Origin of the sequence: Corynebacterium sp. LaCa54 (assembly GCF_046717495.1) — a bacterium.
GTDB lineage: Bacteria > Actinomycetota > Actinomycetes > Mycobacteriales > Mycobacteriaceae > Corynebacterium > Corynebacterium kefirresidentii.
The window spans coordinates 1,425,037-1,538,024 of sequence record NZ_CP177115.1 but is presented as its reverse complement, the minus strand read 5'-3'; the positions used below and the strand labels follow the sequence as shown (position 1 = coordinate 1,538,024).

The 112,988-nt window shown below is 58.1% G+C and carries 111 protein-coding genes (2 of these 111 only partly in view); 79 read left to right on the top strand and 32 right to left on the bottom strand.

The window, feature by feature from the left end; genetic code table 11:
- The 7 genes from ACLI1M_RS07510 to ffh all read left to right on the top strand — a co-directional run.
- Window positions 1–564, top strand: partial view of a monovalent cation/H+ antiporter subunit D family protein gene (locus ACLI1M_RS07510; RefSeq protein WP_023021276.1) — the 3' portion only. The gene continues 978 nt to the left of window position 1, outside the view; only the last 564 of its 1,542 coding nucleotides appear in the window; its start codon lies off the left edge, out of view; its stop codon occupies window positions 562–564.
- Window positions 565–1,098: a monovalent cation/H+ antiporter subunit E gene (locus ACLI1M_RS07505; protein ID WP_023021277.1), complete on the top strand. Its 534-nt coding sequence runs from the start codon at window positions 565–567 to the stop codon at window positions 1,096–1,098.
- Window positions 1,095–1,385 (top strand): cation:proton antiporter, encoded by a 291-nt coding sequence (locus ACLI1M_RS07500; protein ID WP_411706493.1) that lies wholly within the window; start codon window positions 1,095–1,097, stop codon window positions 1,383–1,385. The genes ACLI1M_RS07505 and ACLI1M_RS07500 overlap by 4 nt, the downstream gene beginning before the upstream one ends.
- A 1-nt stretch (window position 1,386) precedes the next feature.
- The gene (locus tag ACLI1M_RS07495) at window positions 1,387–1,755 is read left to right on the top strand and encodes a Na+/H+ antiporter subunit G (RefSeq protein ID WP_049361135.1); all 369 of its coding nucleotides are present in this window, start codon (window positions 1,387–1,389) and stop codon (window positions 1,753–1,755) included.
- 222 nt (window positions 1,756–1,977) lie between these two features.
- Window positions 1,978–2,316 (top strand): P-II family nitrogen regulator, encoded by a 339-nt coding sequence (locus ACLI1M_RS07490; protein ID WP_200288908.1) that lies wholly within the window; start codon window positions 1,978–1,980, stop codon window positions 2,314–2,316.
- Between the two features lie 7 nt (window positions 2,317–2,323).
- Window positions 2,324–4,447: a [protein-PII] uridylyltransferase gene (locus ACLI1M_RS07485; RefSeq protein ID WP_248098806.1), complete on the top strand. Its 2,124-nt coding sequence runs from the start codon at window positions 2,324–2,326 to the stop codon at window positions 4,445–4,447.
- 51 nt (window positions 4,448–4,498) lie between these two features.
- Window positions 4,499–6,142: a signal recognition particle protein gene (ffh, locus tag ACLI1M_RS07480; RefSeq protein ID WP_200288910.1), complete on the top strand. Its 1,644-nt coding sequence runs from the start codon at window positions 4,499–4,501 to the stop codon at window positions 6,140–6,142.
- Window positions 6,143–6,279: 137 nt separating this feature from the next.
- Here ffh and ACLI1M_RS07475 read toward each other — a convergent pair whose 3' ends face one another.
- A complete protein-coding gene (locus tag ACLI1M_RS07475) occupies window positions 6,280–8,547 on the bottom strand; it encodes an acyltransferase family protein (RefSeq protein ID WP_200288911.1) in 2,268 nt (755 codons plus the stop codon).
- A gap of 353 nt (window positions 8,548–8,900) precedes the next feature.
- Between ACLI1M_RS07475 and rpsP the strand changes: the two genes are divergently transcribed.
- Complete coding sequence (gene rpsP, locus ACLI1M_RS07470) at window positions 8,901–9,416, top strand: 30S ribosomal protein S16 (protein ID WP_005325261.1); 516 nt, start codon at window positions 8,901–8,903, stop codon at window positions 9,414–9,416.
- Window positions 9,417–9,643: 227 nt separating this feature from the next.
- Here the strand turns inward: rpsP and ACLI1M_RS07465 are convergent, their stop codons facing one another.
- Together ACLI1M_RS07465 and ACLI1M_RS07460 are read right to left on the bottom strand one after the other, a co-directional pair.
- Window positions 9,644–10,330, bottom strand: a complete 687-nt coding sequence (locus ACLI1M_RS07465; RefSeq protein ID WP_234288180.1) for a TetR/AcrR family transcriptional regulator — start codon at window positions 10,328–10,330, stop codon at window positions 9,644–9,646.
- Window positions 10,331–10,368: 38 nt separating this feature from the next.
- Window positions 10,369–10,773 (bottom strand): cupin domain-containing protein, encoded by a 405-nt coding sequence (locus ACLI1M_RS07460; RefSeq protein WP_411706492.1) that lies wholly within the window; start codon window positions 10,771–10,773, stop codon window positions 10,369–10,371.
- A 104-nt stretch (window positions 10,774–10,877) separates the two neighbouring features.
- Here ACLI1M_RS07460 and rimM point away from each other — a divergent pair, with 104 nt between their 5' ends.
- From rimM to ACLI1M_RS07395, 13 genes are all read left to right on the top strand, one after another.
- Entirely contained in the window at window positions 10,878–11,375 is a 498-nt protein-coding gene (rimM, locus tag ACLI1M_RS07455; protein ID WP_200288914.1) for a ribosome maturation factor RimM, read from the top strand.
- Window positions 11,372–12,244, top strand: a complete 873-nt coding sequence (trmD, locus tag ACLI1M_RS07450; RefSeq protein ID WP_248098804.1) for a tRNA (guanosine(37)-N1)-methyltransferase TrmD — start codon at window positions 11,372–11,374, stop codon at window positions 12,242–12,244. The genes rimM and trmD overlap by 4 nt, the downstream gene beginning before the upstream one ends.
- Window positions 12,245–12,740: 496 nt before the next feature.
- Window positions 12,741–13,370: a hypothetical protein gene (locus ACLI1M_RS07445; RefSeq protein WP_239204258.1), complete on the top strand. Its 630-nt coding sequence runs from the start codon at window positions 12,741–12,743 to the stop codon at window positions 13,368–13,370.
- Between the two features lie 144 nt (window positions 13,371–13,514).
- Entirely contained in the window at window positions 13,515–15,848 is a 2,334-nt protein-coding gene (locus ACLI1M_RS07440) for a Tex family protein (RefSeq protein WP_411706491.1), read from the top strand.
- A gap of 363 nt (window positions 15,849–16,211) precedes the next feature.
- Window positions 16,212–16,556 carry a 50S ribosomal protein L19 gene (rplS, locus tag ACLI1M_RS07435; RefSeq protein WP_005325245.1) on the top strand — a complete coding sequence of 115 codons (345 nt, stop codon included), beginning with the start codon at window positions 16,212–16,214 and terminating at the stop codon, window positions 16,554–16,556.
- A 185-nt stretch (window positions 16,557–16,741) separates the two neighbouring features.
- The gene (gene lepB / locus ACLI1M_RS07430; RefSeq protein ID WP_023021292.1) at window positions 16,742–17,545 is read left to right on the top strand and encodes a signal peptidase I; all 804 of its coding nucleotides are present in this window, start codon (window positions 16,742–16,744) and stop codon (window positions 17,543–17,545) included.
- Window positions 17,523–18,260 carry a signal peptidase I gene (gene lepB / locus ACLI1M_RS07425; protein ID WP_200288918.1) on the top strand — a complete coding sequence of 246 codons (738 nt, stop codon included), beginning with the start codon at window positions 17,523–17,525 and terminating at the stop codon, window positions 18,258–18,260. Before lepB (ACLI1M_RS07430) ends, lepB (ACLI1M_RS07425) begins: the two co-directional genes overlap by 23 nt.
- Complete coding sequence (locus tag ACLI1M_RS07420; RefSeq protein WP_248098801.1) at window positions 18,247–18,888, top strand: ribonuclease HII; 642 nt, start codon at window positions 18,247–18,249, stop codon at window positions 18,886–18,888. The genes lepB (ACLI1M_RS07425) and ACLI1M_RS07420 overlap by 14 nt, the downstream gene beginning before the upstream one ends.
- Before the next feature lie 62 nt (window positions 18,889–18,950).
- The gene (locus ACLI1M_RS07415) at window positions 18,951–19,256 is read left to right on the top strand and encodes a DUF2469 domain-containing protein (RefSeq protein ID WP_005325239.1); all 306 of its coding nucleotides are present in this window, start codon (window positions 18,951–18,953) and stop codon (window positions 19,254–19,256) included.
- 172 nt (window positions 19,257–19,428) lie between these two features.
- Window positions 19,429–19,827: a YraN family protein gene (locus ACLI1M_RS07410; protein ID WP_200288920.1), complete on the top strand. Its 399-nt coding sequence runs from the start codon at window positions 19,429–19,431 to the stop codon at window positions 19,825–19,827.
- Complete coding sequence (locus tag ACLI1M_RS07405) at window positions 19,814–21,376, top strand: YifB family Mg chelatase-like AAA ATPase (protein ID WP_316330664.1); 1,563 nt, start codon at window positions 19,814–19,816, stop codon at window positions 21,374–21,376. The genes ACLI1M_RS07410 and ACLI1M_RS07405 overlap by 14 nt, the downstream gene beginning before the upstream one ends.
- Entirely contained in the window at window positions 21,373–22,554 is a 1,182-nt protein-coding gene (dprA, locus tag ACLI1M_RS07400; protein ID WP_248098797.1) for a DNA-processing protein DprA, read from the top strand. Before ACLI1M_RS07405 ends, dprA begins: the two co-directional genes overlap by 4 nt.
- Window positions 22,555–22,589: 35 nt before the next feature.
- Window positions 22,590–23,507: a tyrosine recombinase XerC gene (locus ACLI1M_RS07395; RefSeq protein ID WP_248098796.1), complete on the top strand. Its 918-nt coding sequence runs from the start codon at window positions 22,590–22,592 to the stop codon at window positions 23,505–23,507.
- Here the strand turns inward: ACLI1M_RS07395 and ACLI1M_RS07390 are convergent.
- A complete protein-coding gene (locus ACLI1M_RS07390; protein WP_259824673.1) occupies window positions 23,504–24,010 on the bottom strand; it encodes a M23 family metallopeptidase in 507 nt (168 codons plus the stop codon). The genes ACLI1M_RS07395 and ACLI1M_RS07390 overlap by 4 nt on opposite strands.
- Window positions 24,011–24,403: 393 nt before the next feature.
- On the opposite strand from ACLI1M_RS07390, the gene rpsB reads away from it, so the two are divergent.
- The 5 genes from rpsB to ACLI1M_RS07365 all read left to right on the top strand — a co-directional run bounded on the left by rpsB (window position 24,404) and on the right by ACLI1M_RS07365 (window position 28,964).
- Window positions 24,404–25,237: a 30S ribosomal protein S2 gene (gene rpsB, locus ACLI1M_RS07385; protein ID WP_005325233.1), complete on the top strand. Its 834-nt coding sequence runs from the start codon at window positions 24,404–24,406 to the stop codon at window positions 25,235–25,237.
- Between the two features lie 300 nt (window positions 25,238–25,537).
- Window positions 25,538–26,350, top strand: a complete 813-nt coding sequence (gene tsf / locus ACLI1M_RS07380; RefSeq protein ID WP_248098794.1) for a translation elongation factor Ts — start codon at window positions 25,538–25,540, stop codon at window positions 26,348–26,350.
- Window positions 26,351–26,618: 268 nt separating this feature from the next.
- On the top strand, window positions 26,619–27,305 hold the full coding sequence (gene pyrH / locus ACLI1M_RS07375) for a UMP kinase (protein WP_023027755.1): 687 nt from the start codon (window positions 26,619–26,621) through the stop codon (window positions 27,303–27,305).
- A gap of 71 nt (window positions 27,306–27,376) precedes the next feature.
- Complete coding sequence (gene frr, locus ACLI1M_RS07370; RefSeq protein ID WP_023021301.1) at window positions 27,377–27,934, top strand: ribosome recycling factor; 558 nt, start codon at window positions 27,377–27,379, stop codon at window positions 27,932–27,934.
- A gap of 151 nt (window positions 27,935–28,085) precedes the next feature.
- Window positions 28,086–28,964, top strand: a complete 879-nt coding sequence (locus ACLI1M_RS07365) for a phosphatidate cytidylyltransferase (RefSeq protein WP_248098793.1) — start codon at window positions 28,086–28,088, stop codon at window positions 28,962–28,964.
- Window positions 28,965–29,051: 87 nt separating this feature from the next.
- Here the strand turns inward: ACLI1M_RS07365 and ACLI1M_RS07360 are convergent, their stop codons facing one another.
- The gene (locus ACLI1M_RS07360) at window positions 29,052–29,459 is read right to left on the bottom strand and encodes a lipopolysaccharide assembly LapA domain-containing protein (protein WP_200288924.1); all 408 of its coding nucleotides are present in this window, start codon (window positions 29,457–29,459) and stop codon (window positions 29,052–29,054) included.
- A gap of 82 nt (window positions 29,460–29,541) precedes the next feature.
- On the opposite strand from ACLI1M_RS07360, the gene rlmN reads away from it, so the two are divergent.
- The 3 genes from rlmN to ACLI1M_RS07345 are packed head-to-tail and all read left to right on the top strand — an operon-like array spanning window position 29,542 to window position 33,113.
- Window positions 29,542–30,666 (top strand): 23S rRNA (adenine(2503)-C(2))-methyltransferase RlmN, encoded by a 1,125-nt coding sequence (gene rlmN, locus ACLI1M_RS07355; protein WP_198010463.1) that lies wholly within the window; start codon window positions 29,542–29,544, stop codon window positions 30,664–30,666.
- An 18-nt stretch (window positions 30,667–30,684) separates the two neighbouring features.
- Entirely contained in the window at window positions 30,685–31,515 is an 831-nt protein-coding gene (locus ACLI1M_RS07350; RefSeq protein ID WP_023021305.1) for an ABC transporter ATP-binding protein, read from the top strand.
- 5 nt (window positions 31,516–31,520) lie between these two features.
- Window positions 31,521–33,113 (top strand): hypothetical protein, encoded by a 1,593-nt coding sequence (locus ACLI1M_RS07345; RefSeq protein WP_248098792.1) that lies wholly within the window; start codon window positions 31,521–31,523, stop codon window positions 33,111–33,113.
- A gap of 180 nt (window positions 33,114–33,293) precedes the next feature.
- Here ACLI1M_RS07345 and ACLI1M_RS07340 read toward each other — a convergent pair whose 3' ends face one another.
- Entirely contained in the window at window positions 33,294–33,755 is a 462-nt protein-coding gene (locus ACLI1M_RS07340) for a DUF2631 domain-containing protein (protein WP_023021307.1), read from the bottom strand.
- A gap of 177 nt (window positions 33,756–33,932) precedes the next feature.
- Between ACLI1M_RS07340 and dxr the strand changes: the two genes are divergently transcribed.
- From dxr to map, 5 genes are all read left to right on the top strand, one after another.
- The gene (dxr, locus tag ACLI1M_RS07335; protein WP_411706490.1) at window positions 33,933–35,093 is read left to right on the top strand and encodes a 1-deoxy-D-xylulose-5-phosphate reductoisomerase; all 1,161 of its coding nucleotides are present in this window, start codon (window positions 33,933–33,935) and stop codon (window positions 35,091–35,093) included.
- A 15-nt stretch (window positions 35,094–35,108) separates the two neighbouring features.
- Window positions 35,109–36,317 (top strand): M50 family metallopeptidase, encoded by a 1,209-nt coding sequence (locus ACLI1M_RS07330; RefSeq protein ID WP_248098791.1) that lies wholly within the window; start codon window positions 35,109–35,111, stop codon window positions 36,315–36,317.
- 106 nt (window positions 36,318–36,423) lie between these two features.
- Window positions 36,424–37,587, top strand: coding sequence for a flavodoxin-dependent (E)-4-hydroxy-3-methylbut-2-enyl-diphosphate synthase (gene ispG / locus ACLI1M_RS07325; protein WP_023021310.1), 1,164 nt, complete (start codon window positions 36,424–36,426; stop codon window positions 37,585–37,587).
- Window positions 37,588–37,668: 81 nt separating this feature from the next.
- Complete coding sequence (locus ACLI1M_RS07320) at window positions 37,669–39,522, top strand: penicillin-binding transpeptidase domain-containing protein (protein ID WP_248098790.1); 1,854 nt, start codon at window positions 37,669–37,671, stop codon at window positions 39,520–39,522.
- 78 nt (window positions 39,523–39,600) lie between these two features.
- Entirely contained in the window at window positions 39,601–40,470 is an 870-nt protein-coding gene (map, locus tag ACLI1M_RS07315; protein WP_238799681.1) for a type I methionyl aminopeptidase, read from the top strand.
- A gap of 191 nt (window positions 40,471–40,661) precedes the next feature.
- Here map and ACLI1M_RS07310 read toward each other — a convergent pair whose 3' ends face one another.
- From ACLI1M_RS07310 to ACLI1M_RS07295, 4 genes are all read right to left on the bottom strand, one after another.
- Window positions 40,662–41,063, bottom strand: a complete 402-nt coding sequence (locus ACLI1M_RS07310; protein WP_248098788.1) for a hypothetical protein — start codon at window positions 41,061–41,063, stop codon at window positions 40,662–40,664.
- 48 nt (window positions 41,064–41,111) lie between these two features.
- Window positions 41,112–41,489, bottom strand: a complete 378-nt coding sequence (locus tag ACLI1M_RS07305) for a hypothetical protein (protein WP_248098786.1) — start codon at window positions 41,487–41,489, stop codon at window positions 41,112–41,114.
- A 316-nt stretch (window positions 41,490–41,805) separates the two neighbouring features.
- Complete coding sequence (gene mtr, locus ACLI1M_RS07300) at window positions 41,806–43,209, bottom strand: mycothione reductase (RefSeq protein WP_248098784.1); 1,404 nt, start codon at window positions 43,207–43,209, stop codon at window positions 41,806–41,808.
- 27 nt (window positions 43,210–43,236) lie between these two features.
- Window positions 43,237–44,268 (bottom strand): alpha/beta hydrolase, encoded by a 1,032-nt coding sequence (locus tag ACLI1M_RS07295; protein ID WP_248098782.1) that lies wholly within the window; start codon window positions 44,266–44,268, stop codon window positions 43,237–43,239.
- Window positions 44,269–44,532: 264 nt separating this feature from the next.
- Between ACLI1M_RS07295 and mqo the strand changes: the two genes are divergently transcribed.
- Window positions 44,533–46,029: a malate dehydrogenase (quinone) gene (mqo, locus tag ACLI1M_RS07290; protein WP_248098775.1), complete on the top strand. Its 1,497-nt coding sequence runs from the start codon at window positions 44,533–44,535 to the stop codon at window positions 46,027–46,029.
- Window positions 46,030–46,111: 82 nt separating this feature from the next.
- Here the strand turns inward: mqo and ACLI1M_RS07285 are convergent, their stop codons facing one another.
- Both ACLI1M_RS07285 and ACLI1M_RS07280 read right to left on the bottom strand, forming a co-directional pair.
- A complete protein-coding gene (locus tag ACLI1M_RS07285; RefSeq protein WP_248098769.1) occupies window positions 46,112–47,467 on the bottom strand; it encodes a protein adenylyltransferase SelO in 1,356 nt (451 codons plus the stop codon).
- A complete protein-coding gene (locus ACLI1M_RS07280) occupies window positions 47,468–48,289 on the bottom strand; it encodes a PhzF family phenazine biosynthesis protein (protein WP_248098767.1) in 822 nt (273 codons plus the stop codon). It lies immediately after the preceding gene.
- A 67-nt stretch (window positions 48,290–48,356) separates the two neighbouring features.
- On the opposite strand from ACLI1M_RS07280, the gene ACLI1M_RS07275 reads away from it, so the two are divergent.
- From ACLI1M_RS07275 to ACLI1M_RS07255, 5 genes are all read left to right on the top strand, one after another.
- Entirely contained in the window at window positions 48,357–49,544 is a 1,188-nt protein-coding gene (locus ACLI1M_RS07275) for a sensor histidine kinase (protein WP_023021321.1), read from the top strand.
- Window positions 49,537–50,280 carry a response regulator gene (locus tag ACLI1M_RS07270; protein WP_023021322.1) on the top strand — a complete coding sequence of 248 codons (744 nt, stop codon included), beginning with the start codon at window positions 49,537–49,539 and terminating at the stop codon, window positions 50,278–50,280. The genes ACLI1M_RS07275 and ACLI1M_RS07270 overlap by 8 nt, the downstream gene beginning before the upstream one ends.
- Window positions 50,281–50,346: 66 nt before the next feature.
- Entirely contained in the window at window positions 50,347–51,246 is a 900-nt protein-coding gene (locus ACLI1M_RS07265) for an ABC transporter ATP-binding protein (RefSeq protein WP_034655868.1), read from the top strand.
- 45 nt (window positions 51,247–51,291) lie between these two features.
- Window positions 51,292–52,044 (top strand): ABC transporter permease, encoded by a 753-nt coding sequence (locus ACLI1M_RS07260; RefSeq protein WP_023021324.1) that lies wholly within the window; start codon window positions 51,292–51,294, stop codon window positions 52,042–52,044.
- A 27-nt stretch (window positions 52,045–52,071) separates the two neighbouring features.
- Window positions 52,072–53,385: a DUF4921 family protein gene (locus ACLI1M_RS07255; RefSeq protein WP_023021325.1), complete on the top strand. Its 1,314-nt coding sequence runs from the start codon at window positions 52,072–52,074 to the stop codon at window positions 53,383–53,385.
- A 30-nt stretch (window positions 53,386–53,415) separates the two neighbouring features.
- On the opposite strand, the gene yaaA is transcribed toward ACLI1M_RS07255, so the two are convergent.
- A complete protein-coding gene (gene yaaA / locus ACLI1M_RS07250) occupies window positions 53,416–54,138 on the bottom strand; it encodes a peroxide stress protein YaaA (RefSeq protein WP_023021326.1) in 723 nt (240 codons plus the stop codon).
- A gap of 31 nt (window positions 54,139–54,169) precedes the next feature.
- On the opposite strand from yaaA, the gene ACLI1M_RS07245 reads away from it, so the two are divergent.
- Both ACLI1M_RS07245 and ACLI1M_RS07240 read left to right on the top strand, forming a co-directional pair.
- Window positions 54,170–55,939, top strand: coding sequence for a proline--tRNA ligase (locus tag ACLI1M_RS07245; RefSeq protein ID WP_023027868.1), 1,770 nt, complete (start codon window positions 54,170–54,172; stop codon window positions 55,937–55,939).
- A gap of 40 nt (window positions 55,940–55,979) precedes the next feature.
- Window positions 55,980–56,342 (top strand): membrane protein, encoded by a 363-nt coding sequence (locus tag ACLI1M_RS07240; RefSeq protein ID WP_034655866.1) that lies wholly within the window; start codon window positions 55,980–55,982, stop codon window positions 56,340–56,342.
- A 130-nt stretch (window positions 56,343–56,472) separates the two neighbouring features.
- On the opposite strand, the gene ACLI1M_RS07235 is transcribed toward ACLI1M_RS07240, so the two are convergent.
- Both ACLI1M_RS07235 and ACLI1M_RS07230 read right to left on the bottom strand, forming a co-directional pair.
- The gene (locus ACLI1M_RS07235) at window positions 56,473–56,802 is read right to left on the bottom strand and encodes a transglycosylase family protein (RefSeq protein WP_023021329.1); all 330 of its coding nucleotides are present in this window, start codon (window positions 56,800–56,802) and stop codon (window positions 56,473–56,475) included.
- A 169-nt stretch (window positions 56,803–56,971) separates the two neighbouring features.
- Window positions 56,972–57,823, bottom strand: a complete 852-nt coding sequence (locus ACLI1M_RS07230) for a DUF4439 domain-containing protein (RefSeq protein ID WP_200288937.1) — start codon at window positions 57,821–57,823, stop codon at window positions 56,972–56,974.
- 38 nt (window positions 57,824–57,861) lie between these two features.
- On the opposite strand from ACLI1M_RS07230, the gene rimP reads away from it, so the two are divergent.
- From rimP to ACLI1M_RS07185, 9 genes are all read left to right on the top strand, one after another.
- Entirely contained in the window at window positions 57,862–58,401 is a 540-nt protein-coding gene (gene rimP, locus ACLI1M_RS07225; RefSeq protein WP_023021331.1) for a ribosome maturation factor RimP, read from the top strand.
- Window positions 58,402–58,424: 23 nt separating this feature from the next.
- Window positions 58,425–59,441, top strand: coding sequence for a transcription termination factor NusA (gene nusA / locus ACLI1M_RS07220; protein WP_023021332.1), 1,017 nt, complete (start codon window positions 58,425–58,427; stop codon window positions 59,439–59,441).
- Window positions 59,442–59,525: 84 nt separating this feature from the next.
- Window positions 59,526–59,873: a YlxR family protein gene (locus tag ACLI1M_RS07215; protein ID WP_200288938.1), complete on the top strand. Its 348-nt coding sequence runs from the start codon at window positions 59,526–59,528 to the stop codon at window positions 59,871–59,873.
- A 106-nt stretch (window positions 59,874–59,979) separates the two neighbouring features.
- Window positions 59,980–62,841 carry a translation initiation factor IF-2 gene (gene infB, locus ACLI1M_RS07210; RefSeq protein WP_200288939.1) on the top strand — a complete coding sequence of 954 codons (2,862 nt, stop codon included), beginning with the start codon at window positions 59,980–59,982 and terminating at the stop codon, window positions 62,839–62,841.
- 265 nt (window positions 62,842–63,106) lie between these two features.
- On the top strand, window positions 63,107–63,550 hold the full coding sequence (gene rbfA / locus ACLI1M_RS07205) for a 30S ribosome-binding factor RbfA (protein ID WP_248098759.1): 444 nt from the start codon (window positions 63,107–63,109) through the stop codon (window positions 63,548–63,550).
- Window positions 63,551–64,513, top strand: coding sequence for a DHH family phosphoesterase (locus ACLI1M_RS07200; protein ID WP_411706489.1), 963 nt, complete (start codon window positions 63,551–63,553; stop codon window positions 64,511–64,513). It begins immediately after the preceding gene.
- Window positions 64,510–65,850 carry an MATE family efflux transporter gene (locus ACLI1M_RS07195; RefSeq protein ID WP_248098743.1) on the top strand — a complete coding sequence of 447 codons (1,341 nt, stop codon included), beginning with the start codon at window positions 64,510–64,512 and terminating at the stop codon, window positions 65,848–65,850. Before ACLI1M_RS07200 ends, ACLI1M_RS07195 begins: the two co-directional genes overlap by 4 nt.
- A gap of 84 nt (window positions 65,851–65,934) precedes the next feature.
- Entirely contained in the window at window positions 65,935–66,747 is an 813-nt protein-coding gene (locus ACLI1M_RS07190; protein WP_248098742.1) for a metallophosphoesterase family protein, read from the top strand.
- On the top strand, window positions 66,744–67,418 hold the full coding sequence (locus ACLI1M_RS07185; RefSeq protein WP_248098740.1) for a 4'-phosphopantetheinyl transferase: 675 nt from the start codon (window positions 66,744–66,746) through the stop codon (window positions 67,416–67,418). Before ACLI1M_RS07190 ends, ACLI1M_RS07185 begins: the two co-directional genes overlap by 4 nt.
- Here ACLI1M_RS07185 and truB read toward each other — a convergent pair.
- Complete coding sequence (truB, locus tag ACLI1M_RS07180; RefSeq protein ID WP_023021340.1) at window positions 67,415–68,308, bottom strand: tRNA pseudouridine(55) synthase TruB; 894 nt, start codon at window positions 68,306–68,308, stop codon at window positions 67,415–67,417. The genes ACLI1M_RS07185 and truB overlap by 4 nt on opposite strands.
- Window positions 68,309–68,331: 23 nt before the next feature.
- Here truB and ACLI1M_RS07175 point away from each other — a divergent pair, with 23 nt between their 5' ends.
- The 4 genes from ACLI1M_RS07175 (at window position 68,332) to ACLI1M_RS07160 (ending at window position 73,118) form a co-directional block, all read left to right on the top strand.
- A complete protein-coding gene (locus ACLI1M_RS07175; protein ID WP_023021341.1) occupies window positions 68,332–69,354 on the top strand; it encodes a bifunctional riboflavin kinase/FAD synthetase in 1,023 nt (340 codons plus the stop codon).
- Window positions 69,355–70,287, top strand: coding sequence for a nucleoside hydrolase (locus tag ACLI1M_RS07170; protein WP_023021342.1), 933 nt, complete (start codon window positions 69,355–69,357; stop codon window positions 70,285–70,287).
- Window positions 70,288–70,457: 170 nt separating this feature from the next.
- Window positions 70,458–70,727, top strand: a complete 270-nt coding sequence (gene rpsO, locus ACLI1M_RS07165; protein ID WP_005278802.1) for a 30S ribosomal protein S15 — start codon at window positions 70,458–70,460, stop codon at window positions 70,725–70,727.
- Between the two features lie 144 nt (window positions 70,728–70,871).
- Complete coding sequence (locus ACLI1M_RS07160; protein ID WP_023021343.1) at window positions 70,872–73,118, top strand: polyribonucleotide nucleotidyltransferase; 2,247 nt, start codon at window positions 70,872–70,874, stop codon at window positions 73,116–73,118.
- Window positions 73,119–73,212: 94 nt separating this feature from the next.
- Here the strand turns inward: ACLI1M_RS07160 and ACLI1M_RS07155 are convergent, their stop codons facing one another.
- Both ACLI1M_RS07155 and ACLI1M_RS07150 read right to left on the bottom strand, forming a co-directional pair.
- A complete protein-coding gene (locus ACLI1M_RS07155) occupies window positions 73,213–73,914 on the bottom strand; it encodes a hypothetical protein (protein WP_200288940.1) in 702 nt (233 codons plus the stop codon).
- A gap of 120 nt (window positions 73,915–74,034) precedes the next feature.
- Complete coding sequence (locus tag ACLI1M_RS07150; RefSeq protein WP_023021345.1) at window positions 74,035–74,505, bottom strand: VOC family protein; 471 nt, start codon at window positions 74,503–74,505, stop codon at window positions 74,035–74,037.
- Between the two features lie 58 nt (window positions 74,506–74,563).
- Between ACLI1M_RS07150 and dapB the strand changes: the two genes are divergently transcribed.
- The 7 genes from dapB (at window position 74,564) to ACLI1M_RS07115 (ending at window position 84,694) form a co-directional block, all read left to right on the top strand.
- Window positions 74,564–75,310, top strand: a complete 747-nt coding sequence (dapB, locus tag ACLI1M_RS07145; protein ID WP_049361192.1) for a 4-hydroxy-tetrahydrodipicolinate reductase — start codon at window positions 74,564–74,566, stop codon at window positions 75,308–75,310.
- A gap of 3 nt (window positions 75,311–75,313) precedes the next feature.
- The gene (gene thyX, locus ACLI1M_RS07140) at window positions 75,314–76,060 is read left to right on the top strand and encodes an FAD-dependent thymidylate synthase (protein WP_049361193.1); all 747 of its coding nucleotides are present in this window, start codon (window positions 75,314–75,316) and stop codon (window positions 76,058–76,060) included.
- A gap of 56 nt (window positions 76,061–76,116) precedes the next feature.
- Window positions 76,117–77,025, top strand: coding sequence for a 4-hydroxy-tetrahydrodipicolinate synthase (dapA, locus tag ACLI1M_RS07135; RefSeq protein ID WP_034655398.1), 909 nt, complete (start codon window positions 76,117–76,119; stop codon window positions 77,023–77,025).
- A 2-nt stretch (window positions 77,026–77,027) separates the two neighbouring features.
- Window positions 77,028–79,157 carry a ribonuclease J gene (locus ACLI1M_RS07130; RefSeq protein WP_023021349.1) on the top strand — a complete coding sequence of 710 codons (2,130 nt, stop codon included), beginning with the start codon at window positions 77,028–77,030 and terminating at the stop codon, window positions 79,155–79,157.
- Window positions 79,158–79,214: 57 nt separating this feature from the next.
- Window positions 79,215–79,850 (top strand): TIGR03085 family metal-binding protein, encoded by a 636-nt coding sequence (locus ACLI1M_RS07125; protein ID WP_034655396.1) that lies wholly within the window; start codon window positions 79,215–79,217, stop codon window positions 79,848–79,850.
- Between the two features lie 217 nt (window positions 79,851–80,067).
- Window positions 80,068–83,403 carry an FtsK/SpoIIIE family DNA translocase gene (locus ACLI1M_RS07120; RefSeq protein ID WP_375545476.1) on the top strand — a complete coding sequence of 1,112 codons (3,336 nt, stop codon included), beginning with the start codon at window positions 80,068–80,070 and terminating at the stop codon, window positions 83,401–83,403.
- Between the two features lie 169 nt (window positions 83,404–83,572).
- Window positions 83,573–84,694, top strand: coding sequence for a TerC family protein (locus ACLI1M_RS07115; protein ID WP_023027867.1), 1,122 nt, complete (start codon window positions 83,573–83,575; stop codon window positions 84,692–84,694).
- Here ACLI1M_RS07115 and ACLI1M_RS07110 read toward each other — a convergent pair.
- The gene (locus ACLI1M_RS07110) at window positions 84,691–84,978 is read right to left on the bottom strand and encodes a YciI family protein (protein WP_023021353.1); all 288 of its coding nucleotides are present in this window, start codon (window positions 84,976–84,978) and stop codon (window positions 84,691–84,693) included. The two genes, ACLI1M_RS07115 and ACLI1M_RS07110, sit on opposite strands and share 4 nt — an antisense overlap.
- 59 nt (window positions 84,979–85,037) lie before the next feature.
- Between ACLI1M_RS07110 and pgsA the strand changes: the two genes are divergently transcribed.
- From pgsA to ACLI1M_RS07090, 4 genes are all read left to right on the top strand, one after another.
- Window positions 85,038–85,622: a CDP-diacylglycerol--glycerol-3-phosphate 3-phosphatidyltransferase gene (pgsA, locus tag ACLI1M_RS07105; RefSeq protein WP_023021354.1), complete on the top strand. Its 585-nt coding sequence runs from the start codon at window positions 85,038–85,040 to the stop codon at window positions 85,620–85,622.
- Between the two features lie 7 nt (window positions 85,623–85,629).
- Window positions 85,630–86,127 (top strand): CinA family protein, encoded by a 498-nt coding sequence (locus ACLI1M_RS07100; RefSeq protein ID WP_200288942.1) that lies wholly within the window; start codon window positions 85,630–85,632, stop codon window positions 86,125–86,127.
- A 26-nt stretch (window positions 86,128–86,153) separates the two neighbouring features.
- Window positions 86,154–86,516 (top strand): helix-turn-helix domain-containing protein, encoded by a 363-nt coding sequence (locus tag ACLI1M_RS07095; RefSeq protein ID WP_023021356.1) that lies wholly within the window; start codon window positions 86,154–86,156, stop codon window positions 86,514–86,516.
- Between the two features lie 182 nt (window positions 86,517–86,698).
- The gene (locus tag ACLI1M_RS07090) at window positions 86,699–87,559 is read left to right on the top strand and encodes a PspA/IM30 family protein (RefSeq protein WP_200288943.1); all 861 of its coding nucleotides are present in this window, start codon (window positions 86,699–86,701) and stop codon (window positions 87,557–87,559) included.
- An 80-nt stretch (window positions 87,560–87,639) separates the two neighbouring features.
- Here the strand turns inward: ACLI1M_RS07090 and ACLI1M_RS07085 are convergent, their stop codons facing one another.
- The 3 genes from ACLI1M_RS07085 to ACLI1M_RS07075 are packed head-to-tail and all read right to left on the bottom strand — an operon-like array spanning window position 87,640 to window position 89,527.
- The gene (locus ACLI1M_RS07085) at window positions 87,640–88,260 is read right to left on the bottom strand and encodes an energy-coupling factor transporter transmembrane component T family protein (protein WP_023021358.1); all 621 of its coding nucleotides are present in this window, start codon (window positions 88,258–88,260) and stop codon (window positions 87,640–87,642) included.
- An 11-nt stretch (window positions 88,261–88,271) separates the two neighbouring features.
- The gene (locus tag ACLI1M_RS07080) at window positions 88,272–88,964 is read right to left on the bottom strand and encodes an energy-coupling factor ABC transporter ATP-binding protein (RefSeq protein WP_023021359.1); all 693 of its coding nucleotides are present in this window, start codon (window positions 88,962–88,964) and stop codon (window positions 88,272–88,274) included.
- Complete coding sequence (locus ACLI1M_RS07075) at window positions 88,964–89,527, bottom strand: biotin transporter BioY (RefSeq protein ID WP_023021360.1); 564 nt, start codon at window positions 89,525–89,527, stop codon at window positions 88,964–88,966. The genes ACLI1M_RS07080 and ACLI1M_RS07075 overlap by 1 nt, the downstream gene beginning before the upstream one ends.
- Before the next feature lie 163 nt (window positions 89,528–89,690).
- Here ACLI1M_RS07075 and ACLI1M_RS07070 point away from each other — a divergent pair, with 163 nt between their 5' ends.
- The 5 genes from ACLI1M_RS07070 (at window position 89,691) to ACLI1M_RS07050 (ending at window position 94,130) form a co-directional block, all read left to right on the top strand.
- Complete coding sequence (locus ACLI1M_RS07070; RefSeq protein WP_248098731.1) at window positions 89,691–89,906, top strand: DUF3046 domain-containing protein; 216 nt, start codon at window positions 89,691–89,693, stop codon at window positions 89,904–89,906.
- A gap of 182 nt (window positions 89,907–90,088) precedes the next feature.
- On the top strand, window positions 90,089–91,222 hold the full coding sequence (gene recA / locus ACLI1M_RS07065; RefSeq protein ID WP_248098724.1) for a recombinase RecA: 1,134 nt from the start codon (window positions 90,089–90,091) through the stop codon (window positions 91,220–91,222).
- 48 nt (window positions 91,223–91,270) lie between these two features.
- Complete coding sequence (recX, locus tag ACLI1M_RS07060) at window positions 91,271–91,873, top strand: recombination regulator RecX (RefSeq protein ID WP_023021362.1); 603 nt, start codon at window positions 91,271–91,273, stop codon at window positions 91,871–91,873.
- A gap of 45 nt (window positions 91,874–91,918) precedes the next feature.
- Window positions 91,919–93,481: a tRNA (N6-isopentenyl adenosine(37)-C2)-methylthiotransferase MiaB gene (gene miaB, locus ACLI1M_RS07055; protein ID WP_023021363.1), complete on the top strand. Its 1,563-nt coding sequence runs from the start codon at window positions 91,919–91,921 to the stop codon at window positions 93,479–93,481.
- A 22-nt stretch (window positions 93,482–93,503) separates the two neighbouring features.
- Window positions 93,504–94,130, top strand: coding sequence for a hypothetical protein (locus tag ACLI1M_RS07050; protein WP_023021364.1), 627 nt, complete (start codon window positions 93,504–93,506; stop codon window positions 94,128–94,130).
- 40 nt (window positions 94,131–94,170) lie between these two features.
- Here ACLI1M_RS07050 and ACLI1M_RS07045 read toward each other — a convergent pair whose 3' ends face one another.
- Together ACLI1M_RS07045 and ACLI1M_RS07040 are read right to left on the bottom strand one after the other, a co-directional pair.
- The gene (locus ACLI1M_RS07045) at window positions 94,171–95,301 is read right to left on the bottom strand and encodes a GNAT family N-acetyltransferase (protein ID WP_248098688.1); all 1,131 of its coding nucleotides are present in this window, start codon (window positions 95,299–95,301) and stop codon (window positions 94,171–94,173) included.
- Complete coding sequence (locus tag ACLI1M_RS07040) at window positions 95,301–96,605, bottom strand: DUF349 domain-containing protein (RefSeq protein ID WP_023021366.1); 1,305 nt, start codon at window positions 96,603–96,605, stop codon at window positions 95,301–95,303. The genes ACLI1M_RS07045 and ACLI1M_RS07040 overlap by 1 nt, the downstream gene beginning before the upstream one ends.
- A 136-nt stretch (window positions 96,606–96,741) precedes the next feature.
- On the opposite strand from ACLI1M_RS07040, the gene ACLI1M_RS07035 reads away from it, so the two are divergent.
- The 3 genes from ACLI1M_RS07035 to dapF are packed head-to-tail and all read left to right on the top strand — an operon-like array spanning window position 96,742 to window position 99,103.
- Window positions 96,742–97,341: a hypothetical protein gene (locus ACLI1M_RS07035; RefSeq protein ID WP_023021367.1), complete on the top strand. Its 600-nt coding sequence runs from the start codon at window positions 96,742–96,744 to the stop codon at window positions 97,339–97,341.
- The gene (gene miaA, locus ACLI1M_RS07030) at window positions 97,341–98,237 is read left to right on the top strand and encodes a tRNA (adenosine(37)-N6)-dimethylallyltransferase MiaA (protein WP_023021368.1); all 897 of its coding nucleotides are present in this window, start codon (window positions 97,341–97,343) and stop codon (window positions 98,235–98,237) included. Before ACLI1M_RS07035 ends, miaA begins: the two co-directional genes overlap by 1 nt.
- A 5-nt stretch (window positions 98,238–98,242) precedes the next feature.
- Window positions 98,243–99,103, top strand: coding sequence for a diaminopimelate epimerase (gene dapF / locus ACLI1M_RS07025; RefSeq protein ID WP_411706488.1), 861 nt, complete (start codon window positions 98,243–98,245; stop codon window positions 99,101–99,103).
- A 23-nt stretch (window positions 99,104–99,126) separates the two neighbouring features.
- Here the strand turns inward: dapF and ACLI1M_RS07020 are convergent, their stop codons facing one another.
- Together ACLI1M_RS07020 and ACLI1M_RS07015 are read right to left on the bottom strand one after the other, a co-directional pair.
- On the bottom strand, window positions 99,127–99,732 hold the full coding sequence (locus ACLI1M_RS07020) for a hypothetical protein (protein WP_034655392.1): 606 nt from the start codon (window positions 99,730–99,732) through the stop codon (window positions 99,127–99,129).
- 35 nt (window positions 99,733–99,767) lie between these two features.
- The gene (locus ACLI1M_RS07015) at window positions 99,768–100,565 is read right to left on the bottom strand and encodes a hypothetical protein (protein ID WP_023021371.1); all 798 of its coding nucleotides are present in this window, start codon (window positions 100,563–100,565) and stop codon (window positions 99,768–99,770) included.
- Between the two features lie 75 nt (window positions 100,566–100,640).
- Here ACLI1M_RS07015 and hflX point away from each other — a divergent pair, with 75 nt between their 5' ends.
- The 3 genes from hflX (at window position 100,641) to ACLI1M_RS07000 (ending at window position 104,566) form a co-directional block, all read left to right on the top strand.
- Window positions 100,641–102,134, top strand: a complete 1,494-nt coding sequence (gene hflX, locus ACLI1M_RS07010) for a GTPase HflX (RefSeq protein WP_023021372.1) — start codon at window positions 100,641–100,643, stop codon at window positions 102,132–102,134.
- A gap of 30 nt (window positions 102,135–102,164) precedes the next feature.
- Window positions 102,165–103,445, top strand: a complete 1,281-nt coding sequence (locus ACLI1M_RS07005; protein WP_248098684.1) for a uracil-xanthine permease family protein — start codon at window positions 102,165–102,167, stop codon at window positions 103,443–103,445.
- A 131-nt stretch (window positions 103,446–103,576) separates the two neighbouring features.
- A complete protein-coding gene (locus ACLI1M_RS07000; RefSeq protein ID WP_023021374.1) occupies window positions 103,577–104,566 on the top strand; it encodes an HNH endonuclease signature motif containing protein in 990 nt (329 codons plus the stop codon).
- A 68-nt stretch (window positions 104,567–104,634) separates the two neighbouring features.
- On the opposite strand, the gene ACLI1M_RS06995 is transcribed toward ACLI1M_RS07000, so the two are convergent.
- Genes ACLI1M_RS06995 through ACLI1M_RS06985 form a run of 3 tightly spaced genes read right to left on the bottom strand, consistent with a single transcriptional unit; the run spans window position 104,635 to window position 108,040 of the window.
- The gene (locus tag ACLI1M_RS06995) at window positions 104,635–104,904 is read right to left on the bottom strand and encodes an HPr family phosphocarrier protein (RefSeq protein ID WP_023021375.1); all 270 of its coding nucleotides are present in this window, start codon (window positions 104,902–104,904) and stop codon (window positions 104,635–104,637) included.
- 54 nt (window positions 104,905–104,958) lie between these two features.
- Window positions 104,959–107,061, bottom strand: a complete 2,103-nt coding sequence (locus ACLI1M_RS06990) for a fructose-specific PTS transporter subunit EIIC (RefSeq protein WP_411706487.1) — start codon at window positions 107,059–107,061, stop codon at window positions 104,959–104,961.
- 13 nt (window positions 107,062–107,074) lie between these two features.
- Entirely contained in the window at window positions 107,075–108,040 is a 966-nt protein-coding gene (locus tag ACLI1M_RS06985; protein ID WP_411706485.1) for a 1-phosphofructokinase family hexose kinase, read from the bottom strand.
- Window positions 108,041–108,234: 194 nt separating this feature from the next.
- On the opposite strand from ACLI1M_RS06985, the gene ptsP reads away from it, so the two are divergent.
- Window positions 108,235–109,923, top strand: coding sequence for a phosphoenolpyruvate--protein phosphotransferase (gene ptsP, locus ACLI1M_RS06980; protein ID WP_408918446.1), 1,689 nt, complete (start codon window positions 108,235–108,237; stop codon window positions 109,921–109,923).
- Window positions 109,924–109,944: 21 nt separating this feature from the next.
- Here ptsP and ACLI1M_RS06975 read toward each other — a convergent pair whose 3' ends face one another.
- Window positions 109,945–110,727 carry a DeoR/GlpR family DNA-binding transcription regulator gene (locus ACLI1M_RS06975; protein WP_023021379.1) on the bottom strand — a complete coding sequence of 261 codons (783 nt, stop codon included), beginning with the start codon at window positions 110,725–110,727 and terminating at the stop codon, window positions 109,945–109,947.
- Between the two features lie 355 nt (window positions 110,728–111,082).
- On the bottom strand, window positions 111,083–111,787 hold the full coding sequence (gene lexA, locus ACLI1M_RS06970) for a transcriptional repressor LexA (RefSeq protein WP_023021380.1): 705 nt from the start codon (window positions 111,785–111,787) through the stop codon (window positions 111,083–111,085).
- A 725-nt stretch (window positions 111,788–112,512) separates the two neighbouring features.
- On the opposite strand from lexA, the gene nrdR reads away from it, so the two are divergent.
- A complete protein-coding gene (gene nrdR, locus ACLI1M_RS06965) occupies window positions 112,513–112,971 on the top strand; it encodes a transcriptional regulator NrdR (protein ID WP_049361220.1) in 459 nt (152 codons plus the stop codon).
- On the opposite strand, the gene hrpA is transcribed toward nrdR, so the two are convergent.
- Window positions 112,968–112,988, bottom strand: the end of a protein-coding gene (gene hrpA, locus ACLI1M_RS06960; protein ID WP_411706484.1) for an ATP-dependent RNA helicase HrpA. Its footprint extends 3,867 nt past the window's final position; the window shows 21 of its 3,888 coding nt (coding positions 3,868–3,888); its start codon lies beyond the right edge, outside the window; its stop codon occupies window positions 112,968–112,970. The genes nrdR and hrpA overlap by 4 nt on opposite strands.

Below are 112,988 nucleotides of genomic sequence, written 5' to 3'. Positions count from 1 at the left end.
ATTATGTACACGATTCACCACATGTTGACTGTTGGTTCGCTGATCTTGGCTTCTGGCGCCATTGAGGAAACCTACGGCACGGGCCTGCTAACCAAGCTGTCCGGTCTCGCTCGTCGGGACCCCATTATCGCGTGGATTTTCGCTGCCGGTGCGTTCTCCGTCGTAGGTTTCCCGCCGTTCTCCGGAATGTGGGGCAAGCTGATGATCGTCTTCGAGATTGCCCGGGTAGGAGGCGCGTGGGCGTGGATCGCTATCGCGGCTATTATCATTGCCTCCTTTGCCGCCTTCTTGGCCATGCTGCGGGTATGGCGCAAGGTTTTCTGGGGCAAGGGCTTGCCGGAAGATAAGGTTCCGGATGAACTGATCATCCGCAAAAAGCTCATGGCCCCCTCTGCCGCACTCATCCTTGGTTCGCTGTGCATGTTCATTTTCTCTGGAATCGTTCTGGACGTTGTGGATAGCGCCTCGGAGCAGCTGCTTGATACCACCGCTTATACTGAAACCGTCTTGGGAGACGAGCCGATTGCAGTTCCCAATATCGATGAAATTCAGGAGGGCCGTTAAATGAACGCAGTGGTGTATGCATTGTGGCTCATTAAGGAAATCTTTGTGGCCGGCATTAGCCTGGCGATGGCGGCCTTTAAGCCAGATAACGAATACCACCCGGTTATCATTCGTTATCCACTGCGTGTGACTGGCGCATGGGAGATCTTCTGGTTTACTTCTTCCATCACCGCAACGCCAGGAACGCTTTCGTTGGGTTTGCGCGAGCCACCCCGCAAGGGGCTGCCGCGCATCGTGCTGGTGCAGGCAGTTCAGGGATCTGACCCGGCGGCAATCGTGGCTGACTTGGCTGATATGGAGCAACGCCTTGCCCCACGGGTGAAAGACATCGACTACGGCGTCCCAGGCCAAGGAGAGACGACGGAATTGGATGAGGCATTCTACGAGTATCCCCTCGAATCTGTCGGTCGCTTTATGCGCTCGCCTGACTTGGCGCGGGCGGAGGACACTCCGCTTTCAGAAAGCGAAGCGGACGTCGAAAAGCCAAAGCGTCATGCCCGGAACATAAAACGCAGGAAGGAGACCGAGCGATGATTGATTTTGCCACACTGTCCCCGTTCGGCTGGGTCGTATTTGTATGCGTATTCATCATTGGCATCGCCACATGGTGCGGCGTGCTGCTTGCACTGCGCACACGCGATGAGCTCACTCGCGCAATTACGTCTGACATCGTGTTCTACGGCATGATCTGCATGTACTTGGCATGGTCGATGACCAATAACGCCCCGATGGCCTACTACATTGCACTCCTCGGTGCCGTTGCCGCGGGCGTGCTGCCCACGCTATCTATGGCCCGCATTATTTCGAAGGGCAGGCGATAAAATGGCTATTTCTGAGATTATCGCCTCGGTGCTACTTATTATCGCCACCATTTTGGTGGTCGCGACGGTTATATCCCTGTGGCGGGCGCCCGACGCATTGACGCGCGCTAACCTGCTGGGGCCGACCGTGGGTCTTGCGGTACCGCTGATTATCGTGGCCAAACTAGTTGTAGATTTTGGCCGCGATGGCTTTTCCCTGTGGCTGCTCATTCAAGCCCTGATCGCCTGCTTCGGTGTGTGGATTATCGGTTCAGTAGGTTCCTTCTACCTGGGACGTTCCATCTACGGAGTAACAGTTACTGACGTCAAACACGCCAAGCATAACCACAAAAAAGTCCAAACCGTGCAAGCCAAGGAAGACGATATCTAGTCACCCTCAGCGCCTTCTGGCGGCGAGTCTTTTCTGCAATAGCGCTCAATGGCGGAAATGCAGACGAGCTCGCCGCCTTTTGGTTTTACTGGATTGTGGCATTCACCGGGCCCTAGATTCATGACGCGAATATAGTGCACAGCAACTGCCGTGCTCGGGCTAGAATGGATGCACACTATTCGGTGCTTCTAGCCCGCCCCGAAGAGAAAACAAGGAGTAACAATGAAACTCATCACGGCCATCGTTAAGCCCTTTACCCTGCCGGAAATCCGTCAGGCGCTAGAGCAGCAGGAAGTACGCGGTCTCACTGTTACTGAAAGCCAGGGCTTTGGGCAGCAGCGAGGGCATAGCGAGGTATATCGCGGAGCAGAATACGCCACCGATTTTGTGCCTAAGGTCAAGCTGGAAGTAGTAGCGGCGGATGACCACGCTGAAGACATCATTAACGCCATTGTGGATGCTGCCTACACTGGCAAAATCGGCGATGGCAAGCTGTGGGTAACCCCAGTAGAAGATGCCATTCGTGTACGCACCGGGGAGCACGGCGAGGCGGCACTGTAAAACCAGCATGCTTAACGCCGCACAGATTCGCGCCGAGGCCCATGCCTCGGCGCTTCGTGTATTGCGCAGCCTCGAGCTCCCAGCGGGGACTGCGCTCGCTGCCACCGGGTCCTTCGCCCGCAATGAGATGACCCCGCAATCGGATATTGACGTCATCCTTATCTATCCGGAGGGCCACGATCCAGACCCAGCGCTGGTGGAGAAGCTGTGGTTGCCCGTATGGGATGCCAAGTATCGCCTAGATTATGCCCTGCGCACCCCGCAGGAGTGTGCGGCGATTGCTGCAGAAGATGCTTCTGCTGGCTTTGCACAGTTGGACTTGGCCTTTGTCGCAGGGCGCAAGATATTAGTGGATGAGGCGCGGGCACAGCTGCTCGCAGCGTGGCGGCGCCAGCTGCAGCGCGGCTTTGATGACTTTGTGGATACCGCGATTATTCGCTGGAAGCGCTCGGGCGCGGTAGCAGCAATGACGAATCCAGACTTGAAAAATGGCCGTGGGGGACTGCGCGATATTCAGCTTCTGCGCGCGATGGCTTTGGGTAACCTGTGCGACTTTCCTGATCTAGACGTCGAAAAGCAGCTGCTTCTCGACGTCCGCACACTCCTGCATGTCAAAGCCCGACGCCACCGCGATATCTTAGACCCCGAGTTCGCCGCGGACGTGGCTGCGGATTTGGGCTTTGAAAACCGATATGCCTTAACCGCCGCTTTGGTAGGCGCTGCAGCCACTGTTAATAAGGCCGTAGAACGCGGCCTGGCCACCGCCCGAGGGGTGCTGGGGAGAAATGCGCTGGCGGCGGGCCGCGGGCAGCGCCGTCCACTCGATGTGGACGTGGTGGCAGAGGGCGGCGTTATCTACCTTTCGCGCAAACCGAATGTGGAGGATCCGTGGTTGCTTACACGCGTTGCGGCAGCCGCAGCACGCACGGGATATGCCGTTGCCGAGACCACCTGGCACCAGCTCCAAAAATTGCCGATTCTGCCGCCACGCTGGCCGCGAGCAGCGGTGGATGATTTCTTCGCCATTTTGTCGTCCCCGCAATATACGCCGCGGGTTATTCAGGATTTGGACCGCTATGGCCTGTGGGAACGTCTAGTGCCGGAATGGGGGCATGTGCGCGGTTTGTTGCCGCGCGAGCGCAGCCACGTCAGAGCGGTGGACCATCATCTCATTGCGACGGTTACTCGGTGCGCGGAGGTGCGCACCTCGGTAGCTCGCCCTGATCTATTATTGCTGGCCGCGCTTTACCATGACATTGGTAAGGGCTACGAGCGCCCCCACGCTCAGGTAGGCGCGGAAATGATAGCTCGCCAGGCAGCCCGCATGCGGTTGAGCGTGGCCGATAGGTCGCGTGCTCAAATTCTGGTGGCAGAGCATACCACCTTAGCGCGGCTAGCTGCGACAATGGACCCGTTCTCCGATGCCGCTCGCGACGCATTGTTGGCCGCAGCGCATTACGATCCGCTGATTATTTCGCTGCTGGCGGTATTGGCTAAGGCTGATGCACAATCGACAGGGCCTAGCGTCTGGACACCGCGGGTAGAGCAAGCGCAGAAGTTTATCGTCTCGCGCGCTCTGGAAGCACTCAAACCAGGCGTCCTTCAGCGCCCCGCGGTGCACGTGCCGCTATCTACTGAGGGCGTTGCGCTTACGGTGGATTGGGAAGACCAAGAAGTTACTGTGTCCTGGTGTGGCTCCTCCAAAGGGGAGCTCAAGCGCATTTTTGCCTTGCTGTCCGCTTTGGGGTGGACCATCGTGCGGGCCAATATCGTCAAAGAGGATGACGGTACTTATAAGGCGGAGTTTTTCATCCGCACCGTACAACAGACCCTAAAGGAAGCGGCCCAGGAGATAAGGTTTATCCAGTCTTATAACTCCCGTACCTATACGGAGCTGCCAGATATCGAGGGAGAAGTAACCACCGCGGCTTTTGATGTGGGCGGCATCTTGGTGATCCGTACCGTCGAGCGCATTGGCGCTTTGGGGCACTTGATAGAGGCATTGCCAGACTTTGTGTGGCTGCGCCATGAGATTATGGGCGCGACAATGATCGTCAATGTCTTCCTTGCCGGGCAGGCTTCCCGCGCTACGGTGGTGGGGAATGTGACCAGGGCCCTGGCAAGGGACTAAGATTAAATAGTTGAACTTTAGATCGATCTAAATTAAGGGAGCGCATCCGTAGTGTTTGACTCACTATCAGACCGCCTACAGTCAGCCCTGGCGGGCCTGCGCGGTAAGGGCAAACTGACCGAGGCTGACATTAATGCCACCGCCCGCGAGATCCGCCTCGCGCTGCTGGAAGCTGACGTGTCTTTGACCGTCGTCCGTGGCTTTATCAAGCGCATCAAGGAACGTGCCCGTGGCGCGGAAGTCTCTGAGGCGCTCAACCCAGCCCAACAGGTAGTCAAGATCGTCAATGAAGAGCTCATTGAGATCCTCGGCGGTGAAACTCGCCGCCTGAACCTAGCGAAGAACCCGCCGACAGTGATCATGCTCGCCGGTTTGCAGGGTGCCGGTAAGACCACGTTGGCCGGCAAGCTGGCCAAGCACCTGGCCAAGCAAGGGCATACCCCGATGCTGGTGGCTTGTGACTTGCAGCGCCCGGGTGCGGTGCAGCAGCTACAGATCGTCGGCGAGCGCGCCGAGGTGCCGACCTTCGCGCCAGATCCGGGTACCTCCCTGGACTCCAATGAGCATGAAATGGGTACCTCCCACGGTGATCCGGTGGACGTCGCCAAGCGCGGTATTGCTGAGGCCAAACAGAAACAGCACGATGTGGTCATCATCGATACCGCCGGCCGCTTGGGCATTGATGAGACACTGATGACGCAGGCGCGCAATATCCGCGATGCCGTGAACCCAGACGAAGTCCTCTTTGTCATCGACTCCATGATCGGCCAAGATGCCGTGCAGACTGCCGAGGCTTTCCGCGATGGCGTGGACTTTACCGGTGTGGTTCTCACCAAGTTGGACGGTGACGCCCGCGGTGGCGCGGCCCTGTCTATTCGTGAGGTCACCGGCAAGCCCATTATGTATGCCTCTACCGGTGAGAAGCTCGATGATTTCGATGTCTTCCACCCCGAGCGCATGTCCAGCCGCATTTTGGGCATGGGTGACTTGCTTTCCCTCATCGAGCAGGCCGAGGCCACCTTGGATCATCAGAAGGCCGAGGAGGCCGCCTCCAAGCTTGGTTCTGGCGAGCTGACGCTGAATGACTTCCTTGAGCAGATGCTGATGATCCGCAAGATGGGGCCCATCGGCAACCTGCTGAAGATGATGCCCGGCGGCAAGCAGATGAATGAGATGGCTGCCATGGTAGATGAAAAGCAGCTGGACCGCATCCAGGCCATCATCCGTGGTATGACTCCGCAGGAGCGTGAGAATCCGAAGATCCTCAATGCTTCGCGCCGCAAGCGTATTGCTAATGGCTCTGGCGTGAGCGTTTCTGAGGTCAACCAGCTCATCGAGCGCTTCAACCAAGCTAAGAAGATGATGTCTAAGATGGCTGGCCAATTCGGCATGGGTGGTATGGGTGGCCGCTCTGCTACCAAGAAGAAGCCGAAGGGCCGCAAGGGTAAAAACGGCAAGCGCAAGAAGGGCAAGGGCGGCGGTGGAAACCGCGGCCCGAAGATGCCGGGCGGAATGCCGGGCATGGGCGGAATGCCAGGTGGTGGCGGCATGCCGTCCATGGAAGAACTGCAAAAACTCCAGCAGCAAATGGGCGGCGGCGGTGGCATGCCGGGAATGCCGGGCATGCCAAAGATGCCGAAGGGAATGGAAAATATTGATCTCAACAACTTGGACTTTGGCAAGGGCAAAAAATAGTCTGCCTCAGTCTTAAGACATAGCAAAGGAGGCTCCCACGTTATTGTGGGAGCCTCCTTCGTTCTATGCAGGCAGTTGGGTGCCTTATCCCCAGCGCCCGTGCTCGTAGGCGTTGGCGCGTGTTCGCGCGCTATGGCCTAGACGGCGTCGTCGCGCACAGTGTTGGGGTAGGGGACTGGGTTGGCATGTGGCTTGCCGGCGTCGGTAGGTGCGGCGGGTGCCGGCTCCACAGCTGCTGCGGCCTGCTCCGGGGGGATATCAGGGGCTTGCTGTTGGACCTTTTCCCCGTTGAGGAATGGCTTCAGGGCCTCGCGAATCATGGGCATAGCCGATTCCGCGAAGGCATTGGTGATGTGGTGCATGTCGCGGTAGACCATCGTATTGCCGATGATGACTGGGCAGTCACCATTGTCATCGCAGAACCACGGGGCGGTATCTACCGAGAGCATATTCTGGTACTTCGAGAGCACTACTGCACCGGGGTCATAGGGCTGGTAGACCTGCTCAAAGCGCATGCCGCAACCATAGGCATCTTCGGTGGCTACATAGCACTCATCGAACTCGCGCGGACGGCCTTCCTCATCGAAGCCCCACGGGTTATCGCGGAAGCCCAAGAAGGGGATATCGCGCTCGGCTAATTCATCCCAAAATGCCTGGTATCCAGCGGGAACAGCATCGGGGCCCGTGCCGTACTCATTTTGCGGGCGCGTGGTATTTGAAATCACCAAGGCTGGGTTTGCTTCTTCGATGCGATCCATCACTAGTTTGCCCCATTCGGCGCACTCAGGGGTCACGGTGACATCGTCACCCAGCTCGATGGGGCAACCTTGGCGTAGCAACGGAACCAATTTAAAGCCCATTTCTTTGCCCAGGCGGTCAAGCGCGGAAGAATACTGTTCCGCGTGGGAGCCGCCAACCAAATAGACTTCCTTTTCTGCGTTTGTGTCACCGAAAATGCACGGAGTTTTGCCGTCTTTGCGGGTTTCGAAGAAGAAATCAGCGGGCTGGCTATCCGGAACAAAGCACCAATTAGCAGCCACTGGTGGCTGGATGCCGCCGGCCAGAATTGGGTCAGGCTTAATCTCTACATTATCCGGTGGGGTGAGGTGATTGATGAACGTCGTCGCACCGGGGTAGAGGGAAGGATTCAGAAGTTCTGCGTCGGCATCATCAAGCGTGCGCATCCACAGCGGCTGAATGGCCAGAAGGCCGACAACGGCCGCAGCAACCACGACACCACCGACGCCGCGAGCAGCGCCTGCCGGCTTCCGCAATGTCGATAGGCCCTTGCGTACCGGCAGATCCTCGGCGGTGGGGCGCTTGCGATGCTGGCGCAGTGGCCGCTCCAAAAAGCGGTGCGTGAGGTCCGCCAGCACCAGTGAAATGGCGATAATGATAACGCCCAGCCACCACGATGGGGTTTCTTGACCCAAATAAGAGGTGGACAGGATAAGCAGAGGCCAGTGCCATAGGTAGAGCGGATAGGCTACATCGCCCAGCCAGCGGGCCTGTTTGGAGGCCATGGCCTTGGAAATCTTGCCACCGCCACCCAAGATGATGAGCACGGCGCCGCCCAGCGGCAAGAGCGAAAGCGGGCCAGGATACGCGGTGGTATCGGCGATGATGGCACCGGTAAAGATGAGCATCACAAGGCCCAAACCCGTAAAGAGGTCATAAAGGCGGGGCGGAATCTTCCAGGCGGAACCGTAGATGGCTAGGACAGCACCCAAGGTCAACTCCCAAGCGCGTGACCAGGTGGAGTAGTAGTTCTCCGGGGTGCCGTAGAGGCCGTGGCGTGAAGCATAGGCGAAGGAGGCAATGGTGGCCACAATGAGGATCGGGCCCGCAATCTGGTTGACTGTGGGGAAGCTGCGCTTGCCCAGTGGTTGGTGCTTCGGCCGGAACTTCATGATGGCTGCCAAGATGGTCGCAAAGGCAATGCCCATGATGTAGAACTGGCCCTGTACGGCCATGGACCACATGTGCTGCAGCGGGGAGGTATCCGCTGCGGCCGCCGTGTAGTCGGCGTTTTGTTCCGCTAGCTCCCAGTTCTGGTAGTACAGCATGGTGGCTGTGATCTGCTGGGTGAGCTCGGTGCGCATGAGCTGTGGGGTGAAAATGCGCACCAGAATGTAGGTCACGCCAATGACCAAAACTAAGCTGGGTACCAAACGTCGCAGGGTGCGCCAGATGGGCCACCAAGGGTTTAAAGAAGCGTTGGGCTTGCTGGCGTAGCGCAGCTGGGAGCCCAAGAAGAAGTAGCCGGATAGCAGCAAGAATACGTCCACGCCGCCGGAGACGCGTCCAACGAAGACGTGGTAGATAACTACTAGGCCGATGGCAATACCGCGAAGACCATCAAGGTCATAGCGGTACCGGAAATTTCGCGGTGATTCTTTAGTCATAAACTGTCTTTTCGTGCGTCAACGCCTTTACAGTGAGGCAGAAGGCGCGCCATACATATGAAACCAAATGTCTATATTCGGCCCTTAAGGCTACTCTGCTTTAGTATCGATGGCATAACGAACCTGCGTGAGTGGCGTCGTGATTTTTAAAATTGCAGATACTCGCGCTAAAATACTTCAGGTTATCTACTCGGATACTCCGGGCTAGGTAGTCCACAGAACGTAATATTCTGCGTAGCACCGTTCCCGTCTACGGTCGGCCGGTATGTCACACGCAGATTAAATCCAAGGGTTGAACCGGCGCACTACCTGGTGCGCGTCTGTACTGCCCAGTGACTAGAAAAGGAGCCGTCATGGCTGTCAAGATTAAGCTGCAGCGTTTGGGCAAGGTCCGCGCTGCTGAGTACCGCGTTGTTATTGCTGATGCCCGCACCCGTCGTAACGGCAAGGTAATCGAGAACATTGGTATCTACCACCCGAAGGAAGAGCCTTCCCTCATCCAGATCGATTCTGAGCGTGCGCAGCACTGGCTGTCCGTCGGCGCACAGCCAACCGAGCCGGTTCTTGCTCTGTTGAAGGTCACCGGTGACTGGCAGAAGCACAAGGGCCTGCCTGGTGCAGAAGGCACCCTGAAGGTTGCTGAGGAGAAGAAGTCCAAGCTGGAGATCTTCAACGAGGCACTGGCTGAGGCTAACAACGGCCCGACCATCGAGGCTATCACCGAAAAGAAGAAGAAGGCCAAGGAAGAGGCTGAGAAGAAGGCCGCTGAGGAAGCTGCTGCTGCAGAGGCTGCCGCTGCTGCTGCCGGCGAAGCTGATGCCGAGGCCGAGGAGAAGGCTGAGGAAGCTTCCGAGGAGTCTGCAGAGTAATCTGCCTTCCTTTGCTCAGCGCACAGCGCTTCTACCTTCGGGCCCTGCCTACACCACTGTGCAAGTCGTGTAGGTGGGGCTTTTGTGCTGTGTGGATGAAATCAACCGGCCCAAAAAGATGACCGCGCACGCATGTCCTTGGTGGAGTTGCGTGCGCGGTCATCTTTTTAGAAAAGCACGGTGAAACCCAGCAAGCTACAACGGGTGGGGGAGGGTGAATGTTTCCCTTAGCTCTGTGGCTTGTAGTCGGCATAGCGACTGTAGACATTAGACGGATCTTTAAAGTCCATGCCACGCAGGCCGCCGGCAACAACCGGAGCAAAAAGTTCTAGGATTTGCTCGCGTGGTAGCTGTGACATGGGGCCGTTGACGGCAAGAACGGTAAAGCCATGGATGGTAGACCATGCCAAAAGGGCGTTCTGCATGAAATATGTGGGGTCAGTAGTATTGTCCAAAGCTTGCGCGTGGCGGGCGAGAAGGGCGAAGAAATCGCGAATCTGCTGAAGGTGATCCATCTTCGGATCATCTTCGGTGTGTGGATCCACACCGAGCATGAAGCGCAGCGCCTTCCATTCCAACATGCAACGGAAGAAATTGGTCTCATCCAAGGCAAACTCGAGGTAAGCGTAACCGATTTGCACCAAGTGCTCTGGAAAATCCAAGTGCCCGGCAGCTTTAGTAGTCTCATGCAGGCGCCGGACCAGTTCGTCGGTGGCAAGCTCTGCTACCTTATCGTGTAGTTCTTCTTGATCCTTGAAGTGGCGGTAGGCGGAGGTAGGGGATACTCCGGCTTCGCGGGTAACGGCACGGACCGTGATGGCATTGGGGCCGCTTCGCTTGCCTAGCTGGACTGCGATGCGGAGCAGCTCATCGTGGAGGTTTCCATGATGGTAAGGCTTATTATGCGATTCCATGAGAGTCATTTTATCACCGAAACTTATGTTCCTATAAACTATTTTGTCAGCATAGTGAGCAACAAAATTGCGGGGGTAGAGGTACCGGAATCCGCAGCTGCAGCCTCGACTTTATGCACCTCATATGCAGGAAGATGCACGATCGTGGCCGGCGTAAGGGTGACGGTTTCTTCACCATAGGTGAAGTTGAGCTGCCCGCGGAGCGTCTGCACGGTAATGGGATGAGCGGCCTTGTGGTCCGGTAGGGACTGTCCTGGTGCAAAGCTAAAGAGAATGAGATTAGCGCCATCGGTGCTCAAGACGCGCTGTACGCCTGGGCGGGGCCGCTGCGGATCCGTATCCGGTGCGATATCGAGCAAATTAAGTGTAGTCATAGCGGAAGCAGTGCCCAGATGGGAAGCCGTGCCAAAAGTATCCGGGGAATTGGTAGGTAAATCGCTCATGTGCCTACTTTAACGACAATGAGCCCCAAAAACTGGAACTTTTTCGAAGTAGCTGAAAACCCATCACTGACAAGGGAAAAGGCTCGTGCTGTAGAATTTCCGCTATGGAATTGATGATTGGTCGCGTGATTAAATCGCACGGCGTGAAGGGTGAAGTAGTAATCGAGGCCACTACTGACGAACCGGAGGTGCGCTTTGCGGTGGGGGAAGCGCTCCATGGCACGCAGGGCAAAAAAGAGCACACGCTAACTATCAAGGCAGTCCGCACTCACAAGGGAAGGCTGCTCGTTACCTTCGAAGAAGTAAAAGACCGCAATGTGGCGGATAGCCTGCGCGGCACGAAGTTTTTCGCCGCGCCGCTCGATAGCGATGATGGCGGTTTTTATGACCATGAGCTGGAAGGACTACGCGTACTTCTGGCGGGCAAAAACATTGGTGAGGTTACGTCGGTCATCCACGGTGGAAGCCAAGATTTGCTAGAGGTAAATCTCGACACTGGCAAGGAAGCACTCATTCCTTTCGTGCATGCCATTGTTCCTGACGTGGACCTTGCAGCAGGGACGTGCACCATTGACCCGCCGGAAGGATTGCTGGACCTATGAGGCTTGATGTTGTCACCATCTTTCCGGAGTACTTGGAGCCGTTGCGGCAGGCACTTTTAGGAAAAGCCATTGAACAAGGTCGCCTTGAAGTAGGCGTACATGATCTGCGGCAGTGGGCGACTGATGCGCATAAGTCTGTCGATGATTCGCCGGTCGGCGGTGGCCCTGGCATGGTTATGAAGCCGGAAGTATGGGGGCCGGCACTCGATAGTGTTGCTGCTCAGGAAAGTGCACCGAACCTAGAATCGGCCCTTCCGCACTTGAACCGTCCCCGCCACGATGAGCTTGAAGGAGTAGAGGCGCACGCCTATGCGGTCGACGCCCAGCCCGAGGAGGATAGTGACCTCCCACTGCTCATTGTGCCTACCCCAACGGGACAGCCGTTTAGTCAAGCGGATGCGCGTGCGTGGTCGACTGAGGAGCATATCGTCTTTGCTTGCGGGCGTTATGAGGGAATCGATCAGCGTGTGGTGGATGATGCCGCGCGTCGCTACCGCGTCCGCGAGGTATCCATCGGTGATTATGTGTTGATCGGTGGGGAAGTAGCGACGTTGGTAATTGCAGAGGCCGTCGTGCGACTCATTCCAGGCGTGCTGGGCAATAAGCGCTCCCATGAAGAGGATTCCTTTTCTGATGGTCTCTTGGAGGGCCCGAGCTATACCAAGCCGCGAGAGTGGCGGGGTCTGGCCGTACCGGACGTTTTGACCTCGGGAAACCACGCCTTGGTGGATAAGTGGCGGCGCGAACAAGCATTATTGCGCACCTGGCAGCGCCGTCCCGAGCTGCTGGAAGTAGCAGAGCTAGACAAGGATGATAGGGCTTTCATTGCGCAATTGGAGCAGGAAGCTAAGGCTAAGGGTGAAGGCTAATGGAGGTTAGTGCTGATCTTTCCGTGCTTCTAGGAACTCGAGAGAATGAGGATTGCCTCGCAGGACTGCCTGACAGGCTACGCGCTCAGGGCTTTCATCCAGCTAGCATTTTCGTCATTCAGGTAGCGGAATCATGCCCGGAGAGCAGCCCGTTAGCGCAGGAATACCGTTTCAGGTTTGGTCAGCGACCGCAGGGAATTCCGGTGTGGCGGCTTATAGTTAACGGTGAGACCGCACACCCCTTAGCCACCGTGGCCCCCACTGTGGCGGAATGTTTGCCCCCGGAAGCGCTGTGGTTGGGGAGCGCGGAAATCGGTTTTACAGAGATGGGGCTTGGTACCCCAGCGGTATGGCGAGCGGAAGCTGCGTAATAGGCGCCGACGAGGAAATTAATTGCCGCATTTTCACGCTAAATCTGCAGCGCTTAGGCCGTCTGGGGTTATAGTTAGGGGGGACATTCCCTCCAATTTTCTATTCCCAAGGTGGTCCCTAAACCATGACGGCTCCCAATGGCAATAATTACGGTGGATTTAACCAGCAGCCGCCCCAGTACAACCAACAGTATTATCCCCAGCAGAACAATGGCGGCGTCAGCGGTGCCACGATCGCTGCGATTATCGCAGCCATTGTGGCGGTAATCGCGGTGGCTGCCATGGTTATTATGTTCGTGACCAATAACCAGAGCGATTCTACGGATAGCGCTGCAGGGGATAGCCAATTCCAGCAGGCGGATGCGAATAGCGGATCCGGAACTGGGTCGGGGTCCGGCAAGAAGTCCGGTTCCTCCAAGGATTCTGCAGAGGATGAGGACTCCAGCCCGGTCACGGTGACCGAGACCAAGGAAGCCCCGGCACCAGCACCGGCACAGGCTGGTTCCGCTGGCTCCAGCAATGGACATTCCTGGGGTGATTACCCTAACTATTATGCGACTGGCCCGACTTCCAGTCCTTTTGCTCGCAACGTCTACACCGCTTTTATGAATAACTGGGTTGCGGGTGGCGGCACCAACGTCACCTTGAGTGTCTATTCGCCGAGCACCGGTCGTACCTACACCATGTACTGCTCCGGCAGCTCCGCCCGGGTTACTTGCACCGGCGGCAAGAACGCCCGCGTGGTTATCCACTAGGCACGCGCCGCACCTTCCTCCTTTCCTTGCTGGAAAGGAGGTTTTTGCGTTGAGGGGGCGTCGGCAAGCGAAGGCGGTGTAAGGGCCGTGCGGTAAATTGGGTGGGTCTAATCCCAAACCTCGAGAAAAGAGTGAGGAGACCACGTGAATATTGCGGCAACCATCGCCGCCGAGCTCAACGTGAAGGAAACACAGATTTCCACCGCGTTGCAGCTCCTTGCGGAGGGCAATACCGTGCCTTTTATTGCCCGCTACCGCAAGGAGGCCACCAGCGGGCTGGATGACTCCCAGCTGCGCACTATTGAGGAGCGTGCGAATTACCTGAAGGAATTGCAGGAGCGTAAGGAGACCATCCTTGCGGCGATTGAGGAGCAGGGCAAGCTTAGCGGCGCCCTGAAGAAACAAATCCTTGCCTGCGAAACCAAGGCGCGCCTGGAGGACCTGTACCTGCCGTATAAGAAGCGCCGTAAAACTAAGGCGGATATTGCCCGCGAGGCCGGCCTAGAAGAGCTGACCGATAAGCTCATCGCGGATCCTCACGCCACCCCAGAAGATCTAGCGCAGGCCTTCCTTTGCGAGGGCTTTGAAGATACAAAGAAAGCCCTCGACGGCGCCCGCGCCATCCTGGTGGATCGCTTCGCACTGGACGCTGACCTGGTGGGTGAGGTGCGAGAGCGCATGTTTACTAAGGGTGTTATGGGCGCGCACGTCATTGAAGGCAAGGAAGCAGAAGGGGCGAAGTTTAAGGATTATTTCTCCTTCAACGAGTCTTTCCACACATTGCCCTCGCACCGCATTTTGGCGCTCCTGCGGGGCGAGAATGAAGGCGTATTGCAATTGCAGCTTGATGCTGGCGATGACGCGGACTATGAGGACGTTATTGCCTCCCGCTTTGAACTGGATCGCTCCTCCAAGTGGCTTGCTGACGCCGTCCATTGGGGCTGGCGCACCAAGCTTTATATTTCCTCCAGCCTGGATGTACGTATGCGCCTGAAAGAAGTGGCAGAGGAAGGTGCGCTCAAGATTTTTGCCACCAATTTGCGGGATGTGCTACTTGCTGCGCCGGCAGGTCAGCGTGCCACCATTGGCCTGGATCCGGGATACCGCAATGGCGTCAAGTGTGCGGTTGTAGACAAAACCGGCAAAGTGCTCGATACCACTATTGTCTACCCGCACCAGCCGCAGAATCAGTGGAGCCAGGCGTTACAGACCTTGTCTACCTTGTGCGCCAAGCATTCGGTGGACCTTTTGGCCATCGGAAATGGTACTGCCTCCCGTGAGACCGAGAAGCTCGCCCAGGAGATTGCGGACCTCATCAAGCAGGCCGGACGCCAGCGTCCCACGCCCGTCGTAGTCTCAGAGTCCGGCGCTTCGGTGTATTCTGCCTCGCAGCTGGCGGCGGCGGAATTCCCCGATATGGATGTCTCGCTGCGTGGTGCAGTCTCCATCGCTCGTCGTTTGCAGGATCCTCTGGCGGAGCTGGTAAAGATCGATCCGAAGGCTATTGGGGTGGGGCAGTATCAGCACGATGTTAACCAGACCGCGCTCGCTCGCACCCTTGATGGTGTGGTGGAAAGTGCCGTGAACGGCGTGGGCGTAGATCTCAACACTGCTTCCGTCCCGCTGCTGGAGCGGGTGGCTGGAGTTAATTCCACCATCGCTGCCAATATTGTGGCCTATCGCAATGAAAACGGGTCCTTTGCTTCCCGCAAGGAACTGAAGAAGGTGCCGCGTCTCGGACCTAAGGCGTTTGAGCAGTCAGCCGGCTTTCTTCGCATCAATGGCGGCACCGATCCGTTGGATGCCTCCGCCGTGCACCCTGAGGCTTATCCGGTGGTCTCCCGCATTGCGGAAAAGACCGGTCTGGGCATTTCCGAGCTGATTGGCAATACGCGCGTACTTTCCAAGCTTGTGCCAACAGATTTTGCAGATGAGACCTTTGGTATCCCTACGGTGACCGATATCATCGCTGAGCTGGATAAACCCGGCCGCGACCCGCGTCCGGAATTTAAGACCGCAACCTTCAAAGAGGGGGTACATAAGGTCTCCGATCTCACCCCGGGAATGATCCTTGAGGGCAAAGTTACCAACGTGGCGGCCTTTGGCGCTTTTGTGGACGTTGGAGTACATCAGGACGGCCTCGTCCATGTTTCTGCCATGAGCCACAAGTTCGTCTCTGATCCGCACGAGGTCGTGCGCTCTGGCCAAGTGGTCAAGGTAAAAGTCATGGAGGTCGACGTCGAGCGGCAGCGCATCGGCTTGTCTTTGCGCCTCGATGATGAACCGGGGCAGCAGGCTCCCAAGCGCCGTGGCGATGCGCAACATGCCGCAAACTCTGCCGCCAGGGGAGAAGGGAAGCGCTCCGGACACAAATCCGGGCGCGGTTCCCGGGGTGGCTCGCGCGGCCGCACTGGCGGTCGAGGTGGCTCCGGCGGTGGTGGCGCCATGGCCGATGCCCTGAAGAAGGCAGGCTTCTAACCGCCGTGGTCTAGTGTTTTGCCTGCTGCTTTAGCTCCCATCGTTGCGTACGGTGGGAGCTTTTGCAGTCCGGAGGGAGGATTCTGCCACGATGTTGTCGGAACCATGATGCGGGCGAGGTGGAACCCATCCAATCACCTGCGCAAACTTCACCTAGCGGTGGTGGGGGCGGCCGCTTAGCAGTTTCCCTCCTAAGCTGCGGCGGCGTAGCTTGGGCGGGGGAGAGAAAGAAGTGCCGGGAAGGAAATTTGGTTCCTGCAGGTACATATGGAAAAATAGGTGGACGTTCTATGTAACGGGCACGAACCGGTTAGGCTTAGCGCCGCTAGGGTCCTCTGTCCCAAACTGAAAAGGAATATTGGCATGTCCAACATTATTGACAAGGTCGATGCAGCACAGCTGCGCGACGATATCCCGTCCTTTCGCCCAGGCGATACCCTCGACGTTAACGTAAAGGTTATCGAGGGTAACAACGAGCGTGCACAGCTGTTCAAGGGCATCTGCATCCGTCGTCAGGGTTCCGGCATCCGTGAGACCTTCACCGTCCGTAAGGTCTCCTTCGGTATCGGCGTTGAGCGTACCTTCCCGGTTCACTCCCCGAACTTGGAGTCCATCAAGGTCTCCCGCCGCGGCCGCGTTCGCCGTGCGAAGCTGTACTACCTGCGCGATCTGCGCGGTAAGAAGGCTCGCATCAAGGAGCGTCGCTAGTATTAGTGCGCTGCGCGCCACCATCCCCCTTGCACCCTTGTGGGTGCAAGGGGGATTTTTGTGCCTATTGCCAGCTATTTCCTGGTGTCAGCCGGCAGGCTTTAACCGGATAGTTGCCTGTGAATTCTCCAGCCGCGAGGGGGATAAGGCGGGAACCGGGACGTGGGGTTGCTAGGATTTAGCGCGTGAATAAAGACAGCATCTCGCAGGAACAGTCGCCTGAAGGTGAGGGGGCCAACCCCGTAGAGGGGAACGCTTCCCCGCAAGGCGAAGGGGCAACCAAGAAAAAAGACATGCCGTGGCTGCTGGAAACCCTTCTGGTCGTGGCAACGGTCCTTGTTATCGTGGGCCTTTTCCAGAACTTTATCGGACGGCAGTATGTGATCCCTTCCGGCTCGATGGAGCCGACACTGCATGGCTGCGAGGGCTGTACGAATGACCGTATCTTTACGGAAAAGATCTCCTATTACGGCGATGGAGAGCCAGAACCAGGCGATGTTGTCGTCTTCAAAGGCACCGAGGACTGGAATTCCAGCTATGTCTCGCCGCGCTCGTCCAACCCGGTAATCCACGGGGTGCAGGATGCATTGAGCTTTGTATCCTTGGCGCCGCCCGATGAAAATACCCTGGTTAAGCGCGTGATTGCTACCGGTGGGCAGACAGTGTCTTGCCAGGAGGGCGATCCTGCAGTCATGGTTGATGGCAAGCCCATCGAGCAAGACTACGTGCAAGACCCGCCAACGTACCCGGTAGATAAGTCGACAGGCTCGGAAGCTTGTGGAGGCCCGTACTTTGGTCCCGTGGAAGTACCGGAGGGCAATATCTGGGTCATGGGTGATAATCGCACGGCCTCGGCAGATTCTCGCTATCACATGACCGATAAATTCCACGGCACAGTACCGGTGGAAAATGTCCGCGGCAAGGTGAAGTTCGTCTTCTGGCCGTTTACCCGCATCGGTGGCATCGATGACCCGGACATCCAGGAATAAACCTTCTTCCCAACGCCTGCGCACCCGGGATTTTTTCTTCCCCGTGGTGGCAGGTTTTGTCCTGCTGGTGCTCTTACAAGCATTGGTGGGACGGATGTATGTCATTCCTTCTGCGTCGATGGAACCTACCCTGCATGGTTGTCCCGGCTGCGAAAACGATCGCATCGCAGTGCAGAAGGTCAGCTATTACTTCACAGACCCACAACCTGGGGAGGTGGTTGTCTTCGAAGGGCCGGAGTCGTGGAATAACGAGTTTCAGGTCACACGCTCGCGCAATATTATTGTGCGAGGTGCGCAGAATGCTTTGGCGGCAGTTGGGCTTTTGCCCAACGGGGAAAATATCCTCGTCAAGCGGGTAATTGCTACCGGCGGACAAACGGTGAGCTGTGAGGCTGGTGATCCTTCGGTGATGGTGGATGGTCAGCCGATTGATCAATCATTCGTGCTTGATCCACCGGAGATTCCCGTAGACCCCGGTGTTGGCTCCCAGGAGTGTGGCGGCGAGTACTTTGGCCCCGTCACCGTCCCGGAGGGGCATCTCTGGGTAATGGGAGATAATCGCACCAACTCCCTCGATTCGCGTGCGCACTTGGGCGATAACCTACAAGGCACCGTGCCAGTGGACAATATTCGCGGCCGAGTTGAGGCTGTCATCTTGCCTCTGTCGCGGTGGGGTGGGGTGGAACACCCAGAGATTTCGCATGCGGCGGCTTAAGCAACGACGCACCTATGAGCTGGCGTTGAGCAAGGCTGGGCTCGGGCCGGTGGCTGGAGTGGATGAGGCCGGGCGCGGCGCGTGTTGCGGGCCAATCACCATCGCGGCCTGCATTATGCCTAATCGCCCGATCAAGGAGCTGGCGGAGCTTAGCGATTCCAAAAAACTGACTCCCCGGCAGCGCGAGCGGCTCTTTCCACTCATTAAGGACAAGGCTGTGGACTGGTCTGTGGTGCACATTAGCGCGGGGGACATCGATAAGCGCGGCATCCAGCACGCTAATATTTCCGGTATGCGCAGGGCGGTAGCACGCCTGGATATCCGCCCAGGCTATGTGCTTAGCGACGCCCTCTTTATCCCCGGCCTTACCCAACCCCAGCTGCCCATCATCGGCGGCGATGCAGCCGCGCGGTGTATCGCCGCGGCAAGTGTCTTGGCAAAAGTGAGTCGCGACCACGTGATGCGCGACCTTGATGCGCGCTATCCCGGCTATGAATTGGCCAAGCACAAAGGCTATGGGACTAAGGCACACGAGGCTGCAATTTCGGCGCTGGGAGCGTGCCCGGAACACCGGATGAGCTATGACAATGTCCGCCGCGCTCATGCGGAGTTCGCCGCGCGTGCCTAGCTAGAATCTAGCCTCCTGCGCGCTAAGCTTAAGCGAGCTAACCCACAACCTGGAGGTCCACCGTGAGTGCAGAGGAACTCGATAACTACGAGGCTGAGGTAGAGCTGTCCCTCTACCGCGAGTACCGAGACGTTGTCAGTCAGTTTTCCTATGTCGTTGAAACTGAGCGGCGCTTTTACCTGGCTAATGCGGTAGAGCTCATTCCGCATACCTCTGGACCTGATGTGTACTACGAGGTGCGCATGTCCGATGCTTGGGTATGGGATATGTACCGCTCCGCCCGCTTTGTGCGCTATGTTCGCGTCATTACCTACAAGGACGTCAATATCGAAGAGCTGGATAAGCCGGAATTCATGATGCCGGAGTAATTTTGTCAACTCGGCACTACAAGCGTTGTGCCCTGCCTGTGGATAACAGTGCCTCGAACCCTAGTTATCCACAGCCGGGGCACTTTCCGTTTTGTACACCTTGTGCACCCCATGCTAGCTGCGGTGTTCTGTGCAGGCCGATGAATTTCACGACGCACAAGGATAAACTGCAATGCAATTTAGTTCAGAACACCACCTAGCCACGAAGAAGCCTCGCCATAAGCAAGTCTTAGGGAAAAGGGGAGAGGCCTTCGCCGCGCGCTACCTCCGTGAACGCGGGGCCGAAATTATTGCCGCTAATGTCTCTTATAGGGTAGGAGAAATTGACCTCATCGCGCGCGAGGCGGACGGAACCATCGTCTTTGTTGAGGTTAAAACGCGTGCCACTGCCAGCTTCGGGGTGGCAGAAGCCGTAACCCCGCAGAAGCTAGCGCGCCTTCGCAAGGCTGCAGCGCAGTGGCTCGATGGAAAGCCACTGTCTTCGGTGCGATTCGACGTTATAACGTTGTTGGAGCGCGGGCAGGGATTTGCGCTAGAACACTTCAAAGGGGTTGAAGATGGCTCTAGGTAATTGCTTGACGATGTCCCTCAACGGAGTTCTAGCACAGTTAGTCGATGTAGAAGCGAACGTTGGCCACGGCCTGCCAGGGATACATGTTGTGGGTCAGACGGATACCGCGATCTCTGAATCGCGGGATAGGATCAAGACTGCAGCCTTTAACTCCCACCTTCCTTGGCCCAAGACCAAAGTGGTCGTCTCGATGTCTCCAGCGTCGCTTCCCAAATCCGGTTCCCACTTTGACTTACCCATAGCGCTCGCGATCCTGGCGGCGCAGGCAGAAGGTGACTTTCCGCGCTTTGGCAATTCGCCTTCGCCCGCGAGGCGGCTGCAGCGCACCTTGGTTTTGGGAGAGCTCGGTCTCGACGGATCCGTTCGGCCCGTCGCAGGTATTATTCCGGCCCTCCTAGCCGCAAGGGAGCAGGGAATATCAACTCTTATCGTGCCGCCGGGTAACGCAGCCGAGGCAACCTTGGTGCCGGATTTGGACGTACTCGTCGCAGCATCTTTGAAAGAGGCTTTTAGCTGGGCGTGTGGAAACCGTGGGTTACCGCAGGCGGCGAGTTTTCCTGGATCGCCCGACCCCGCGCCCGCAGCTGCAGCACGCCCGGATTTTTGCGATATCGCGGGCCAAGCGAATGCAAAATGGGCCGCCGAGGTTGCTGCGGCCGGCGGGCACCACCTTATGATGATCGGTCCTCCAGGGGCGGGAAAATCCATGATTGCCTCCCGTCTGCCCACCATCCTGCCTACACTTACCCCGGATCAGCAGGTAGAGACCACCGCGATTCATTCGCTTACCGGAACGCCAGGTGAGGTCATTGAGCATGCTCCGTTTATCGCCCCGCATGCCTCGGTTACTCGGGCCGCGCTGCTGGGTGGCGGATCCGGGCATCCGCGCCCAGGAGCGGTAAGCCTGGCTCACAATGGTGTGCTCTTCCTCGACGAGGTCAGCGAGGTTGCCGCACCGGTACTCGATGGCCTGCGTGCCCCGTTGGAAGAAGGGCAAGTACGGCTTGCGCGCTCGCGCCGAGAAGTTATCTATCCTGCTCGCTTCCAACTGGTCATGGCAGCAAACCCGTGTAGGTGCTCGGCAGAAGATCCTTCGCAGTGCAGGTGTAACCCCCACGAGCGCATGAACTATCTGTCCAACCTCTCCGGTCCGCTCCGGGACCGTCTAGATATGGTGGTCACCTTAAGTGGGCAGGCGGCGACGATTAACGCGGAGGGCGAAGAAGACTCCGCAGTCATTGCCGAGCGAGTTGCCGCTGCCCGCGAGCGTGCCGCTGCGCGGTGGTGGGCGGATGGCATTTCCGCGCGGACCAATGGCGAGGTTCCTTCGTCCTACTTGCGCCGAAAGCGGCCGGCTGCGGATGCTGCAATGGTCATGTTGTCCGCCTACCTGGCGGAAGGCGAAATTTCCCAGCGCGGGGTGGACCGTGTGCTCAGGCTTTCGTGGACCTTAGCTGATTTAGCAGGGAAGATGCAGCCGGACTTGGATGAGGTGGGACGCGCACTCGACCTGCGTGGCTCCATCAACGTGGGAAGGCTCGCGGCATGAGCGAATTAGATCTCTCCACCCCTTATGCCACCTGGGTATACCTCAACCGCGTGGTAGAAGGCCCTTCCGCTGCTTTGCAGGCCCTGCTTACGCAGTATCCGGCTGAGGAAATCGCCCATGGAATTTACCATCGTGCCGATTGGATAGGACCGCTGCTTGCGCGCACGGCCTCCCGTTATGATTGGCTGCGTCAAGCGGAGGATATGGCAGCAGCCGAACGCGTTGGGGCTCGGCTCATCACGGCAGAAAGCCCAGAATGGCCAACGGAGGAGTTTGATTCCGCATTCGGCTTTTATCAAAACAGCGGGGAAGCCCCAGCTACCTTTGATGACCAAGCACTGCCGCCGCACAGCCTCTGGGTGCGTGGCGCCCCTGTGAAGCAGGAGGTTGCTCAGGCTGTAGCGATTGTTGGCACTCGCGCCATTTCTCGCTATGGCTGGCAGGCAACCCAAAACGTAGTGTCCGGATTGGTTCAACACGAATGGACTCCTATATCTGGCGGCGCCCTAGGCGTTGATACCGTGGCGCATGAAACTGCTTTGCACAACAACGGGCACACGGTAGCTATAGCGGCGTGCGGCATCGATAGGGACTATCCGGCTCGCAATGCCAATCTATTTGCCAAGATCGCGGATAACGGGTGCGTTATTTCTGAATTCGCACCGGAAACCGCACCGAAGCGACACCGGTTCCTAACGCGCAATCGTTTAGTTGCAGCACTCAGTCACGGCACCGTAGTTATGGAGGCGGCTTTTCGATCCGGCGCACTTAATACTCTCAACTGGGCAGAAGCGCTAGGACGCGTGGCCATGGCTGTACCGGGGCCGATAACCACTAGCGGCTCGTTGGGCTGTCACCAGCGCATTCAGGAAGGCCGTGCACAGTTGGTCACCAGCGCCGATGAAATTCGCGCCTTAGTCAGCCGCGCCGGGGAAGTAGATCCAGGTGCACAATATGAAATCAATTTTGCGGCAACAATGACACAACGTCTCTCCCGCAATGAGTTGCGAGTCTTTGATGCAACACCGCCGCCAGGCCAAGAAAAAGCTACGGCAGAGGACATTGCCCGCGAAGCGGGATTTCGTCTGCCGTTGACAGTTCACCTTTTATTGGCGTTAGAGAAGATGTGTGTCGTTGTCCGCCACGGCAATACCTGGGCGCGCCGGGAAACGGAATAGATAGCCCCAGTGAAAGGCGAGTACACTGCTGTGACATGAGTGAAGATGGAGTTTCCGCGAAGGCGCCGGATATTCAGGAGCAGATGGCTGAGGTTATCGAAGACTTCGCGGATTTCCAACTGCACGTGAAAGGCCGTGCGGAGGCAACGGTACGTGGGTATCGCTCAGATCTGCGCGACCTTGCTCGCAGCGTTCCTACCTTTGCGGAATTTAACCTCAACAACCTGCGCCAATGGCTGGCAGAGGCCGTAGCGGAAGGAAAGTCGCGCTCCACCTTGGCGCGGCGCACCGCAGCGGTCAAAGGATTTTCCACTTGGGCAGTGCGCGAAGGGCACCTCGAGCGAGATGTAGCCGCACGGCTAGTCACGCCCAAGGTAGGCCGCCACCTACCGACGGTTCTATCCCCCGAGCAGGCCGGTGAGCTCATGGGCAATGCGGTTTCTGCAGACGAAGCTCACTTCCTGCGCGATAGTGCCATCTTGGAGTTGCTGTATGCCTCAGGGATGCGCGTGGCGGAGCTGGTGCGCCTAGACCTGAGCGATATTGATTTTCATCGCGGCACCTTGCACGTAACCGGTAAGGGAGATAAGCAGCGCGTGGTGCCTTTTGGTCATGCGGCGGACGACGCCTTGCGGCAGTGGATAGAAAAGGGCCGTGGACAACTCGCTGAGGAAGGAACTAAAGCCGTATTCGTAGGCAGCAGGGGAGGTCGCATTGACCAGCGCCAGGTGCGGCGCATTGTGGATAGGGCCGCCAAAGTTAGCGGTGCACAAGGGCTTACCCCGCACGGAGTGCGGCACTCGGCTGCCACCCACCTCCTAGAAGGCGGGGCAGATTTGCGCGTTGTGCAAGAACTATTGGGGCATTCCTCGCTTAATACCACGCAGATCTATACCCACGTATCTGCGCAAAGATTGCAACGCGTATATAACCAGGCGCATCCTCGAGCTTAAAGCGGCTTGAGGCGTATCACTGGCATATCCAGCAAGGTTAAAGGATCGATATAGGTATCTTTTGCAATGAGGGCGCCCCAGTGCAGGCCGGGATAGCCATCGACGGGATTGCCCAAGCGGCCAATGACTTGTCCTTCGCGAACCTCTTGGCCTTGTTTTACGGCGCCGTGTACGGGCTGATAAGTCGTCCTTACCCCGTCCGCATGGGTGATGGAAACAACCGGCTTTCCTGCCACCGTGCCGACAAACGCGACAACGCCATCTTCAGCGGCTACCACCGGAGAACCCACGGCAAGGGCCATGTCTACACCGCGGTGGCCGGGACTCCACTTTTGCTCGGGAGCTTCAAACCCGCGCAAAACCCGCGCCGGGTTTGGCTTACCCGAGGCAGGATCAACGTAGGACGTGGCCGGTGGGCAGCACAGTAGTAGGAGGGAAGAAACGACGAGGAAGGCAGTGGTGGTGAAGGTGGGGCGTCGGAAAGCGAGCTTTGAAAAAGACACAGAAAAATGGCTCATGGGAAAAGCATTAACCAGAGGTGAGCTGTCAGAAAGCCCTTGCCTGTGGGGCTGTGGATTACGAGTAGCGGATGGTCCAATTGGGGTGAATGTGGCGCATGATGCTTAGCAGCTTCGACCCTAGTGTGAATAAGTTGTATTCGGTTTGGAAAAACCAGCGTAGAGGGATTATTCTTTGAGGCAGCAGTGTGTCCACCGTGTGGAGGCATTGACTACGCGCGGCGAAGTTGTCGCTTCCTGCTGGAAGGAAGAGACAGCCTGGCGGCTGACGTGGTCCTTGGAAACAAGGTGTCAGCGGGGCCTTCGTTGCTAGGGTGCGGAATAAAACACCGCACAATTGGAAAACCGAAAGACAAGATAAAAGAAAGCGAGCGAATCATGGCAGTTGTAACCATGCGCGAGCTCCTCGACGCTGGTGTGCACTTTGGCCACCAGACCCGTCGCTGGAATCCGAAGATGCGTCGTTTCATCTTCACTGACCGTAACGGCATCTACATCATCGACCTGCAGCAGACGCTGACCTACATTGACGAGGCTTATGAGTTCGTCAAGGAAACCGTTGCACACGGCGGCACCATCCTGTTCGTTGGTACCAAGAAGCAGGCTCAGGAAGCAGTTGCTGAGGAAGCAACCCGCGTCGGTATGCCTTACGTAAACCACCGCTGGTTGGGCGGCATGCTCACCAACTTCCAGACCGTGTCCAAGCGTCTGAAGCGCATGAAGGAGCTTCAGGCAATGGACGAGCGTGAGGACGGCTACAAGGGCCGCACCAAGAAGGAAGTTCTCATGCTCAACCGTGAGCGCGCCAAGCTCGAGCGCGTTCTGGGCGGCATCTCCGATATGGCTAAGACCCCGTCCGCTCTGTGGATTGTTGATACCAACAAGGAGCACATCGCGGTCAAGGAAGCTCACAAGCTGAACATCCCAGTTGTTGCCATCTTGGACACCAACTGCGACCCGGACGACGTTGACTTCCCGATTCCGGGCAACGACGACGCCATCCGTTCCACCAAGCTGCTCTCCGGCATCGTTGCCTCCGCTGTAGAGGAAGGCAAGAAGGCTCGTGAGGAGCGTCAGCTGGCTGCAGCCAAGGAAGCTGCCGGCGACTCTGCTGAAAAGGAAAAGCGTGACGCTGAGGCGGCTGCCGCAGCTTCCGATCCGGCTTCCGCAGAAAAGTCTGAGGAAGCATCCGCAGACAAGGCCGAGAAGTAATCGTACTTTCTTGGTAGGAACCTTCCTTACCTGCGTTTAACTGAATACCCCACGCACTTTTGGTGTGGGGCAGCAAGGGAGTAATACCTGCCCAAGGCTGTTTACCAACCCCCGCCACCGTGCTCAAACGGCGGCGGGGGTTGGTTTTATCTATGCTGGGTGCTGCTGAAGCCAGCTCCACCTTCATGCATAGGTGAGAAAAGGGGTGGTTTCTGCCACCCTAAAGCGGCGCGATTTCACCGCGTCGACTACGCTGTTTGAACGAACACTGTTTGATTTTCAAGGAGGATCGCCCCAACTATGGCGAACTACACTGCTGCAGACGTCAAGGCACTGCGCGAAGCTACCGGCTCCGGCATGCTCGATTGCAAGAAGGCTCTGGAAGAGTCCAACGGCGACTACGATAAGGCCGTTGAGTACCTGCGCATCAAGGGCGCTAAGAACGTCTCCAAGCGCGCTGACCGCGAGGCAACCGAAGGCCTGATTGCTGTTTCTGGCAACACTATGGTCGAGATCAACTGTGAGACCGACTTCGTTGCTAAGAACGAGGCTTTCAAGACCTTCGCAGCCAAGATTGCTGACGCTGCCGCTGAGGCCAAGGCAAACTCCGCAGACGATCTCAACAACATTGAGATCGACGGCAAGAAGGTTTCCGAGGTAGTGGACGAGGAGTCCGCTAAGACCGGTGAGAAGCTGCAGGCACGCCGTGCAGTTACCGTAGAGGGTGACAACATTGCTGTTTACCTGCACCAGCGTTCCGCTGATCTGCCGCCGGCAGTGGGCGTTCTGGTTTCCTACGAGGGCAACGAGGAAGGCGCTCACGCTGCCGCCCTGCAGATTGCTGCAATGAACGCTGAGTACCTCACCCGCGAAGACGTTCCTGCAGAGATCGTCGAAAAGGAGCGCGAGATCGCTGAGGCCACTACTCGTGAGGAGGGCAAGCCGGAGGCAGCCCTGCCGAAGATCGTGGAAGGCCGCCTGAACGGCTTCTTCAAGTCCATCGTTCTGCTGGAGCAGGCTTCCTTGTCTGATAACAAGAAGACCGTAAAGCAGGTTGCGGAAGAGGCTGGCACCACCATCACTGGCTTCGTTCGCTACGAGGTTGGCGCTTAAGCACGCTCTCGCTTTTAAAACCTAGCCCACAAAGGACCGTCCTTTGTGGGCTTTGTTGTGCGCTAATGGGGTGACCGGCGCGAGGTTCTCTTTTCTCTAGGTGCCTTTTTGGTGCCTAGCTTAAACCCACCGGGCTGCATCGGCAGGTGGTGTGAGGATGCGAAAGATATATGGGTAAGATGGGGCGGAGATTGAAACTGCCCCGCGTTAAGGAGACGAAGTAGGCGTGACTGCTGCAGATATTAAGCGAACCGGATATAAGCGAGTAATGCTGAAGCTGGGCGGTGAGATGTTCGGCGGCGGTAAGGTCGGTATCGATCCGGATGTGGTTGAAAACGTTGCCCGCCAAATCGCCGAGGTCTCCCGCCAAGGAATCGAGATTGCAGTGGTGATTGGCGGCGGAAACTTCTTCCGCGGCGCGGAGCTATCCCAGCGCGGTATGGACCGGGCACGCTCGGATTACATGGGCATGCTCGGCACGGTAATGAATTCCCTCGCACTGCAGGATTTCCTCAAGCAGCAAGGTGTTGATTGCCGCGTACAGACCTCCATCAACATGGCGCAGATTGCTGAGCCGTACCTGCCGCTGCGTGCGGACCGCCATTTGGAAAAGGGTCGCGTAGTTATCTTCGGCGCTGGCATGGGTATGCCGTACTTCTCCACGGATACCACCGCCGCGCAGCGCGCCTTGGAAATTGGCGCCGAGGTTCTGTTCCTGGCTAAGGCAGTCGACGGCGTCTACTCGGATGACCCGCGCACCAATCCGGATGCAGAGTTGTACTCCGAAATTACCCCGCGTGAGGTCATTGAAAAGGGCCTAAAGGTGGCAGATGCAACGGCCTTTAGCCTGTGCATGGACAATGATATGCCGATTTTGGTCTTTAACCTGCTGGAGGAGGGCAATATTGCCCGCGCAGCTGGCGGTGAAGTTATCGGCACGCTGGTGCAGTCCTAATACTGTAGCGGCTGCGAACCTGCTACCTTTTTATACAGCCACCCCTATTCGTTTAAGGATGATTTAGCCTCATGATCGATGAGATTCAGCTCGAAGCAGAAGAGCACATGACCGCTTCCGTCGAGCACACCCGCGAGCAGCTGGTGACCATTCGTACCGGCCGCGCGAACCCCGCCATGTTCAACGGCTTGGTAGCCGAATACTACGGTGTTCCCACCCCGATTACCCAAATGGCTACCATATCCGTACCAGAGCCGCGCATGCTGCTCATCAAGCCTTATGAGCAGTCCATGATCCATGAGATTGAAAATTCCATCCGCAACTCGGATTTGGGCGTCAATCCCACCAACGATGGTCAGGTTCTGCGCGTGACTGTCCCGCAGTTGACGGAGGAACGCCGTAAAGAAATGGTGAAGCTGGCTAAGAGCAAGGGTGAGGATGGCAAGATCGCTATCCGTAATATTCGCCGCAAGGCCATGGAGCAGTTGAAGAAGCTGCAAAAGGACGGCGATGCCGGCGAGGACGAAGTCATCGCAGCAGAAAAGGAAATGGAAAAGATTACCTCCGGCTACATCGAGCAGGTAGACAGCTTGGTAGAGAATAAGGAAAACGAGCTGATGGAGGTCTAGGACCTCCGCTTTGTTGCCGCCGTGCCTGTCTCCTCGGCCGGCGGCGCTTTTTCTGTTCCAAGGCCCGCCGCTCCCACAAACGGGGCAGAGCCGGCGGAACTGAGCATGTTAGCCGGGGAATCACACAAGACAGCGAAAGGAGCCGGTCACGGTGAGTGACGCCATAAACCGCCGATTGCCACAGCCAAAGAATGGTGCAGGCCGCGACTTGCCGGCCGCTATCGGTGTTGGCGTGGGGCTCGGCGTTCTTGTGGTGCTTGCCGTGTGGGCTGGTCCGCTGGCTTGGTATGCGGTCGTAGCGCTTGCAGTAGGCGTTGCGATGTGGGAGGTCCTCAGCCGCCTGCGGGAGCATTCCTACTATGTTCCGCGTACGCTGCTTATTATTCTGGGCCAAGCCATGGTGTGGATCTCATGGCCCCTGGGTGCGCCAGGCCTGGTAGCGGTCTATGTCACTGCGGTGCTGGCACTTATGTTTGGCCGCCTTTTCCATAATGGCCGTCATCGTCCGCCTATCAACTACCTGCGTGATATGTCCGTCGGTATTTTTGTGCTGACGTGGATTCCCCTTTTTGCCACCTTCGCAGCTATGTTGTCGCTAGTGTCGACTCCATTTTCTAGTGGGGCTGCCTCCATCGTCGTCTTTATGCTGTGCGTTGTGGCTTCCGATACCGGCGGATATGTCGCGGGCGTGATGTTTGGCTCCCACCCAATGGCCCCCGCAGTAAGCCCGAGAAAGTCCTGGGAGGGGTTTTGCGGGTCCATCATCTTCGGCGTGGTGACCGGAGCGCTCACAGTGAAGCTTTTGCTTCATCACGATGCCTGGGTGGGTGGCCTGATGGGGCTCGGTCTAGTTATCTGTGCCACCTTGGGAGACTTGGTGGAATCCCAATTTAAGCGCGAGCTAGGTATTAAGGATATGTCGGCCTTGCTTCCTGGCCACGGCGGCCTCATGGACCGTTTGGATGGCATGCTACCTTCTGCCATGGTCACCTGGGTAGCGATTAGCTTCCTGTCTACGTTTACACCATAGGAACATCAGACAAACAAAAGCCGCCTCTCCCGTATAAACTGCCCGAAAAAGACGGCAGAACAGGGGAGAGGCGGCTTTTATATAGATTTATACCTGCTGCGCTTGCTTGCGTAGCTGGCGACGCAACTCAAACATGCGCCAGCCACCGACTAGCGCCATGATGAGTGCGCCGCCGATAGCAAAAATGAGGAAAGCAATTCCGGCGGGGAACTCGCCAGACCAGCCCAGGAAGTTCATGGGAACCTCGTGCTGGTTTTGCATGATGAACACAATGAGGACAATCAGCAGCAGGAATCCTACGATAAGCGCCATCCACGTGCTGGCCGCGAAAGATCCCTTCGCCTTGCCAGAGGGCTGGGTGGAGTGAGAAGTAGAGTCAGAAACGGCTGGTTCTAGGTCAGAACTAGTCTCCGGTTCAGAAGCGTTCAGCTCCGCCGAGGAGAGGTCTGCGTCGGAAGAAGAAAAATCATCTGCAGGATAATTTGGATTTGTCATGTATCCATTATTTCTTTAATCCTGTCGATTATGCCACTTGGCACGGCCTCCAATTGGAAAATCCCACGCAGACCGTGGAAAGATGGGCAATATTATGGCTCAACCAGTGAAACTTAACTTTTCCGCCCCGCGCCGCGGATTGCCTCCTAAGCATTTTGCGGACCTGACCGAAGACGAGCGCATTGACAAGCTCGCAGAAATTGGCCTACCTAAATTCCGTGCGAAGCAGCTGGCTAAGCACTATTACGAGCACTACACCGACAACGTCGAGGATATGACCGATATCCCCGCCGGCAAGCGCGAAGCAGTCAAGGAAGCCTTCTTCCCTGAGCTGATGAAACCCATCCGGACCACCTCCACGGACGACGGCGAGACCACTAAGTCCCTGTGGCGGTTGCACGACGGCACGCTACTGGAATCAGTGCTGATGCGCTACCCAGGTCGCGCTACTTTGTGTATTTCTTCCCAGGCAGGGTGCGGCATGGCCTGCCCGTTCTGCGCTACTGGCCAGGGCGGCCTTGATCGTAACTTGTCCACGGGCGAGATTGTCGAGCAATTCCGCCACGCTGCGTCCGCCATGGCTGCAGAAGGTGGGCGTTTGTCCAACGTTGTCTTTATGGGCATGGGTGAGCCGCTGGCCAACTATAAGCGCGTGGTCCAGGCCGTACGTCAGATTACTGGCCAGGATGGTACGGGTTTTGGCCTTTCCCAGCGCAACGTGACCGTCTCCACCGTGGGCTTGGCTCCGGCAATTCGCAAGCTTGCGGACGAAGACTTGGCCTGCACTCTGGCCGTTTCCTTGCACACTCCGGACGATGAGCTGCGTGACGGTCTAGTGCCGGTCAACAACCGGTGGTCTGTTGATGAGGTGCTGGATGCCGCGCGCTACTATGCGGATAAGTCCGCCCGCCGCGTGTCCATTGAGTACGCCCTGATTCGCGATAAGAATGACCAGGATTTCCGCGCCGATATGCTGGGGCGCAAGCTGCACCAGAAGTTGGGCTCCAAGGTCCACGTTAATGTTATTCCGCTGAACCCCACGCCGGGCTCAGAGTGGGATGCGGCCCCGCAAGACCGCCAGGACGAGTTCGTGCGTCGCGTGCAAGCCCAAGGCGTTCCCTGCACGGTGCGCGATACAAAGGGCGATGAGATTGCGGCGGCTTGTGGTCAGCTTGCAGCGGATGAGCGGGAAGATAAGTCAGCCTAACTGATAAGATTGGCGGACATGATTGTTCCGAATTATCCGCCACTTGCAGATGATCCGACCACGCAGGCCTTTGCCGTGCGCGGTCTGAACAAAATTTTCGCTGGACGCCCCGTGGTGTCGAATTTGAGCCTCGACATCCCGCGGGGCTCTATTTATGGCATCGTTGGCCCCAATGGCGCGGGCAAAACCACCATGTTGACCATGGCGTGTGGCCTCCTGCGCCCAAATAGCGGCGAGGCCTTTATCGCCGGGCACAATACCTGGCAGGAGCCACTGCCAGCCAAGGCGGCCATGGGCCTGCTTGTCGACGGCGCTCCGGTCTTCGACCGTTTATCGGGCCCAGAGTACTTGTTCTATCTCGGCGCATTGCGCCGCATGAATCAAGCCGAAGTCGAGCACCGCAGCGCACAGCTTTTGGATGCCTTGCAGCTTGCCGACGCCGCCGATAAACCCATCGCGGACTACTCCGCCGGCATGACTAAAAAGATACTTCTGGCGGGCGCGCTCCTGCATAACCCAGAGGTCGTGATACTAGATGAGCCCCTAGAGGCAGTGGATCCCGTTTCGGGGCAGCTTATTCAAGAGATCCTGCGCGCCTATGTCGCCCGCGGAGGCACAGTAATCCTGTCTTCACATGTTATGCAATTAGTGGAAGGCTTATGCGATCACGTAGCCATCATCGCCGGTGGCCAGGTGCTCTCCGCCGGCCACGTGGAAGATGTGCGCCAAGGCGGCAGCCTGACGGATGCCTTCATTCACTTCGCCGGCGGAAGTGAATTTGATGCGGACTCTTTCGAGTGGTTGCGCAGCGAAGGCAGCACAACGCAGCGCGGGGAAGGGGAGTTGTAGACGCAATGACTTCGACGCTTCTCAAGCTGCACCGCACACTATGGGTGCGAAGCCTTAAAGCGAATGCTGCAGCGGTTATGATCCCGATCTGCCTTTTGCTCTATGGACTCATCGGGCTAGCATCGCTCGCCGCTCTTGCTGCGGCAGATATTTCCACCGGAACTGGGAACGTGCAAGCCTTAACCGTGGCCCCTGGTCTTGGCACGCTGGCTTTCATCGTTATCACCCTCATCATGCCCAGCGGAGAGAACCAGCTATCTGCCCGCGAGCTTTCCGCGTTTCCGCTGCGGCTGAAAGACATCACACCGGCACTCGCTATCGCCTCGGTGCTTAATCTGCGTGCCCCGGTCTCAGTCTTGCTGTCCATTGCTTATGCGGTGGCCGGAAGCGTGATCCTGGCGGCAAACGGGAAGGCATTGTTCATCTTGCCTTTCTGTCTAGGAATGCTTTTCGCCCTTGTGCTGACGCTGGTGCTGGTGGATCTCGCGGTTCATGTCGGGTCAACTGTCGCGGAGCTTAGTTCCACGAAGCTTAAGGCCTTGGGTTCGGTGGCGGTGTTCGTCCTTATCTTTGGCTCTACTAAACTTTCTTCTCTCGCGGGCTCTGACTTTCCGTTGGGAACTGTAGGTGAAGGATTAGCGTGGACGCCTGTTGGAGCACCGGTGGGGTGGGCGCTTGCGCTTGCTCAAGGCGAGCTAGTGAAAGCCTGCGCACAATTTCTCATCGCCGCAGTGACTCTGGGCGTAGCTGTGTGGGCGTGGCATTGGTTGTTGCGGCGGCAATTCGAGCACCGTACGGTTTCCCCGTCGGCACGCAATCACCGTGAGAAGTCCAAGGGGATAAGCCGCTTTTCCCTTGGTTCCTTTTCCTATAGCAGCCCTGCTGCCATGGAATTTACGCGCTCGCTGCGCTATATTTTCCGTGACTCCCGCCTTATTGGCAGCATTATCATGCAGCCAATTCTGGCAGTCGTCTTGATTATCCAGGGCTTTGCTACTGACTCCGATTTATCTTCAGTAGGTTTGTTATTCCTCGGGCTGATAGGCGGAATCGTCGCCACCAATGATTTTGGTTATGACGGTCCAAGCCTGTGGGTAAAGATGGCCGCCCCAGTTCGTCCGCGCACGCTGCTCTACGCGCGGCACTGGGCGCACGTGGTGCTTTCAGCCATAATTGTTGTGCTCACGGCGATGCTGCTTTTTGCGCTAAGTGCGGATAAAGCTCTCACTGCCTGTTTGGTGGTTGCTGCCCTGGGAATCTTCATTTCTTCCGCCGGATTGTCATTGCTGCTCACCACCTTTAATCCCTTTGCCACCGCGCGGCCTGGCGGGAATATGTGGGCGGATAAATCCGGCTACTCGGCTAGCGCCTTCTTAAGCGCTATTTTGAGTTTGTTTATTGGCTGGACGCCCATCATCCCAGGCGTCATCCCAATGGCTATCGGCTACGGCTCGAACATGGTGCTGGTCGCGCTGGGGTTTGTACTCGTCATAGCCGTGCCTGTTGCGTGTTATGTCCTCGCACTGCGGGTCAGTGGCAAGCGCGTCGATAACACCCTGCCCGAGATCTACGCCAAGGTGGGCCACTGGGTGTCTTAAAACTCGGGCGCTTCTTAGCAAGTATCGCCCACACCGCGCTCTTGCTAAGGGTGGGTGTGGGCAGGGCAGCACCCAGCAGAGTGAGCGCTGAGTAAGGGGAGAGGCGTCGGCAAGCGGAGGCAAAAAGAAACCGCCGACCTTCGCGGGGAAGGGCGGCGGTAGCTAAAGTGTGCTGAAAGCTTAGAGCGCGTGCTTGCTGGAGGAAACCGGGGTGGCGTTGTTAGTGCCTGGCTCAACGCGCAGGTGAGAAACGCGGGAAGGCTCGATATTCAGCGCGCGCAGCTGGGAATCGCTCAGCTCGGCGTACACACCGGTGTTGGTCTTTTGGTCGTAGACCCAGTCTGGTTCCTGGTGGCCCACCGGCTGGTTGCGGGCGGTCACGGTGCGCACCTGGTGCAGCTTAGGCTGGAAAGCATGAATGAGCAGGCCGATTACCAGCAGGACAGTCAGTACGACGAGCCAGACAGTCTCAACGTGGCCCTTGTGATTACCAAAGTGGTAGGCGATCAAGAAGAGAACGGAAATCCAACCGGCGATCTGCACGCCCGAGCGGCTGATGCGGGACCAACCGAATCCTGCGGATGGGACGTCCTCAGTAGAAACACCGTCATATACCTGCGGTACCGGCTTGTGGGAAGACACTTGCTCTCCTTCGCTTCTGCGTATGCCCGTCTGCGCGATGGGCGTGCGGGCACACCAATGCCATTTGTCTGCTACACATTCTAAATCATCGCGCCTTAGATGGCGATTAAACACCCCCGCCGCAGTACTGGTTACCTGCCATGCCCGCCCCGTGGTGATGGGCGCTAGGGTGGAAGGGTGACTACACAGCGAATACTCATTCTTGGTTCCACCGGTTCAATCGGCACGCAGGCTCTGGAAGTTATTGCGGATAATCCCGATAAATTCGAGGTAGTGGGAATCGCGGCGGGCGGCTCCAACCCGCAGCTCATCATTGAACAGGCTCGTCGCCTCAACCTTTCGTTTGACCACGTTGCAGTGGCTAAAGAGGATGCTGCTGCCGAGGTTTCCGCTGCCTTAGGCGGTTCGGTATTAAGTGGCGCCGATGCTGCAGAGAACCTAGTGCGTTCGACTCCGGCCGATACTGTGCTCAATGCTCTAGTGGGATCCCTCGGCCTTAAAGCCACTCTAGCGACGCTGGAGATGGGGGAGTACTTGGCCTTGGCCAATAAGGAATCCCTCGTCGCCGGTGGCACGCTCGTCACCCAGGCCGCGCGCCCTGGTCAAATCATTCCCGTCGATTCGGAACATTCCGCCATGGCGCAGTGTCTGCGCGCCGGCGAGGAAGGGGAGCTGGATAAGCTTGTTCTTACCGCCTCAGGCGGTCCCTTCCGTGGTTGGTCGCGCGAAGAGATGTGGGACGTGACCCCAGAGCAGGCGGCGCAGCACCCGACCTGGTCTATGGGCCAGATGAATACCCTCAATTCAGCAACGCTCATGAATAAAGGTCTGGAGCTCATTGAGGCGACGCTGCTCTTTGACATCGACCCTGAGCGTATCGATGTCACCGTGCATCCACAGTCCATTATTCACTCTATGGCTACTTTCAAAGATGGCTGCACCATCGCCCAAGTTTCGCCGCCGTCGATGAAGCTGCCGATTTCGCTGGCGCTGAATTGGCCGCACCGCGTGCCGGGTGCGCAGCCTTCCTTAGATTTTGCGCAGGCGCATGAGTGGTGCTTTGAGCCGCTTGACGATGCCGCCTTTCCCGCCGTCGATCTCGCCCGGCGCGCCGCGGCCGAGGGAACGGGGGTCATTTATAACGCGGCCAATGAGGAAGCGGCGGCCGCATTTTTATCCAGGCGTATCCATTTTCCAGAAATCGTGGACGTAGTGGGCAAGGTCCTTGATTCCGCTTCTGAGTTTGCTGGTGTAGTCTCTAGCCTCGATGAAATCCTCGCAGTAGAAGGCGAGGCGCGCAGGCGCGCGAACGCGCTGATTGATTCGCTGGCTGATTAGAAAGCTTTTCACACCATGGCAAATTTGCTGGGCATTGTGTTTTTCGCCCTTGGCATCGGGCTTACCGTAGCGCTGCATGAAGCAGGCCATATGCTTAGCGCGCGTGCCTTTGGTATGCGCGTGCGCCGCTACTTTATCGGTTTTGGTCCGCGCGTATTTTCCTTCCGGCAGGGGCACACTGAATACGGGCTGGCGGCCTTCCCTGTGGGCGGCTTTTGCGATATCGCCGGAATGACTGCCCAGGATGAATTCCTCACCGAGGACGAAGAACCCCACGCCATGTATAAAAAGCCATGGTGGCAGCGCATTATTGTGATGGCCGGCGGTATTGTCGTCAACCTGATTTTGGGCTTTGTCATTCTCTATTTTGTCGCGATGACGGCTGGCCTGCCCAACCCGGATGCCGATGTGCGCCCCCGCGTAGGCGAGGTGACCTGCTCGGCCAATCAGAAGCCGAACCAAGAGCTGGAAAAGTGTACGGGTCCAGGCCCCGCCGGAAAGGCCGGTGTGCGGGAGGGCGATATCATCGTCGCCTTCGAGGGCCAGAAGATAGACTCTTTTACCCAGCTGCGCGATGAGGTAATGCAGCGTCCTGGTGACACCATCACGCTGACAGTTGAGCGCGATGGAAAAGATAAAGACATCCCAGTCCACCTGGATACCGTTAAGCGGCTCAATAAGGACGGAGAACTTATAGATGCCGGCTCTATCGGGTTGAGCAATCAGCTTATCGACGTCGTCGAAAAGCACGGCCCTGTTGACGCGCTACCAGCAACGTGGCGGTTTAGTACCTACTCGTTGGAAGCAACGGTAGATGGCCTCAAGCAATTTCCTGGCAAGGTGCCGGGCGTGGTGGCCTCCATCTTTGGTCACGAACGCGAAGCTGACGGCCCGATGTCCGTTGTCGGCGCTTCCCGTGTGGGCGGCGAATTGGCGGAGCGTTCCCTGTGGTCGATGTTCTTTATGATGCTGGCAACGCTGAACTTCTTCCTCGCTCTATTTAACCTAGTTCCGCTGCCGCCTTTCGACGGCGGGCATATCGCCGTCATCATCTATGAAAAGCTGCGCGATGGCATCCGCAAGCTCGCGGGCAAGCCGGCCTTGGGCCCGGCCGATTACACCAAGTTGATGCCGGTGACCTATGTGATGGCCGCACTGCTGATGGGCGTCGGCGTCATCGTTATCGTCGCCGATGTAGTTAACCCTATCCGGCTATTTGGTTAGCAGCCGTGTCCCCACAGCGCGCACTTCAGGCATAAAGCAAGCAGTGCTAGAGTGGGGGCGTTAATCACCCACCTTATAAATTTCTGTGCTTCAACAAGGAGAATTCATGTCGACCCCCATCGGTCTAGGAATCCCAGACGGCCCGCCACCAGTACTGCACCCGCGCCGTAAGACTCGGCAGTTGCAGGTGGGCCCGGTCGGTGTCGGCTCTGACTCACCAATTTCGGTGCAGTCGATGACCAATACGAAGACGCACGACATCAATGGCACACTGCAGCAGATTGCGCAGCTGACCGCTTCCGGCTGCGATATCGTGCGTGTGGCTTGTCCTAAGCCCATCGATGCGGAAGCACTTCCGGCCATTGCTAAGAAGTCGCCCATCCCGGTGATTGCGGATATCCACTTCCAGCCTAAGTACATCTTCCAAGCCATCGATGCCGGCTGTGCCGCCATCCGTGTTAACCCGGGCAATATCCGCGAGTTCGACGGTCGCGTGAAGGAAGTTGCTAAGGCTGCAGGCGATGCCGGCATTCCTATCCGCATCGGCGTTAATGGTGGTTCTTTGGATAAGCGCCTGCTGGAAAAGTACGGCAAAGCCACCCCGGAGGCACTCGTCGAGTCCGCCATTTGGGAAGCTGGCCTGTTTGAGGAGCACGGCTACGGCGATATCGCTATTTCCGTCAAGCACTCCGACCCTGTCCTGATGGTGGAGGCGTACCGCCAGCTGGCGGAAAAGACTGACTATCCGTTGCACTTGGGTGTGACCGAGGCAGGCCCGAAGTTCATGGGAACCATCAAGTCCTCGGTTGCCTTCGGCGCGCTACTGGCAGAGGGCATTGGCGATACCATTCGCGTGTCCTTGTCCGCGCCGCCAGTAGAGGAGATCAAGGTAGGCGACCAGATCTTGCAGTCGCTCAATTTGCGCCCGCGCAAGTTGGAGATCGTGTCCTGCCCTTCCTGCGGCCGCGCTCAGGTGGACGTCTACAAGCTGGCAGAGGAAGTTACCGCTGGCTTGGAGGGCATGGAGTTCCCGCTGCGCGTTGCCGTTATGGGTTGCGTTGTCAACGGCCCGGGCGAGGCACGCGATGCTGACCTCGGCGTTGCTTCCGGCAATGGTAAGGGCCAGATCTTTGTCAAGGGCGAGGTCGTTCGCACCGTGCCGGAAGACAAGATTGTAGAAACCCTCATTGAAGAAGCCATGCGCATTGCCGATGAGCAGGGCATGGAGGCCGTGGAAGGCGCTAAGGCTGAGGTTCGCGTAACCCAGTAATCCACCCACATTAAGTAGACTGCCCCGCACTTCGGTGTGGGGCAGTCTTTTTTAGCTCTTGCGCTGCTAGAGTGCCAAGACATGAAGAAGTTGGTCGCGCTGGTTGCAACTATCACGCTCGCTTCCACCAGCGTGGTTGCTTGTACCCCGAAGCCGGTATCTGCAGAACCGGTGGCGGAGGAATTCCTCGAAGGGATGGAATCTCGCAATAACGACGGTTTGGCCGCGCTTACCGATTCCCCCTCTGACGCCACCGCTGCCCTCGACGCCACCTACTCCGGCCTGCAGGCCGAGGGGCTCGATATTGAGCTAGAAGGTGTCGATCAAGACGAGAACCTCGCTACGGCGAACTACAAGGTCACCTGGGATCTGCCCAAGGAACGCACCTTGAGCTATGACACGCAGATGACGCTTACTAAGACCGAGGATGAGTGGACGGTGCGCTGGAAGCCGAGCCTTATCCACCCAGACTTGGGCGCAAACCAGCACTTGGAACTGCGCGCATTGGAGGCAAAGCGTGCCAGCGTGGTCTCTTCCAATGGAGTGGAATTGATGAGCCCAGGGCTGAACTATCGTCTGGTGGTAGATACCAGCTCCTTAGAGGATGTGCGCCCTACCGCGGCAAAGATTAGCGGCGCGTTGGCAGCCGCCCATCGCCAGGACGATTCAATTGCGGAGATTGATGCCAAGGATTTGGCCAAGAAATTAGAGGATGCGGATGGTTCTTTCTCCGTAACTATGTTCACAGAAGACCAAGCCAAGGCTGTGCGTCCCAAGGTGGAGGGCATGGACGGCGTGCGCCTCAACGAGGAGCCAGCCTTGGTTACCCGCGACCGCGGTCTTGCGCCCGATCTCATGTCGCGCGTGCGTTCTGCGGTCCAAGACGAGGTCGATGGTCAAACTGGCTGGTCCATTTCTGTGGTCAATGAAAATGGTGCGGCACTCTCGGACGTCGAAAAGCATGATCCCAATGCTGCGCCATCGATCAAGGTTGGTCTCGATTACGATGTGCAGCGCGCCGCGCAAGAAGCGGTAAACGAGCGTGCCGATTCGCAGGCAATGCTCGTAGCCATCCGACCTTCCAATGGCGATATTTTGGCCGTAGCGCAAACCGAGAAGGCTGATGAGGACGGCGACGTCGCCCTCCAAGGCCAGTACCCACCCGGTTCTGTTTTCAAAATTCTCACCGCTGCGGCTGGCGTGGACAAACAGGGCCTAAATACCGATACCATCGTTCCGTGCCCGGGCACTATGGATATCTATGGCCGCGTAGTGACCAACTACAATTCCTTTTCTTTGGGCAGTGTTCCGCTTAGCCAAGCCTTCGCGCAGTCCTGTAACACCACCTTTGCGGATATCTCCACCAAGCTCAAGCCTGGTGAGTTGAAGGATATGGGCAAGAAGTTTGGCTTCGGCGTTGAGTACGACATCCCCGGGTTGACGACCATCACTGGCTCTATTCCAGACGGAAAGGAGCCATTGGAACGCACTGAATCCGGATATGGTCAGGGCTACGACTTGGCAAGTCCTTTTGGCATGGCCCTTGTTTCTGCCACGGTTGCCAACGGCAAAACGCCTACACCGACGCTTATCGAGGGGCACAAGACCAAAGCATCCGATAAACCGCAGCAGATTCCCAAGCTCGTGCTGGACAATGTCCGTGCCATGATGCGCCAAGTGGTCACCAGCGGTACCGCGCGCAGCATGGCTGCTGACGGCACCATTTATGGCAAGACCGGTGAGGCGGAAATCAATGAAGGCTCGCACGCCTGGTTTACCGGCTACCGGGAAGAAGATGATATTGCCTTTGCCACCCTCGTGGTTTTGGGTGGCGGCTCCGATGCCTCGGTCAATATCACCAGCAATTTCTTGCAGAAGGTCGATGCCTACCGCTCCGGTCCGCACGAAGGGGCAGCGCCGCCGGCCGAGGGATAGTCGCCGCGCTGCGTCTGCAACCCCGCCGCAGGACCCCGGCTCCCGCGTTCGCGGTGGAGAGGACTACCATGGGAAACCATGAGTAATCGAGGAAAGCTAAAGCCAGGCAAGCCCACTCCGATCCTCACCGTTCCGGAAAGCATTGAGCGCCCAGAGTACGTGTGGAAGGATGAGGTACAAGAGGGCATTGGCGAGCCCTATGTCCAGTCCCCAGAGGTCATTGAGAAGATGCGCGAGGCCTGCAAGATTGCGGCCAACGCCCTCAAGGAGGCTGGAAAGGCCGTTAAGCCGGGGGTAACTACTGATTATGTAGACCGCGTGGCACACGAATACATGTGTGACCACGGCGCTTACCCTTCTACGCTGGGGTACCGTGGCTTCCCTAAGTCCAGCTGCGTATCCCTTAATGAGATTGTCTGCCACGGCATCCCAGACACCACCGTGATTGAAGATGGCGACATCGTCAATATCGATATCACCGCTTATAAGAACGGGGTGCACGGCGATAATAACGCTACCTTCCTTGCCGGCGATGTCTCCGAGGAGCACCGCCTGCTGGTAGAGCGCACGAAAGAGGCCACGATGCGCGGCATTAAGGCTGCAAAGCCTGGCCGTGAGATTAACGTCATCGGTCGAGTTATCGAGTCTTATGCCAAGCGATTTGGCTATAACGTCGTGCGCGACTTTACCGGCCACGGCGTCGGCCCGACTTTCCACAACGGCCTAGTTGTCTTGCACCATGACTCGACCGTCTACCGCGATATCCTCGAGCCGGGTATGACGCTTACCGTCGAGCCGATGATTAATCTTGGCTCGCTGGATTACGAGATCTGGGATGATGACTGGACCGTCCAAAACACGGACGGCAAGTTCACCGCCCAGTTTGAGCACACCCTCGTCATTACTGAGGACGGCAACGAAATCCTTACCATCCCCGATGAGGACTAAGCTTCGCTAACGAAGGCCGCCTCCACGACCCCAAGCGGGGAAGTGGAGGCGGCCTTTTGCGTACTTTGCTTGCCGACGTCCCGCGCAAGGCATCAGCACTCAGCACGTAGCTGCACATAGCAAAGGGGCCCCGTTCTTAAAACGGGGCCCCTGCAAGCCCTAGCTATCTAGAGCCAATCTGCGGCTAATAATTAGCGGCGGAAGATTGGGTCCAAGATGTGCTGCGGGACGATGCCGGTGTAAACGGCGTAGTTGTAAGCGCCGATGATTGCGCCGACAATGGAGGTGATGCCCAGAGCAACGGTGCCGTCGCGCCAGATCTCGCCCCAGCGAGGGTTGTCCTTGTCCTTCTCTTCGCCGAGGAGGGCGTGGCCGGTTACCTGCTGATCCTTGTCAGCGTTAGCACCGATCTTGGAGGACAAGGTCTCGTACTCGCCGTTGTCATCCTTGGTGTCCTTGATGACGGAGGACAGGTTCTCGCCCAAGGAAGCACGATCGTTGGTGGTGTCCTCAGCGGAAGCGACAGCGACGCCGCCGAAAGCGACGGTAGCAGCGGTAGCAGCAGCAACGGCTGCAGTGCGGAAGTTACGCATTGTGAAATTTACCTTTCGGAAGTTGTGATGAAGCCGTAGGGCTGTTGCTTAGAAGGAAGGGCCGTGGTTGATGAAGTTGACGACTGGTCCGATGACGCCGCCCAGAACTGCACCGATGCCACCCAGGATGGTCAGGGAGTACAGAACCTTAGCCCATACCGGCTGCTCGGAGAAGTCCTTGGAAGAGCCGAAGATCTTGGTGCCGTCAGCTGGCTTCTCGCCTTCAAGCTGGAGGTCCTGGTCAACCTTGTTAGGGAAGCTCTGGCTCTCGTTAGAGGAAGCCTGATGGGAGGAGCCCTCGTTAGCGGTGGTGGTCTGGGTAGCCTCAGCGGAGGAGGGGCCCTCTGCTGCTACGGCAACGGTGGTGCCGCCGAAAGCAACGGCGAGAGCGGTTGCGCCAGCGATAGCTGCATTGCGGATACGCATATCAAAATTCCTTAAAAGTCGTACTTGCAAGGCTTCCACACTGGGAAACCAAAGTGTTATTGAATGTGCAGGGAACATACAGAAACACGCGGTAGCCGTGTTCGTATTGGCTCGAGCCGGTGCCCCCAGTGAATCTAGTAAAACCCTTGTCCTTTTGCGCGTCAAAGACCGGAATTTCATCCATTAAATTAATGTGTGTCCCTAAAAGGTGGTGAATTTCCTGCAGTCACGAATGTGACTTCCTTGGCGTGAAATGGGAATATGCCCTGGAAGCTGGGAAAAATCTGGGTATGTGTGAGAAAGGTCACGTAACAATTTACTTTTGCCACTCCAGTCCCAAAAGGGCGTTTTCCACTACTTCTGGTAGCGCGGGGTGAATCCAATATTGGTTGCGGGTGAACTCCCGCATGTCCAACGAGTAGGCCATCGCGGTAATCAATTGCTGGATGAGGGTAGAAGCCTGCGGTCCCATCAAGTGAGCTCCGAGAAGCTGCCCGGTAGCGCGGTCTGCCACTAGCTTGCATATACCGGTTTTATCTTCCATGGCCCAGCCGTAGGCAACATCGCCAAAGTTCTGCACCTTGACGGTGACATCGAAGCCTTCCTCGCGAGCCTGCTTTTCGGTCCGGCCCACCGTTGCGATCTGCGGGTGGGTAAAGACGGCGGCAGGGACATTGTCATGGGGGAGCGGGCGGAGGTCTTCTGGGTGCAGCAGGTTGTGCTGTACGGAGCGCATCTCGGCATTGGCTACGTGCTTGAGCATGTACGGCGAAGAGACGTCGCCAAGCGCCCATACGCCCTCGGCAGTGGTGCGGCCGAACTCATCGGTTTTTACGCGGCCGTCGGCAAGCAGCTCAATGCCTGCCTTATCCACATCCATCTGATCGCCATTGGGGGTGCGCCCAGTGGCAACCAGAATGGCCTCTGCCTCAATAGAGGTGCCATCATCTAGCTCCAACCGCACTCCCTTGTCGGTCTTCTCGAGCTGGGTGCCATTGGCAATGCGGACGTCGAAGCGGTCGCGAGCAATCTGATTGAAGCGACTAGATAGATCATCATCAAGGTGGCGCAGCAAAGTCTCGGAGCGATTGACCACGGTGACCTCCGTGCCGAGCCCGTCAAAGACATGGGCAAACTCCATGGCGATATAGCCACCGCCCACCACAATGAGGCTTTGTGGCTGATGGTCCATGCGCATGATGTCTTCATTGGTGTAGTACTTCACGCCAGACTTGGCATAGACCTCTGGAATGACCGGGCGGGAGCCGGCCGCGATGACGATTTGCTCGCCAGTGATAACATGTTCGCCGGTCTGAATAGTCTTCGGGCCAATAAAGCGGGCGTGCTCGTCAAATACGGTGATATTTGGGGTTTCCTCCCCGCGGCGGTACTGCTCGCCGCCCTTGGCAATCTGGTCGATGCGGTTGGTGAAGACGCGGTCCACGATGGAATCCCAATCCACGCTATTGACCTGAGCATCTAGGCCTAGACGGCCGGCCTCGCGCGCGGCCAAGGCGATATCGGCGGCATAGACATACATTTTAGTGGGAATGCAGCCCACGTTGAGGCAGGTACCGCCAAAAGTACCCTTTTCAATGATGGCGATCTTTTGGTCATCAAACTCCGGGCTAGGGATGGAGTTTCCGGAGCCGGTGCCGATGATGATGAGGTCAAAATGTTCCTCGGCCGCGGGCGTGTGGGTCTGGTGTGAAGAAGTCACGTTTATTCCTTATATATAGGGACTAAATTACTGGACGGGTTTAGCGGAATCTAAGACGGTGGGCAACCACTCATCGCAGGCGTTGAAGGCCTCTTGCAGCGGATCCGGAAGGGATAGAAAAACATCGTGCCTAGCGCCCTTGATGGGGTGCAAGGTGTAGTGAGCGCTTAGTTCCTTTGCCCAGCGGCGCGTTTGGGCAACGTCGATGATGACATCCGCGTGGTTCGCGCTATCGGAATAAGGCCGGCCCAGTTGAGTGCGAGTGGACTGCAGCGTCAAAATTGGTACGCCGGCATCGATACGACCGCTATGGATGGCATCAAAGCCATGGAATACTGCGGCTAGCCAGCCAACATACTTCTTATGGCCAGCCAGTGGCTTAAAGCGGAGGTCAAATTCCCACTCGCCGTAGAAATCTTGGTGAACAGACTCGCCGTAGGCGGTGAAGTTGCCACCGGGCAGGGGAGTCCTGGGGACGATGCGGCCAAGTGCGTACAACAGCGGTTTGAGCGGGGTAAGAACCTGGCCGGGTACGCCCATCATGTCGAGCCACGGGCTATTGAGGATGAGCCCCTTCAAGCGCTGGTGGCGTTCGTAGTCGGTTCGGCGCAGATGATCCATCCATAGCGGGGCGATGAGGCCACCGGTGGAGTGAGCGATGAAGATAACCTCATCATTAGGGATGGCATCGAGTGCAGCGGTGAGGTCAGCAAAGTAGAACGCCAAGTCCGATACATAGTGCCATGACTGGCCGGAGCGGCGCGAGCGACCACACTTGTGCAGATCGACAGCGTAAAAGTCATAACCTTGGGCGGCAAAGTGCTCGGCTACGTGGGTGTGGAAGAAATAGTCGGTCATACCGTGTAGCCACACCAATGCCGGGCGCGATGAGGCAGCGGATGGTTCGCGTGCCGCATCGCCCGCCTGCTGGGGCGCGTAGTGCACCAGCGTGGTGACCACGTTGCCCTCGCCGTCGGGGTCTGCGCCCAAGTCAATGGTGGCAGCTTCATAGTCGGGGCCGAGTTTGTCTGGGCCCCATACCGGGGAGTGTGTAACCATGCCTCGATTCTAGGTGTAATAAAGGATTTATGGTGCTGGTGCTGGGGTGTAGATAGTGGGGGCGGAAATTCCCACATTTTTGCCACTGGTCTGGGGGAGAAACCCCAAATTGGATAAGAAAAGCGTAGAGTAAGGCCTTAATGCGTGACGCACTGCCAGGTTGTCTTAGTGCAACGATGGTGGCGCGGGGCGCTAAGCGCTATAAGTCAAGGCGTAGACCGCGCCGATGGATATCTATTTTCTATTTGAAGAGGTAATAACAGAGTGTCCTCCGCTAAGAAGACAGCACAGGTTGTAGACGAGGTCGACGTAGCACTTATTGGTGCCGGCATCATGAGCGCCACCTTGGGCGCAATGATCCGCGAGCTGGAGCCTAGCTGGACCCAGATGGTCTTTGAGCGTCTCGACGGCCCCGCATTGGAGTCCTCCTCCCCGTGGAATAACGCCGGTACCGGCCACTCCGCACTGTGCGAGCTGAACTACACCCCGGAGAAGAATGGTCGCATTGATATCTCCAAGGCTCTGGGGATTAATGAGAAGTTCCAGAAGTCTCGCCAGTTCTGGTCTCACCAGCTCAACAACGGTATTCTGACCGACCCGAGCGAATTTATTAACCCAGTTCCGCACGTGTCCTTCGCACAGGGCGAAATCCAGGTTGACTACCTTAAGCGTCGCTATGACGTTTTGAGCGAGAAGCACATGTTCCCAGGCATGCAGTTCTCCGCTGATGATTCTGTCTTTGCGGAGAAGCTGCCCCTGATGGCGCAGGGCCGTGATTTCTCCAATAAGGTAGCCATCTCCTGGACCGATGCCGGCACTGACGTTAACTTCGGCGCGCTGACCAAGCAGTTCCTGACCGCGGCTAAGGCCTCCGGCACCGAGATCCGCTACGGACATGAGGTCATCGACATCAAGCGCGATGGCTCTTCCTGGAAGGTCTATTCCAAGAACAAGCACACCGGTGACATCACGGTAGTCAAGGCTAAGTTCGTCTTCGTGGGTGCTGGCGGTTATGCCTTGGATCTGCTGCGCAAGGCCAAGGTGAAGGAAGTTGCCGGTTACGCAGGCTTCCCAGTATCCGGTCTGTGGCTGCGTTCCAAGAACCCGGAGCTTATCGAGCAGCACCAGGCGAAGGTCTACGGTAAGGCTGCTGTGGGCGCCCCGCCAATGTCCGTGCCTCACCTGGATACCCGCGTTATCGACGGCGAGAAGGGCCTGCTATTCGGCCCCTACGGCGGCTGGAGCCCGAAGTTCCTGAAGAAGGGCAGCTACCTGGACCTATTTAAGTCCATCCGCCCGGATAACATCACTTCTTACCTTGGCGTTGCCGTCCAGGAGTTCGGCCTGACCAAGTACTTGGTAGACGAGGTACGCAAGAACTTCTCCGACCGCGTTGAGACCCTGCGCGAGTACGTCCCGGAGGCAAAGGAAAGCGACTGGGAGACCGTCATCGCCGGCCAGCGCGTCCAGGTGATCAAGCCTGCAGGTGCCCCGCAGTTCGGCTCCCTCGAGTTCGGTACCACCCTGGTCAATAACCAGGAGGGCAATATCGCCGGCCTGCTCGGTGCATCCCCGGGCGCATCCATTACCCCTGCCGTCATGTTGGAGCTGCTGGAGCGTTGCTTCGGCGAGCACATGATCGATTGGGCGGATAAGATCCGCGAGATGGTTCCGTCTTATGGCATCAAGCTGCGCAACGATGAAAAGCTCTATGACGAGATGTGGGAGTACACCCAGAAGACCTTGAAGCTAGACCGCTAGAACCAGCTTCTTCCTAGATAACCCCCTGTACCGCACCGAGACGGTACAGGGGGTTATTCGGTCTGGGCTCGGTGAACAGCAGCTAGGTGCCACAGTAGGTGAGGTATCCCTCCAAGCCATTGGGGTCCGGCGATTCGAATGAGGGGTTGGGCTCCCACGGGTGGGTTACCGCGTGGAGGAGTTCTTGATAGGGGCTCATGTCCCCGCGTTCTGCAGCGTTAAGGGCAGCTTCCACCGCGAGGTTGCGCGGGATAACCCGCGGCATCGCGCTATTGACGCGGGAGGGATCGGGCGAGGACGCTAGGTACTCATCCAAAAAGTCTCCCTCGGGCAAAAGCTCACGGGCGGGGGTGGGGTGGCCCGCGGCGGCGTCGGCAAGAGCGCGGTGGGCCAGCGTAATATCTGGGCCGTTGAGCTGCATAGCAGCGGAATAAGCAGAGAGGATGTCTGGAGAGGCATCCAATGCTGCTACCATGTCTGCCTTGCGCTGGGCCTCGAAGCGATCTGCAAAGCCATTTATTGTCTCTTGAGCAAAATCCATGGCCTTATTCAAATCCAAGTCAAAGAGCGGCAGGAGGGACTCCGCCAAGCGCGCTAGATTCCATCCCAGGATGGAGGGTTGATTGCCAAAGGCATAGCGGCCTTGGGTATCGATGCTGGAAAATACCGTGCTCGGGGAATAGGACTCCATGAAGGCACACGGTCCATAGTCAATCGTCTCGCCGGAGATGGTGGTGTTATCCGTATTCATCACGCCATGGATGAAGCCTAAGCGCATCCACTGGGATACAGTGCGAATTTGTGCATCCATCAGCTGGAGGAAAAAGTCCCGGTAGTCGCAACCGGGATAATGGCGGGCGATGGCGTAGTCGGCCAGCTGACGTGTGTAATCCGTCTGCGCGGCTAGGTGGAAGGTGCCCACCCGGATATGGCTCGCAGCCACGCGCACCACAATTCCGGCGGGCTGTACGTGGCCGCGCTGGATGGGCCGGCCGGTGGAGATTACCGCTAGTGCTCGGGTGGTGGGCACGCCCAAGGCATGCATGGCTTCGGAAACTAGGTATTCGCGCAGCATGGAAGAAAGCGTTCCGCGGCCATCAGAGCCTGGGCGGGAAAAGGGGGTCAGCCCAGTTCCCTTGGCATGGAGATCCCACAGCTGGCCGTCATTTTCCACCTCGCCTAAAAGCATGGCGCGGCCGTCTCCCATCTGCGGATTAAACGCACCGAATTGGAAGCCAGAATAGGCCATGGCGTGTCCGCCCGCGCGACCCGTGAGGAACTCGATTCCCTCGGAGGAGCGCAGCCAGTCCGGGTCAAAGCCCAACTGCCTGGCCAGTTCCTCGTTTAGGATGACCATCTCTGGGTTCGGCTGCTCTTCGCCCTCGGTAGGGCGAACCAAGTGGGGAAGGCGTTGGGCAAAATCGTGGTGTAGCTGCATTTAAACCTCCAGTGTTCCGCGCACGCGAATATGGGCGCGCCCGCCTACCCAGATATCCGTGCCGTCATCGTTGATAAATACTTCGCCCGCTCGGCCTATCTGGCTGCCTTGTGTTGCGGTATAACGCGTTGGCACCAGGTTTCGCGAGCGCATAAACTGCGCGGCGCCGCCATTGAAAGAACCGGTGACTGGGTCTTCGAATTGCGTGGTAAAGGCCCGAACCTCATAGGCCGACTCGCCCTTTGCGGCGTTGGGATTAAGGCCCACAACACCGACCTTGGGGCGCTCAACCTGGGGCTTCACCGCGCGCACCGCCGCGGCATCGCGCAATTGAAGCAGGCGCCAGCCCGGGCCATTGTCCACCCAGCCATGGTCCACAATATCCGCGCTATCTAGCCCCAACCCAGCGCAGGCCTCCTCTAGCTCCGCCGAGCTCAGCGGTTCTTCGCGGCGCAGCGGCGGGGTAGCAAAGGAAAAGACTTCGCCCTCTTGGCGGACGGTTACCAAGCCCACGCCGCATTCTTGGACGATAGTTCCCTCCGACTGCGGGCTATTGCCCAGCGCCCGCCACGCGGCAGCGCTACCCAGCGTGGGGTGGCCGGCAAAATCAAACTCTTCGTACGGGGTGAAAATGCGCACGCGGTAGTCCGCGCGGGCGTCGTGAGGTTCGAGCAAGAAGGTGGTCTCAGAAAAGTTGGTCCAGTTCGCGATTGCTTGCATCTGCTGGGCGCTAAGCCCATCGGCGCCGGCTATCACCGCTAGGGCGTTGCCGCTAAAGGCACCCGTGGCAAAAACATCAACCTCAAAGAACTCGTGCTGCATGCCCGCCAGTCTAGTCAGCCCCAGGGATGAGGACTATAGCCTAAAGCCTGCGCTAGCCTATAAGGTCATGAAGAAGCTATGGCCCGATGCACTTCGCGCGTGGGTAGGCCCACCGTGGAGAATTCTCATTCCGCTGTTTTTCTGGACTTCTTCGGTGCGGGTGGCAGAAGGTGTTATTGATGGATCCTCGCCTTTCCAAATGTTGGTCCTCGTGCTTTATGCAGTCGGTATTCCACTAGCATTATGGCTGCACCCCAAGCTCAAGGAGTACGCCATTGGCTTCATCGCAGTAATACTAACGGTGTGTATCTTTACCCCGCTGGCTGCCATGGGTAACGCTCACTTCTTCCCAGTTGCATACTGCGTATTTCTTATAGGTGCACATTCACCCAAGCGCTTACAACGGTTCTGGATAGGGTGGATTGCCTTAGGCACCTTGGCGGCCACTGCAGCGGACCTTTATGGGCGGAGACTCATGGATGGCATCGACTTTGGTCTGGAAGATGCCAACAGCATCGGCCCTCTGCCTGCTTTCGGCTTCGTCGTTATCATCGCGTGGCCGGTCATGGGATTTTTCTTCTTGCTGGGCACCAATGACCGCAAAAAGCGCGACGACCAGCAGCTGCTGATTGAACGTGCGGAGATGGCCGGCGCGGTAGAGCGCAACCGCATTGCCCGCGAGATGCATGACATCGTGGCGCATAATTTAGCGGGCGTTATTGCCCTTGCCGACGGCGCCCGGTTCGCCGCCGCCAAAAATCCCGCAGCGGCCACAGAAGCCTTGGAGACCATCGCCTCTACCTCCCGCGATTCCCTCAAACAGATGCGCGGTTTGCTCTCCGTGCTGCGAGATGGTGATTCCCGCGCCGATACCAAGGCGCCCGGCGCGAGCGATATTGCCGGTCTCATCTCGGAAGCGCGCCGGACCGGTTTCGATATCACCGTGCACGGGCTGGAGGACCTGCCGACCGAAAGCGACGAACTCTACCAATTCACCGTCTACCGCGTGGTGCAAGAACTTTTGACCAATATGATCAAGCATTCGCGTGATAAAAGGGGAGTACTGCGTTTCCGCTCTACTGGAAACGGCCTAGTATTGAGTGCCGAAAATCCGGCCGCACGCATGCCGGATAATCACAAGCCCGGCTACGGACTTATTGGAATGAGCGAGCGTGTCAAGGCCTATGGCGGCAGCGTTGCTACCCGCACCGAGGATGGACACTTCTTTATTACCGTGGAGGTACCCAATGACTAACCCTGAGCAGCCAACAGGTGCGCCCGCTGGCCCCATCCGTATCGGCCTAGTCGATGATCAGCCCCTCGTGCGCGCCGGGTTCGCCATGCTCCTTGGCTCCCAAGAGGATTTGGACGTTGCCTGGCAGGCCTCCGATGGCGATGAAGTCCTCGACCTCGCCCGCGCGCAACCTGCCGATATTGTGCTTATGGATGTCCAGATGGCCCGCGTCAATGGCATCGCCGCCACAGAAAGGCTGCTGCCGGAATTCCCGGACACCCAGGTCATTATGTTAACCACCTTCGATGACCAGAATTTTGTCCACGGAGCAATTTCCGCTGGGGCCTCTGGATTCCTGCTCAAAGACGTCGAACCGGAGGAACTCCTCGCCGCTATTCGTACCGTACATTCCGGCGAGGCCGTCCTTTCACCGCGCATTACCGCCCAGGTGCTGCAGCAACTGCGCAGCGAACAGTCTGCAGCACAGCCCGATTTACATGCCACCCCTGTTGCGGCAGCAGCTACCGCCCCTCCGGCCGAAGATCTCACGCCACGCGAGCTGGACGTCCTCAAGCTGATGGCACTGGGGTATTCGAATACCGAAATCGCGGAGTGCGAGTTCGTGTCCATGGCCACGGTCAAGACCCACGTGCGCCATATTCTTACTAAGACCAGCTCGCGCGACCGTGTGCATGCCGTGCTGTATGCCCTAACTCATGGCGTGGTCTCGGTGGAGGAGCTGCTGTCTCATCCCTAGGTATGACCCGCTAAATCACTCCCGAGGATGGTTACTTCGTGCTGGTCAGGCGGCACGATGGAAACCATGCTCAAAGTTTCACACCTTTCCAAGAATTTCCGTTCCTTTAAAGCAGTAGATGACCTCTCCTTTGAGGTCCCAGACGGTCAAGTCACCGGCTTCCTCGGACCGAATGGTTCTGGCAAATCCACCACCATGCGCATGTGCGTGGGGTTGGAGAATCCGACTTCCGGCACCGCGACTTTTGATGGCACGCCCTTCCGCGGGCTGTCCAATCCCGCTACCACGGTGGGCACCTTGTTGGACGCCACCTGGTTCCACCCAGGCCGCAGCGCCCGTGCTCACCTGGGCTACATGGCCGCGTTGCAGGGCGTGTCCATGAACCACGTGGATGACACCCTGGACCGCGTCGGCCTGACCCAGGTAGCCACCAAGCGCGTGGGCGGCTATTCGCTAGGCATGAAGCAGCGCCTGGGCCTTGCTTGTGCGCTCATCGGCGAGCCGAAGCACTTGCTTCTTGACGAACCCGTCAACGGCCTCGACCCCGAAGGCGTGCACTGGATGCGTGCCCGCATCCGCGAATTCGCCGAGGCCGGCTGCTCCGTGTTGGTTTCCTCCCACCTTCTTTCGGAGATGCAGCTCACCGCAGACCGCCTCGTGGTCATCGGCAAGGGCAAGTTGCTGGGCGAGGGCACCGTGGAGGAGTTTGTCAATGGCACGGGAGGCGCAAGCCTCGAAGTGATTGTGGACCAGCCCGATGCACTCCTGCGGCTGTTGCACGGCACCGATGCGGAGACCTCCTTTGACGGTGAGGTCCTGCGCGTGCGCGGCCTCGAAGGCTCCGACATCGGCCGCATCTGTCTGGATAACCGCATTCTCATCTCCAGCTTGGAACGCAAGCAGCCCTCCCTGGAAGAGGCCTACCTCGGCGCGACAGCCGACCACGTGGCCTACCGCTCTGCATAGTTTTTCACCTGCACAACACGCTCCATCTGCAAAGGATAGATTCACATGAACGCTCTGATTTCTGAATCCCGGAAACTATTTTCGCTCCGCTCTACTTGGATATACCTCGCCGTAGTTTCAGCTGGCATGGCTGCCGGCGCTGTCTTGTTGGCTTGGGCGAATGACTTCAATGGTACGGTCGACGGCAAGTTCGAGGCTGTCGATGTGTCTATTTCCGGTTCACTCGCCATTGTCGTGATGGTGTTTGCTGCCGCCATGATGGTAGGCGGCGACCAAAGTAAAGGAACAGTTTCATGGTCATACCTCTCATCAAATCGCCGCGTAGGTATAGTGCTGAGCCAATTTTTCATCATCACCTTTTCGCTACTGCTCGCGGCCACACTGGGCATGGTGGTAGCCACGCTGTTGATTACTGCCTTCGGAGGTGATTTCAATTTTGACAGCTTTATGCATTGGCCGGATAACAATGGGTTCATCCTTGCCTACGTTGAGTGGACTGTCTTTATCCTGTTAGCTACCAGCTTGGCCTACCTTTTGCGCAGTGGTGCATTCGCAGCGATGATTCTCGTGGCAGAGTATTTCGTCATTGAAACCGCCCTCGATGCCGTTAGCGCTCCTTGGGCTAAGGCTATCCTCCGCGTGCTACCTGATGCCAACGCTTGGGGGCTAGTAATGGGCGCCAACCGCAGTGGTGATGAGCAATCTCGAGCTGTCGCCGCTGTCGTTCTAATCGTGATGATCGTGCTCACCGTTGGTGGGTCCTGTGCGGTGGCGCGTCGTCGCTCTGTTGCGAAATAGGTACTAGACGTTACTACCCTAGTGGGCATGAGTGATGCACTTTTTGCCCGCATTGAGCCCATCCAAACCATGCGGGATGGCACGGTCAAACAGGTCAACCCGTTCTCGGGAACCGAGGTATGGACCGTGCCAGGCCGCGGCAACCGCCCGCTGTCTGTACCAGTAGCTAACCCGCAGCCACTGCAAGAGGAAGACTTTAGCCATCGCTGCGCCTTTTGCTCTGGGCGCTTGACCGATACCCCGCCGGAAAAGGCACGCATTCTGCCTTCCGGCGGGATTGTGCGTGGATTGCCCTTGCAGGAATACGATCACACAGTGCCGGCCTTTCGGCGCATCCCCAATCTGTTTGAAATCGTCTCTTATGACTATTGGCATGCCAATTACGGCTTTGAGATGGATGCCGAAACCCGCCAGCGCATGGAGAACTACCTTAGCGATCCGGTCGGCCGGGAACATGTGCTCAAGATAGTGCGCACGAAGCGCAAAGCAGCGCACTTGCCTGAGACAAGCGAAGAAGAACTGGTGGACCAGGCTGCTGGATTCTTCGCCGGCGGTCACGACGTCATCGTGGCTGGCCGCCATTTTGAGCGCGGCGCACAGGATGATTCGCAGTTGGCATCTTCGGGCACGCTAAGCGCTGAAGAACACCTGCTCTTTATGCAGCTGACTATCGACGCCATGCGGGATCTCTACGAGCGCAACCGCTACGCCCCGTACGTGGTGGCATTCCAAAACTGGTTGCAGCCAGCCGGTGCTTCCTTCGAGCACCTGCACAAGCAGCTCGTTGCTATTGATGATCGCGGTATGGCTTCTCACCGAGAGGTCCAGATGCTGCGCAGCAATATGAACATGTACAACGAGTGGGCGGTGGATTATGCCGCTAGCCGCAATCTCGTCATCGCGGAAAACGACCGTGCTGTCCTCTTCGCCGGCTTCGGACACCGTTATCCCACATTGGAGGTGTACTCCAAGTCCGCAACCTGCGAGCCGTGGCTGCAGTCGGAAGAAGAAATTCGTGCCATGAGCGATCTAGTCCACGCTGCCCACGCCGCAGTAGGCCGCGAGGTGCCCTGCAATGAGGAATGGCACCACAAGCCCGCAGACGTCGATGTTGCCCAACCATGGCGCATTCTTATCAAGTTACGTATTTCTACGCTCGCTGGATTCGAAGGCGGTACCAAGATCTACCTCAACACCATTTCGCCCTGGGACCTGCGCGATAGGGTAGTAGGCCAGCTTTACCCCCTGCGCGAATCCGGACATGTTTCCGGCTCAATACGCGTGGCGACGGAGTGCTCGGTGCAACGCAATAGCCTGCTATATAACCCGCAGTTGCGCTAAACAGACCGCGCTGGGCAAACGGTGGTCGGCTCAGCGCCTGACCAGGAGCGTGAGCTCGCACGAACCCGGCCGCGGTTCTTCAACGGTCATACCTGCGGCGCGCGCGATAGCAGCAACGTCGGCGGCGCTATAGGCATCGGCAGGAGAGAGCGCTAGCTCGCGGGCGAGGAGGCCCTTGTAGTGCTTATTAAAGTGGCTGACTACCTTGCGCGAGCCATCTTCTTGCACGCTTTCTACCCGCACCGTTACCGCGTCTTTCACCCGGCCCAATTGTTGGTACGTACCCGAGCGCAGATCAACAATAAGCTCGTCTACCCCCTCGAGAGCCTGCGTAATCTGCTTGCCCCAGTGCGATTTCATGGTGCGGCCGCTAAGTTTTGTCCCGCCCGAAAGCCGGTAATGAGGGATGGGATCGCTGGCGCGGAGGATGCCAAAAAGGGCGTCGCCAATGGCAAGGCGATCCCATGTGGGGAGGGTGGGAGCGTCTAGGGCATCAAAAAGCACGCCAGTATAACGCAACACGGCCGGCATGGTGGGGGTGGTAAAAAGCCCCTGGTTGGACTCGGCTTCACCGCGCAGCTTTTCTGAGAGTTTCAGCACCTTCATTGCCTCATCTACCGAAAGAGACTGCAGCTCAGCTGCAATTTCGCGCCGGGTTTCGTTTAGTCCCGGAAAGGAAAGCTGCGCGAAATCAAGCGCGTGGCCTGTGCCGCCGTGGTCCTTAGTTTCTGAAGGAGGGAGGATAATGAGCATATATACAGGGTAGCGAGGTATATTTTTGTGCATGATTACCCGCCTTTCTGAACTATTTCTCCGTACCCTTCGTGAGGACCCGGCTGATGCTGAGGTCCCCAGCCATAAGCTGCTCGTGCGCGCCGGCTATGTCCGCCGCGTTGCGCCGGGCGTTTATACCTGGCTGCCGTTGGGCCTGCGCACGCTGCGCAAGATTGAAGACGTAGTCCGTCAGGAAATGGATGCTATTGGCGGTCAGGAAATGCTTTTTCCTGCTTTGTTGCCGCGCGAGCCTTATGAAAAGACCAACCGTTGGGTTGAATACGGCGATAATCTCTTCCGCCTGAAGGACCGCAAGAACGCAGACATGCTACTCGGCCCTACCCACGAGGAGATGTTTGCCAGCGCAGTAAAGGACATGTACTCCTCTTATAAGGATTTTCCGGTTACGCTGTATCAGATTCAGACCAAGTATCGCGATGAGGAACGCCCCCGCGCCGGTGTGCTGCGCGGCCGCGAGTTCACCATGAAGGACTCATACTCCTTCGACATGACCGATGAAGGATTGGATGAGTCCTATGGCCGCCACCGGAAGGCGTATCAAAATATTTTCAACCGTCTAGAGATTGATTACGCCATTTGTAAGGCCACCTCTGGCGCGATGGGTGGTTCTGCCTCGGAGGAGTTCCTCGCCGTCTCTGAAGTCGGTGAAGATACCTTCGTGCGCTCTACTGAAGGCGATTATGCTGCCAACGTGGAAGCCGTAGTTACCCCAGCACCTGCGGAGAAGGACATCGAGGGCCAGCCAGAGGCGCAGGAATACGACACCCCGAATGCAGAGAGCATTGATTCACTCGTTTCCTGGGCAAAGCAAGCAGGCATTACTATCGACGGCCGCGAGGCAACGGCCGCAGATACCCTCAAATGCATGATGGTAAAGCTCTTCCACCCAGCTGCTGAGAGCGAAAAGCGCGAGTCCGAGTTGGCCGCCGTGCTCATCCCGGGCGATCGTGAACTGGATGAAAAGCGCCTCGAGGCTGCACTCGAGCCGGTGGAGTTTGAATTGGCCGGGGACAAGGACTTTGCTGACAATGACTTCCTAGTCAAGGGCTATGTTGGACCGCGCGTATTGAACGCCAATGACATTAAAATCTTGGCCGATCCACGCGTGGTCAAGGGCACAGCGTGGATTACCGGCGCTGACGCAAGCGAGCGCCACGTGGTTGGTTGCGTGGCTGGCCGCGATTTCACCGTGGATGAGTTCATTGAGGCCGCAGAGGTCAAGGAAGGCGATCTTGCCCCGGATAACCAGGGCACGTTGACCTTGGAGCGCGGCATCGAGCTGGGCCACATCTTCCAGCTGGGCCGCAAATACACCGAGGCCTTCGACGTCCAGATTTTGGATGAAAACGGCAAGCGTGCGGTTCCCACCATGGGGTCTTATGGCATCGGCATCACTCGTATGCTGGCTGTGCTAGCCGAGCAGCGCCATGATGACAAGGGCCTTAACTGGCCGGTAGCTGTCGCGCCGTACCAGGTCCATGTGGCAGTGGCTAATAAGGACGCCGCAGCCATGGAGGCCGGCGACACATTGGTGGAAGAGCTGTCCGCCAAGGGGATCGAGGTGCTTTTTGATGACCGCCCGAAGGTCTCCCCAGGCGTGAAGTTCAAGGATGCAGAGCTGCTAGGCATGCCATTTGTGGCAGTCTTGGGCCGTGCCTTCAAGGAAGGCAAGATAGAGCTGCGCATCCGCGGCGGAGAGACCCTAGAGGTCCCGGCGGAGGAAATCGTGGACAAGATTCTTGAGCTGGTTCGCGGTTAGAAAAGCGCGCAATGATTCGCGTCGGGGTACCGTGGAAGGCATGAATTTCCAAAAGAATGGACTTTCCACGGTGCTTTCCGCCATGGGCGTATTGCACTTTGTGAAGGCGCAAACTTTCGAATCCATCGTTCCGCCGCAGCTGCCCGGCCCCGCACGGTTTTATAACTTTGCTTCTGGTCTCTGGGAGATAGTCACTGGCGCGTTGCTGCGGCGCCGCGCTACCCGTGGGTTCGGCGGTGCTTCTGCGCTTGCGCTCTTTGCCGCTGTATGGCCAGCCAATATGTACCACGCCTGGATTGAGCGCAAGGCAGGATGGCCGAAAAAGATCTACCACATCATCCGTCAGCCGCTGCAGGTGCTGCTTATGATGTATGCCTGGAATATCGCCAAGCACGAGGCTTAAAAGGAATTGGCATTGCTGTGCGCTAGCCAGGAAGACGCAGCAGAAAAGCCGGCCCCGTCCTCAACCCCGCGGAAACGCCGCAGGGTGGGGAGGAGGGGCCGGTTTTCGCTTTCGTGCCGGAGCCTAGGACTTAGCCGGCAACTGGGCCGCTGCAGTTAGGCCATGCGCCAGCGCCCTGGGTGGCCAGAACGTTTTCGGCCACGGCAATCTGCTGCTCTCGCGTTGCCTGGTCAGCGGTTGCAGCGTACTGGGTGCCGCCATTGGCAGCCCAGGTTTGCGCGTTGAACTGCAGGCCACCCTGGTAACCGTTTCCGGTATTGATATGCCAGTCACCGCCGGACTCGCAGGCGGCAACCTGATCCCAAGCGCTAGCCGGTGCGGCAGTAGCGGCAGGGGCGGCAAGGCCAGCAAGGCCCAGTGCGGCGGCGGATACAGTCAAAATGGTCTTCTTAGAACGCATTGAGAGGAAACTCCTTCTCTTTGTGTCTTTTAGGCTCGCGGTATCTCCTGCAAGCTCATGGTGCACCAACCTACGCACGCTTGTAGAGCAGAAGCAATGCATAGCGTCGTAGAGCTCGCTATATTTTCACTGTCCGGCGTTCAGGGGATTGACAGGCAGGCGTCGCGTTCTAGCGCATGCCGTGGGATTCGGCCGCGATGCCGATGAGCCAGGTGATCCAGTCTTGATCTGGTGATTCTTCTTGCGCCGCCTGCGCAGCGGCGGCGGACCATTTCCGGCCGTCCTGTTCGGCGAGGCCGCCTAAAAAGTCCAGCGCAGATGCGGAATCATGGGGAAGTTCTTGGTCGCCGGAAGAATAAGCCGGCTCGGGTTGCGGCACGGTGCCATACCGGCCTAAGGCCTCCTGCAGGGCATCGATGCGGCGGTGGTGGACTTCTAAGCGGTGGTCCACGTTGTCCTCGTGCTCTGCGCCGACGTAGGCTCGCGCGAAATCCAGCGCATAAACCTGTTCATACTCCCAGGCAAGGAGATCGGCAGCACTTTTTTGCTCTGGTTGGGAAAGCTCTGGGATAGCGGGAGCATCGCCTGGCAGCCAAGCATTGAGTGCGATGGCTTGCTCGGTCACTAGGATGCGCGATTCAACGGTGACTTCATCGGCTGCCGCTGTCGTAGCAGAGGCGGCATTTTCCATGACTTCGGAAGAATCCGCGGCGCGGTTAGCTTTAGTGGGGCGCTCTACCTCACACGAGCGTGGGGGATTGCCGGCATCGTCGGTACCGCAGAGGCGCGTAATTTCGGCATAGAGGGCATCGGCCTGGGAACTGCGGATCCCCGCGGCGTGATCGTCGACGCCGTTTAAAGTAAGGGCGTCGGTTGCGGCGGCGTCGGCAAGCGCGAGCAGCCTATTTTCCGGCCGGGGGCCGAAATAGTCGACGACGGAATCAACTGCCTGGCACCCGGTTAAGGCGGGCAGGGTGGCGGTTGTGGCTACGAGGATCAAAGCTATACGTCGGCGGTTCACGCAAAAGACTGTACCCGGTAGCACGTAGGCTAGTGGGCATGGCTTTCCCAGATGCACAACAATTGACCGAACTCTTGCAGCCAAAGCTAGCTGAGCGGGGATTGGATGTAGAAGACATTAAGACCACCAAGGCGGGGAAGAAATCCCAGGTGGTTATCCGTATTGATGGTGATAAGCGCCCTAGCTCGGACGTGCTGGAGGAAGTATCTAATGAGATTTCTGCTTTCTTTGACGCCAAGGAAGAAGCAGGGGAGCTCAATTTTGGTGCCGGCTACACCCTGGAGGTTTCCACCCCTGGAGTGGATTTGCCGTTGACCGCTCCACGCCACTGGCGCCGCAATCGGGGGCGCAAGGTTTCCTTCGACCTTGGCGATGGCAAGTCTCAGACAGCTCGCATTGGCGCGCTTAACGACGCCGCCGATGCCGTAATCCTCATCACGGCAAATAAAAAGGACGTGCAGACGCGCGCAGAGCGATTGGAAAACATTGCCCGGGCAGTGGTAGAAATTGAATTTGCGCAGCCGTCCGAACAGGAAATAGCGGCGGTGCACAAGACGTTTGAAGAAGCCGAGAATTAACCGGCAACCGAGAGGAATGACAAGTGAATATTGATCTGCAGGCACTTCGCACCATCGAATCCGAACGCAACGTCCCGGTAAAGGACTTGCTGGAAGCGATTGCGGGTGCCTTGTTGTATTCCTACCTGGATTACCGCGAGTCTAATGCTGGCGGCAAGGTGGAAGGCGCCAAGTCCCGCGTCGATATCGATACCACCACTGGTGCAGTCAGCGTCATCGTCTCGGAGCGCGACCCGGAAACTGGGGAAGTAACCACCGAATACGATGACACCCCAGAGAACTTTGGCCGCGTAGGCGCACAGGCCGTGCGCGAGGCCATCTTGCGCAAGCTGCGCGAGGCGGAGGCAGAGCGCACCTATGATTCCTACTCGGGGCTTACCGGCCGCGTGGTCAGTGGCATCGTCCAGCGCGATGCCCGCGCTAATGCCCGCGGCATCGTCGTGGTCCAGTTGGGCTCTGAGCTGGAATCCCAGGACGGCATTCTACTGCCTGCCGAGCAGATTCCCGGTGAAAAGCTGGAGCACGGTGACCGCATTAAGGCCTACGTTGTCGGCGTGAATCGCAATGGTGCCCAGGTGCAGATCAACCTCTCGCGTACCCACCCTGAATTGGTGCGTGGCCTTTTCGAGCTGGAAGTTCCAGAGGTTGCCGATGAAACCGTAGAAATGATTGCCATCGCCCGCGAGGCGGGTCACCGCTCCAAGGTAGCGGTTGTGGGCCACGCGAAGGGTCTGAACGCGAAGGGCGCTTGCATCGGGCCCCGCGGCCAGCGCGTCAACAACATCATGCGTCAGCTCGGCGGTGAGAAGATTGACATCATTGACTTCAGTGAGGACCCCACGGTCTATGTAGGCAATGCGCTAGCCCCCTCAAAGGTGGTAAAGGTCACCGTCGTGGACAACGAGGCGCAGGTCGCCCGTGTGGTAGTGCCGGATTACCAGCTCTCCCTGGCCATTGGTAAAGAGGGGCAAAATGCCCGACTAGCTGCTCGTTTGACCGGTTGGAAGATTGATATTCACTCGGACGCTGACGCTAATTAAGGATCTGCGCGGTTGTAGCGTAGTCTAGTAAATGGCCCAGTTGCAGAATGGGGCATAGTGGCGACGCGAAAAGTAAGGAGTTGAATGTCTGAGAGGCTAAGACTCCGGACCTGCATCGCTACTCGCCGCCGCCTGCCAGATACGGACTTGCTACGAGTGGTTATCGACCGAGATGATCCGCATGGCCGCCGTCTGGTAGCAGATCCCCACCGCCGGCTTCCCGGTCGTGGGGCGTGGATTAGCCCCACCCTTTCTGCACTCGAGCTGGCGGAGCGCAAACGTGCTTTCAAGCGCGCGCTTCGCACGTCCGCACCCGTGGACACAGGTCAGGTACGTCAATACTTGGAAGCGCAGCGCGGACAAGTAGCTAAGGCGGAAGACACCGCGTTAGATTCGTACAAACCAGAGTTACAAAGGAAGACCGAACACTGATGAGCGCACAACGATGAAGCATCAGCGATGAACGTCCAACAAACCTAACTAGGGGTCAGGCCAGTTTCCGTGGCCTTGGCTCCTAGTCGATACCAAGAGGAGACAAGTGCCCGGAAAGCTACGTGTTCACGAGCTAGCAAAGCAGCTCGGAGTAACCAGCAAGGAACTGCTCGCCACCCTGAAAGAACAGGGTGAGTTTGTAAAGACTGCTTCTTCCACCATCGAACCGCCGGTGGTTAAGAAGATGCGAGCTCATTATGAAGCACAGTCCGGTGGCGATGAGTCCGCCGAGAAGAAGCAAGACAAAAAGCCTGCCAAGGGTGCTGCTAAGAGCACTGCCAAGGCAAATGCTCCTAAGCCAGGGGCGCAGTCCGCTGCGGCCAAGCCCGGGGCAAAGGCTGCCGCACCGAAGCCGGGCGCACAGGCTCCGAAGCCGGGGGCCAAGCCTGCCGCACCAAAGCCAGGTCAGGGCGCTCCTAAGCCCGGCGCACAGTCGGCTGCACCGAAGCCCGGGGCAAAGGCTGCCGCACCGAAGCCGGGCGCACAGGCTCCGAAGCCGGGGGCCAAGCCTGCCGCACCAAAGCCAGGCCAGGGCGCACCTAAGCCCGGCCAGGCTGGTGGCAAGAAGTCGGGCGAGCGCCCGACCCCAGGCAATTCCATGCCTCGCCCGATGCCGAAGCCAGGCGGTACCCGCCGCGTAGCCAATAACCCGTTCTCCACGGGCGGCGGCGATAACCGGCCGGGCCCACGTCCAGGCGGCTCTAAGGGCCCGCGTGGCGGTAACAAGCCTGATAACCGCGGCAAGCGCGGCGGCCAAAACGAGGGCGGAAATAACCGCCAGGGCGGCAATAGCCAGGGTGGCGGCGGTCGTCGTCCATCCCCAGCGATGATGCCTTCCCATCCTAACCCTGCATCGATGCCGTCTAAGGCACCGAGCGGTGGTGGACGCGGTGGCCGTGGCCGTGGTGGTCACGGAGGACCAGGCGGCGGTAGGCCAGGTGGCGGCCGTCCAGGCGGTTTCCGTGGCGGCGGACGCGGCGGACGTCGCGGTGGCACCGCAGGTGCATTCGGCCGTCCAGGTGGCGCTCCACGCAAGGGCAAGAAGTCTAAGCGTCAGAAGCGCCATGAGTACGAAGAGCAGCAGAAGCATGTCGTAGGCGGCGTGCGCTTGCCAGATGGCAAGGGCAAGACCGTCCGCCTGCGTCGTGGCGCTTCCCTTTCGGACTTCGCTGAGAAGATCGGTGCGGATCCAGCAGCACTGGTGCAGGCGCTGTTTAACCTTGGCGAAATGGTGACGGCGACCGCTTCGGTATCGGAAGATACGCTGCAGCTGCTCGGCTCTGAGATTAACTACAACGTCGAGGTCGTCTCCCCTGAGGATGAGGACCGCGAGCTCCTCGAGTCCTTCGACCTGCAGTTCGGTGAGGACGAAGGCGGCGAGGAAGCGCTGGAGAATCGTCCTCCAGTCGTCTCCGTCATGGGTCACGTTGACCACGGTAAGACCCGCCTGTTGGACGCCATCCGCAAGACCAACGAGGGCGCCCGCGAGGAAGGCGGCATCACCCAGGGCATTGGTGCATACCAGACCACGGTAGACGTGGACGGCGAACGCACCATTACCTTCCTGGATACCCCGGGTCACGAGGCCTTTACCGCCATGCGTGCCCGTGGTGCTAAGTCCACCGACTTGGCTATCCTCGTGGTTGCTGCCGATGACGGCGTCATGCCACAGACCGTGGAGGCCATCAACCACGCCAAGGCTGCGGATATTCCGGTAGTCGTGGCAGTCAACAAGGTGGATAAGCCGGAAGCGCAGCCGGACAAGATCCGTGGCCAGCTCACCGAATACGGCTTGGTTCCGGAGGAATACGGTGGCGACACCATGTTCGTGGACATCTCCGCAAAGCAGGGTAAGAACATCGATCAGCTGCTCGAGTCCGTCATCCTGACCGCAGATGCAGCCTTGGAGCTGACCGCTAACCCAGATATGGACGCACAGGGTGTGGCAATTGAGGCACACCTCGACCGCGGCCGTGGTCCGGTTGCTACCGTCATTGTCCAGCGCGGTACCTTGCACGTGGGCGATTCCATCGTCGTGGGCGATGCACACGGCCGCGTGCGCCGCATGCTCGATGAATTCGGCGGCGACGTCGAAGAGGCCGGTCCATCCCGCCCAGTTCAGGTCCAAGGCCTGTCTGGTGTGCCTGGCGCTGGCGATAACCTGCTCGTGGTGGAAGACGACCGCGTTGCCCGCCAGATTGCCAACCAGCGTGACGCCCGCAAGCGCTCTGCCCTGCAGGCCAAGCAGCGCAAGCGCGTCTCCTTGGAGGATCTGGACAAGGTATTGCAGGAGACTTCGACCCTCAACCTCATCCTCAAGGGCGACAATGCCGGTTCCGTCGAGGCACTGGAAGACGCCCTGCTGGATATCAAGACCGAGGACGAAGTCGAGCTCAACATCATCGACCGTGGTGTGGGCGCTGTGACCGAGACCAACGTCTCCCTGGCAGCGGCTTCTGACGCCGTTATCATTGCCTTCAACACTCGTGCGGAAGGCAAGGCGACGGAGATGGCCACCCAAGAGGGCGTGGATATTCGTTACTACACGATCATCTACAAGGCCATCGAAGAGGTCGAGGCTGCGCTTAAGGGCATGCTCAAGCCAATTTACGAGGAACGCGACACCGGTGCAGCCGAAATCCGTGCCCTGTTCAAGTCCTCCGCAGTGGGTACCATCGCCGGCTGCATGGTCACCGAGGGTAAGGTTGTCCGCAACGGCAAGGTACGCTTGCTGCGCGATAACAACGTCATCACTGCCGACGCCAAGATTGAGTCCCTGCGTCACGAGAAGGACGACGCAACCGAGATCAAGGCTGGCTATGAGTGCGGTATGGTGCTCTCTTACCCGGATATCCAGGTAGGCGACATCATCCAGGCCTACGAAGAGGTCGAGGTTCCGCGCGACTAGATGACGCCGCCGCAAGGCCCACTTCTACACTCACCGTCTCTCCACTGAATGTGCTTCCAGCACACAGGTAGGGAGGATTGGGGAGAGTGGAAGTGGGCCTTTTGCTTTAGCAGCTTGTTTATAGCGATGATTTTGCACAGCCCACTTCGCACCTGTGCAAGCGGTACGGGTTTTCATTGTCCGGTATTGCGCACTAAACTGGTAGTTTCTTATACCGGTTGGCGGTAATTTTAAAGATGGATTCTTTTTGAGCTGGGAGGTTCACATGGTTGATCACGCACGCGCAGCGCGTATGGCCAAGCGCATTCAGGAAATCGTGGCAAGCGCCATCGAACGCCAGATTAAGGATCGCCGCCTTGAGCTGGTGACCATCACGGATACTCGAGTCACAGGCGACCTGCACGATGCCACCGTTTTTTATACCGTGCGCGGAAAAGACATTGACTCCGAGCCGGATTTCCAGCAAGCAGAAGAAGCTCTCAAGCGCGCTAAGGGGCAGCTGCGCAAGATTGTAGGAGAACAACTCTCCGTGCGCTTTACCCCGACGCTGACCTTCGAGGTCGATACCGTCCCAGAAGCTTCAGCTCATATGGAAGAACTATTAGCACGTGCCCGTGCCCGCGACGAGGAGTTGGCGAAGCTGAAGGAAAACGCCCAGCCTGCAGGGGACGCAAACCCATATAAGACCTCCGATGAAGACGAGGCTTAAGTGACTAAAAAGCAATACCAGCCGGCAGTTGCTGCCCTGCAGGATGCCCACAGCATCTGCATTGTCACGCATCTGCGGCCGGACGCCGATGCCATCGGTTCTGCTGCGGCGTTGCTGCTCGCGTTGCGGCAACAGGGCAAAGACGTGTGCGCCGTCGTGGGCCAAGATCGGGAAATCTCCCGAAACTTATACACCATTCCCGGTGCCGAGGACGTCACCGTCAGCCGCGAACTGCCCGACGGCTACGACCTTTATGTCACCGTTGATTGTGGTTCCTTGGACCGGACGGGATTTTTTGCAGACCACATTGAGCAGCTAGCCCAGCAAGGCCGGGTTCTGTGCATTGACCACCATTCTTCTAATCCAGGATTCGGTGCCATCAATGTGGTGGATACCGAATGTGAATCCACCACCGTGGTCTTGCTGAGCATCCTGGATTCTCTAGAAATTCAAGTTGACCGCCATATCGCGCACTGCCTTTATGCTGGTTTGATGACTGATACCGGCAGCTTCCGCTGGGGTAGGCCGGCAATGCACGATATTGCCACCCGTCTTATGCATTATGATCTCGATACCAAGCAGATCGCCGCTGACCTCTTGGATTCCATCACACCGGACGATCTACAGATGATTGGTAGGGTACTGGCTGGTCTGCGTATTGAGCAAGTAGGGGAGCACACCCTAGGCATCCTTGTCGCGCGAAGGGATGATATCCACGGCCACTCAGATTCGGCCGTGGAGTCACTGGTGGAATTCGTCCGTGCGCTAGAAGGAACCACCATGGGCGTGGTGTTTAAAGAACAGGCTCCGGAGGTATGGGCGGTATCCTTGCGTTCCTCTCGGATTGATTGCTCCTCCGTTGCGCTTAACTTTGGCGGCGGCGGGCATGTTCCAGCCGCAGGGTATACCGCTCACGGAGCTCCAGAAGAAATCATTAAGGAATTGGTGGCCGCTATTCAATGAGTACAGGGCAGACGGATGGATTGAACACCCAGGATCGCTCCACCGCCGGCACAGTAACCGCACGCGAGGTCTTTGGCCTCGCGTTTCCTGCGCTTGGCGTGCTAGCGGCGATGCCACTCTATCTTCTGTTGGATACCGCGGTGGTCGGCCGCCTTGGCGCGCAAGAGCTAGCTTCTCTGGCCGCAGCGACCACGATTCACTCCGTGGTGACTACGCAGTTGACATTTTTGTCCTACGGCACGACCGCTCGCTCTGCTCGCCTCTTTGGCTCCGGAAAACGCGAGGCTGCGGTTGCTGAGGGCGTACAAGCTACCTATGTGGCCTTGGGAGTAGGCGGGCTTCTCGCGGTTATCATGTGGATTTTCGGCGGCGTATTTGCTCGTGCTTTAACTGGTGACCCCGCTACGGCTGCTGGAACGGCGTTGTGGCTGCGCATCGCGGCACTTGCCATTCCCGTTACATTGGTGGAAATGGCTGGCAACGGGTGGATGCGCGGAGTCCAAGATACAAAGAAACCGCTGTATTTCACCTTGGCCGGCATGATTCCCGGTGCGATTGCAGTGCCCATCTTTGTCCATTTCTGGGGGCTGGCCGGCTCCGCTATAGCCACGGTACTGGGCATGAGCATTATTGCTGCGCTATTTGTCCGCGAATTACACCAGGAACATACCGGCTCCTGGCACATTCAATGGCATGTGATACGCGAGCAGTTGATTTTGGGTCGCGATCTCATTTTGCGCTCGGCTAGCTTCCAGGTGGCTTTCCTCACCGCCACGGCCGTGGTTTCCCGGGTGGGTACCGCTTCTCTGGCCGGTCACCAGATCATGATGCAGTTGTGGAACTTTATGTCCCTCATCTTGGATTCTTTGGCCATTGCCGCGCAATCTTTGACGGGAGCGGCCTTAGGCGCTGGCTCTGCTAAGCATGCACGCGGTGTAGGCAGCAAGGTCGTGTTGTATTCTACGATTTTTTCGGGACTGCTGGCCGCCGTTTTCGCTGCCGGCGCGGGAATTATTCCGCGCATTTTCACCTCCGCCCCGGAGGTACTCGATGCCATTGGCCAGCCGTGGTGGATCTTGGTAGCCATGGTCATTGGCGGCGGCGTAGTCTTCGCGCTCGATGGTGTTCTGCTGGGCGCCGGCGATGCTGCGTTCTTGCGCACTTTGACCATTTCTTCGGTCTTGGTGGGATTTTTGCCAGGCGTCATCTTGGCGCATTTTATGGGCACAGGGTTGACTGGCGTGTGGTGCGGCCTTGCTGCATTCATTGCTTTCCGTATGGTGGGCGTGGTCTTCCGGTTCCGATCCATGAAATGGGCCGTAGTACAAGAGAACTAGCTGCGCTAAAGTGGGCGTATTGATATTCGCGGGTGATGCACGTCTCCGTGCAGTGCGCAGTTGTTTGGAAGGCAGGTAGAACCTATGCCAACAGTGTGGGCGGTTTCTGACCTGCATGGTGCCGTCAATGCCAATAGTGAGCGCATTGCCCAGCTCACGCCGGCGGATCCCGCGGATTGGCTTATCGTGGCCGGAGACGTAGCAGAGCGTACCGAGCTCATCATTCGAATTCTGCGCCAGCTCAAAGACCGCTATGCCAGAGTCATCTGGGTGCCAGGCAATCATGAACTTTTCTCGCGCTCACAAGAGCAGTATCAAGGCCGAGACAAATACACGCACCTGGTAGATAGGTGTAGGGAAATCGGAGTTATCACTCCCGAAGACCCATATCCGGTATTCCACGGGACTACTATCGTGCCACTTTTTACGTTGTATGACTATAGCTTCCGTCCACATGGTCTTAGCGTGGACCAAGCTATTGCAGCGGCACGTGCAAAGCAACTGATGATGACGGATGAGTTCGCCATTGCCCCCTTTGTAGACATCCGGGCGTGGTGCTGGGATAGATTGGCCTATTCCATTAAACGCCTCTCCCGCGTGAATGGTCCTACGGTCCTGGTTAACCATTGGCCGTTGGTGCAAGAGCCGACGATGCTTTTGCGCTTTCCCGAGATTGCCTTATGGTGCGGAACGCGGCATACACGGTCGTGGCCGCGCCGCTATAATGCCGAATCCGTAATCTATGGACACTTGCACATGCCCTCCCGCATCAATGTGGACGGCGTGGACCACATAGAGACATCGTTGGGGTATCCCCGAGAGTGGCAGGGCCGCGAGACTGCCCAGGCGTGGCCCTATCCGGTACTGCGTTTCTTTGAGGAGGAGGGGACACCGTGATGTATCCAGAGCTTTTTCCTGAAAGTGCGCGCTATTGCTATGTGCGCACGGATTCGAGTTACGCGGATTTGGCGAACTTTGAAGACCTTGCGGCTGAAGAGAAGTCTCTCGTTTCTCAGGCGGTTGACGCGCGCAAGGCCGAGTTCGGCGATGCTAGGTGGTGCGCGCACCGAGCCTTGCAGGAATTGGGTGCTAACCCGGCGACGCCGATTTTGCGCGGCGAGCGGGGCATGCCGCTATGGCCAGAAGGCTTTATCGGATCGATGACGCATACTGAGGGAATGCGAGCCGCGGTGGTTGCTCCAACCTCCGCCCTAAAATCTGTGGGCTTGGACGCAGAACCCGCCGAGCCGCTGCCGGATCATGTTCTTGCCATGATTGCCCGAGCCGGGGAGATGCCGCAGCTTTTGCGGCTAAGTAAGGCGGGGATTAACTGCCCAGACCGATTGCTCTTTTGCGCCAAGGAAGCCACGTATAAATCGTGGTTTCCCATGACCTTCCGCTGGCTCGACTTTGATCAAGCTGAAATTGATCTGCGCGAGGATGGCACGCTCATTTCCTATATTTTGGCCCGGCCCACTCCGGTGCCGTTTATCACTGGGCGCTGGGTGATTCGCGATGGCTACGTCATCGTGTCCACATCGGTTCCGGCCCTAGACTTTAGCCATTAAAGGGTAGAGGGCCGTGCGACAAACACGGTCGCTAGGCGCTTGCCCTTTTCCTTGATGAGCGCGACCGCCTGACCATTGGGAGCCACGGCAGCATGCACGCCTTTAAGCCCGCGGGGTTCGAGCCATTTGCCCATAGCTAGAGCCGCCGCCTCATCCTCGGTGACGGATAGAACCGGGAAGCAGCGAGCCAAGGCTTCGTCCAAGCTCAAGGAAAGGCGCGGGGAATCGGCAAGGTCGTCGAGCGAGAGGGCGTCGGCAAGCGTAAAAGGGCCCACCTTTGTGCGGCGCAAAGCAGTAAGGTGCCCGCCTACCTGAAGCGCCTCGCCCAAATCACGGGCCAGGGAGCGGATATAGGTGCCAGAGGAGCAATCTACCGTGACATCTAAGTCGATATAGTCGCCCTCGCGGCGCTGTGCGAGAACGTCGAATGTATCCACCGTTACCGGACGCGCGGGAATGTCTACCTCGTGGCCCTCGCGTACGAGCTCATGGGCGCGGCGGCCATTAATCTTAATGGCTGATACGGCCGCGGGCTTTTGCATGATATCGCCAGTGAGCTTGGTAATTTCAGCGTCAATTGCAGGGCGGTCAACGCCTGCAGCGCTAGCGCCCCAGGAGTATTCCCCCTCGGCGTCATCGGTGGTGGTGGCGGCGCCGAGCCGGATAGTGGCGTCGTAGGACTTAGTGGAGGCAACCATGTGGGCCAAGAACTTGGTGCCCCGCTCCAGGCCAAGGACAAGCACGCCGGTGGCCATGGGATCCAAGGTGCCGGCATGGCCCACCTTTTTGGTGTGAAAATACCTGCGTAGGCGGCCGACAACATCGTGGGAGGTCATACCGGCGGGTTTGTCTACGATGACGAGTCCGGAGTTTGCGAGCGCATCAGTCATAGCCTCTAAGTCTATGCTCTACGATGGTCTGCGTGGATATTTGGTATGGAATCGATGACATCCCTGCGGAATTAGGCCCAACGTCAGTAACAATCGGCGTTTTTGACGGCCTACACCGCGGCCATCAGCAGCTTATCTCCGCCTGTGTGGAGCACGCTCGCGCCAATGGCGAGCGCCCTGTCATGGTGACCTTTGACCCGCACCCGGTGTCGGTATTCTTGCCGGAGCGTGCCCCACTGGCAGTACTCAGCTTTGAGCGCCGGCTGGAATTGGCCGAAGAGCTAGGCATTGATGCCGTGCTTGTCATCGACTTCACCAAAGACCTAGCCGGCGTGGAGCCGCGGCCCTACGTGGAAGAACTGTTGGTGGGAAAGCTCAATGCGCAGCACATAGTGGTGGGGGAGAACTTCACCTTTGGCGCTGGCGCCACCGGAACCGCCCGGGCCATGCAAGATTTTGGTGCCGAGTTTGGCTTTAGCGTAGATATCGTCCCGTTGCTGGATGATGCCGGCGTGCGGATTTGTTCTACCCATATTCGCGAGTGTCTTGCGAACGGGGACATTGAATCCGCTAATTGGGCGCTCGGCCGCCATTTCACCGTGACTGGGCCCGTGGTACGCGGCGCGGGTCGGGGAGGAAAGGAACTGGGATTTCCTACGGCCAATCAGTACTTCCCGGATACGGTGGCCATCCCGGCCGATGGTGTTTATGCAGGGTGGTTTATTGTTCACTCTGACGCTTCCATAGACGGCGACATGCGCCCTGGCGTGGCCTACGCGGCTGCTATTTCCGTGGGCACCAACCCCACTTTTGGTGACGAGGAGCGCTCCATCGAGTCCTTCGTGCTCGACCGCGATGCGGATCTGTATGGATATGAGGCCACGGTGCATTTCGTCGGTCACCTTCGCGATATGGTGAAATTTAATTCCGTGGATGAGCTGCTAGAGGCCATGGCCAATGACGTAGCCAAGGCGCGCCAGGTGCTTGCCGCCGATGCTAAGGCACAAGGCTGGACTGCCAAAGACTATTTCCTACGGGAGAAATAAATGAAGGCCATTCTCGATCTCGATACCGGCATTGATGATGCCTTGGCGCTGGCGTATGCCATAGCCCATCCAGACTTGGAGCTAATCGGTGTGACCTGTACGTACGGCAACGTGACTGTGCCCTTGGCCGTGCGCAATACACTTGCCCTCCTGGAGCTGCTGGGTAAAGGCGATATTCCGGTTTTTGCCGGCCCCAGCCCGGATGGCTTTCGGCCGAGCGAGATTTCTTCTTTTATCCATGGCCGCAACGGCGTAGGCGAGGTCCTCCTGCCGCCGGCAACCGGGCAGGTCCAGTCTCAACCCGCGGCAGAATTCCTCATCCAAGCCGTCCATGAGCATGGCGCTGATTTGGTCATTATTCCTACCGGTCCTTCCACCACGATTGCGGCCGCAATGCGCCAAGACCCCAGTTTTGCCGCGAACGCGCACCTGGTGATGATGGGCGGGGCGCTCACAGTACCTGGAAATGTCACCCCGTGGTCTGAGGCTAATATTTCCCAGGATCCGGAGGCTACCGATTACCTATTCCGCCATGCCGGCGATATCACCATGGTGGGCCTGGATGTCACTTTGCGCACGTTGTTGACTGCGGAGGAATCCGCTCGTTGGCGCGCTTCGGGTACCCGTGCCGGCCGCATCTTCGCGGATATGGTCGATTATTATATTGGTGCCTATGCCACTACGTCGCCGTATTTGGGCGGTTGCGGCCTGCACGATCCACTGGCCGTGGCGGTGGCGGCAGATGCCTCGCTTGTCGACGTCCTTTCGATAAACCTCAAGACCGATACCACCGGCCCTACCCGCGGTCGGACAATCGCAGACGAAACCCGGCTTTCGACACCGGCAACCGCGAAAGTAGCTGTGGGTGTAGATAGCGAGCGCTTTGTGCGGGAGTTTGTAGAACTACTGGAAACCCTCTTTAGCGAGCTCTAGCAAGCCAGACTTAAGGGGCAGGTGGTTTTGATTTTCTGTGTCCGAACGCTGTAAGGTGTTTCTTTGGCTTAGCGACTGCGGTTCACAGCAGTTGCGGCACGTACAAGTCCCGCGCACCGCGCAGGCTTATGCGTCACGATAATGTGGACTGAAATAAAGGAGAAATACTCATGGCTTTGACCACTGAGAAGAAGGCTGAAATCCTCAAGGAGTACGGCCTGCACGAAACCGATACCGGTTCCCCCGAGGCACAGGTTGCCCTGCTGACCTCCCGCATCAATACCTTGACCGAGCACCTGAAGTTCCACAAGCACGATCACCACTCCCGTCGTGGTCTGTTGCTGATGGTTGGTCGCCGTCGTGGCCTGCTGAAGTACCTGGCTGAGAACAATGTCGATCGCTACCGTGATCTGATCTCTCGCCTGGGCCTGCGTCGTTAATTTCGGCTCAGCTTTGGCCCTCTCGCCCCGCCCTTAGGCGGGGCTTTTTGTGGTTTTTCTGTTAGAATTTGACAGCGTTGTCGTAGACAAAATTGACCAGGCGGCACCGACGATCGCCTAAACCACTCAAGGAGACATTTTTTAATGAGCGTTCAGAACTCCGTCGAGTTCAACATTGACGAGGACTTTGGCATTACCGAAGCCATTGCCACGCTAGACAATGGTGACTTTGGTACCCGCACGTTGCGCTTTGAAACCGGCCAGCTAGCCCGCCAGGCAGACGGCTCCGTGACCACCTACTTGGACGATGACACCATGTTGTTGGCCACCACCACCGCTTCTAACCAGCCGCGCGAGGGATTCGACTTCTTCCCCTTGACCGTTGACGTAGAAGAACGAATGTACGCCGCTGGCAAGATTCCGGGCTCCTTCTTCCGCCGAGAGGGACGCCCTTCCTCTGAGGCTATCCTGGCCTGCCGCCTCATCGACCGCCCGCTGCGCCCGACCTTTGTCAAGGGCCTGCGCAATGAGGTCCAGGTTGTCGTCACCGTCATGTCCCAGGATCCGGAAGAGTACTACGACGTCGTTGCCATCAACGGCGCTTCCGCCGCTACCCAGCTGTCTGGCTTGCCCGTCTCTGGTGCTGTAGGCGGCGTCCGCATGGCTCTTATCGCCGACGATAAGCACCCGGAAGGCCAGTGGGTGGCTTTCCCGAACCACGAGCAGCACGAGCGCGCGCTCTTTGAGATGGTTGTTGCCGGCCGCATGGTAAAGAAGGGCCGCAAGGACGACGTGGCCATCATGATGGTCGAGGCCGGTGCCGGCACCAACGTTGCAGAGCGCATTGCTGAAGGCGCCCCTGCGCCGCAGGAAGCAACCGTCGCTGCAGGCCTGGAAGCAGCCAAGCCATTCATTAAGACCCTGTGTGAGGCCCAGAACGGTCTGGCGGAGCGTACCGCCAAGGAAACTCAGGAATTCCCCCTCTTCCCAGCCTATAGTGATGACGTCTTCGAAGCTGTGGAAAGCGCTGCTACCAAGAAGCTAGAGAAGCTGCTGACTATTCCGGGCAAGCAGGAACGCGACGATGCTACCAATGAATACATGGAGCAGGTCGAAGAAAAGCTCTTGGACCAGTTCGAAGATTTGGATGAGGACAACGCCTCGAAGCAGATCCGTGGCGCGTATAACGCCCTGATGAAGCAGATCGTGCGCCAGAAGATCCTCTCTGAGGGCTTCCGCATTGATGGCCGCGGCGTTACCGATATCCGTGACCTTTCCGTTGAGGTGGATTTGGTGCCACGCGCTCACGGTTCGTCCTTGTTTGAGCGCGGAGAAACTCAGATTTTGGGCGTTACCACGCTAGACATGCTCAAGATGGAGCAGCAGATCGATTCCCTGACCCCAGTGGAATCCAAGCGTTATATGCACCACTACAATTTCCCGCCATACTCCACAGGTGAAACCGGCCGTGTAGGTTCCCCGAAGCGCCGCGAGATTGGTCACGGTGCACTAGCCGAGCGCGCCCTGCTTCCGGTCATCCCCTCCCGCGAGGACTTCCCATACGCCATCCGTCAGGTCTCTGAGGCCTTGGGCTCCAACGGCTCTACCTCCATGGGTTCCGTATGCGCCTCTACCTTGTCCCTCTACAACGCCGGTGTTCCGCTGAAGGCACCCGTAGCCGGCATCGCAATGGGCTTGGTTTCCGGTGAGGTCAACGGTAAGGAGAAGTTCGTCGCCCTGACCGATATCCTCGGTGCCGAGGACGCCTTTGGCGATATGGACTTCAAGGTCGCAGGTACTTCCGAGTACATCACCGCCCTGCAGCTAGACACCAAACTGGATGGTATCCCGTCTAAGGTCTTGGCTCAGGCATTGGAGCAAGCTCGTGATGCCCGCTCTACCATCCTGGAAACCATGGCTGAGGTCATCGATACGCCGGATGAGATGTCTGGCCTCGCCCCGAAGATCACCTCTGTGAAGATCCCGGTCAATAAGATTGGTGAGCTCATTGGGCCAAAGGGCAAGACCATCAACCAGATCACCGAGGAGACCGGCGCAGATGTCTCCATCGAAGATGACGGAACCGTCTATGTTTCCGCTGCTACCGGTGAAGCTGCAGATGCTGCCATCGAAAAGGTCAATTCCATTGCTAACCCGCAGCTGCCGAAGGTAGGAGAGCGCTTCCTAGGCACCGTGGTAAAGACCGTTCCGTTCGGCGCATTCGTTTCCCTGACCCCGGGTCGCGACGGCCTGATTCACATTTCCAACCTGGGTGGCGATGAGCGCATCGAAAAGGTAGAAGATGTCATCAACGTTGGCGATAAGGTTCAGGTAGAAATCGCTGACATCGATAACCGCGGCAAGATTTCCCTGGTTCCGGTTGAGGATTAATCCTCAAGCCTAAAAGGCCCTGAGCTCCAGTTCACCCACTGGAAGTCAGGGCCTTTCTTGATGTTTGCGTACCCCGAGCGGTGATGTCAGAACTTTAATTCTGGAAATCAATCACCACGCGCGATGGTTCTTGCAGAAAAGTCACCGAGTAGGGAGTCTTTTTCTTAAGGCCGATAATGAGCTGGGTTTGTGCCTCAAATGTGGTGGTGTAGTTGATTTCGCTCACCACCCCGGCACCCAGAGTAGTGCCTGGGGACATGTATTTTTCCTTGAGCCCAGGGGTTGAAGGCCATGGCGTTCCCTCAATGCCTAGGTTTAGAAAGGTAGTGCCCTGAACCTCAACTGGCTTGCCGGATGCCTGTTGGGCGGGGGCATCGGTATAGGAGGTAAACCACCCCGGTTCACCTTCGCCCTCCAAGTCGATAACAACGCGCGTAAACCCATCATGAGCTCCCACTCGCACACCCGTGGGGATGAGGTTTCCAAGTCCTTCCGGCATATGTTGTTGGTCCTCGAGCGAGGCTGTGCCCATGCCCGCAAACGCAACTGGGGACGCGACTTGTGGGATTGATTGCTGGCCAGCATCCGCCGCTGAGGTGCTTTGCGGGGCGGAAGTAGTAGGTGCGGCGGTGTTGGTCTCGGCTTCAGCCGTGTCGACAGTTGACTGAACCTCGCTAAGCGCCGGTGAGCTTTGCTGCGTGGAATCCTCTGCGGAACAAGCGGCAAGCGCTAATGCGCAACCTGCGCTGGTGGCTAGGGCGAGAGTGCGAGAGAAAATTGAACGAGACAAGTTCATCACTTCCTTGGTGCTTACCGTGCTATAGCCTCATCCTACTGAGGCTGATGGGGCAGGGGTTAGAAAGTGATGCAATTGTTAAACGTCCTAAGAGGCACGTTGCGGAAGCGGGAAGTAGGCCTACTTCTTTAACTGCACGAGCTGAATAAGGTTTCCCACGGTGTCATCAAAAGCGGCAATGATGGAGGGGCCAACATCGGTGGGCTCCATGGTGAAGTGCACGCCCTTGTCGCTGAGCTCCTTGTATTCGCTTTCTATGTCCGTGGAGAGAAATTGGGTGACCGGAATTCCATCGGCCTTTAGCGCCGCGGCATAGTCTTTTGCTGCGGGGTGGCCTTTCGGCTCGAGAAGTAGCTCGGTGTCTCCCTCGCCATCGGCATTGGTGACGGTAAGCCAGCGGAAATCGCCGTGGGTAACGTCATCCTTAACGCGGAATCCTAGCGTGTTGACATAGAAATCGTGAGCGCGTGCAACGTCATCTACGGGAACGGAAGCGATATATCTGCATGCAGGCCATCCTAGTGATGAAGCTCGGGCACCGTTTAGGAGAACACGTTCTTTGCAGCAGGCGAGGAATTGCGCAGCTATCATGCGCGTTAGGATGGGGAGAAAAGTATTAACGATGTGGCTGAAATAAGGAGAACACACCATGGCTATCAAGGTTGGCGTACTAGGTGCTCACGGGCGCGTGGGTCAAGCAATCGTCGAAGGTGTAAACGCAGAAGATGATCTAGAGCTGGTGGCAGAAATCGACCGCGGTGATGATTTGCAGCAGCTTGTCGACGCCCACGCGGAGGTCATCGTGGACTTTACTCAGCCGGACTCCGTCATGGGAAATCTGGAATTCTGCATTGCCCAAGGCATTCACTGTGTGGTGGGGACCACTGGCTTTGATAAGGAACGCTTGGCGCAGGTAGAGGAGTGGACTAAGCAAGACGGTGCTGGCAATGTCCTGATTGCGCCGAATTTTGCCATCTCCGCTGTGCTCACCATGGTGTTGGCAAAGCAGGCCGCTAAGTTCTTTGAAACTGCAGAGGTCATTGAATTCCACCACCCGACAAAGCTGGATGCGCCGTCCGGTACCGCCATCCATACCGCTGAAGGGATTGCAGCCGCTCGCAAGGAGGCAGGCCTAGGCGAGATGCCGGATGCCACGGAAAAGCAACTGGACGGTGCACGCGGAGCCAATGTCGACGGCATCCCGGTACACGCGGTACGCACTCGCGGCATGGTCGCACACGAAGAGGTTATTTTCGGTGCCCAAGGTCAGTCTCTGACTATTCGCCAAGATTCTTATGACCGTGCGTCCTTTACCCCGGGCGTACTGGTGGGCGTGCGCCAGATTGCGCAACACCCAGGTTTGGTCGTCGGCCTAGATAAGTACTTGGGGCTTTAAGCTATGGCTAAAGCAAGTGAGCTAGACATTCAGCTCATTGCCGCAACGCAATTTCACGCCCCGCGCACTGTGGACTGGACCGCGGATGATTCGGCCTCAGATGGGGAAGCTCTAGTCGAGTTTGCTGGAAGAGCGTGCTACGAGTCTTTTGACAAACCAAATCCCCGCACGGCAACGAATGAAGCCTATCTGCACCACATCATGGAGGTAGGTCATACCGCATTGCTTGAGCATGCCACAGCAACGATGTACATCACGGGGCTGTCGCGTTCGGCGAGCCATGAGCTTGTACGTCACCGGCACTTTTCCTTCTCGCAGCTTTCCCAGCGCTTTGTCCACCCAGATGAAACTGAAGTGGTTTTGCCTAAATTGGTGGCCGAAGACGAGCAGCTTAGCCGGTTGGTCATGCAGGCTGTAGATGAAACTCGCTTTGTCTATGACGAGCTGCTTAGCGCGCTCGAAGAGAAACTGGATGAGCCTAATGCACTCCTGCGTAAAAAGCAGGCTCGCCAGGCGGCCCGTGCCGTGCTTCCCAACGCAACAGAAACCCGCATCGTTGTCACCGGCAATTATCGCGCGTGGCGGCATTTTATCGGTGCACGTGCCGCGGAACAGGCCGATGAAGAGCTGCGCCACGTCGCGGTAGAGTGCTTGAAGTTGCTGCAGAGCAAGGCGCCGGTGCTCTTTAATGACTTCAATATCACCACGTTGGCTGATGGCACCCAGATGGCGGCAAGCCCCTACGCCTAACACGCGCGAGACCCCGATGCGGCTAATTGTTAGCCAAAAGGGTAATCTTGACGCCTATGAGCACAGGTATGACAGCAAAGACTGGCGTCGACACCTTTGGACGCATCGGCGTCGCCATGGTTACCCCGTTTGACCGTGACGGTGCGCTGGACGTTGCAGCAGGTCGTCGCCTAGCGGCTCATCTCGTAGACAATGGCGTTGATTCGCTCATCCTAGGTGGAACCACGGGCGAATCACCGACCACGTCGGTTGAAGAGAAGCTGGAGCTGCTCAAAGCCGTAAAGGAAGAAGTCGGAGACCGCGCAAAGCTATGCGCCGGTGCCGGAACGAATGACACCGCAGCTTCCATCAAGTTGGCCAAGGCCACCGCGGATGCGGGGGCAGATAGCCTATTGGTGGTGACTCCGTACTACTCGAAGCCCTCCCAAAAGGGGGTTTATGAGCACTTCGCCGCAGTCGCGCAAGCCACGGATCTACCAATCTGTGTCTATGACATTCCTGGCCGCTCGGGCATCCCAGTGGCGCCGGATACCCTCCGCCGCCTTGCGGATTTGCCGAATATCCAAGCCGTGAAGGACGCCAAGGGCGACCTTCCTGCGGCCGCAGAACTGATCCAAGAAACCGGTCTGGCCTGGTATTCCGGTGATGATCCGATTAACCTGCCGTGGCTTTCCCTCGGCGCTTCTGGTTTCATCTCCGTCATCGGCCATGTTGTGCCGCGTGCCTTGGCAGAACTTTATGAAGCTTTCGACGCGAGCGATATGGCCCGCGCCCGAGAAATCAATACCACAACGCTCCTTCCGCTTACCCGGGCACAAGCACGGTTGGGCGGAGCGACGTTTGCAAAGGAAGCCCTGCGCCTGCAGGGCATCGAAGTTGGCGATACCCGTCTTCCTATTACCGCTGCGAGCGAGGAGGAACGCGAGGTACTTCGCCGTGATCTGGAACAATCTGGAGCCCTTTAAGAATGAATGAACCCCGTAACCGTTCCCGCAAGGTGACCCGCAAGGCGGGCCCACCGGCGGAAAACGAAACCGCCTCCAACGAGGCGGCTTCGCCAGTTTTCCAAGCCCCAGCTACTGATGCTGGCAATTCCGCACAGGATAAGCCGGCTAAGGGCGATAAGGACAACTCTGGCAAAAAGAATTCTTCCGATAACCACCATGATGGCGGCGGTAACAACCGCCGCTCCCGTTCCCGTGGTAGCCGCGGCCGTGGCCGTGGTGGTAACGGCAACGGCAATAACCATGGTGGAAATAATAACCATGGCGGCAACAACAAAAATGGCAACGGTAAGGGCCGCGGCCGCAATAACCGTGGTCGCCGCAACGTGCCCAAGTCGATGCAGGGTGCGGATCTAACCAAGCGTTTGCCAGAGCCACCAAAGCAGCCGAAGGATGCACTCCGCATTTATGCTTTGGGCGGAATCTCGGAGATCGGTCGCAATATGACCGTCTTCGAGTACGGTGATGACCTCCTCATCATTGACTGCGGTGTGCTCTTCCCGTCTTCCGGTGAGCCGGGCGTGGATCTTATCCTGCCTGACTTTGGCCCCATCGAGAAGAAGATCCACAAGGTCAAGGCCCTCGTCGTTACTCACGCGCACGAGGATCACATCGGAGCTATTCCGTGGCTGCTGAAGCTGCGCCCAGATATCCCTATTGTTGCTTCCCGCTTTACCATCGCGCTCATTGCCGCGAAGTGTAAGGAACATCGTCAGAAGCCGAAGTTCGTCGAGGTTAATGAAAAATCCGACGTGACTTATGGACCATTCCGGGTTCGCTTCTGGGCAGTTAACCACTCCGTACCGGACGCCTTGGGCATCATGTTGGGAACCCCAGCGGGCAATATCATCCATACCGGTGATATCAAGCTGGATCAGACCCCACTGGATAATCGTCCAACCGATCTGCCAGCCCTGTCTCGTTACGGTGATGAGGGCGTCGACCTCATGCTGTGTGATTCCACCAATGCCACCGTGCCTGGTGTATCTGCATCTGAGGGAGATATCCCCGCCAACTTTAAGCGTCTCGTTGCCGGCGCGAAGCAGCGCGTTATCTTGGCTTCCTTTGCATCCAACGTCTACCGCGTGCAGGCTGCCATCGACGCTGCCGTGGCAAATGGCCGCAAGGTGGCTTTCAACGGCCGTTCGATGATGCGCAACATGGAAATCGCGGAAAAGATGGGCTTTTTGAAGGTCCCTCGCGGCACCATTATCCCCATTGATGAGGCTGCCAAGATGGCTCCGCACAAGACCATGCTCATTACCACCGGTACGCAGGGTGAGCCAATGGCCGCTCTATCGCGCATGGCTCGTCGCGAGCACCGCCAAATTACCGTACGTGATGGCGATACCATCATCTTCTCCTCCTCGCTTATCCCGGGCAATGAGGAAGCGGTCTACGGCGTGATTAATATGCTGTCTCAGATTGGCGCCAACGTCATTACTAACCAAGACGTCAAGGTGCACGCCTCGGGCCACGGTTATGCCGGTGAGCTGCTATTCCTGTACAACGCAGCGCGCCCGCGCAACGCTATGCCGGTGCACGGCGAGTGGCGCCACCTTCGTGCCAATAAGGAGCTGGCCATTTCCACCGGTGTGGACCGCGATCGTACGGTGCTGGCACAAAACGGCGTCGTCGTGGATTTGCGCAAGGGCCGCGCCGAGGTCGTAGGCCAGATGCAGGTGGGCAACCTCTACGTCGATGGTGTGTCCATGGGCGATGTGGATGCCGATACCTTGGCCGACCGCACCAACCTGGGAACTGGTGGCGTGGTATCTATCACGTGCGTGATTGATAACCGCACCTCGCGCCTATTGGAGCACCCAACGGTATCTACCACAGGCTTTTCCGATGATGACCGCGGCATCGTGCCGGAGGTCGCAGAAATGGTAGAAAACACCATGAATGATCTCGCCGCCGAGGGCGAGAACGATACCTACCGCATGGTGCAGAAACTGCGCCGCAAGGTATCTAAACTTATGGATTCGAAGTACAAGCGCGAGCCGGTCATTCTGCCGACCATCGTGCCGACCAACTCCGGCCCATTGGTTACCGATGATGAAGACGTAGATGCTTCTCGTGAGTCCCTGTAAATAGCAGGGTTCTTCGTATAAAGGCAGACGCAGCCCCAGCATGCTAGCTAGCTCGGTATGCTGGGGCCTATGTCGTTTTGTTCTGCTGAGCGCGCCAAAATGGTCGCGCTATTTCATAAGCTTGGTCCTGATGCCCCTACTTTGTGCGAGGGTTGGACTACCCGTGACCTAGCCGTACATCTGTGGGTGCGGGAAAATCGCCCCGATGCAGCCGCTGGAATTTTTGTCAAGGCATTGTCCGGCCACCTTGAAAAGGAATCGCGCAAGGTTTCCGAACGCGACTTTGATGAGCTCGTTGATGACTGGGGGAGGGGACCGGCTACCTATAACCCCGTTCGTTTCGTGGATGCACAGCAAAACTTTGTAGAGCATTTTGTTCACCACGAGGACATTCGCCGGGCTAATGGCATGGGTCCGCGAGATTTCTCGGCACGAATCAAACAGCAGATGCATAGCTACCTGAAGCTCTTAGCTAAGGTGGCCCTGCGAAACTCGACTCGCCCGGTCATTATGCAGCCCGAAGGATTACCGCGCATTGTCGCCGCGGATAAGCACGGCGTAGCAGATAAGGGAGATGCCGTAGTCCGAGTATCGGGGGAGGTAGGCGAACTGATTCTGTGGTCCTTCGGACGTGACGCTGCCGAAGTCGCGCTCGAGGGAGATGCCAAAGCCGCCGTACGGTCAACTCTCTAGCCTTGAATTAGTACTATTATCGCAATCGTCGTGCGCCGTTGGGGGTGTGACTTTAGATTATGCCCCTAGGCCTCGGGGGAAACGCGTGTGGCTAATGTGATTTATGGGGTGTCACGGTTAAGGTAGAGGCATGTCTGTCAAAAATGCCTCTTCGCGCGGGACGCGCCGAAAGACGAATCGTTCACGGCCATCTGGCCGCAGCCGGTCCGGTGCTGGCATGCCGGAAACCTTGGCTATGACGTCCTCGCATCGGCGTGCTGCAGCGACCTCACAGGAGCGCACTGGTAGTGCGTTCCGGGCCGTCGGCAAGGGCTTGGGCGCAGTGTTTGGTGCCACGGCGCGCGGCATGGGAAACATGGCGCGAGGTGTAAGCCATGGAATGGCCGGGCTGAAGCCGAGCGAAGACGTATATGACACCGAGGAGTACGAGACGACAAGGGAGCCGGAAGAAATTTCTGCACGCGGGGAGAATAAAAAGAAAAGCAAGGTTACTCGTGCCAATGATGAAGCAGCGGAAGAACACCCTTCGACCATGGAATTGGGTGAGTCGGAGTCGCGCGGCATTCAGGTGAAAAATCCCGATGCGGTGGCACTCGTGCTCATCGGTATTGCCATCGTGCTCGCGGCTACGGTCTGGTTCGGTGTCGCTGGCCAAGTAGGTGCCTGGGTGGGCAATATCGTGCGCTATGTCATTGGTGCGGGCGCATGGGTGCTGCCAGTGGCCTTAGTGGCTTTGGCCATTGCCTTGATGATGGATATCTCCGGCCCGGCGGGGCATTTTAAGCCGCGCATTGTGGGCGGAATTAGCGTCATTGTATTGGCCATGCTCAGCTTGATCCATATCTTTGCTGGCACCCCTGAACTTGGCTTTACCCCGGAAAGTGCCGGTGGCGCGGGCGGAGTAATCGGCTATGCCATTGGTGGCCTGTTGGAGACTGCCTTTACCTCCTTCGTTGCAGTGCCGTTGCTTTTCCTCGTCATTATCTACGGCGCCCTTTTGGTCACCGGAATCACCATCCGCGAGGCTTATGAGTTGGTGGCTGATGCCATCGCTGCAGCTTTCTCTCGCTTTGGCGGTGCGGATGAAGATTATTACGAAGACGAAGGCGATGACCTCTATGGACACGTCACCGGCGATATCGATGATATTGCGGAAGGGCGTGAGCGCAGCACCCGCCCGGCCCGACCTGCAGCCAAGCGCCGAACCTCTGAACGCGGTGGAAGCCTGCGCGCTTTCCGAGGCCGCACTGAAGGCCCCTCTCCGCGTGGTTCCTCTTATCCCACAGAGTCCCCCGCTGCGGCGGAGGAGGACGAAGCAACCCGTACCTTTAGCGCGCCAACGCGTGGCGGCTTTCAGTCCGTGTCCACTCCGGCGGAGAAGCCAGTTTCGCGCGATATTGAGGATACCGATGAGATTCCAGTCGTAGAAGGTCCTGCTGCGTCTTCGCCGGCCCAGCCAGACTCCGTAGACTCGGAGCCGACCCGCGTTCTGGGCACCGCTGGCCAGCGCTCCGCATTTGACTCTGCTCGCTCTGCTTCAGCAGCGGGTACCGCCGCCGGTTCCGCTGTGGGATCGGCTGCGGGGGCAGCCGCTGGCGCTGCGGGAGCTGCAGGGGCGGCACGTGGCGCAGCTAAGGCTGCAGGTGCCGGTGCTGCCGGAGCCGCTGGAGCCGCGGTAGCAGGTGCTGCCGCAGGTGCCGCTGGGTCCGCTGCACAAGGAGGCGCGGATGCAGTATCGTCCGCGCACGAGAAGGCTCGCCAGCTCTTCCGTGAACGTTCTGGACGCGATGCAACGACCGGCGCGCAGGTGGATAGCTCTCAACCGACGGCCGAACCAGGAGCGGGAACGGGTAGTGCCGGTGCGCCCGCGCCAGCTGAGGCGCCCGCCGCCGCGCCCGCCGCACAGTTTGGCAACGAGAATTACGCGGTTCCTTCTACGGATTTGTTGACTCCGGGAACCCCAGCCAAGGAGCGCACCGAGATTAATGACCGCATTATCGAGGCCATTACTGATGTCTTTGAAGAGTTCAAGGTGGATGCGCAAGTCACCGGTTTCAGCCGTGGTCCAACAGTGACCCGTTATGAAATCGAGCTGGGGCCAGGCGTCAAGGTATCCAAGATTACGAATTTGCAGTCCAATCTCGCCTACGCCGTAGCCACGGACAACCTGCGCTTGCTGACGCCTATCCCCGGCAAGTCAGCTGTTGGCATTGAAGTTCCCAACCCAGACCGCGAGATGGTACACCTGCGTGAGGTGCTTGATGCGCCCAGCATGACTAGCTCTCCTGACCCGATGCTTATTGGATTGGGCAAGGATATCGAAGGCGAATACACCTCGTTCTCGGTACAAAAGATGCCGCACTTGCTGGTCGCCGGTGCTACCGGTTCCGGTAAGTCCGCTTTCGTCAACTCCATGTTGGTCTCGCTGCTAACCCGAGCCACCCCTGAGCAGGTTCGCCTCATCCTGGTGGACCCGAAGATGGTGGAACTTACCCCGTACGAGGGCATTCCGCACTTGATCACGCCCATCATTACCCAGCCGAAGAAGGCCGCAGCAGCCCTGCAGTGGCTGGTGGAGGAGATGGAGCAGCGCTACATGGATATGAAGGCTGCTCGCGTGCGCAAGATTGAGGACTATAACCGCAAGGTGGTCTCCGGCGAATACCAAGCACCGGCAGGCTCCGAGCGCGAGGTACGCCCGTACCCGTACATCGTCTGTGTCGTCGACGAGCTGGCGGACCTGATGATGACTGCGCCAAAGGAGATTGAGGACTCCATCGTCCGCATCACTCAGAAGGCGCGTGCCGCCGGAATTCACCTGGTCCTGGCAACCCAGCGCCCGTCCGTTGACGTGGTGACCGGTCTGATTAAGACCAACGTGCCTTCACGCTTGGCCTTCGCGACGTCCTCACTGACGGACTCTCGCGTTATCTTGGACCAGGGTGGCGCGGAAAAGCTCATTGGTATGGGCGATGGCCTCTTCATTCCGCAGGGTAAGCGTCCTGTGCGTATGCAGGGCGCATTCGTCTCAGATGATGAGGTTATGGCGGTTGTCGATGCCGCCAAGTCGCAGGCCGCGCCGAACTACACCGAGGGCGTGACTGAAGAGAAGCAATCCGAGGCCAAGCAGGAAATCGATGAGGAAATTGGCAAGGACATGGACGACCTCCTCGAAGCCGTCGAGCTGGTGGTCACCGCCCAGTTGGGCTCGACCTCGATGCTGCAGCGCAAGCTGCGCATCGGTTTTGCCAAGGCCGGTCGTCTGATGGACCTGATGGAATCTCGTGGCGTCGTCGGACCGTCCGAGGGCTCCAAGGCCCGCGAGGTCCTAGTGAAGCCGGAAGAGCTCGATACCATCATTTGGATGATCAAGGGCGCCGACCCTGCCGAGGCGCCAAAGGAAATTCAGGAGGAGATGCAACAGCAAGAGGAGGACGAAGCTGCCGCTACTTCCGACGCCTCCTCCGCAGGCTCCGATTCCTCCCCGCAGGGCGATGCTGGCGACACTCGTACCGTCCAGGCAACGTATAACCCTTCGACAGGTGCCTTCTAAGATCGTGTAAAGTTGGACGGGTCTTGGAGGGGAGTACCCCATCCTTCGGCACCGATCGTCAGCACGGAAGCGTTATGCTCCCGGTCGTGCCGGCCCGGCTGCAGCTATCTAGCCGGGCGGGGGAGACCTCCGGTCACTTTGTTGTATCTTCGACCGGAGGGATGTACCAATGCATGTGCCATTGTGGATCTGGGCGATTTCCATCGTCGTCATTCTTGGATTCTTTGTTTTTGATTTCTACTCCCACGTGCGCACCCCGCACGAGCCGACGCTGAAGGAATCCGGGTTCTGGACCCTATTCTATGTCGGTATTGCTTTACTTTTTGGTGCCGGCGTATGGGCCATATGGGACCACGAGCACGGCATCCAATACCTCACGGGTTACGTGACAGAGAAGGCGCTATCCGTAGATAACCTCTTTGTTTTCGCGCTTATCATGGGCGCCTTCAAGATCCCGCGCAAGTACCAGCAAAAGGTATTGCTCATCGGCATCGTTATTGCCTTGGCATGCCGCCTGGTGTTTATCCTTTTGGGTGCTGCGGTCATCGCGGCATGGTCCGATATCTTCTACCTGTTCGCGATATTTCTTATCTACACAGCAATCAAGCTCATCGTCGACGAGATTCGGGACGCCCCCGAAACCGATCCCAATGATATGGGCATCATCAAGCTGATCCGCAAGGTAGTCCACGTCACCCCGCGCTACCACGGCGATAAGCTTACGCACCGCGTGGAAGATTCTTCGGGCAAGCGTAAATTCGCGTTCACCCCGCTTTTTATTGCGTTGGTGTCCATCGGCCTTATCGACGTGATGTTTGCCTTCGACTCCATTCCGGCCATTTACGGTATTACCTCGGAAGCGTTCTTGGTCTTTACCACGAATGCTTTCTCCCTCATGGGCTTGCGCCAGATGTACTTCCTGCTGGATGGCCTACTGGACCGCTTGGTGTACCTGCCCTATGGTTTGGGCATCATTTTGGGCTTCATCGGTGTAAAGCTCATGTTCCATGCGCTGCATGAGAATAACTTGCCGTTTGTCAACGGCGGCGAGAACGTGGAGTCGATCCCAGAATTTTCCACCATCACCTCACTTATCGTGATCGTGGGCGTCCTGGTTATTACGGTTATCGCCTCGATTATTAAAAACAAACGCGATGAGAACCAAGGCGGAGTACCGGTATCGCACAATCACTTCGACTGGGACGAGGAGGGCAATAAGATCGTCCGGAACAAGAAGGGCGAATTCGTGGGCAAGGCCGAAGACCTGCCCAAGGAAGAGCTACCACACTAGAAGCGGGCGTTTACGGGATTCCATTCGCGGAAGCTGCGGCCGGTGATGCAGCCGGCTTGGTAGAAGGGGTCTTTGTCCATGAGGGCGATGGCGTCGGCGACCACGGCGTCGTCGGCAAGCCCCGCAATGATGAGCGCGCCGCCCTTGGAATCCGTCAAGGGGCCGGTGGCAATGATGGTGCCCTCCTCAAAAAGTTGCGCGGTAAACTCGCGGTGCGCGGGGCGAGCCTTAGCAATCTCAGGATTATTGGGGTTGTAGTCGTAGCTAACAGCAAAATACTTCATGCTTGGCATTTTAAAATGCAGGGGCATCCAAGCGCAGGTGCTTGGTGCTAACAGGTAGTATGTATAACGTGAATCAACCCGGAACACAGTCAGCGCAATCCTCGGATGTGAATCCGCAGGTGTCCAATTGGAACCTGCCAAATATTCTCACCAGCCTGCGCATTCTTTTCATTCCGGTTTTCGCATGGCTGGTCATTGCCGGCCATGAATGGTGGGCTTTTGGCCTATTCACGGCCTTAATGCTCACAGATAAGCTCGACGGGGACATCGCACGTGCCCGTGGCCTTATCACCAATTTTGGCAAGATTGCTGATCCCATCGCGGACAAAGCGCTTATGACTACCGCACTGGTATGCCTCAACATCATCGGGGTGCTGCCAGTGTGGATTACCGTGGTCATTCTCATCCGTGAGTTCGGTATCACCATCTGGCGTATGGTGTTGTTGCGCCGCGGCAAGGTGGTACCTGCTTCGAAGGGCGGCAAACTGAAGACTGTATTGCAATCCTTGGCAGTCGGGCTGTATCTGTGGCCGTTGCCGGAGTGGATGAACGTTCCTACCTTCCTAGTGATGCTGTTGGCTGCAGTGGTGACCTTAGTTACCGGCGTCCAGTACCTCATTGACGGCAAGAAGCAGAATAGCTAGGTAGTTCATGAGCACCATGGCAACCCGCCTCGTGTCCGAGCTCACCGAGCGCGGCGAGACTTTGTCCTTTTGTGAGTCACTTACTGCTGGGTTGGCCAGCGCCACGGTCGCTTCTGTCCCTGGAGCTTCGGCTGTATTGCGCGGAGGGCTTATAACATATGCCACCGAGGTGAAATCCCACTTTTTGCACCAACCGGTAGCCGATATCGAAGCTGCCGGAGTGGTTTCTGGGGAGACCGCCCTTGCAATGGCCCGCGCAGCGGTGGCAGAAACCGCTGCGGACTGGGGAATAGGCCTTACCGGAGTGGCAGGACCAGACCTACAAGAAGGCAAGCCGGCGGGCACCGTATATATCGGCATCTATTCTCCTGGTAGAGTCGCTTTCTCCCAGCTGCTATCCGGTTTGGGCAAGGAGCGCAACGAAATTAGAGAGGCCACGGTCGCAGCCGCCTTTCGTCTACTGTGCGCAACTGTGGAAGAAAATCCGGCACTGCGGGAACAATAGCGAGACAAGGAGCGTTGACCATAGTGATGAACACTTCTACTGCAGTCCTCGAACACTCGGTAAACGGCGCTACTGCACCAGCGGCGCCCGCCACTGCTCGTACTCCTGAGCCGCTTTTGCGTGAGGCTCTTGGGTTGACGCTGCGCGCCTTCCGCGCGGACAAGGGAGTGACCCTGCGCGAATTGGCCGGGGTGGCCCGCGTGTCGCCGGGTTACCTTTCAGAGCTCGAACGCGGTCGCAAGGAGGTCTCCTCTGAGCTCCTTGCGTCTGTGTGCCACGCGCTAGATTGCTCGGTCTCTGACGTATTGATTGAAGCAGCCGGTTACATGGCCCTGCCCTCTATGGATGAGGAGCTAGCCCATACGGCACCTGCCGCATCAGAGCTCTAGCACACAGCGGTCTATGTCAACAGCCGGCCTATTCTCTCGCGAGGAGGGTCGGCTGTGGTGGTTAAGGGGGCGTCGGCAAGCGCCCGCGACCGCGGGGAGTGCAAGCGGTGGAAACAGCGCTTCGCTAGTATAAACAGCAGAACATTACGCACATTTTTAACCTAGAAAGGTTGAAGCACACCATGGCGAACCCATTTGTTAAGGGCTGGAAGTACCTGATGGCACTCTTCGATAATAAGATCGAGGAAAACGCCGATCCGAAGGTGCAGATCGAGCAGGCTATTGAGGATGCTCAGCGCCAGCACCAGGAGCTGTCTCAGCAGGCGGCCGCCGTGATTGGTAACCAGCGTCAGCTGGAAATGCAGCTTAACCGCCGCTTGGCAGAGGTAGAAAAGCTGCAGGGCAATGCTCGCCAGGCTCTGGAATTGGCTGATCAGGCCCGTGCTAAGGGCGATGAAAATAAGGCCGTGGAGTACGAGAACGCGGCAGAGGCCTTCGCCGCCCAGCTGGTTACGGCTGAGGAGTCCGTGGAGGATACCAAGAAGCTGCACGACCAGGCACTACAGCAGGCAGAAAAGGCCAAGAATGCGGTTCAGCGTAATAACGCCGCGCTGCGCGAAAAGGTCAATGAGCGCTCCAAGCTGCTTTCCCAGCTGGAGCAGGCAAAAATGCAGGAAAAGGTCTCTGAGTCTTTGAACTCCATGAACGAGCTAACTGCCAATGGCAATACGCCGTCTCTGGATGCTGTGCGCGATAAGATTGAGCGCCGTTACTCCAAGGCGCTAGGCCAGGCCGAGCTTGCTGAGAACTCCGTGGAAAACCGCATGGCCGAGGTTCAGCAGGCGGGCATACAGATGGCCGGTCATTCCCGCTTGGAGCAGATTCGCAGTGAAATGAACTCCTCTAAGTCCGTGGAAGCCAATAAGGCTCAGGCCATTGAGGGCAATAAAGCTTCTGGCTCTGCTGCCGACAGCGCTGCCCAGCCAGGCAGTGCCAACAACGATGCTGTACAGGCCCGTCTGCGTGAGTTGCGTGGGGAGTAAAACCCTCGACTGTCTTTTAAAAAGTTATCGCCTCCCTTGGCCATCATTTGGTGGTGCAAGGGAGGCGATAACTTACGCTGCTAGTCACCGACGCCGCGGGCCTGCAACGCTTCCCCCATCGCGCGCGCTCGCCGGATGGAGCGAATAATAACGGGGGTGCCAAACGCCAGCGGGGACATCCCGGCACCGCGCGCTTTGCGGGCATCTAGGACTTCATAGACGGTTTCAAACATCAGCGGGATGAGCCGAATAGTCAGTGACATAGCCAAGCTGATGTTTTCTACCGGTATTCCTAGTCGCTTTAGGGGCTGCAGCGACTCTTCCAGCGACTCCATGATTTCATCTACCGTGGAGGTCAGCGTGAGCAAGAAGGCAGCCATCATAGCGGCGAAGACATTGAGGAACATCACCGCCGCATAGTCGAAGTCCTTTGCCCACCATTGAAAGCCTGCCAACGGGACTAGGAAAAAGAGAGGCGGCCAGATTTGACTCCACGCAATGCCCAGTGGGATCCGAGCGCAAGCATAAAGGATGACAACGAAGATGACCCCGCCTGCTGCCCACGGAATGGACTTGAAAAAGATGCTGGTAACAAGGATAAAGACTAAGAGGAATGCGATCTTCCAACTGGGTTTGATGCGATGAACAAAACTGGTGCCATCAACATAGACGGAAAGTGGGAGATTCGTGCGTCGTTGCATGACAATTCTCCCTACAGCGGCCGCTGGGCCATGAGGTCTTGGTAAAAATCTATGACCTCCGCCGGTCGGCCATCCGCGGCGATGCGGTGGTCATCGATGCAAATGACCCGATTAAAATCGCGCAGAAATTCCAGATCGTGCGTCACCACAATTAGTTGCTGTTCCAATCGCGCGAATTCTCTTTTGATTCGATCGCGGTTACGCAGATCCAGCAGGGTAGTGGGCTCATCAGCGATGATGAGAATCGGGTCGATGACCATGACCGCTGCCAGCGCGAGGAGCTGCTTTTGTCCGCCGGAGAGCGTATGCGGTGAGCGCTCAGCAAATTCGGCGAGTCCGAAGCGCTCGAGGGCAGCATCCACGCGGGCGAGGCGCTCGTGTTTGGGCAGCTTAAAACGGCGGAGCGAAAAGGCGACGTCATCGCGCACATTGGGCATGACAATCTGGTTTTCGGCATCCGAAAAGACAAAGCCCACCTTTTCGCGCACCTTTTTGCCCTGCTTGGCGACGTCCATCTGGTCCACCGTCACCGTACCGGCACTAGGCTCGCCCAACCCATTAATGAGCCTGGTCAAGGTGGATTTTCCGCCACCATTCTGGCCGATGATGCCAATGCGTTGTTCGGTGAGGGTGAGGTTAATGTCCTCGAGCACCACGGTGTCATCAAAAGCTACCGAAACCGAGGAAAATTCGATCGTGGGCACTAGGCGGCCTTTCGTCCCATCAGATCGGGGAAGGCCGAGTGAACACCGAGAGCGATGATGACGGCAACGACAAGCTTTCCGGCATCGACAGGGATGAAGGGCAATTGGGCTGCGAAGGCTGGCCCAATTTCCAAGCCAGAGCGGATCATGAGACCAAAGGCGCCGCAGATGTATTGGACGGCAAGGCCGACAATGGCAGCAATGGCAAGTATGACCGCCATGCCACCCTTGTTCTTAGGGGAGCGGTAGGCAATTGCACCTGCAACCGCTGGCGAGAGAACATAGCCGATGATGTAGCCCGCGGTTGGGCCTGCCAAGGCACGCAGCGTGGTACCGCCACCTGCTAAAACTGGGAGGGCAAGGCCCAGGAACAAAAAGAGGAGTCCCACGTAACCGCCGCGCTTGCTACCCAAAATAAGGCCGGCGAGGATCAGCGCTGCGTTTTGCAACACGATGGGCACGCCGGCCGAACCGATGGGAATGGACACGAAGGCAAGGACGATGACGAGAGCGGTAAACACGGCAACATAGGCAATGGTCGTTGCCAGAGAGTTCTTTTTCATGTTCAAGAGGTTAGCACTGCATGAAAACTGCAGACAATTGAGGGTTTTGAACGGTGTTCATCTGAGGCTGATTATTGTGAGGTGGGGCCATTGCGGCGGGCTCCCAATCGACACTTTCTGGACCGCTGGCGCCCGTGCTTTAGTGCTGAGTAGGATGGCGCGCATGAGATTGACCGAGTATCACCAGCTCATTGTGGATGAATTTGGCGAGTCTAAGGGGAAGTGGATTAGCCACTCTCATGTCTTGCCTGACTTAGGGGCGACGCCGGATGAACTTATCGAACGCGGCGTCGATCCGCGGAAGGTCTGGCTGAGTTTGTGCAATGACTTTGATGTACCACAAGGGCGCAGGTTGGGGGTAGATTATCCAAGCAAGTAGCGCCATTTTGAGCTGAGTATCGGCGAGTCCGCTTTCGACATTCGAACAGATGTATGTAGAATAGCGGTTGTGTCGGTGCAGTCGTCTACAGTGGGATGGCGTTGACGGAGGGAACCATTTGTGTTCCGCGACAGTCTAATTATGCGTTAGTACATCGTCGTTAAAGATAAGGATGAAAAGTAATGGCAACCAAAAAGAAGTCTTCTTCCGCAGCTAAGGGAGATGACCGCCAGAAGGCGCTCGATGCCGCCATGGCCATGATTGAGAAGGATTATGGCAAGGGCGCTGTTATGCGCTTGGGTGATGATAATCGTCCGCCCATTAAGGCCATTTCTTCGGGTAATACCGCAATCGATGTTGCCCTGGGTATTGGTGGTTTCCCACGAGGACGCATCGTGGAGATTTATGGACCAGAGTCTTCTGGTAAGACCACCGTCGCGCTGCACGCCATCGCATCTGCGCAAAAGGAGGGCGGCATTGCCGCCTTTATCGATGCCGAGCACGCCCTTGACCCACAGTATGCTCGCCTGCTTGGCGTGGATACCGATAACCTTTTGGTTTCCCAGCCAGATACCGGCGAACAGGCCTTGGAGATCGCCGATATGCTGGTACGCTCTGGCGCAATTGACATCATTGTCGTTGACTCCGTTGCTGCACTTACCCCGAAGGCGGAAATTGAAGGTGAAATGGGCGATAGCCACGTCGGCCTCCAGGCCCGCCTGATGTCGCAGGCGCTGCGCAAGATGACCGGTGCCCTGTACAACTCCGGTACCACCGCTATCTTCATTAACCAGCTGCGCGAAAAGATTGGCGTGATGTTCGGCTCGCCAGAGACCACCACCGGTGGTAAGGCGCTCAAGTTCTACTCTTCCGTGCGCTGCGATATCCGCCGCATCCAGACCTTAAAAGATGGCCAGGATGCCATCGGTAACCGCACCAAGCTCAAGGTAGTAAAAAACAAGGTCTCGCCACCATTTAAGATTGCCGAGTTCGACATCATGTATGGCGAAGGCATCTCTCGCGAGTCGTCCATCATCGACCTTGGCGTCGAAAACGGCTTCATCCGCAAGTCCGGGTCCTGGTTTACCTACGAAGGCGACCAGCTGGGCCAGGGTAAGGAGAAGGCGCGTAATTTCCTGAAGGATAATCCGGACCTTGCCAATGAAATCGAGCAGAAGATTTTCCAGAAGCTTGGCATCGGCGAGGCTGCGGCCGAGGGTGAAGAGGCTGCCGCGATGGATGTTCCTGGCGCCGATGACCCATTGACCGATGAGTCCGTTGATCTCGTTCCAAACGTCGATTTTGACGACGACTAGAATCGTCTAACCCGCACCCGCACACCGCGTACCATTTGAATCTGCATCATGAATCAGCCCGCCCCCGAAAAGCTCGCCCAACTCCGTCAGGCCCTCGAGGCCTATGAGAATGGAGCAGCTGGGGGCGGGCTTTTTGATCGAGAGGCAGAGGAAGCCAAGGCCAAGGTCCGCTCTCGGGCGCTGGGCCTTTTGGATCAGCGTTCTAGGTCCCGGAAAGAGCTCTATGATCGTCTGGTAAAGGCCGAGTTTGAGCCAGATGTCGTTGAGGACGTGCTAGATGATTTAGCCCACGCGGGGCTGGTGAATGACGCAGCCTTTGCACACGAGTGGGTGCGCCAACGGCATAAGCGGCGCGGCAAGTCCAGCTCGGTTCTCAACAGGGAATTGCGGGAAAAGGGCGTGAGCGAGGCCGACCGTGCTGAGGCCCTCGAGCAAATTGACCCTGCCGATGAACAAGCCATGGCGCAGGCCCTTGCGGAAAAGAAGGCTCGCTCCATTAAGACTGTCCCGCCGGATCGCAAGGAGCGCGACAAGGCCCTACGCCGCATCGTGGGTGTGCTGGCACGCCGCGGCTTCAATGAAGGAATGTCATTGCAGATCGCAATCGCAGCGCTTGACGCGCGGTGCGCGGAACTGCGCGCAGAGGACTGATACGGCCAAGGAAGGGTAGCGCCGGAATGGCCAAGTCCGGCAGTTATGAGATGCCTAACTACATGGCTAAACTATGCCGACGTGGAGCAGACAATCGCAGATACCCGTACTTATGAAGTCCGAACCTTCGGCTGCCAGATGAATGTGCATGATTCCGAGCGCATCTCTGGCCTTTTGGAGGAGGCAGGCTACTCGGCCGCCGGCGAAGGTGTAGAGCCAGACCTTATCGTCTTTAATACCTGCGCCGTGCGTGAGAATGCCGATAAGCGGCTCTATGGCACCTTGGGCGCTTTGAAGAAAACCAAGGAAAACCACCCAGGCATGCAGATTGCCGTGGGCGGTTGCCTGGCGCAAAAGGACAAGGACACTGTCCTTGATAATGCACCGTGGGTCGATGCCGTCTTTGGCACCCACAACATGGCGGCTCTTCCGACCCTGCTAGAGCGCGCTCGCCACAACGATGAAGCCCAAGTGGAGATTGTCGATTCCCTCGAGGCGTTTCCGTCCGTCTTGCCGGCCAAGCGTGAGTCTGCCTATGCCGGCTGGGTTTCTGTTTCAGTAGGCTGCAATAACACCTGTACCTTCTGCATCGTTCCTTCCCTGCGCGGTAAAGAAGAGGACCGTCGGCCGGGCGACATTTTGGCCGAAGTCCAAGCGCTGGTGGATCAGGGCGTATCTGAGGTCACCTTGCTGGGACAAAACGTTAATGCCTATGGCGTTAATTTCGCCGATCCGGAGATGCCGCGCGACCGCTTCGCTTTCTCTAAGCTGCTGCGCGAGGTAGGCAAGATCGAAGGCCTTGAGCGCCTGCGGTTTACCTCCCCGCACCCGGCGGAATTTACTTCTGATGTTATCGACGCCATGGCGGAGACCCCGTCCGTGTGCCCGCAGTTGCACATGCCGCTGCAGTCTGGCTCCGACAAGGTTCTTAAGGACATGCGCCGTTCCTACCGCACGAAGAAATTCCTGCGGATTTTGGATGAGGTACGGGAGAAGATTCCGCACGCCGCGATTACCACGGATATCATCGTGGGTTTCCCAGGCGAGACCGAGGAAGACTTCCAAGACACGATGGAACTGGTGCGCCGCGCCCGCTTTGCCTCTGCCTTTACCTTCCAGTATTCGCCGCGCCCAGGCACCCCGGCCGCGGATATGGAGGACCAGATTCCTAAGGACGTCGTCCAAGATCGCTTCGAGCGCCTCGTTGCTTTGCAAGATAGCATCCAGGCCGAGGAGAACAAGAAGCTCATCGGCACAGACGTTGAACTTTTGGTCCAGGCAGAGGGCGGCCGCAAGAACGATGAGACCCACCGCATGACTGGTCGCGCTCGTGATGGGCGCTTAGTGCACTTCACCCCGGTTGATTCTGACGGTGCGGACATCTCCACCGCGATTCGCCCGGGCGATGTGGTCCATACTCAGGTCACCGGTGCGGGTTCTTTCTTCTTGCTTGCCGACGCCGCCGTTACCTCCCACACCCGCACCAAGGCCGGCGACATGTCGGCCGCCGGTGAGACCCCGACGACGGCGCCCATCGGCGTGGGTCTGGGATTGCCGTCTATTGGAAAGCCAGCGGCCGCTGAATCCGGCGATTCTTGCGGTTGCTAAGAGGGGAGTAGGCTAGGGACCCATGACTGAGGAAAAGCCCACCACCGCCGCCCAGAAAGCAGCTACCGCGGAGCGCCGCGCAGCACAAACAATGGACCTCGGCGGCCACAAAGTCACACTGTGCATCGCGGTGGTGGCTTATATCCTCTACCTGGTTTTGCCCTACGCCGGCCCCTCACACGGTTGGGAAGCGTTGACCTTCGGTACCACGTCCAGCGGAGTCAGAATATCCCTCATGGAAACCGTCTCCGCGTGGCTCGCTCTCCTTGGATTGGGCGTTCTCACCCCGGTGACACTGTTTACCCGCCGAGCTACGCCTGGACTTGTCGCTTGGATGCTGGTGACTGTGTCCTTCTTTGCCAACCTGTGGGGTTTCTGGTTCCGCGGGTCTACCGCTGACGGGGCATCGCTGGGAATGTGGGTAGGAATGCTGGCTACCTTCCTAGCATTTTTGGCCTATTGCTTAGTGGCGTTGCGCCGCAGCCCAGAGCAAAAGGCTGCCGAGGCTCAAGTGCGTGCCACCGCCGGACAGCTCGATGAGGTGGGCGAATTCCAACCTGCTATTAACGCGGCGCCGCGGCAGGTGCCAATTGTGGATAATCGCCGCAAGCAAGCTGCTGAGCGTCACCGCGCCCAACGCGGCGAGTAAAAAGCGCGCCGCCGCGCCTTTATCTGTGACGCCTGCGGCTCTAGTCTCGCAATCGCAACTCCCATGCACAAGAGCGGGAAAGCTCTCGGGCACCCAATCTACGGTAGATGGCATTCATCGCTTCGTCTTTGTCCGCCACGGAGCCGTAGCAACGACGTACTTGTGGCCAATGGCGTGCAACGGCGTGAAGCGCTGTGAGCTTGGCTAATTGCGCGAGTCCGCGGCGCCGGTGCGGACGATCGGTGACGGCCAAAGTCCACTCGGCTACCTCAGGATTCGCATCCTCGTGCCTGGCTACTTCTGCCAGCGCGAAGATTTTCCCCTCTTCGCTGGTGAGTGCGATAAGTAACGTATGTCCGCGGCGAGAACGCAGCCGGCTGTGGGCTTCGCGCAACCGCGTGCGAGTCCAGACGATGGGCTCCACCGTCAAATCCCCGGTCTCCGCGTCTTGGGAGGCTAGGGTAAGCAGCCGCATGACCTCGTCGAGGTAGCTTTCTGGGATGTCGTAATCAGCCCACGCTTGCGAGGTGATTCCCGCTGGAAGGAGTGCCGCCACGGGGCTTTCGGGGATGTCCATCACGAGTTGGTGTTCCGCATGCCGGTGCTTAAACCCCAGCTGGCGGTAGACGCTTCCCATGACATCGTAGTCTGGGTCCGTCCCCGGTGGATGCAGAAGACAGACGTGCGCAATGGTGCGGCCGAGCTTCCGGGCAAGCTCCAGCGCCTTTATGCCCATCCACTCGGCTACTTTCTGCCCTTCCTCCTCGAGTTCTTGCCCAGGGAGAGGCAGATCGCACAGCACGGATTCGATCTCGGCGGTTTCGCGCTCTTCTAAAAGCGGCAGGCTGAGGTGGATGAATCCGAGGTAGTCCAGCTCTGGGCTGGGCTCCACCGCAGGTATTAGCGGCAGCCCAAGCTCAGAGACCTCGCCCAGAGTGGAGTCGCCGTCCACTACGGCAAAGAGATGGGTCTGTGATTCGCTAGAACCCTGCAGGCGCTGGACCACGCGGCCCGGTGACGTCGATGCCGCGGCATCGCCGCTTGCTTCTTGGGCCGCCAAGTTGGCCCAAAAGACGAAGCTGCGAATGCAATCCGCTGGTTCGCTGGGCCGTGCGTCAGCGGGAGATGCGTGCGGCGGCCGCGGTGGACGCGCAATGTGGACGAGGTGCACTACTTATCGTTGACGGCGTTAGCGGCGGCGTCGGCAAAAGCCTGCCATTGCTCGGCCTGAGCGCGCAGATCAGCGGCTTTCTTTGCATTGCCCTTGGCTTCAGCCGCCTCGGCCTGAGACTTAAACTCATCGACTTTCGCCTGGAATTGTGCCACACGTGCCTGCGCCTCTGGGTCGGTGCGGCGCCATTCAGATTTCTCCGCATCGGTTACGCGCTGCTCCAGCGCCGCGATCTTGGACTCGTATTCGCGCACCTGCTTGCGGGGAACGAAGCCGATCTCTTCCCACTTTTCCTGCAACTCGCGCAGCTTGGCCTTAGCTCCCTCGATTCCCTTAGCAGGATCGATTTGACCGTCGTATTCTGCAATCAAGGCGTCTTTGGCCTTGGCATTTTCTGCGAATTCGCGGTCGCGCTCGTCATTGACGGCATTGCGAGCATTGAAGAACTTGTCCTGGGCGGCGCGGAAGCGGGCCCAGAGTTTATCGTCCACCTCGCGTGGAGCGCGGCCGGCGGCCTTCCATTCGGTCATCAAATCGCGGTAGGCGCGGGCGGTGGGACCCCAATCGGTAGAATCCTGGATGGCCTCGGCTCGCTCGACGAGCTCCTCTTTCTTTTTGCGGGCAACCGCACGGGCGCGGTCCAGCTCAGCAAAGTGGGAGCCGCGGCGGCGGTTGAAGGAATCGCGGGCGCGAGAGTAGCGCTTCCACAGGGCATCATCGGTCTTACGGTCGATACCCTTAATCTGCTTCCACTCCTCCAAGATGGCGCGGATGCGGTCGCCAGCGGCCTTCCACTCGGTGGAGTTTTCAGCAATTTCTTCTGCTTCAGCCGCCAGCTTTTCCTTGGCAGCGATTGCTTCTTCGCGGCGACGCTCCTTATCGGCCTGCGCCTGCTCGCCGGCTTCTACCGAGTGTTCAATCACCGCGCTAAGGCGCCGATCCAAGGCAGCGATGTCTCCGATGACCGAAGCAGTAGCTAGGGTTTCGCGCAACTGCGCTGCGGTCTTTTTAATGCCGACGGCCTCATCAGGATTGGCGCGTAGGCGTGCCTCGAGCAGCTCGATTTCGGTAGATAGATCGTCATAACGCGCGCCGTAGTGCTTAAGGCCCTCCTCGGGGGTACCGGCTTTCCACTCGCCGATCTTGCGTTCGCCCTCTGGAGCAGAAACGAAGACGGAACCATCTGCGTCGACCCGGCCCCACTTGGCCGGGTCATTGTTGCGTGGGGCCTGAACGGGAACAGGCTTTGCGGTGGGGCGAGGGCCCTTTTTGGGCATGGAACCTGGGGTAGGGATGGGAGACATGACAAGCCCTCCTATGCATAGATCGCCGCGCGTCACGGCTGCCGGATAAAATCATTGGATACATTACCGCGAATATCTCGCGCGCGCCCAGATTCTATTTAATTACCTCCACTTGGGTAGATAGTATGGAGAAATAATGTTCAATCTCATGGTAATGCCAGCCTCACCAGCGCTGGCCGTGGAGCTTTCCGCTCATGACGCTGCCTCTCGCGCACTGCTCGCCGCTGCTCGCTCCCTTGCGGTGGAGGCTGCCGCGGACGGTATCACAGCCGTGGATATCGTTGGCAGCCAAGACCAGCGCTGGTATACCGCCCATACCGGCAGTTTGCAGGCCTGGGGAGCAGCCACGGACCTGGGCGGCGGCAATTTTTTGCCCGAGATAATGGCGCGCTACGTACTACACAGCGTGCCGCAGCTTAGCGTCCGCGGTAGTCGGGAGGCTATCGGCCAGCCGGATCCAGCGGCGCTGACCATCGTCGTGGCAGATGGCAGTGCAGGCCTAACCGATCGCGCCCCCTTGGCGCTTGTTCCAGACGCCCAGGCGGCGCACGAGTGGTGCGAGGAGGTGCTGATGGGGGCGTCGGCAAGCAGGGCAGGTGAGTGGCTTTCCCAGCGCGGCGTCATAGAACCCGCAATGTGGGAGGAATTGGCGGGCTTGCGGCCAAAGAAAGCACAGCTTTTGGCCACCGATGCCACCTTGGGCGTTGGCCGCTATGTCGCAGGATGGGAGGTCTAATGCACCCGATTGCAGTCTTTGGTCCCACCGCCTCCGGAAAATCTGCCTTAGGTCTGGCGCTTGCGCATGAACTAGACGGAGAGGTGGTCAACGTCGATTCCATGCAGTTATATCGCGGCATGGATATTGGCACCGCCAAGCTCACCCCGGCCGAGCGCGAGGGGATCCCGCACCATCAGCTCGATGTGTGGGAGGTGACCGAGACCGCTTCCGTGGCGCGCTACCAGCGCGATGCTATCGCGGACGTGGAAGGCATCATGGACCGCGGCAAAACGCCTATTCTGGTCGGTGGCTCCATGCTTTATGCCCAAGCGCTTGTCGACGACTGGCAGTTCCCACCCACCGACCCTGCCGTGCGCGCCAAGTACGAGGCGCGGCGCGTAGAAATCGGCACGGACGCGTTGCATGAGGAGCTGGCGCAGGTGGATCCGGCCGCGGCCGCCATTATTGAAGATAAGGACCCACGCCGTACTGTCCGCGCGCTCGAGGTCATTGAACTAACCGGCAAGCCTTATAAGGCCAGCCAGCCGCCGAAGGACGCCCCGCCGCGGTGGGGAACCCGCCTCTTGGGGCTGCGCACCACCGCGGACTGGTTGAATCCGCGCATTGAGCTGCGCACGCGCCAGATGTTTGAGCGTGGGCTTATCGAGGAAGTGGAGAATCTCCAAGGACAAGGCTTGGTGGCTGATTCCACCGCTGGCCGCGCCATCGGCTATGCCCAGGTATTTCAAGCCCAGCGCGGCGAACTCACGTGGGATGAGGCGGTAGAGCGCACCATTACCGGGACGCGGCGGTATGTGCGCCGTCAGCGCTCCTGGTTCAACCGCGATAAGCGCATTACATGGCTGGATGCTGCAGGCGATACGGCCGCCCAGGCGTTGCGCGCGCTAGGGTAGGGAACATGAAATTTGCCAAGGGTCATGGAACTGAAAATGACTTCGTCATCGTGGAAGACCACGCGGCTGCCACGCCGCTTAGTCCCGAGCGCGTAGCGGCGCTGTGCGATCGCCGCGCCGGTATCGGAGGCGATGGTTTGCTGCGCGTCGTGCGCGCCGATGCTTTGCTCGCAGCCGGTGAAATCGCCGAACTGGTCGAGGGCATTGCGCCCGATGATTGGTTCATGGATTACCGCAATGCCGATGGCTCCGTGGCCGAAATGTGCGGCAACGGAACCCGCGTATTCGCCCACTGGCTGCGCTTGCGCGGTCTGGTGGACGAAGATAAGTTCACCATCGGCACTCGGGCGGGTGCCAAGCTCGTTACTGTCCATTCGTGTGATGCACACGCGGCCGAGGTCACGGTGGAGATGGGCTCGGCCGAAGTAATTGGCGTGTCCACCGCATCCATGGCGGGGGAAAAATATGCCGGTTTGGGCGTAGACATGGGAAATCCCCACCTGGCGGCCGTGTTGCCGGGGCTGGAGGCTAAGGAGCTTGCGGCAAAGACTCTGGAAAAGCCCGTCATCGATGATGCTTTCTTCCCGGATGGCGTAAACGTCGAGCTGGTGACTCCACTGTGCGACGGCCACGTGCACATGCGTGTCTTCGAGCGCGGAGTAGGAGAGACTCGCTCCTGCGGCACCGGCACTGTGGCGGCAGCGACCGCCGCGCTTGCCGACGCCGCCGTTGACCACACCAGCACCCCCCACGGCACCGTGCACGTACACGTACCGGGCGGGGAAGTTATCGTCGATATTTACGAGGGCGGCTCGCGCTTGACCGGACCTTCCGCGATCGTCGCTACCGGCGAGACCTCGCTGTAGACCGCCTCGTGTCTGGCTAGTGTTTAGGCGCTGCGCCCTTCGCCTTCCTCGAAGGCTTGCTCTTCGAGTTCTTGGCGGCGCAGCGCGCGATTTTCTACTTCGTTCTTTTCATACTTCGGCCCGAGCGCGAAGGCAGCACGGCGGGCAGACAACCACGTTTCTTTCAGTTCGCGGGCGCGCTCATCGGTGACCCTGAGCAAAGATTCCAACTCGTTGGTGCTAATTTCTTCCGCATTAACGCGCAAGTTCAACCGACGCAGGAACCGCCGGGCGCCGGAAAGCTCGTAATGGAAGGCTTGGATGGTGGGGTCGGAACAATCCAAATCTAAAAGCGCCGGCCGGTAGAGCGTGCGGTCAGCCATTTTCTCTGCGTCCGCGGAGGAGCGGAAGTCCTCGTATTCCGCCACGACGTCTTCGATGTCTTCCGCCGAAAGGCGAATAGAACTGCGCAGGGCTGCCTGCTCTGAGGCATCCGGCCGGGTATGCAGCATAAGCAGCGCCGCCGCGATGAGCAGCGCTGCAATGAAAACCCCGGAGACTTTCAGGGTTGCCACAACCGCCACTGATCCCACCAGGATCAGCACGAGAACCATTACCCGCCGGTTCCTCGCATTTTCAGGGAAGGGCATCCACACAGCTATTTCACCAGGCCTTTATGTCCGTTCTAATGGCCGCCGCAGCCGCAGCCACCGGAGCCACAACCGCAGCCAGCGCCATCGCCGCAACCGCCGCTGGGCAGCTCAATAGACGCCGTAAGCATCGCGGTACCGGCCACGATAGAGTCCTTCGCCGGCAGCTCGCCGGCTCCCACTGGCAGGCAGAGGTCGAAGGGGAATAGTCCATCCATGACGAGGTGAGCGAATTTCTCCCCGGTCAGCTCGTTGGTGCGCCACTCAGATTCCATGACGCGTGCGGCAAAGGAGGCGGCAGGGGTCGGGACCTTGGCACCGGAGCCGGAGGAAATAACCTTGGCCCCCGCGGATTCGAAGAGCGCGGGGAACTCGCCCTCGGCCGCCTCATAGGCAGCGGCGGAATCGTAGGTGCGCACATCCAGCCCCATGGCGGTTAGGGAAATTTGCTGCCACTGCTGCAAGGGTTCGTCGACAAGCAAAGGCCCCTGCGCCAGGTTTGCGGTGGCCTGGGCGATGGTGGTGCCGAAAGGATCGATGATTTCCAGCAGGGCCAGGACATCGTTGACCATCTCCACGTGGGCAAACCCTTGCGTGACGGCATCGAAGCCGATGAAGGTGGCAAAAGGCTCTACCGCGAGGATATTAAGCTGCGCGCCCGACGGATCGGTGAACTGAATGAGCTGGCCACCGCGCACCTCACCGGTAACGGCTAAGCGGTCGCTGGCGATGGCCGCCTCGACCGCATCCTGCCAGCGCTCGAAATTGAGGCCAATGGCCTGCATCTCGGTATTCTGCTTCACCCCAGTGTCCTTAACGTTCATGCCCGCCATTGTATCGCCTTGTCCACCCAGCTAAGAATCCGAAATTCCCGCTTTCGGCCGCAACATGCAAAAATGAAAGGTAGTATGACCGAATTTTCCCAGCATAATAACGACGATCTCCTCGCCCGCGCCTTTCGCGATAACGACGCCCCGGCCACGCCGGAGGCGACGCCCACCACCGGTGACCTCGATCTGGCAGAGCGCAATGCCTTCCGCCGCGTTACCCGTGAGACCACCATCCGCGCCGAGGACACTACCGATGGCTACGAGGTGGAGTACCGAAAGCTGCGCCTCGAGCGAGTCATTTTGGTCGGCGTGTGGACCGAAGGCACCGTGGCCGAAGTGGAAGCCACCATGGACGAGCTGGCCGCGCTAACCGAAACCGCCGGCGCCGAAGTAGTGGAGATGATTTACCAAAAGCGCGATAAGCCGGACTCCGGCACCTACATCGGCTCCGGCAAGGTGAAGGAATTGCGCGATATCGTCGAGGCCACCGGTGCCGATACCGTGGTCTGCGATGGTGAGCTTAACCCCGGCCAGCTCACCGCACTCGAGCGTGCGCTTAACACCAAGGTCATTGACCGCACCATGCTCATCCTTGACATCTTTGCCCAGCATGCGAAATCAAAAGAGGGTAAGGCCCAAGTCTCATTGGCGCAGTTGGAATACTTGTATACGCATACCCGTGGTTGGGGTGGCAACCTCTCGCGCCAGGCAGGCGGCCGCGCCGGTTCCAATGGCGGCGTGGGCCTGCGTGGTCCCGGTGAGACCAAAATTGAGACAGACCGTCGCCGCATCCGCACGGAGATGGCCCGCCTGCGCAAGGAACTGCGCGCCATGAAGACCGCACGTGAGGTCAAGCGTTCCAAGCGCCAACGCTCAACCATTGCACAGATAGCTATTGCGGGCTACACCAATGCCGGAAAGTCCTCCCTCATTAACGCCATGACCGGCGCCGGGGTATTGGTGGAAGACGCGCTCTTTGCCACATTGGACCCCACCACTCGCCGTGCCACGCTTGCCGACGGCCGCCAGGTCGTCTTCACCGATACCGTCGGCTTCGTCCGCCACCTGCCTACGCAGCTAGTGGAGGCCTTTAAATCCACCCTGGAAGAGGTACTAGCCGCCGATATTATGCTGCACGTGGTCGATGGCTCAGACCCGTTCCCACTAAAACAGATTGAGGCGGTCAATCAGGTCATCTATGACATCGTCTCTGAGACAGGGGAGCAGGCCCCGCCCGAAATTATCGTGATCAATAAGATCGACCAGGCCGATCCGCTGGTGCTTGCTGAGCTGCGCCACGTTCTTGACCATGAGGACGTCGTCTACGTATCTGCCCGTACCGGTGAGGGAATCGACGAGCTTACCGCGCGTGTGGAACTCTTCCTCAACTCCCGCGATAGTCACGTTAAGCTGCAGGTTCCCTTCACGCGCGGGGATGTGGTGGCACGCGTGCATGCCGAGGGCACGGTGCGCCACGAGGAGTATACGGCCGATGGCACGCTTGTCGACGTCCGCCTTCCCTCACCCACCGCCCGTGAGCTCGCTGAATTCATCGTGGAGGAAGTTTCCTAAACCAGCTCCGGTGATCCATAATTAAGGCTCGTGAGCTTAAAAGGTTGGACCGTCCACGGAGACGGTAAAAAGATTGCCCCAGGCGCGGTGGTGGCGCCGGAAGAACGACTCAGCTGGGGTCGCACCATCGGCATCGGTATGCAGCACGTGGTGGCCATGTTCGGAGCTACGCTTTTGGTTCCCACCTTGACCGGATTCCCCGTCAATACGACGCTGCTCTTTTCCGGCCTCGGCACAATTTTGTTCCTGCTTATCACGCGCAACCGGTTGCCGTCCTACCTCGGCTCCTCGTTCGCGTTCATCGCACCTCTTTCGGCGTCGCAGCAGTACGGCGTCGCCGCGCAGGCCGGCTCCATTTTGGTTACTGGCCTTGTCCTTGCCGCGGTGGGCGTCGCCGTAAAGTTCGCCGGTCGCCGCGTGTTGGACGCCGTCATGCCACCGGCCGTAACCGGTGCGATTGTGGCACTTATCGGCCTGAACTTGGCGCCGAATGCGGCCGAGAACTTCGCCTCTCAGCCGCTCGTGGCGGCAGTGACGCTGCTGGTAATCCTGCTGGCCACCGTCGCCGGCCGCGGCATGGTCTCGCGCCTGTCCATTCTCCTCGGCGTGGTCGTGGGCTGGATTTTCGCCGCTCTCACCGGCAACCTCGGCGATGACGCCGTCGCGGCCATTGATGCCGCCCCGTGGGTGGGCCTGCCGCAATTCCACGCACCTTCCTTCAACGTCTCCGCCATTGCCGTCGCGCTTCCCGTGCTGGTGGTCCTCATCGCGGAAAACGTCGGCCATGTCAAGGCCGTTTCCGAGATGACAAAGCGCGATCTCGATGACTTGGCCGGTGACGCCCTTATCGCCGATGGCCTCGCATCTACCCTCGCTGGCGGCTTCGGCGGCTCTGGCACCACGACCTATGCTGAAAATATTGGAGTGATGGCCGCTACCCGGGTCTATTCCACCGCCGCGTACTGGGTAGCAGCATTTACCGCCATCCTTCTGGCTTTCGTGCCGAAGTTTGGCGCGCTGATTTTCACCATTCCTACCGGCGTTCTTGGTGGGGCCTGCATCGTGCTTTACGGGCTCATCGGCATGTTGGGTGTGCGCATTTGGATGGACAATAAGGTCAATTTCAATAACCCGGTTAACCTGACCGCGGCCGCAGTGGCGCTCATCGCGGGTATCGGCAACCTGACTCTCAGCGTTGGTGGGGTTTCCCTGGAAGGCATCGCGTGGGGTTCAGTGGGCATTATCGTCGCCTATCCGATCATGAAGAAGCTATACGATTCCGTCGGCGAAGGCCACGCCGCCAAGTACTAATTTTTCTGCTGTGGATAGTTGCCCGCCGCGCGCCCGCGGCGGGCTATGTTGTTGACGGGGCAACGCGGGTTATCCACACCGCTCTTGTGCCTGGCTCGCATGGGCTTGCGCAGGCTGTTTAACTCAGCGGCATGACCGCATTGGACGCATACTTAGACGCCATGAGCGCCGGAATGGATATCGTCGCCGCCGCTCAAGGGCTCAGTGATCGCGAGCTCATCGCGCAAGGTGCTTCCGACATTGCCGCGCGTGACCTGCTACGACTGTGCGATACTTACTTTGGCAAGTGCGGCTTTTCTGCCAAACAGCGAGCAGCGCGACAGACTACTCATTCCCTCGACGTGCTGCTGCTCATTGAAAAATACGCCCTGCGCTTGCCGACGCAGCGAGATGCCTGGACCCTACGCTGCGAACTGTGTGCCTTTCGTGGCAGTGCTACAGCACTAGAAAAGCGTGCTCGGGCCTTGGTCCGCGAGCTGCGCCCGCGCCGCACACCGGAAAAAGGCGTGCGCATTACCCGTCGTTCCGGCGGCCCGTGGTCGCTGACCATTACTGGGGATTCAGCCGATGTAGCAGATATGCACGCCGCATTGGATGCCAATAAGCCGCTGGAATCTGCCAAAGACCTCTTTTTCGGGAAAGCGAATGCAGCACGCACGACGGTAACGACACAGGTAGTGCTCACCCTCGATGAGCTCGACCGAATAGTCGACGGTGGGGGCGAAGAAATTACCCTGCAGTTGACCAATGGCGCTCAAATGACGGGAGCGGAGCTCGTGGCGCGGACACTAAGCGATCACGGCTATGTCACACTCGTTCACCCGCACGAGGGGCCGGTAAACCTCTATCGAACCTCGCGGCTAGCCAACGACAAGCAGCGGCTGATGGCGGCTGCGCTAAACCCGGTGTGCCCGTGGGAGAGCTGTAATTTTCCCGCGGATGAATGCCAGGTCCACCACCTGAAGGCGTGGAAGCACGGCGGTGAGACTAACGCTGCGAACCTCGCGACTTGTTGTCCCTACCATAATGGAGTCAATGACGATGCCCCCAATGCCCCACCTCGCAGAGGACGGCTGGCCCGGATAAACGGGCAGGTGAGCTGGGTGCCACCGTGGGGATAGGTGGCGTCGGCAAGCGAAAAGCTCCCCACCACACAGGCGGGGAGCTTTAAAGCGAACCGTTTTAGGGCTTAGGAAGCGTCTAGGTCCTTTTCGATGAGGGCAGCAATCTTTTCTACCGCTTCTTCGTTGTCGGAAGTAACAGTAACCTCATCGCCCTGTTCTGCGCCAAGAGCCATAATCATCAAAGAAGAGGCCGCATCGGTCTCATCTTCATCGTCATCGCCAACGAGGTTGAGGAAGATGTCTTCGTCGAACTCGCCAGCTGCGTCCGCGATAATGGAGGCGGGACGTGCGTGCAGGCCTACAGAGGAACCTACCTTTACAGTCTTGGAAGCCATGGAAAAGATCCTTTCTTATGGGGATTGTTGCAATCCAGTGTACGAGTGTTTGGTTTATGCCGCCACGTTCTGAGCAGCTTCTTCGACGGCTTTACTAGGCCAGAACTGCTTCATTGCCAGCACCGCTGCGGTCGAGACAACCACACCGGCCGCGATAGCGACGAGATAGCCCCAGAACGGGTCGATGGCGAAGAGGACGAACACACCGCCGTGTGGAGCTCGGGAGCCGACCGACAAGGCCATCGAAACCGCGCCTGTCACCGCGCCGCCGGCCATCATCGAAGGGATAACGCGGAAGGGGTCGGCCGCGGCGAACGGGATGGCACCCTCCGAGACGAAGGACAGGCCCAGCAACCAAGCGGACTTGCCGTTTTCCTGCTCGGCCGGAGTAAACAGCGACTTGCGGATGAACGTGGCCAGGGAGAGCGCAATCGGTGCAACCATGCCGGAGGCCATAACCGCGGCCATGATCTGCATGGAGGACTCGTCGCCGGTAGAAAGTCCGGCCGTAGCGAAGAGATAAGCCGCCTTATTGACAGGGCCGCCCAAATCAAAGCACATCATCAAGCCGAGGATGATTCCTAGGAGCACGGCCGAGGAACCGGACATCGACGAAAGCCAATCCTGCAGGCCATCCATGATGGCTGCCAGCGGTGCGCCCAGCAGTAGGTACATCGCAAGGCCGACGACGAGCGAGGTCAGTAGTGGGATGATGACAACTGGCATGAGCGAGCCCAGCCAGCGTGGTACCTTCCAATTGCCAATCCACAAAGCGACGAAGCCCGCCAGAAGACCAGTTACCAGGCCACCGATAAAACCAGCACCTAGGGTAACCGCGATCGCGCCGCCCGCGAAGCCTGGGGCGATGCCTGGACGGCCGGCGAGCGCGTAGGCGATATAACCGGAAAGAGCAGCAACGATAAAGCCCATCGCTGCTTGGCCAATGGCGAAAAGAACAGCGCCGAGATACAGCAAGAACCCGGAGCGCTCGAAATGCATAAGTTCGCCGTCCACGGTTACGTCATGACCAGGAAGATTGCCTAGTGAAAAGTCCGTCGACAGTGCCTGCCAACCGTTTGCCATATCGGCGCCGCCAAAAAGGAAGCCAAGGGCAAGCAGAAGACCACCGGCCGCGACGAATGGAACCATATAGGATACGCCGGTCATGATGGCCTGCTGGATGCGCTTGCCCCAACCGAGAGACTTTCCCTCTTCTTCTGCATCGGCCCGGGTAGCGGTGCCGGATACCCTGTGCGCGTGGGGGTTTCGGGCGGCGGCGATGGCCTCGTCGAGCATGGTGCCAGGCTCGTTGATGGCGCGCTTGACGCCAGACTCAATTACCGGTTTGCCAGCGAATCGCTCCCGGTCGCGTACGCCAACGTCCGTGGCGAAGATGACCGCATCGGCCGCATCGATGGTGGCTTGGGAGACGGACTCATTATTCGACGAACCTTGCGTTTCTACGGTCAGCGCTACGTCATCGCGTTCGGCCGCGGTCTGTGTGAGGGCGTCGGCCGCCATGTAGGTGTGGGCGATGCCGGTAGGGCAGGCGGTGATGGCCACGATGCGGGTGACGTTGTCCGAAGAATCCGCGGTAGTTGGGGTCGCCGAGGACGAGCCGTTGGGGGCGGCGGAGGAGCCTGTACCGGCGGCACCAGCGGCGGGGGCAGCCGACTCGGCGGCCGGTTTCTTCTTTGGCTTTTCTGCGTTGACTACATCCAAGACAAGGCGAACAATTTCTTCCTTGGTGGGGGCGCTGCGCAGTGCCTCGAGGAAGTCTTTTCGGACAAGGGCGCGGGCTAGCTTGGACAAAATCTTTAGGTGAGCCTTGCCGCCACCGGCCGGAGCGGCGATGAGGAAGACCAACTGGGCGTCTCCATCAGGACCGGAGAAATCTACACCGCGGCCTAGGCGGGCGAATGCGAGGGTTGGTTCGGTGACAGCCTCGGAACGGCAGTGCGGGATGGCAACACCGCCGGGTACGCCGGTGCCGGCTTTAGCCTCGCGGTCGACGGCGGGTTGGGCCAATCCGGCGACGTCGGTGGCTCGGCCGGTGTCGTGGACTAGCGCGGCTAGGTTGGTAATGACGGAGTCAACACTGTCGCCAAAGTCGGCGTCAAGGGCGACAAGTTCCGTAGTAATGAGTTCGGAAGCCATTTTGGGGCGCTCCTTAGGCTAGCGAGTTAACGGTGGTATTAGCGATATCTATTTCTTCAGGACGAGGAAATTGCGTGCCTTGCTTGGATGCAGCCGCGGTCCCGTAGGCCACGGATCGGGCAAGGCTTGCGGCCGGAGATTTACCAGCGGTGCGGCCGAGAAGGTATCCGGCGAGCGCTGCGTCTCCAGCACCTACGGTGGATTTCACGGTGGCTGGAGGGGGAGTGGCAGCCCATGCTCCTTCAGCCGTAACCAGTACGGCACCGGCGCCACCGAGGGTGACGAGCACTTCTGCGATGCCTCGCTTGACGACGTCGCGTGCCGCGCTAACCACTCCCGAATAGTCACCGCGGGCGGCTTGTGCTTCCAGCTCGCGGCCGTCGGTGCCGGTGAGTTGGCCGAGCTCTAGACCATTGGGCTTTATGAGATCGGGTGCCGAAGACTCGAGATTTTTCCCGATGGCCAGCATCGGAGCATCGGAGGTATCTACCGCGATGCGGGCCTGTGGTGCGGCCGCATGGATAGCGGAGATGAGCTCGCAATACCAATCGGTGTCCACGCCGCGCGGCAAGGAACCGGCTAGCACCACCCAGTCGGCCGCGAGGGCGCGGGCGGTGAGGGTGGAGGTAATGGCTTGGGCATCGGCGTCGGAAAGCACGGGGCCTGGGCCGTTGACCTTGGTGGTGGTGCCGTCGGGCTCGGTGATGGTGGTGTTGACGCGAATGGAGCCGTCCATAGCAGTAGCCGAAGAAGGCAATCCGGCCGCGTGGATGAGATTCAGGAAGGAATCGGAGTCGTGGGACGGAAAAAGTGCCAGGGTTTGCTCGCCGGCTAGGTGCACGGCATGGGTGACGTTTACGCCCTTGCCGCCTGCAACCTGTGTGACCTCGCTGGCACGGTGGACATCACCGGAAGTTAAAGGCTCGCTGAGTACGAGGGTGGCGTCGATACTGGGATTGGGGGTCAGCGTGAGAATCAAGTTGTCCCTTTCGCAGGTTATATATTGGGGCCGAACGCCGCTGGAGAGAACCTTTGGGAATGGCCCGCCCTTAATGTTGATTCTTGTCCGAATGTGTCCGAAAGTCAACAGAAAACTGTGGTATACATTGCTTTTCTATCCGTTTTGTGGTGTTCTGGAAGTCAATAACCGCTATCTTCGAAGGAAGTACGCTCATGGAAAACGCGTCTGAGTCCACAATCAAAGGCACCGGTGTCGTTGCCGGAGTCGCCTACGCCGAAGCCGTGTGGGTCCGCCCTCGCCCGGCCCTGCCTACCGAGGGAAGCATTGACCCAGAGCAAGCGAGTGAATCCGAGTACAACCGCTTTCTTGCGGCCGTAGATACGGTTGCTAATCGATTGGAGAAGCGCGCGGCAGCCGCAGAGGGCCAAGCGGCCGAGGTTCTCACTGCAACCGCCGGTATGGTCAAGGACCGTGGCTGGCACAAAACAGTGCGCAAGAATATCCGCACCGGTAGGAATGCGGAATTTGCCACTGTTGGCGCGACTGACAAGTTTGTCACCATGTTCGAAGCCGCTGGTGGCGTGATGGCCGAGCGCACGACCGACTTGAAGGACGTACGCGACCGCGTCATCGCTGAGCTACGTGGTGAGGATGAGCCAGGCCTCCCTTTGGTAGATGGCGAGGCCGTCTTGTTTGCAGATGATTTGGCCCCGGCCGATACCGCAACGCTAGATACCAAACACATTAAAGCCCTTGTTACGGAGCTCGGTGGCCCCACTAGCCATACGGCCATCATCGCGCGCCAATTGGACATTCCGTGCATCGTGGCGGTGGGCGCTTCGCTTGGCGACATTGAAAGCGGCACGCTGGTATTTGTCGATGGCGCAGTAGGAACCGTGACTTGTGGTGCTGATGCGAAGACCTCCACCAAGGCCGTCGCTGAATACCGTGAGCGTGCAGCACGCGTTGCTCAGTGGCGCGGACCAGCTAAGACCAAGGACGGTCACAGCGTGCAGCTGCTGGCAAATGTTGCTGATGGCAATGCCGCCCGCATCGCTTCGGAGTCTCAGGCAGAAGGCATCGGCCTGTATCGCACGGAGTTGTCCTTCCTTTCGGCCAGCGAAGAGCCCAGCGTGGAGGAACAAGCAAAGATCTACGGAAAGGTTTTCAAGGCCTTCCCCGAATCCAAGGTTGTTGTGCGCACATTGGACGCAGGCTCCGATAAGCCAATTTCTTATGCCACGCTAAGGTCTGAGGAAAACCCGGCATTGGGCGTTCGCGGTCTGCGTATCGCGCGCGATAATGAAGCTTTGCTGACCCGCCAGCTTGATGCAATTGCGCAGGCTGCCGAAGCCCGTGATGATAAAGCCTCTACGTGGGTGATGGCTCCCATGGTTGCCACTTCTACCGAAGCGCAGTGGTTTGCCAACTTGTGTCGTGAACGCGGCCTGACTGCTGGCGCTATGATTGAGGTTCCCGCCGCAGCGCTTATGGCGGATAAAATCATGCCGCACCTCGACTTCGTATCCATCGGCACCAATGACCTGACTCAGTACACGATGGCTGCAGACCGTCTGTCCCCGCAGTTGGCCTACCTGACCGACCCGTGGCAGCCGGCCGTGCTGCGACTTATCCAGCACACCTGCATTGTGGGCCAGGCCAATAACGTTGCGGTAGGCGTATGCGGAGAAGCAGCGGCCGACCCCATGCTGGCCTGCGTGCTTACGGGCTTGGGCGTGAATTCGCTGTCCGCAGCGTCTACTGCAGTAGCAGGCGTAGGCGCACAGTTGGCAGAAATTACCTTGGAACAGTGCCAACAGCTCGCTGAGGTGGCATTGGATGCGGAAAGCCCTGATGCCGCCCGTACTGCAGTGGTAGAAACCATGGCCTCCTTCGCCTAGCTTGAGGCGAAGGAGCGGGATTTATTCGCTGGCGAGTACGACTTCAATTTCGTGCTCGCGCAGCGCCTCCACAAAGGAATCGGGGGCTGCGGCGTCAGTGATGACGACATCGATATCAGCGGCGGGGGCGAAGCTTACCAAGTAGTCATTGCCCAGTTTGCTGGAATCGCACATCACTACGACCTTGTGGGCGTTGGTGACAAAGGCAGACTTGATGGCTGCTTCTTGGGGATCGGCCGTGGAAAGCCCGTGATCCAGGGTCAGGGCATTGGTTCCGATGAAGGCGACGTCGGCGCGCATGAGCGCTAGCGTGCGCAGGGCGGTGTCGCCGACGACAGCTTGGGTGATCGCGCGAACCGTGCCGCCAAGCAGCTGGACGTCCGGTACTCCGCTGCCTGCTAAGGACAAGGCGATGGGCAGACTATTGGAGACGATGTTGAACTGGCCTTGGGGGTATTGCTGTCCTATCAGCTCAGCAAATGCATTAATCGTAGTTCCCGCGTCGAGGAAAATGCTGCCGCCGCCGTGGGGAAGAAAATCCAGCGCAGCTCGGGCGATGGCGGCTTTCGCGCCGGAGGCGGAACGCTGCCGGGTGTCTAGGGTAAGTTCCGCAGTTTGAAAGGACTGGGATGCTACCGCGCCGCCATGCACGCGATGGACGACGCCCTCTCGATCCAACACCGCTAGATCGCGTCGAATGGTTTCGGCCGTGACTTCGAAGCGCTCGGATAGCTCAGTGACGTTGACGCGACCTTCAACGGCGGTGAGAGACGCTATCTGGCGGCGCCGCTCTTCTGCGTACATTATTCCTCCTTGGACTTAAGCACACCGCGGGGAGTAGCGGGGGTAAAAATTCCCGGATTTTGTGGATAGGAAAGTCCCGCGATGTTGTTTTTCTTAGTCCATTGTCTCAAAAATCGGGAATAACCGGACTAAAGCAAAAATTTGCACAGCTATCACCGCGCTACGAAGTACGAAAATAGCTGGTCAGGGCAAAAAGTGGGAAAGTGGGATTTTCGTCTCCTTTGCTGTCTGGGTCCAAAATGGCGCCAAAATGGGGGTGGCTGGCGGAGAGGCTATATTAATGAGAAATGCGCACAAATAAGCCCCGCACGGCCTGGGGCGGCCGTTGCGGGGCGGAGTGAGGCTGGGTGAGTGTTTAAAGTTTGCGGAACACGGATACAACCTTGCCCATAATTTCTGCATCATCGCCATTAATGGGCGAGTAAGCATCGTTGTGGGGAAGTAGCCATACGCCCGAGGAATCGCGGTGGAATTCCTTAACGGTGGCCTCGGAACCGTCCAGCAGCGCTGCGACAAATTCGCCTTCCTCAGCAACTGACTGGGAGCGAATAATCACCCAGTCACCGTCGAGAATCCCTGCATCCTTCATTGAATCGCCGACTACCTGCAGCATATATAGGTCGCCGCTGCCGACAACCTCGTCAGGCATGGGGAAGTACGTGTCGACGTTTTCCTCAGCGGTAATGGGTGCTCCCGCAGCGATGCGACCGACCACAGGAATATAAGACACAGCGCCTGCGTCCTCGGGAACCTGCTGTTCGGGCTTAGCGGGCTTGCGGCCAGGCTTCTTGGTGCCTTCGTCTGTGTTGAGATGGCGAACATCTACGGCACGCGGCTTATTTGGGTCGCGCCGGAGAAATCCCTTTTCTTCCAATTGCTTCAGCTGATAGGCAACTGAGGATGTGGACTGCAGGCCTGCTGCATCGCCGATTTCGCGAATGCTTGGTGGGTAGCCACGCAGCATGACGGCGTCACTAATGACATTGAGGATTCGTCGTTGGCGGTCGGATAGGGATGCGTAATCGGTCTTCTCGGCGGACTTTTTTGGCTTGCGGCCCATTGCTGGCTCCTACGTAGGGTCGGGTGACTTCGTTGTCGGTCTATTAGTGGGCGGATTTAGAGTGCCACAAGTCATTTGTAGCACGAAAAGTACAGATGTTCGAGATTTGTGTCCACGGGTGGACAAGTATTCGAAGCGGTGCTATAAATCGAACGTACCAACTAAATCGAACATTATGTCGACTGTTTCAAATTAAGTGTCCAGTGGGATGCCTATGGTGAGTTCGGTCGTCGAAAGGAAAAACATGTCTCTACTTATTAATTCTCGAAATGACCTGGCAAAGCGTAATTCTGCAGGCGCTCTAGTGGTTTCTCCCGCATCTGTATGGGACGTGGATCGATATGCCCCTCGCGCGGCGCGAGGGAGCGGTGATTCGCGGTATGTTCGAACTCTCCGCGTAGAAGATCGAACGACATATCGTTCGAATCGAGTGAAATCTGGCGGGGGCGACGGTCTTTCACAGAGAGCTCAACGTAGCGCGGTGAAGTCGAACACAGGTAACTACGTTTTAGGTGGCGTGTTTGGAATCGCGGTCTTTTTGGGCACGCTCCTAGGCGGATTGGCAGGGGCGGAAGGAAGTAGTGCACCGCAACCGCCGACCTCAGACATTCAACAGGTCGAGGCTGCTGTAGTGCATTAGTGAGGCGGTGGCCTTATGCTCGGTAGTTGGGCGGACTGCTGGGCGAGTAAACTACTGGGGTAACAACGTCAGTGAAAGGACCTCTGTGTATTGCCCCTTCTGCCATAATGAGCAATCCCGTGTCATTGACTCCCGCGTCGTCGATGCTGGAGCGTCGATTCGGCGCCGGCGTGAGTGTGCTTCGTGTAAGGGGCGTTTTACCACGGTCGAAAAGGCCGTGTTGTTGGTGGTCAAGCGGAACGGACTCGCGGAACCTTTTAGTCGAGATAAACTGATTCGCGGCGTACGGCGCGCCTGTCAGGGGCGAGATGTGGGTGACGATGCCCTGAAAAAACTGGCGCAAGAAGTGGAAGAGACCGTACGCGGGCATGGTTCCTCTCAGGTCAACGCGAATGAGATTGGCCTGGCCATCTTGGAACCGCTTCGCGATCTTGATGAGGTGGCTTATCTGCGCTTTGCCTCGGTCTACAAGTCCTTTGAAAGCGCTGATGATTTCGAATCTGAAATTCGTCTCATGCGTAGGCGCGACCGAGAGGATTTCTAGCGCAGTTTGTCAACGGC

Excerpts from the sequence above, each read along its gene's own strand:
- ACLI1M_RS07490 (WP_200288908.1), top strand. The coding sequence starts at position 1,978 with ATGAAACTCATCACGGCCATCGTTAAGCCCTTTACCCTGCCGGAAATC.
- ACLI1M_RS07015 (WP_023021371.1), bottom strand. The coding sequence starts at position 100,565 with ATGGCGGGCATGAACGTTAAGGACACTGGGGTGAAGCAGAATACCGAG.
- pyrH (WP_023027755.1), top strand. The coding sequence starts at position 26,619 with ATGCTGAAGCTGGGCGGTGAGATGTTCGGCGGCGGTAAGGTCGGTATC.
- ACLI1M_RS07475 (WP_200288911.1), bottom strand. The coding sequence starts at position 8,547 with ATGACTAAAGAATCACCGCGAAATTTCCGGTACCGCTATGACCTTGAT.
- hflX (WP_023021372.1), top strand. The coding sequence starts at position 100,641 with ATGACCGAATTTTCCCAGCATAATAACGACGATCTCCTCGCCCGCGCC.
- ACLI1M_RS07155 (WP_200288940.1), bottom strand. The coding sequence starts at position 73,914 with ATGAACTTGTCTCGTTCAATTTTCTCTCGCACTCTCGCCCTAGCCACC.
- ACLI1M_RS07150 (WP_023021345.1), bottom strand. The coding sequence starts at position 74,505 with ATGATAGCTGCGCAATTCCTCGCCTGCTGCAAAGAACGTGTTCTCCTA.
- lexA (WP_023021380.1), bottom strand. The coding sequence starts at position 111,787 with ATGGGCCGCAAGCCAAAAAAGTCCGCCGAGAAGACCGATTACGCATCC.
- truB (WP_023021340.1), bottom strand. The coding sequence starts at position 68,308 with ATGACTGATGCGCTCGCAAACTCCGGACTCGTCATCGTAGACAAACCC.
- ACLI1M_RS07100 (WP_200288942.1), top strand. The coding sequence starts at position 85,630 with ATGAGCACCATGGCAACCCGCCTCGTGTCCGAGCTCACCGAGCGCGGC.
- ACLI1M_RS07120 (WP_375545476.1), top strand. The coding sequence starts at position 80,068 with ATGCCGGAAACCTTGGCTATGACGTCCTCGCATCGGCGTGCTGCAGCG.
- ptsP (WP_408918446.1), top strand. The coding sequence starts at position 108,235 with ATGGAAAACGCGTCTGAGTCCACAATCAAAGGCACCGGTGTCGTTGCC.
- ACLI1M_RS07245 (WP_023027868.1), top strand. The coding sequence starts at position 54,170 with ATGATTACCCGCCTTTCTGAACTATTTCTCCGTACCCTTCGTGAGGAC.
- ACLI1M_RS07420 (WP_248098801.1), top strand. The coding sequence starts at position 18,247 with ATGCGGCGGCTTAAGCAACGACGCACCTATGAGCTGGCGTTGAGCAAG.
- ACLI1M_RS07070 (WP_248098731.1), top strand. The coding sequence starts at position 89,691 with ATGAGATTGACCGAGTATCACCAGCTCATTGTGGATGAATTTGGCGAG.
- ACLI1M_RS07295 (WP_248098782.1), bottom strand. The coding sequence starts at position 44,268 with ATGGTTACACACTCCCCGGTATGGGGCCCAGACAAACTCGGCCCCGAC.
- ACLI1M_RS07405 (WP_316330664.1), top strand. The coding sequence starts at position 19,814 with ATGGCTCTAGGTAATTGCTTGACGATGTCCCTCAACGGAGTTCTAGCA.
- recX (WP_023021362.1), top strand. The coding sequence starts at position 91,271 with ATGAATCAGCCCGCCCCCGAAAAGCTCGCCCAACTCCGTCAGGCCCTC.
- ACLI1M_RS07190 (WP_248098742.1), top strand. The coding sequence starts at position 65,935 with ATGCCAACAGTGTGGGCGGTTTCTGACCTGCATGGTGCCGTCAATGCC.
- ACLI1M_RS07275 (WP_023021321.1), top strand. The coding sequence starts at position 48,357 with ATGAAGAAGCTATGGCCCGATGCACTTCGCGCGTGGGTAGGCCCACCG.
- ACLI1M_RS07310 (WP_248098788.1), bottom strand. The coding sequence starts at position 41,063 with ATGCGTAACTTCCGCACTGCAGCCGTTGCTGCTGCTACCGCTGCTACC.
- rpsO (WP_005278802.1), top strand. The coding sequence starts at position 70,458 with ATGGCTTTGACCACTGAGAAGAAGGCTGAAATCCTCAAGGAGTACGGC.
- ACLI1M_RS07495 (WP_049361135.1), top strand. The coding sequence starts at position 1,387 with ATGGCTATTTCTGAGATTATCGCCTCGGTGCTACTTATTATCGCCACC.
- rimP (WP_023021331.1), top strand. The coding sequence starts at position 57,862 with ATGGCTTTCCCAGATGCACAACAATTGACCGAACTCTTGCAGCCAAAG.
- ACLI1M_RS07330 (WP_248098791.1), top strand. The coding sequence starts at position 35,109 with ATGGCAAATTTGCTGGGCATTGTGTTTTTCGCCCTTGGCATCGGGCTT.
- ACLI1M_RS07175 (WP_023021341.1), top strand. The coding sequence starts at position 68,332 with ATGGTCTGCGTGGATATTTGGTATGGAATCGATGACATCCCTGCGGAA.
- ACLI1M_RS07465 (WP_234288180.1), bottom strand. The coding sequence starts at position 10,330 with ATGGAATCGCATAATAAGCCTTACCATCATGGAAACCTCCACGATGAG.
- yaaA (WP_023021326.1), bottom strand. The coding sequence starts at position 54,138 with ATGCTCATTATCCTCCCTCCTTCAGAAACTAAGGACCACGGCGGCACA.
- lepB (WP_200288918.1), top strand. The coding sequence starts at position 17,523 with ATGACCCGGACATCCAGGAATAAACCTTCTTCCCAACGCCTGCGCACC.
- rpsP (WP_005325261.1), top strand. The coding sequence starts at position 8,901 with ATGGCTGTCAAGATTAAGCTGCAGCGTTTGGGCAAGGTCCGCGCTGCT.
- ACLI1M_RS07125 (WP_034655396.1), top strand. The coding sequence starts at position 79,215 with ATGCTGGGGCCTATGTCGTTTTGTTCTGCTGAGCGCGCCAAAATGGTC.
- dapF (WP_411706488.1), top strand. The coding sequence starts at position 98,243 with ATGAAATTTGCCAAGGGTCATGGAACTGAAAATGACTTCGTCATCGTG.
- ACLI1M_RS07000 (WP_023021374.1), top strand. The coding sequence starts at position 103,577 with ATGACCGCATTGGACGCATACTTAGACGCCATGAGCGCCGGAATGGAT.
- rlmN (WP_198010463.1), top strand. The coding sequence starts at position 29,542 with ATGGGCAATATTATGGCTCAACCAGTGAAACTTAACTTTTCCGCCCCG.
- ACLI1M_RS07270 (WP_023021322.1), top strand. The coding sequence starts at position 49,537 with ATGACTAACCCTGAGCAGCCAACAGGTGCGCCCGCTGGCCCCATCCGT.
- ACLI1M_RS06975 (WP_023021379.1), bottom strand. The coding sequence starts at position 110,727 with ATGTACGCAGAAGAGCGGCGCCGCCAGATAGCGTCTCTCACCGCCGTT.
- frr (WP_023021301.1), top strand. The coding sequence starts at position 27,377 with ATGATCGATGAGATTCAGCTCGAAGCAGAAGAGCACATGACCGCTTCC.
- thyX (WP_049361193.1), top strand. The coding sequence starts at position 75,314 with ATGGCTAAAGCAAGTGAGCTAGACATTCAGCTCATTGCCGCAACGCAA.
- ACLI1M_RS07110 (WP_023021353.1), bottom strand. The coding sequence starts at position 84,978 with ATGAAGTATTTTGCTGTTAGCTACGACTACAACCCCAATAATCCTGAG.
- ACLI1M_RS07345 (WP_248098792.1), top strand. The coding sequence starts at position 31,521 with ATGACTTCGACGCTTCTCAAGCTGCACCGCACACTATGGGTGCGAAGC.
- recA (WP_248098724.1), top strand. The coding sequence starts at position 90,089 with ATGGCAACCAAAAAGAAGTCTTCTTCCGCAGCTAAGGGAGATGACCGC.
- ACLI1M_RS07280 (WP_248098767.1), bottom strand. The coding sequence starts at position 48,289 with ATGCAGCACGAGTTCTTTGAGGTTGATGTTTTTGCCACGGGTGCCTTT.
- ACLI1M_RS07050 (WP_023021364.1), top strand. The coding sequence starts at position 93,504 with ATGACTGAGGAAAAGCCCACCACCGCCGCCCAGAAAGCAGCTACCGCG.
- ACLI1M_RS07095 (WP_023021356.1), top strand. The coding sequence starts at position 86,154 with ATGAACACTTCTACTGCAGTCCTCGAACACTCGGTAAACGGCGCTACT.
- dapB (WP_049361192.1), top strand. The coding sequence starts at position 74,564 with ATGGCTATCAAGGTTGGCGTACTAGGTGCTCACGGGCGCGTGGGTCAA.
- rpsB (WP_005325233.1), top strand. The coding sequence starts at position 24,404 with ATGGCAGTTGTAACCATGCGCGAGCTCCTCGACGCTGGTGTGCACTTT.
- ACLI1M_RS07285 (WP_248098769.1), bottom strand. The coding sequence starts at position 47,467 with ATGCAGCTACACCACGATTTTGCCCAACGCCTTCCCCACTTGGTTCGC.
- ACLI1M_RS07240 (WP_034655866.1), top strand. The coding sequence starts at position 55,980 with ATGAATTTCCAAAAGAATGGACTTTCCACGGTGCTTTCCGCCATGGGC.
- rimM (WP_200288914.1), top strand. The coding sequence starts at position 10,878 with ATGGAATTGATGATTGGTCGCGTGATTAAATCGCACGGCGTGAAGGGT.
- ACLI1M_RS07265 (WP_034655868.1), top strand. The coding sequence starts at position 50,347 with ATGCTCAAAGTTTCACACCTTTCCAAGAATTTCCGTTCCTTTAAAGCA.
- ACLI1M_RS07360 (WP_200288924.1), bottom strand. The coding sequence starts at position 29,459 with ATGACAAATCCAAATTATCCTGCAGATGATTTTTCTTCTTCCGACGCA.
- ACLI1M_RS07505 (WP_023021277.1), top strand. The coding sequence starts at position 565 with ATGAACGCAGTGGTGTATGCATTGTGGCTCATTAAGGAAATCTTTGTG.
- ACLI1M_RS07130 (WP_023021349.1), top strand. The coding sequence starts at position 77,028 with ATGAATGAACCCCGTAACCGTTCCCGCAAGGTGACCCGCAAGGCGGGC.
- ACLI1M_RS07395 (WP_248098796.1), top strand. The coding sequence starts at position 22,590 with ATGAGTGAAGATGGAGTTTCCGCGAAGGCGCCGGATATTCAGGAGCAG.
- ACLI1M_RS07500 (WP_411706493.1), top strand. The coding sequence starts at position 1,095 with ATGATTGATTTTGCCACACTGTCCCCGTTCGGCTGGGTCGTATTTGTA.
- dapA (WP_034655398.1), top strand. The coding sequence starts at position 76,117 with ATGAGCACAGGTATGACAGCAAAGACTGGCGTCGACACCTTTGGACGC.
- ACLI1M_RS07075 (WP_023021360.1), bottom strand. The coding sequence starts at position 89,527 with ATGAAAAAGAACTCTCTGGCAACGACCATTGCCTATGTTGCCGTGTTT.
- miaB (WP_023021363.1), top strand. The coding sequence starts at position 91,919 with ATGAGATGCCTAACTACATGGCTAAACTATGCCGACGTGGAGCAGACA.
- ispG (WP_023021310.1), top strand. The coding sequence starts at position 36,424 with ATGTCGACCCCCATCGGTCTAGGAATCCCAGACGGCCCGCCACCAGTA.
- ACLI1M_RS07040 (WP_023021366.1), bottom strand. The coding sequence starts at position 96,605 with ATGTCTCCCATCCCTACCCCAGGTTCCATGCCCAAAAAGGGCCCTCGC.
- ACLI1M_RS07195 (WP_248098743.1), top strand. The coding sequence starts at position 64,510 with ATGAGTACAGGGCAGACGGATGGATTGAACACCCAGGATCGCTCCACC.
- map (WP_238799681.1), top strand. The coding sequence starts at position 39,601 with ATGAGTAATCGAGGAAAGCTAAAGCCAGGCAAGCCCACTCCGATCCTC.
- ACLI1M_RS07320 (WP_248098790.1), top strand. The coding sequence starts at position 37,669 with ATGAAGAAGTTGGTCGCGCTGGTTGCAACTATCACGCTCGCTTCCACC.
- ACLI1M_RS07170 (WP_023021342.1), top strand. The coding sequence starts at position 69,355 with ATGAAGGCCATTCTCGATCTCGATACCGGCATTGATGATGCCTTGGCG.
- ACLI1M_RS07035 (WP_023021367.1), top strand. The coding sequence starts at position 96,742 with ATGTTCAATCTCATGGTAATGCCAGCCTCACCAGCGCTGGCCGTGGAG.
- ACLI1M_RS07020 (WP_034655392.1), bottom strand. The coding sequence starts at position 99,732 with ATGCCCTTCCCTGAAAATGCGAGGAACCGGCGGGTAATGGTTCTCGTG.
- ACLI1M_RS07460 (WP_411706492.1), bottom strand. The coding sequence starts at position 10,773 with ATGAGCGATTTACCTACCAATTCCCCGGATACTTTTGGCACGGCTTCC.
- rbfA (WP_248098759.1), top strand. The coding sequence starts at position 63,107 with ATGGTTGATCACGCACGCGCAGCGCGTATGGCCAAGCGCATTCAGGAA.
- ACLI1M_RS07115 (WP_023027867.1), top strand. The coding sequence starts at position 83,573 with ATGCATGTGCCATTGTGGATCTGGGCGATTTCCATCGTCGTCATTCTT.
- tsf (WP_248098794.1), top strand. The coding sequence starts at position 25,538 with ATGGCGAACTACACTGCTGCAGACGTCAAGGCACTGCGCGAAGCTACC.
- trmD (WP_248098804.1), top strand. The coding sequence starts at position 11,372 with ATGAGGCTTGATGTTGTCACCATCTTTCCGGAGTACTTGGAGCCGTTG.
- ACLI1M_RS07485 (WP_248098806.1), top strand. The coding sequence starts at position 2,324 with ATGCTTAACGCCGCACAGATTCGCGCCGAGGCCCATGCCTCGGCGCTT.
- pgsA (WP_023021354.1), top strand. The coding sequence starts at position 85,038 with ATGTATAACGTGAATCAACCCGGAACACAGTCAGCGCAATCCTCGGAT.
- dprA (WP_248098797.1), top strand. The coding sequence starts at position 21,373 with ATGAGCGAATTAGATCTCTCCACCCCTTATGCCACCTGGGTATACCTC.
- ACLI1M_RS07085 (WP_023021358.1), bottom strand. The coding sequence starts at position 88,260 with ATGCAACGACGCACGAATCTCCCACTTTCCGTCTATGTTGATGGCACC.
- ACLI1M_RS07305 (WP_248098786.1), bottom strand. The coding sequence starts at position 41,489 with ATGCGTATCCGCAATGCAGCTATCGCTGGCGCAACCGCTCTCGCCGTT.
- rplS (WP_005325245.1), top strand. The coding sequence starts at position 16,212 with ATGTCCAACATTATTGACAAGGTCGATGCAGCACAGCTGCGCGACGAT.
- ACLI1M_RS07235 (WP_023021329.1), bottom strand. The coding sequence starts at position 56,802 with ATGCGTTCTAAGAAGACCATTTTGACTGTATCCGCCGCCGCACTGGGC.
- ACLI1M_RS07160 (WP_023021343.1), top strand. The coding sequence starts at position 70,872 with ATGAGCGTTCAGAACTCCGTCGAGTTCAACATTGACGAGGACTTTGGC.
- miaA (WP_023021368.1), top strand. The coding sequence starts at position 97,341 with ATGCACCCGATTGCAGTCTTTGGTCCCACCGCCTCCGGAAAATCTGCC.
- ACLI1M_RS07215 (WP_200288938.1), top strand. The coding sequence starts at position 59,526 with ATGTCTGAGAGGCTAAGACTCCGGACCTGCATCGCTACTCGCCGCCGC.
- ACLI1M_RS07350 (WP_023021305.1), top strand. The coding sequence starts at position 30,685 with ATGATTGTTCCGAATTATCCGCCACTTGCAGATGATCCGACCACGCAG.
- ACLI1M_RS06990 (WP_411706487.1), bottom strand. The coding sequence starts at position 107,061 with ATGGCTTCCGAACTCATTACTACGGAACTTGTCGCCCTTGACGCCGAC.
- ACLI1M_RS06995 (WP_023021375.1), bottom strand. The coding sequence starts at position 104,904 with ATGGCTTCCAAGACTGTAAAGGTAGGTTCCTCTGTAGGCCTGCACGCA.
- ACLI1M_RS07410 (WP_200288920.1), top strand. The coding sequence starts at position 19,429 with ATGCAATTTAGTTCAGAACACCACCTAGCCACGAAGAAGCCTCGCCAT.
- ACLI1M_RS07445 (WP_239204258.1), top strand. The coding sequence starts at position 12,741 with ATGACGGCTCCCAATGGCAATAATTACGGTGGATTTAACCAGCAGCCG.
- ACLI1M_RS07260 (WP_023021324.1), top strand. The coding sequence starts at position 51,292 with ATGAACGCTCTGATTTCTGAATCCCGGAAACTATTTTCGCTCCGCTCT.
- ACLI1M_RS07090 (WP_200288943.1), top strand. The coding sequence starts at position 86,699 with ATGGCGAACCCATTTGTTAAGGGCTGGAAGTACCTGATGGCACTCTTC.
- ACLI1M_RS07255 (WP_023021325.1), top strand. The coding sequence starts at position 52,072 with ATGAGTGATGCACTTTTTGCCCGCATTGAGCCCATCCAAACCATGCGG.